General features: G+C 60.7%; 71 protein-coding genes (1 of these 71 cut by a window edge). 29 read left to right on the top strand and 42 right to left on the bottom strand.

Annotated elements, in window-relative coordinates; all coding sequences use genetic code 11:
* The coding region (locus M0412_RS17275) for an ABC transporter ATP-binding protein (protein ID WP_371338317.1) at nucleotides 1-905 on the top strand (905 nt) is incomplete at its 5' end.
* Nucleotides 906-1,122: 217 nt separating this feature from the next.
* On the opposite strand, the gene M0412_RS17270 is transcribed toward M0412_RS17275, so the two are convergent.
* The 9 genes from M0412_RS17270 to aztA all read right to left on the bottom strand — a co-directional run bounded on the left by M0412_RS17270 (nucleotide 1,123) and on the right by aztA (nucleotide 10,224).
* Complete coding sequence (locus M0412_RS17270; RefSeq protein WP_269699513.1) at nucleotides 1,123-2,199, bottom strand: ABC transporter ATP-binding protein; 1,077 nt, start codon at nucleotides 2,197-2,199, stop codon at nucleotides 1,123-1,125.
* 4 nt (nucleotides 2,200-2,203) lie between these two features.
* Nucleotides 2,204-3,034, bottom strand: coding sequence for a carbohydrate ABC transporter permease (locus tag M0412_RS17265; RefSeq protein ID WP_035228147.1), 831 nt, complete (start codon nucleotides 3,032-3,034; stop codon nucleotides 2,204-2,206).
* 3 nt (nucleotides 3,035-3,037) lie between these two features.
* The gene (locus M0412_RS17260) at nucleotides 3,038-3,982 is read right to left on the bottom strand and encodes a carbohydrate ABC transporter permease (protein WP_269699512.1); all 945 of its coding nucleotides are present in this window, start codon (nucleotides 3,980-3,982) and stop codon (nucleotides 3,038-3,040) included.
* 151 nt (nucleotides 3,983-4,133) lie between these two features.
* On the bottom strand, nucleotides 4,134-5,393 hold the full coding sequence (locus M0412_RS17255; protein ID WP_269699511.1) for a sugar ABC transporter substrate-binding protein: 1,260 nt from the start codon (nucleotides 5,391-5,393) through the stop codon (nucleotides 4,134-4,136).
* Between the two features lie 38 nt (nucleotides 5,394-5,431).
* Nucleotides 5,432-6,604: a PLP-dependent transferase gene (locus M0412_RS17250; protein ID WP_022562682.1), complete on the bottom strand. Its 1,173-nt coding sequence runs from the start codon at nucleotides 6,602-6,604 to the stop codon at nucleotides 5,432-5,434.
* A complete protein-coding gene (locus M0412_RS17245; RefSeq protein ID WP_161991439.1) occupies nucleotides 6,601-7,293 on the bottom strand; it encodes a FadR/GntR family transcriptional regulator in 693 nt (230 codons plus the stop codon). The genes M0412_RS17250 and M0412_RS17245 overlap by 4 nt, the downstream gene beginning before the upstream one ends.
* A gap of 189 nt (nucleotides 7,294-7,482) precedes the next feature.
* Entirely contained in the window at nucleotides 7,483-8,478 is a 996-nt protein-coding gene (aztC, locus tag M0412_RS17240) for a zinc ABC transporter substrate-binding protein AztC (protein WP_269699510.1), read from the bottom strand.
* Nucleotides 8,479-8,507: 29 nt separating this feature from the next.
* Nucleotides 8,508-9,374: a zinc ABC transporter permease AztB gene (aztB, locus tag M0412_RS17235; RefSeq protein ID WP_077768092.1), complete on the bottom strand. Its 867-nt coding sequence runs from the start codon at nucleotides 9,372-9,374 to the stop codon at nucleotides 8,508-8,510.
* Entirely contained in the window at nucleotides 9,367-10,224 is an 858-nt protein-coding gene (gene aztA / locus M0412_RS17230) for a zinc ABC transporter ATP-binding protein AztA (protein WP_269699509.1), read from the bottom strand. The genes aztB and aztA overlap by 8 nt, the downstream gene beginning before the upstream one ends.
* Before the next feature lie 296 nt (nucleotides 10,225-10,520).
* On the opposite strand from aztA, the gene zigA reads away from it, so the two are divergent.
* Nucleotides 10,521-11,723: a zinc metallochaperone GTPase ZigA gene (zigA, locus tag M0412_RS17225; RefSeq protein WP_142842805.1), complete on the top strand. Its 1,203-nt coding sequence runs from the start codon at nucleotides 10,521-10,523 to the stop codon at nucleotides 11,721-11,723.
* A gap of 125 nt (nucleotides 11,724-11,848) precedes the next feature.
* Here zigA and M0412_RS17220 read toward each other — a convergent pair whose 3' ends face one another.
* Nucleotides 11,849-13,066, bottom strand: a complete 1,218-nt coding sequence (locus tag M0412_RS17220; RefSeq protein ID WP_065117703.1) for an MFS transporter — start codon at nucleotides 13,064-13,066, stop codon at nucleotides 11,849-11,851.
* A gap of 181 nt (nucleotides 13,067-13,247) precedes the next feature.
* On the opposite strand from M0412_RS17220, the gene M0412_RS17215 reads away from it, so the two are divergent.
* Nucleotides 13,248-14,186 (top strand): AraC family transcriptional regulator, encoded by a 939-nt coding sequence (locus M0412_RS17215; protein WP_110760332.1) that lies wholly within the window; start codon nucleotides 13,248-13,250, stop codon nucleotides 14,184-14,186.
* Nucleotides 14,187-14,269: 83 nt separating this feature from the next.
* Nucleotides 14,270-14,908, top strand: a complete 639-nt coding sequence (locus M0412_RS17210; RefSeq protein ID WP_269699508.1) for a bifunctional 2-polyprenyl-6-hydroxyphenol methylase/3-demethylubiquinol 3-O-methyltransferase UbiG — start codon at nucleotides 14,270-14,272, stop codon at nucleotides 14,906-14,908.
* Between the two features lie 14 nt (nucleotides 14,909-14,922).
* Here the strand turns inward: M0412_RS17210 and M0412_RS17205 are convergent, their stop codons facing one another.
* From M0412_RS17205 to M0412_RS17195, 3 genes are read right to left on the bottom strand one after another with little or no spacing between them, the layout of a single operon-like run.
* Nucleotides 14,923-18,201: an error-prone DNA polymerase gene (locus M0412_RS17205; RefSeq protein WP_269699507.1), complete on the bottom strand. Its 3,279-nt coding sequence runs from the start codon at nucleotides 18,199-18,201 to the stop codon at nucleotides 14,923-14,925.
* On the bottom strand, nucleotides 18,198-19,715 hold the full coding sequence (locus M0412_RS17200; RefSeq protein ID WP_269699506.1) for a DNA polymerase Y family protein: 1,518 nt from the start codon (nucleotides 19,713-19,715) through the stop codon (nucleotides 18,198-18,200). The genes M0412_RS17205 and M0412_RS17200 overlap by 4 nt, the downstream gene beginning before the upstream one ends.
* Complete coding sequence (locus tag M0412_RS17195) at nucleotides 19,630-20,394, bottom strand: ImuA family protein (RefSeq protein WP_269699505.1); 765 nt, start codon at nucleotides 20,392-20,394, stop codon at nucleotides 19,630-19,632. Before M0412_RS17195 ends, M0412_RS17200 begins: the two co-directional genes overlap by 86 nt.
* Before the next feature lie 230 nt (nucleotides 20,395-20,624).
* Between M0412_RS17195 and M0412_RS17190 the strand changes: the two genes are divergently transcribed.
* The 3 genes from M0412_RS17190 to M0412_RS17180 all read left to right on the top strand — a co-directional run bounded on the left by M0412_RS17190 (nucleotide 20,625) and on the right by M0412_RS17180 (nucleotide 22,637).
* Nucleotides 20,625-20,981, top strand: coding sequence for a DUF1304 domain-containing protein (locus M0412_RS17190; protein ID WP_080820661.1), 357 nt, complete (start codon nucleotides 20,625-20,627; stop codon nucleotides 20,979-20,981).
* 4 nt (nucleotides 20,982-20,985) lie between these two features.
* Nucleotides 20,986-22,272, top strand: coding sequence for a glycerate kinase (locus M0412_RS17185; RefSeq protein ID WP_142842801.1), 1,287 nt, complete (start codon nucleotides 20,986-20,988; stop codon nucleotides 22,270-22,272).
* A 116-nt stretch (nucleotides 22,273-22,388) separates the two neighbouring features.
* Nucleotides 22,389-22,637, top strand: coding sequence for a hypothetical protein (locus tag M0412_RS17180; protein WP_269699504.1), 249 nt, complete (start codon nucleotides 22,389-22,391; stop codon nucleotides 22,635-22,637).
* A gap of 6 nt (nucleotides 22,638-22,643) precedes the next feature.
* On the opposite strand, the gene M0412_RS17175 is transcribed toward M0412_RS17180, so the two are convergent.
* A complete protein-coding gene (locus M0412_RS17175) occupies nucleotides 22,644-24,887 on the bottom strand; it encodes a bifunctional diguanylate cyclase/phosphodiesterase (protein WP_269699503.1) in 2,244 nt (747 codons plus the stop codon).
* Between M0412_RS17175 and M0412_RS17170 the strand changes: the two genes are divergently transcribed.
* Complete coding sequence (locus tag M0412_RS17170; RefSeq protein ID WP_269699533.1) at nucleotides 24,784-25,014, top strand: hypothetical protein; 231 nt, start codon at nucleotides 24,784-24,786, stop codon at nucleotides 25,012-25,014. The genes M0412_RS17175 and M0412_RS17170 overlap by 104 nt on opposite strands.
* Before the next feature lie 71 nt (nucleotides 25,015-25,085).
* Here the strand turns inward: M0412_RS17170 and M0412_RS17165 are convergent, their stop codons facing one another.
* From M0412_RS17165 to odc2, 9 genes are all read right to left on the bottom strand, one after another.
* Complete coding sequence (locus tag M0412_RS17165; protein WP_110759951.1) at nucleotides 25,086-25,865, bottom strand: MetQ/NlpA family ABC transporter substrate-binding protein; 780 nt, start codon at nucleotides 25,863-25,865, stop codon at nucleotides 25,086-25,088.
* Between the two features lie 33 nt (nucleotides 25,866-25,898).
* Nucleotides 25,899-26,567, bottom strand: coding sequence for a methionine ABC transporter permease (locus tag M0412_RS17160; RefSeq protein WP_142842798.1), 669 nt, complete (start codon nucleotides 26,565-26,567; stop codon nucleotides 25,899-25,901).
* Nucleotides 26,557-27,597, bottom strand: a complete 1,041-nt coding sequence (locus tag M0412_RS17155) for a methionine ABC transporter ATP-binding protein (protein WP_371338324.1) — start codon at nucleotides 27,595-27,597, stop codon at nucleotides 26,557-26,559. Before M0412_RS17155 ends, M0412_RS17160 begins: the two co-directional genes overlap by 11 nt.
* 370 nt (nucleotides 27,598-27,967) lie before the next feature.
* Nucleotides 27,968-28,597 carry an NAD(P)H-dependent oxidoreductase gene (locus tag M0412_RS17150; RefSeq protein ID WP_142842797.1) on the bottom strand — a complete coding sequence of 210 codons (630 nt, stop codon included), beginning with the start codon at nucleotides 28,595-28,597 and terminating at the stop codon, nucleotides 27,968-27,970.
* A 301-nt stretch (nucleotides 28,598-28,898) separates the two neighbouring features.
* On the bottom strand, nucleotides 28,899-30,278 hold the full coding sequence (locus M0412_RS17145) for a GH1 family beta-glucosidase (RefSeq protein ID WP_269699501.1): 1,380 nt from the start codon (nucleotides 30,276-30,278) through the stop codon (nucleotides 28,899-28,901).
* 567 nt (nucleotides 30,279-30,845) lie between these two features.
* Nucleotides 30,846-32,141: an MFS transporter gene (locus M0412_RS17140; protein WP_110759946.1), complete on the bottom strand. Its 1,296-nt coding sequence runs from the start codon at nucleotides 32,139-32,141 to the stop codon at nucleotides 30,846-30,848.
* Between the two features lie 89 nt (nucleotides 32,142-32,230).
* On the bottom strand, nucleotides 32,231-32,632 hold the full coding sequence (locus M0412_RS17135; protein WP_269699500.1) for a MarR family winged helix-turn-helix transcriptional regulator: 402 nt from the start codon (nucleotides 32,630-32,632) through the stop codon (nucleotides 32,231-32,233).
* A 450-nt stretch (nucleotides 32,633-33,082) separates the two neighbouring features.
* Nucleotides 33,083-33,652 carry a GNAT family N-acetyltransferase gene (locus tag M0412_RS17130; protein WP_269699499.1) on the bottom strand — a complete coding sequence of 190 codons (570 nt, stop codon included), beginning with the start codon at nucleotides 33,650-33,652 and terminating at the stop codon, nucleotides 33,083-33,085.
* A 246-nt stretch (nucleotides 33,653-33,898) separates the two neighbouring features.
* Nucleotides 33,899-35,032 carry an ornithine/lysine decarboxylase gene (odc2, locus tag M0412_RS17125; protein ID WP_269699497.1) on the bottom strand — a complete coding sequence of 378 codons (1,134 nt, stop codon included), beginning with the start codon at nucleotides 35,030-35,032 and terminating at the stop codon, nucleotides 33,899-33,901.
* A 537-nt stretch (nucleotides 35,033-35,569) separates the two neighbouring features.
* On the opposite strand from odc2, the gene M0412_RS17120 reads away from it, so the two are divergent.
* Nucleotides 35,570-36,463 (top strand): LysR family transcriptional regulator, encoded by an 894-nt coding sequence (locus M0412_RS17120; RefSeq protein ID WP_065117027.1) that lies wholly within the window; start codon nucleotides 35,570-35,572, stop codon nucleotides 36,461-36,463.
* Nucleotides 36,464-36,686: 223 nt separating this feature from the next.
* Here M0412_RS17120 and M0412_RS17115 read toward each other — a convergent pair whose 3' ends face one another.
* From M0412_RS17115 to M0412_RS17075, 9 genes are all read right to left on the bottom strand, one after another.
* Nucleotides 36,687-37,640 carry a substrate-binding domain-containing protein gene (locus tag M0412_RS17115; protein ID WP_046800863.1) on the bottom strand — a complete coding sequence of 318 codons (954 nt, stop codon included), beginning with the start codon at nucleotides 37,638-37,640 and terminating at the stop codon, nucleotides 36,687-36,689.
* Between the two features lie 73 nt (nucleotides 37,641-37,713).
* A complete protein-coding gene (locus M0412_RS17110) occupies nucleotides 37,714-38,715 on the bottom strand; it encodes an ABC transporter permease (RefSeq protein WP_269699496.1) in 1,002 nt (333 codons plus the stop codon).
* 52 nt (nucleotides 38,716-38,767) lie between these two features.
* On the bottom strand, nucleotides 38,768-40,291 hold the full coding sequence (locus tag M0412_RS17105) for a sugar ABC transporter ATP-binding protein (protein ID WP_269699495.1): 1,524 nt from the start codon (nucleotides 40,289-40,291) through the stop codon (nucleotides 38,768-38,770).
* 192 nt (nucleotides 40,292-40,483) lie between these two features.
* The gene (locus tag M0412_RS17100) at nucleotides 40,484-41,107 is read right to left on the bottom strand and encodes a TetR family transcriptional regulator (RefSeq protein ID WP_269699494.1); all 624 of its coding nucleotides are present in this window, start codon (nucleotides 41,105-41,107) and stop codon (nucleotides 40,484-40,486) included.
* A gap of 104 nt (nucleotides 41,108-41,211) precedes the next feature.
* Nucleotides 41,212-44,346 (bottom strand): efflux RND transporter permease subunit, encoded by a 3,135-nt coding sequence (locus M0412_RS17095; RefSeq protein WP_142842789.1) that lies wholly within the window; start codon nucleotides 44,344-44,346, stop codon nucleotides 41,212-41,214.
* 12 nt (nucleotides 44,347-44,358) lie between these two features.
* Nucleotides 44,359-45,573 carry an efflux RND transporter periplasmic adaptor subunit gene (locus tag M0412_RS17090; RefSeq protein WP_371338312.1) on the bottom strand — a complete coding sequence of 405 codons (1,215 nt, stop codon included), beginning with the start codon at nucleotides 45,571-45,573 and terminating at the stop codon, nucleotides 44,359-44,361.
* A 368-nt stretch (nucleotides 45,574-45,941) separates the two neighbouring features.
* Nucleotides 45,942-47,447 carry a sensor domain-containing diguanylate cyclase gene (locus M0412_RS17085; RefSeq protein ID WP_269699492.1) on the bottom strand — a complete coding sequence of 502 codons (1,506 nt, stop codon included), beginning with the start codon at nucleotides 47,445-47,447 and terminating at the stop codon, nucleotides 45,942-45,944.
* Nucleotides 47,448-47,615: 168 nt separating this feature from the next.
* On the bottom strand, nucleotides 47,616-48,440 hold the full coding sequence (locus M0412_RS17080) for a bifunctional allantoicase/(S)-ureidoglycine aminohydrolase (RefSeq protein ID WP_269699491.1): 825 nt from the start codon (nucleotides 48,438-48,440) through the stop codon (nucleotides 47,616-47,618).
* Nucleotides 48,441-48,723: 283 nt separating this feature from the next.
* Entirely contained in the window at nucleotides 48,724-49,770 is a 1,047-nt protein-coding gene (locus M0412_RS17075) for a class I SAM-dependent methyltransferase (RefSeq protein WP_269699490.1), read from the bottom strand.
* Nucleotides 49,771-50,085: 315 nt separating this feature from the next.
* Here M0412_RS17075 and M0412_RS17070 point away from each other — a divergent pair, with 315 nt between their 5' ends.
* Nucleotides 50,086-52,080 carry a bifunctional diguanylate cyclase/phosphodiesterase gene (locus M0412_RS17070; RefSeq protein WP_269699489.1) on the top strand — a complete coding sequence of 665 codons (1,995 nt, stop codon included), beginning with the start codon at nucleotides 50,086-50,088 and terminating at the stop codon, nucleotides 52,078-52,080.
* An 18-nt stretch (nucleotides 52,081-52,098) separates the two neighbouring features.
* Here M0412_RS17070 and M0412_RS17065 read toward each other — a convergent pair whose 3' ends face one another.
* From M0412_RS17065 to M0412_RS17055, 3 genes are all read right to left on the bottom strand, one after another.
* Nucleotides 52,099-53,175, bottom strand: a complete 1,077-nt coding sequence (locus tag M0412_RS17065; protein ID WP_269699488.1) for an Ldh family oxidoreductase — start codon at nucleotides 53,173-53,175, stop codon at nucleotides 52,099-52,101.
* A 91-nt stretch (nucleotides 53,176-53,266) separates the two neighbouring features.
* Nucleotides 53,267-56,041, bottom strand: coding sequence for a DNA translocase FtsK (locus M0412_RS17060; protein ID WP_269699487.1), 2,775 nt, complete (start codon nucleotides 56,039-56,041; stop codon nucleotides 53,267-53,269).
* 153 nt (nucleotides 56,042-56,194) lie between these two features.
* Nucleotides 56,195-56,419 carry a hypothetical protein gene (locus M0412_RS17055; RefSeq protein ID WP_269699486.1) on the bottom strand — a complete coding sequence of 75 codons (225 nt, stop codon included), beginning with the start codon at nucleotides 56,417-56,419 and terminating at the stop codon, nucleotides 56,195-56,197.
* On the opposite strand from M0412_RS17055, the gene M0412_RS17050 reads away from it, so the two are divergent.
* The 10 genes from M0412_RS17050 to M0412_RS17005 all read left to right on the top strand — a co-directional run bounded on the left by M0412_RS17050 (nucleotide 56,418) and on the right by M0412_RS17005 (nucleotide 64,145).
* A complete protein-coding gene (locus M0412_RS17050) occupies nucleotides 56,418-58,025 on the top strand; it encodes an ABC transporter substrate-binding protein (RefSeq protein ID WP_269699485.1) in 1,608 nt (535 codons plus the stop codon). The two genes, M0412_RS17055 and M0412_RS17050, sit on opposite strands and share 2 nt — an antisense overlap.
* A 9-nt stretch (nucleotides 58,026-58,034) precedes the next feature.
* Nucleotides 58,035-59,024, top strand: coding sequence for an ABC transporter permease (locus M0412_RS17045; RefSeq protein ID WP_269699484.1), 990 nt, complete (start codon nucleotides 58,035-58,037; stop codon nucleotides 59,022-59,024).
* On the top strand, nucleotides 59,021-59,851 hold the full coding sequence (locus tag M0412_RS17040) for an ABC transporter permease (protein WP_269699483.1): 831 nt from the start codon (nucleotides 59,021-59,023) through the stop codon (nucleotides 59,849-59,851). The genes M0412_RS17045 and M0412_RS17040 overlap by 4 nt, the downstream gene beginning before the upstream one ends.
* Nucleotides 59,848-60,651: an ABC transporter ATP-binding protein gene (locus tag M0412_RS17035; protein WP_269699482.1), complete on the top strand. Its 804-nt coding sequence runs from the start codon at nucleotides 59,848-59,850 to the stop codon at nucleotides 60,649-60,651. Before M0412_RS17040 ends, M0412_RS17035 begins: the two co-directional genes overlap by 4 nt.
* Nucleotides 60,648-61,433: an ABC transporter ATP-binding protein gene (locus M0412_RS17030; protein ID WP_269699481.1), complete on the top strand. Its 786-nt coding sequence runs from the start codon at nucleotides 60,648-60,650 to the stop codon at nucleotides 61,431-61,433. Before M0412_RS17035 ends, M0412_RS17030 begins: the two co-directional genes overlap by 4 nt.
* A 3-nt stretch (nucleotides 61,434-61,436) precedes the next feature.
* Nucleotides 61,437-62,555 carry an alanine--glyoxylate aminotransferase family protein gene (locus M0412_RS17025; protein WP_269699480.1) on the top strand — a complete coding sequence of 373 codons (1,119 nt, stop codon included), beginning with the start codon at nucleotides 61,437-61,439 and terminating at the stop codon, nucleotides 62,553-62,555.
* Between the two features lie 164 nt (nucleotides 62,556-62,719).
* Complete coding sequence (locus M0412_RS17020) at nucleotides 62,720-62,908, top strand: hypothetical protein (protein ID WP_046800845.1); 189 nt, start codon at nucleotides 62,720-62,722, stop codon at nucleotides 62,906-62,908.
* Nucleotides 62,909-62,974: 66 nt separating this feature from the next.
* Nucleotides 62,975-63,460: a helix-turn-helix domain-containing protein gene (locus M0412_RS17015; protein ID WP_110759922.1), complete on the top strand. Its 486-nt coding sequence runs from the start codon at nucleotides 62,975-62,977 to the stop codon at nucleotides 63,458-63,460.
* 14 nt (nucleotides 63,461-63,474) lie between these two features.
* Nucleotides 63,475-63,879: a VOC family protein gene (locus M0412_RS17010; RefSeq protein ID WP_269699479.1), complete on the top strand. Its 405-nt coding sequence runs from the start codon at nucleotides 63,475-63,477 to the stop codon at nucleotides 63,877-63,879.
* 56 nt (nucleotides 63,880-63,935) lie between these two features.
* Nucleotides 63,936-64,145, top strand: coding sequence for a hypothetical protein (locus M0412_RS17005; protein ID WP_371338307.1), 210 nt, complete (start codon nucleotides 63,936-63,938; stop codon nucleotides 64,143-64,145).
* 154 nt (nucleotides 64,146-64,299) lie between these two features.
* Here the strand turns inward: M0412_RS17005 and M0412_RS17000 are convergent, their stop codons facing one another.
* Nucleotides 64,300-66,111: an IlvD/Edd family dehydratase gene (locus M0412_RS17000; protein WP_269699477.1), complete on the bottom strand. Its 1,812-nt coding sequence runs from the start codon at nucleotides 66,109-66,111 to the stop codon at nucleotides 64,300-64,302.
* Nucleotides 66,112-66,632: 521 nt separating this feature from the next.
* Here M0412_RS17000 and ytfQ point away from each other — a divergent pair.
* The 5 genes from ytfQ to M0412_RS16975 all read left to right on the top strand — a co-directional run bounded on the left by ytfQ (nucleotide 66,633) and on the right by M0412_RS16975 (nucleotide 72,187).
* Nucleotides 66,633-67,592, top strand: a complete 960-nt coding sequence (ytfQ, locus tag M0412_RS16995) for a galactofuranose ABC transporter, galactofuranose-binding protein YtfQ (RefSeq protein ID WP_174033335.1) — start codon at nucleotides 66,633-66,635, stop codon at nucleotides 67,590-67,592.
* A gap of 298 nt (nucleotides 67,593-67,890) precedes the next feature.
* On the top strand, nucleotides 67,891-69,414 hold the full coding sequence (locus M0412_RS16990; RefSeq protein ID WP_269699476.1) for a sugar ABC transporter ATP-binding protein: 1,524 nt from the start codon (nucleotides 67,891-67,893) through the stop codon (nucleotides 69,412-69,414).
* The gene (locus M0412_RS16985; protein WP_269699531.1) at nucleotides 69,414-70,457 is read left to right on the top strand and encodes an ABC transporter permease; all 1,044 of its coding nucleotides are present in this window, start codon (nucleotides 69,414-69,416) and stop codon (nucleotides 70,455-70,457) included. Before M0412_RS16990 ends, M0412_RS16985 begins: the two co-directional genes overlap by 1 nt.
* Nucleotides 70,454-71,434, top strand: coding sequence for a galactofuranose ABC transporter, permease protein YjfF (gene yjfF / locus M0412_RS16980; protein WP_269699475.1), 981 nt, complete (start codon nucleotides 70,454-70,456; stop codon nucleotides 71,432-71,434). The genes M0412_RS16985 and yjfF overlap by 4 nt, the downstream gene beginning before the upstream one ends.
* An 18-nt stretch (nucleotides 71,435-71,452) precedes the next feature.
* Entirely contained in the window at nucleotides 71,453-72,187 is a 735-nt protein-coding gene (locus tag M0412_RS16975; RefSeq protein ID WP_065117054.1) for a FadR/GntR family transcriptional regulator, read from the top strand.
* Nucleotides 72,188-72,246: 59 nt separating this feature from the next.
* On the opposite strand, the gene M0412_RS16970 is transcribed toward M0412_RS16975, so the two are convergent.
* From M0412_RS16970 to M0412_RS16960, 3 genes are all read right to left on the bottom strand, one after another.
* Nucleotides 72,247-72,684 (bottom strand): YqaA family protein, encoded by a 438-nt coding sequence (locus M0412_RS16970; protein WP_269699474.1) that lies wholly within the window; start codon nucleotides 72,682-72,684, stop codon nucleotides 72,247-72,249.
* A gap of 97 nt (nucleotides 72,685-72,781) precedes the next feature.
* On the bottom strand, nucleotides 72,782-73,051 hold the full coding sequence (locus M0412_RS16965; protein WP_142842770.1) for a hypothetical protein: 270 nt from the start codon (nucleotides 73,049-73,051) through the stop codon (nucleotides 72,782-72,784).
* Nucleotides 73,048-74,154: a GTP-binding protein gene (locus M0412_RS16960; protein WP_269699473.1), complete on the bottom strand. Its 1,107-nt coding sequence runs from the start codon at nucleotides 74,152-74,154 to the stop codon at nucleotides 73,048-73,050. Before M0412_RS16960 ends, M0412_RS16965 begins: the two co-directional genes overlap by 4 nt.
* A 361-nt stretch (nucleotides 74,155-74,515) precedes the next feature.
* On the opposite strand from M0412_RS16960, the gene ugpB reads away from it, so the two are divergent.
* The 4 genes from ugpB (at nucleotide 74,516) to M0412_RS16940 (ending at nucleotide 78,698) form a co-directional block, all read left to right on the top strand.
* Nucleotides 74,516-75,826, top strand: coding sequence for a sn-glycerol-3-phosphate ABC transporter substrate-binding protein UgpB (ugpB, locus tag M0412_RS16955; protein WP_193559543.1), 1,311 nt, complete (start codon nucleotides 74,516-74,518; stop codon nucleotides 75,824-75,826).
* A gap of 70 nt (nucleotides 75,827-75,896) precedes the next feature.
* The gene (gene ugpA / locus M0412_RS16950) at nucleotides 75,897-76,778 is read left to right on the top strand and encodes a sn-glycerol-3-phosphate ABC transporter permease UgpA (RefSeq protein ID WP_269699472.1); all 882 of its coding nucleotides are present in this window, start codon (nucleotides 75,897-75,899) and stop codon (nucleotides 76,776-76,778) included.
* 10 nt (nucleotides 76,779-76,788) lie between these two features.
* Nucleotides 76,789-77,637 (top strand): sn-glycerol-3-phosphate ABC transporter permease UgpE, encoded by an 849-nt coding sequence (gene ugpE / locus M0412_RS16945; protein ID WP_269699471.1) that lies wholly within the window; start codon nucleotides 76,789-76,791, stop codon nucleotides 77,635-77,637.
* Nucleotides 77,637-78,698 carry a sn-glycerol-3-phosphate import ATP-binding protein UgpC gene (locus M0412_RS16940; protein ID WP_269699470.1) on the top strand — a complete coding sequence of 354 codons (1,062 nt, stop codon included), beginning with the start codon at nucleotides 77,637-77,639 and terminating at the stop codon, nucleotides 78,696-78,698. The genes ugpE and M0412_RS16940 overlap by 1 nt, the downstream gene beginning before the upstream one ends.
* A 72-nt stretch (nucleotides 78,699-78,770) precedes the next feature.
* Here M0412_RS16940 and M0412_RS16935 read toward each other — a convergent pair whose 3' ends face one another.
* The 3 genes from M0412_RS16935 to xylA all read right to left on the bottom strand — a co-directional run.
* The gene (locus tag M0412_RS16935; RefSeq protein ID WP_269699469.1) at nucleotides 78,771-79,214 is read right to left on the bottom strand and encodes a glyoxalase superfamily protein; all 444 of its coding nucleotides are present in this window, start codon (nucleotides 79,212-79,214) and stop codon (nucleotides 78,771-78,773) included.
* A 211-nt stretch (nucleotides 79,215-79,425) separates the two neighbouring features.
* Entirely contained in the window at nucleotides 79,426-80,124 is a 699-nt protein-coding gene (locus M0412_RS16930; protein WP_269699468.1) for an OmpW family protein, read from the bottom strand.
* 372 nt (nucleotides 80,125-80,496) lie between these two features.
* On the bottom strand, nucleotides 80,497-81,095 hold the end of the coding sequence (xylA, locus tag M0412_RS16925) for a xylose isomerase (RefSeq protein ID WP_269699467.1). Its footprint extends 712 nt past the window's final position; only the last 599 of its 1,311 coding nucleotides appear in the window; its start codon lies off the right edge, out of view; its stop codon occupies nucleotides 80,497-80,499.

Below are 81,095 nucleotides of genomic sequence, written 5' to 3'. Positions count from 1 at the left end.
TCGTCTTCGTCGGCCCGTCGGGCTGCGGCAAGTCCACGCTTCTGCGCCTCATCGCCGGGCTGGAGGACGTCTCCGGCGGCAAGATCGTCATCGACGGCAATGACGCCACCGAAAAGGCCCCGGCCGAGCGCGGCCTTGCCATGGTGTTCCAGTCCTATGCGCTTTATCCGCATATGAGTGTCAGGAACAACATCGCCTTCCCGCTGAAGATGGCCAAGCTCGACAAGGCGGTGATCGATAAAAAGGTCGAAGACGCCGCCCGGGTGCTGAACCTCACCGATTATCTCGAACGCCGGCCCTCGCAGCTGTCGGGCGGCCAGCGCCAGCGCGTCGCCATCGGCCGCGCCATCGTGCGCGAACCGAAAGCCTTCCTGTTCGACGAGCCGCTTTCCAACCTCGATGCGGCGCTGCGCGGCACCATGCGGCTGGAAATCTCCGAGCTGCACAACACGCTGAAGACAACGATGATCTACGTCACCCACGACCAGGTGGAGGCCATGACCATGGCCGACAAGATCGTGGTGCTCAACCGCGGCAATATCGAGCAGGTCGGCTCGCCGATGGAGCTTTACCGCACCCCCGCCAACCTCTTCGTCGCCGGCTTCATCGGCTCGCCGCGCATGAACCTCATCACCGGTGACTTTGCCCGCAGCAAGAATGCCACCACCGCCGGTGTGCGGCCGGAGCATCTGCTGCTGTCGAAGGAAAGCGGGCTGTGGCAGGGCAAGGTCACGGTTGCCGAACATCTCGGATCGGATACCTTCCTGCATCTCGAGGTATCAGGCATCGGACCGATCACCGCCCGCACGGACGGCGAGTTCGAATGCAGGCATGGCGATACCGTGTTCATCACCCCCGACGAGACCAAGATACACAGGTTTGATGAAAAGGGTGTGGCGATCTAGGTGCTGGCTTTCACAAGGTTTTTCATTCACAGCGGACCCGCAGGCGCGTGGGGCTTACCCCCCTCTGCCCTGCCGGGCATCTCCCCCTCAAGGGGGGAGATCGGCAAGAGGCTCTTTCATCGCTTCACTCGCAAGCTTAGAGATGTGCGAGACTTTGCCGCAGATCGATCTCCCCCCTTGAGGGGGAGATGCCCGGCAAGGCAGAGGGGGGTAAGCCTCACGCCTCCCCGATCCTCACGCCATTCCGATCAAAGACATGCAGCCTTTCCTGCGGGAAATCGACCCGCAGGGACTTGCCCGGTTGCAACAATGCCCGGTCCGACGAAAACAGCTTGAAGGGCAATCCATGCACGGTGAGGTGCAGGATGACGCCGAGGCCGGTTGGCTCGACCAGATCGACGGTTGCCTCCACACCGCCTTCAGCCGGCGCTACGGTGACATGTTCCGGGCGGATGCCGAGCGTGACCGGCTCGCCATCAGCGAGGTCCACTTCCCGGCCAAGCGCCAGACGCGTGCCGTCACCCGGCACGACGAAACTGCCGCCATTCTCCTGCACGAGCCGTCCTTCGAGGAAATTCATGCCGGGCGAACCGATGAAACCGGCGACGAAAAGATTGGCGGGACGATCGTAAAGATCGAGCGGTGCGCCGATCTGCTGCACATGGCCGGCATTCATGGCGACGATACGTGAGGCAAGCGTCATCGCCTCGATCTGGTCATGGGTGACGTAAACCGAGGTTGCGCCAAGATCGGCATGCATGCGTTTGATCTCGGCCCGCATCTGCTCGCGCAGCCGGGCATCGAGGTTGGACAGCGGCTCATCGAACAGGAAGGCTTTTGGCTGGCGCACGATGGCGCGGCCCATGGCGACGCGCTGACGCTGGCCACCGGAGAGCGCCTTCGGGCGGCGGGCGAGATAGGGATCGAGGCCAAGTTTCGCGGAAGCACCGGCCACCGCCGCCGCGATGGTTTCCTTCGGGCTGCGGCGCAGGCGCAGGCTATAGCTCATATTGTCGGCAACGCTCATATGCGGATAGAGCGCATAGGACTGGAAGACCATGGCGATATCGCGATCCTTCGGCCGGCGATCATTGACACGTTCACCGTCGATGGACAGGTCGCCGGATGTTATCTCTTCAAGGCCGGCGATCATGCGCAGCAGCGTCGATTTTCCGCAGCCGGAGGGACCGACGAGGACGATGAACTCGCCATCCCTGATATCAAGATCGACGCCATGCAGCACGGCGAGGTCGCCATAGGTCTTGCCGACATTCTTCAGCTCGATGGAAGCCATGGGATTATCCTTTCACCGCGCCGGCCGTCAGGCCCTGCACGAGATAACGTTGAATGAGCAGGAAGAAGAGGCAGGCCGGAATGAGCGCCAGAACGCCCGCCGCCATCATCTGCCCGAAATCGACGGAGAATTTCGAAACGAAGGTCAGAAGGCCAACCGGGAAAGTGGCGCTCTGGTTGCCGGAAATCAGCATCAGCGCAAACAGAAGCTCGCTCCACGCGGCGGTGAAGACGAAACCAAGCGTCGCGGCAATGCCCGGCAGCGTCAACGGCAGGATGATCTGGCGGAAGGCCGTAAACCGGCTCGCCCCGTCGATCATCGCCGCCTCTTCCAGATCCTTCGGAATGCCATCGAAGAACGACTGCATGAGGAAGGTGGCAAAAGGCACGTTGAAGGCGGTGTAGACGATGACGAGGCCCGTCAGGCTGTTGGTGAGGCCGAGCGGCGATAGCATCTTGAAGATCGGCGCGACCAGCATGACCAGCGGAAACATCTGGGTGATCAGCATCAGCGCGACGATCCAGTATTTGCCCTTGAAACGGAAGCGTGACAGCGCGTAACCCGAGAGCGAAGAAAGTATCGTCACGGCAATTGCCGTGGAGCCCGCGACGATGACGCTGTTCTTAAAAAACGTCGGGAAGGCACTGTTTTCAATGACGAAACGATAATGATCCCAGGTCGCCCGCGATGGCCACATCCTCACACCTTCGCTATAGAGCAGATCATTCGGCGTGACGGACACCTTGAGCAGCCAGAACAGTGGGAACAGTGCAAAGGCGATATAGGCAAGGATCGCCAGACGATGGGCAAGGGTGAGAAATATCCTTGATGTCATCGGTCAGTCCTTCTCGATCAGGCGCTGGCGCAGCAGCACGATCAGCATGGAATAGGCAAGCAACAGCACCAGCAGCACCAGCGCGATGGCCGAGGCATAACCGAAATCCAGACGCCGGAAGGCCTGGGTGAAGATGTAGCTGGCGACGATCTGCGTGCGGTCCGCCGGCCCGCCATTGGTCATGACGATGATGAGATCGGCGAAATTAGCGATCCAGACGGTGCGCAGCAGAATGGTGATGGCGATGGTCGGCGCCAGAAACGGCAGGGTGATGGAGGTGAAACGCTGCAGCGGGTTTGCCCCGTCAATTTCCGCCGCCTCGTAAAGATCGCGCGGGATGGCCTGAAGTGCGGCAAGCAAAGTGATGGCGAAGAAGGGAATGCCCCACCAGACATTGGCGATGATTGGCCCCCACATGGCAAGCTGCGGATCGGCGAGGATATTGTTGGGTGCGGATAACAGCCCGAGCGAGACCATCCAGTGCGGCAGCGGCCCGATGACCGGGTTGAACAGCCATGCCCAGTTGAGACCGGCAAGGAAGGTCGGCACGGCCCATGGCAGGAACACCAGCGCCTGCGCCAGCCCCCTGCCCGCAAAGGGTTTATCGAGCAGCAGCGCCAGAATGAGGCCGAAGAAGAATTGCAGGAAAACCGAAGCGCCGGTCCACCACAGCGTGTTTTTCAGCGCCCGGTAAAAGGCCGCATCCTGCGACAGAGCCTCCAGATGTTTGAGGCCAACAAAACCGCCGGAGAACGGATTGAGCAGCTGCACATCGCGAAAGGCATAGGAGAGGCCAAGCACCAGCGGCACCAGCATGACGGCGACGATGAGCACCAGCACAGGCGCGCTGTAAAGCCACGGTTCGGCCCATTCGGCAAACCGCCGCATCGCAGGCTTGCCAGCCGGTTTGCGCGCAGCCACCGGCCCGGCGCCATGGGCATAGGACATTGTATCGCTCCCTGATCGGACGATGGAACGGACGGGTTTTCCAGCCTCACGGCTTACCGATCCGAAAAATTTCTATGAAAAGGCCTGTCGCAGCGAAGGCCGGCAAGACCCGCCGCACGGGCATGTGCGCCCGCGCAGCCGGTCAATGTCGTTACTTCGAGGCCAGGAACTTCTGCTGCGCCTTGGTCATGTAATCAGCCCATTGCTTGGCAAGGTCTTCCGGCGTGATGTCGCCGAGCAGCGCTTCCTGCGATGTCTTGATCACAAGCGAATCCTTGAAGAAGGCGAATTCCTCAAGATAGGTCGGCATCGTCGTCGGTACGGCGTTCTTGTCGGCCAGTTCGTCGAACCAGCCCTTGAACTGCTCGCTGGCATAGAAGGGGTCCTTCTCCGCCGACTTGTGCACCGGCAGCGCACCGGTCTTTTTGTTCCATTCGATATTGCCTTCCGGCCCTTCAAGCGTCTCGATCAGCTTCCAGGAAAGGTCCTTGTTTTCGGATTTCGACATCATCGACCAGCCGGCGAAACCGATCGTCGGGAAGGTCTTGCCGTCGGGGCCCTTGGGCATGGTCATGACGCCGAAATCTTCCGGCTTCATGCGCTGGGCGATGGCGATCAGCGCATCCGGGTCCTGATCGAGGAAGGCGCAGGTGCCGGAATAAAAGCCGGCGACGATCTCGTTGAAGCCCCAGTTGACGCTGTCCTTTGGCGCGTAACCGTTCTTGTAGAGATCGATCACATAGGTCAGGCCCTTCACCCAGCCGGGGCTGTCGAAGGTGGAGGTGCCGTCCTTGGTGAAGAACTCGTTCGAACCGGCCATGGATGCGCCGAACATGACCCAGCCGTTGAGGCCGCCCGGGCCGCCGCGCAGGCAGTAGCCAGATTTGCCGGGAAGGGCTGCAACCTTCTTGGAGGCATCGGCAAATTCCTCGAGTGTCTTCGGCGGCTCCGTCACGCCGGCTTCGGCCAGCAGTTTCTTGTTGTAGAACATGGCGCGCAGGTAGAAACCATAGGGCAGCATATAGGCCGTGTCCTTGACATCGCGGCCGAGTTCCAGCGTGCGCTCGCTCAGGCCCGCGGTGTGCTCCCACTTGGCAAGATAGGGCTCAAGGCTCTCCAGCATGCCGTTATTGGCATAAAGCGACAGCCATGTGTCGGGCATTTCCATCACGTCAGGCACATCGCCGGCCGAGACCATGGTGGCGAATTTCTGGAAGGCTTCGCTCCACGGCAGGGAGACGATTTCCACCTTGGTGCCGGGATTGGCAGCCTCGAATTTCGAGACGATGCCTTTCAGCGTTTCCGTCCGCTCGGGACTTGTGATGACCTCGACCAGTTTCAAGGTCGTGTCCGCCAGCGCCGTTCCGGTCATCAGGGCGGTGAAGATTGCTGCTGTTACCAGTTTTTTCATGTCGTTCTCCCCTTTTTTGTCGTCAGTTTAAAAACGCGTCAGGCGGCAGAGGCCGCCTTGATCGCGGGTTCGAGATCGTTCCAGAGGGCTTCCGTGCCCTCCAGCCCGACATGCAGGCGCACCGAACGCGCGCTGATGCCGAAGGTGTGGGCGGAGTTTGGCTGCGCCTTCTGTTCGAGCACCACTTCGCCGGGGACGATGAGGCTTTCATGCCCGCCCCAGGAAACACCCAGTTTGAAAAGCTTGAGGCGGTCGGCAAAAGCGCGCACATCCACCCCGTCCTTGAAGATGAAGGAAAACAGGCCCGACGTGCCGTGAAGGCCGGGCGGCAGGCGGTTCGCCAGCCCCGGATGGCAGACCTTCTCCACCACATCCAGCGCCTGCAGGCGGGTTGCGATCTCAAGCGCCGAGGCCTGATGCGCCTTCATGCGCAGCGGCAGGGTGCGAAGCCCGCGAATGAGCAGCCAGGCATCGAAGGGCGACATCTTGCCGCCGAGATAGGGATAGGTTTCCGCCCGGATACGGTCGATCATCGCCTTCGAACCCGCCACCACGCCGGAGACCACATCGCTATGGCCGCCCAGATATTTCGAGGCCGAATGCACGACGAGATCCACGCCGAGCGAGATCGGCTGCTGGAAGACCGGGCTTGCCCAGGAGTTGTCGATGACGGTGACGGCGCCATGCCGCTTGCCGATGGCGGCAAGCGCGCCGACATCGTGGGCTTCCATCACCCAGCTCGTCGGGCTTTCCATGTAAAACAGCTTTGCGCCCGGCATCGCCTTTTCAACCGCCGCCTCGTCGCGGCCGTCGACATAGGTCACCTCGATATTCATGCGCTGCATGAAGGTGCCGAACAGGCGAAACGCATCGGGATAAACGTGGCGGACGGCGACGATCCGGTCACCCGGCGAAACGAAGGACAGCACGGTGGAGGAAATGGCCGACATGCCGCTTGCAAAACCGAGCGCATCTTCGGCACCTTCCAGCTTCGCCAGCATCTCTTCAAACAGCCGCACGGTGGGGTTCAGCCCGCGCGTATAGACCGGCCGCACCTTTTCGCCGCGATAGGTGGAGACCATTTCGTCGTAGCTGGAAAAGGTGAAAAGCGAGGTCTGCACGATGGGCGGCACCACAGCTTCGAAGGCGTGGGCCTCGTCATGCGCAACGATAAATGAGGCGGGATCGAAGAGATCGTTGCCATGGTTCATTTCGACATGTCCTTGATATCCTCCTCGACGACGGCGAGGATTTTCAGTGTTTCTTCACGGGCGGTCTCGGCATCACCGGCGGCGATGGCATTGAACAGCGTGCGGTGAAAGGGAAAGGAGCGGCCGGCGAAATCCGGGCGGTCGAACGGCTTCGACCAGAAGCGTTCGAAACCTTCGCGCATCTGCTCCAGAAGCTGCTTGAACAGCGTATTATGGGTGGCATCGTAGATCGACAGATGGAAGGCAAGGTCTGCCTTGCCGGAGGTTCCCTCGGCCAGATGCACACGCTCCATCTCGTCTAGCCGCGCTTCCATCGTGGCGATATCGTCTGCCGTGCGGCGGCGCGCAGCGGCCATGGAGGCTTCCACCTCGATGCCGCGCCGCACTTCCAGCGTCATCAGCAGCGCATCGCGCAGGCTTTCGGCATCGATGGAAATCGGCATATGCACGGTGGCGGCGGAAATTGGCTTCAGCAGGTAATTGCCGCTGCCCTTGCGGCTGTCGATGACACCGAGCGCCTGAAACTTGCGGATGACTTCGCGAATGGTGGAGCGGCCAACACCCAGAGCCACCATCAGTTCGCGTTCAGCGGGAAGTCGGTCTCCGGCCTTCAGCCCTGCCCTCTCGACATAGTCAGAAAGCGCTGCCTCGACCTGGCGCACGCGGTCGCTCGGCGGAATGGGCTGCATGAGTTCCCGGCTGGACCTGTCCAAGACGTACCCTCTAAATTGGTCTGACATCTTACCATTTCAAAGGGCGGATCGATTGTCAACGGGCAAGCGCGGAACACACACAAGACAAGACTCGCGGCGACAGACAAAAAAATAGGGAGGGTGACACAGGCCACCCTCCCCAGGCTCATAGCGAAATGACGGAGCTTACTGGCTGAGCACAGCCGCCTTGATGGTCTGGATATTGTGGTTGATCATGTCGATATAGGTCGCGGCCGGGCCATCGGCGGTGGAAAGCGCGTCGGAATAGAGCGTGCCGCCAACCTTCAGGCCGGTTTCGCTGGCGATCTGGTCAATCAACCGCTTGTCGGTGATGTTTTCGACGAAGATCGCCGAAGCCTTGTCGTGTTTGACCTGATCCACGAGCTTGGCGACATCAGCGGCCGAAGCTTCGGATTCCGTCGAGATGCCCTCGGGCGCCAGGAAGTTCAGTCCATAAGCGTGCTCGAAATAACCGAAGGCGTCATGCGAGGTGATGATGACGCGCTTTTCCGGCGGGATGGCGGCAATCTCGGTCTTCACCTTCTCGTTCAGAGCGGCAAGCTTGGCGATATAGGCTTCCGAATTGGCGGTGTATGTGGCGCAACCGGCCTTGTCGACTTGGCAAAATGCGCCGGCAATGTTCTTCACATAGATTTCCGCGTTCTTGATCGACTGCCAGGCATGCGGGTCGAATTCACCGTGATGGTGATGACCTTCATGACCGTGGTCATGGCCGGCTTCTTCAGCCTTGTGGTCGTGGCCTTCCTCTTCTTCCGCTTCCGGATGGGCATGGCCGGCCGGTTCTTCGGATAGTTTCAGCGGCTCGACACCCTTGGTCAGTTCAACGACCGGCGCCTTGGTGCCGCTGGTGTCGATCAGCCGCTTCAGGAAGCCTTCAAATTCCAGGCCATTGACCAGCACGACGCCAGCCTTGCTGACGGCAACCGCATCGGCCGGACGCGGCTCATAGACATGCGCATCGCCATCCGGACCGACAAGCGTGGTGATCTCGACGCGGTCGCCGCCGACATTTTTGGCGAAATCGGCGATGATCGAGAAGCTGGCCACGACCTTGATTTCGGCAGCCGAAGCCTGCGCCATCAGGACCGGGGAAAGGGTAAGAAGGCTTGCGCAGGTGGCAAGACGGAGGGTTCTGAACATGAAGGTTCTCCTTTTTTCGAACGCTGTTTTCAGGCCGTTCTGTGGCGGCCGGAACCGAGAAGATCGCCGAGCAAGCCGCGCGTGCCGACGAGAATGGAGAGCGCGTAGATAACGCCCGCCGAAAGGATGATCGCCGGGCCCGAGGGCAACGACGCGTGATAGGACAGGATGAGGCCGGCAAAGCAGGAAACCATGCCGATGCCGATCGAGATGAAGCACATGGGTGCCACGCGGTTGGACCAGAACCGGCTGGCGGCGGCGGGCAACATCATCAGGCCGACAGAAAGCAGCGTTCCGAGCGCCTGAAAGCCACCAACCAGATTGAGCACGACGATGGCGAGGAAGAGAAAATGCACCGGGCTGCCCCAGTTGCTGACCGAGCGCAGGAACAGGGGATCGAGGCATTCCGCCAGAAGCGCCCGCCAGAAAGTGATCATCACCACCAGCGTCACGATGCAGATGCCGCTGATGAGGCTGAGCGCCTCGTTGTTCAGCGCCAGCACGGTGCCGAACAGCACATGCATGAGATCGACGCTGGAGCCGCGCCACGAGACGAGCAGAACACCGAGCGCCAGTGAAATCAGATAAAAGGCGGCAAGCGAGGCGTCCTCCTTCTGGACGGTGAAACGCGACACCGCACCGGCCCCCAGCGCCACCACGAGGCCGACCACCAGCCCGCCAATCGTCATCGGCAGGATTTCCAGCCCGTAAAACAGAAAGCCGACGGCCGCCCCCGGCAGGATGGCGTGCGACATGGCATCGCCCGTAAGGCTCATGCGCCGCAGCATCAGGAACACCCCGACCGGCCCGCAGCTGATGGCAAGGATCAAGGCGCCGGCAAGCGCCCGCTGCATGAACACATATTGAACAAAGGGTTCGATGAAGAAATCAGCCATGGGCATTCGAATTTGCGTGGGAGTGGATGTGGGAATGGGATGACGCCGCTCGCGGCCCGGCATCGAGCGCATCGGTCGCCGGTGCATTGGTCACTGGCGCATTGTTCCTTGGCGCATCACCCGGCGCGCACCACGGTGCATTTTCCTCCCATGCCTCGTGGAAATGCCGCGCCTGGCGCAGGTTTTCCGGCTTCAGGACATCGGCTGTCGGGCCAAGGCCGACGAGACGCCGCGCGAGAAACAGGGTCTGGGGGAAATGCTGCCGCACCAGCTGATGGTCATGCAGGACGGCGAGCACCGTGCGGCCTTCCGCAACCCATGCCTTGATCAGCACCAGAAGATCGGTGACGGTGCGCTCATCAACGGCATTGAAGGGTTCGTCCAGCAGGATCAACTGCGCGTCCTGCAACATGGCGCGGGCGAACAGGGCACGCTGCATCTGGCCACCGGAGAGCGAATCTATATTGCGCTTCTCAAAGCCGGACAGCCCGACCGCTTCCATCACCCGGCCCATCGCCGCTTTGTCCTCAGAACGGTGGCGGCCAAGCAGGCCGCGCCTGGGCCAGAGACCCAGCGCAACGAGATCGCGCACCTGAGCCGGGAACGACCTGTCGAGTTCCGATTGCTGCGGCAGATAGGCGACGGAAATGCCTGCGCTGATCCGGCACTCACCGCCGAGCGGTTTCAAGATGCCGGCGATACCCTTCATCAGCGTCGATTTGCCCGAGCCATTGGCGCCGACAACCGCGGTGAGCGATCCCTTGGTGATATCGCCATCCAGATGATGCACGGCCGCACGGCCGGCATATCCAAGCGTCAGATTTGTGAAGGTGAGGCACGGATCGCTCATCGATCCCTCCTGGGCGGGGTTTCATTCGGACCCTTGATATGTAATGTTATTACATTCGTCAAACGAATACGTAATGAAATAACATTAACTATTGGAAAGTCAGAGCGGCACGCTGGTGGGCAGAGACCTCACGCCTCCGCGGATGCTTTTTTTCCAAAGCCCGTTGACATGTCGCGTATGTGTAATGTTATTACGTTACATAACTGGAACCGGCACTTCAAAAACCCTCCGTTTCCAGATCGCCTGCCGTGGTCGTCATAACGCCCACGCGACTGTTGCCACAGAACGAGGTCCCCATGAAAAAACTCCCCGTCACCGTCCTCTCCGGCTTTTTAGGTGCTGGCAAAACCACCCTTCTCAACCACATCCTCGCCAATCGTGATGGCCTGCGCGTGGCGTTGATCGTCAACGATATGAGTGAAATCAATATCGATGCGGCGCTGGTGCGGGATGGCGGCGCCAATCTCTCGCGCACCGAGGAACAGCTGGTGGAAATGACCAATGGCTGCATCTGTTGCACGCTGCGCGACGACCTCTTGACCGAGGTCCGAGCGCTCGCCGAACAGGGCCGCTTCGATTATCTGCTGATTGAATCCACCGGCATCGCCGAGCCGCTTCCCGTGGCCGCCACCTTCGATTTCCGTGACGAGAACGGCCGCAGCCTGTCTGATGTCGCGCAGCTGGATACGATGGTAACGGTGGTGGATGCCGCCAATCTTCTCAATGATTACGGTTCATCCGATTTTCTGGCCGACCGGGGCGAAACGGCGGGTGATGGCGACAACCGTACCATCGTCGACCTTCTGGTCGAGCAGATCGAATTTGCCGATGTGGTCGTCCTCAACAAGATCGGCACCGCCACGCCCGAGGAGCGGGATGCGGCCCGCAAGATCATCGTCGGGCTGAACCCGGATGCGAAACTCATCGAGGCGGATTTCGGCAGGGTGGAACTGAAGGAGGTGCTCGGCACCGGTCGCTTCGATTTCGCCAGGGCCGAAGAACATCCCCTGTGGTTCAAGGAACTGCACGGCTTCAAGGATCACATTCCCGAAACCGAGGAATATGGCATCCGCTCCTTCGTTTACCGCGCCAAAAAACCGTTCGACCCCGTACTGTTCCAGCGCTTTATCGATCGTGCCTGGCCGGGGGTGGTGCGCGCCAAGGGCTTTTTCTGGCTGGCGACACGGCCACGTTATGTCGGCGAGATCAGCCAGGCGGGCGCATTGGTGCGCACCGGCAAGATGGGTTTGTGGTGGTCCGCCGTGCCCAAGGAGCAATGGCCGCGTGAAAAACAGTTTATCGACATGATGAAGCCCTATCTCGATCCGGTCTTCGGCGACCGGCGGCAGGAAATCGTCTTCATCGGTTCCGACCCGATGAGCGAGGCCCGCATCCGCGCCCAGCTCGACGCCTGCCTGATCGACACCGAAGCCTTCACGCCCGACGCATGGCGACACCTGCCGGACCCCTTCGCCAACTGGGACAGACAGGCCGCCTGACAGGACCGGGGCGGTGTGCTGGACATCCAGCGTTCCCTGCCCCTCACCCACAAAAAAAGAGCCGCGTTACGCGGCTCCTATCCGGAGGCCCGCTCAAAAGCGGGCCTTTTATTTTAGCCGGGTTCTTATCCCTGCGATGCCTCTACCTGCGGCACCACACCCCGGCGCGACGCCATGAGCGATGCGCCGAGAAGGGCAGAAATTGCCACGAAGACGAAGACCATCGTTGCCCCCTGCAGATCGATCAGCAGGCCGCCGAGAACCGCGCCGCTGGAAATGGCGATCTGGAAGGTGGTGAGCAGCAGCGCGCCGGCGCTTTCCGCCTCATCCGAAGCCACGCGGGTGATGAAGCTCTGCACACTGACCGGAAGCGCGCCGAAGGCAAAACCCCAGGAAGCGATGGCGACGCCCGCAACGACGGGAGATGCGCCGGCAATCACCAGAATGGAGGCTGACGCGGCAATCAGCGTCGCAGCGAAGGTCACGGCCCACGCCGTGTTCTTCTCGGCAAGGAAACCGCCGAAGAGATTGCCGAAGAAACCACCGATGCCATAAACCAGAAGAACGAGGGAAATCGCTTCAACGCCGAGCTGCGGCACGTCTTCCAGGAACGGGCGAACATAGGTGAAGCCGGCGAAGTGACCCGCAACGATGAACAGCGTTGTCAGAAGGCCGATCCGGACCTGCGGCCGCTGCAGCAGCCGGAACATGGTGGAAAGACCGGGTGCGCCGGCCGGCGGCAGAGACGGAATGGTCAGCAGCTGCACGGCAAGTGCGATGACACCGAGCACACCCGCAACCACGAAGGCCGCACGCCAGCCGAGCGTCGCGCCGATCCATGCGCCCACCGGTGCGGCACAGACGGTGGCGACCGAAACCCCTGTCAGGATGATGGCCATGGCACGCGGCATCTTGTCGAGCGGCACGAGCCGCAGCGCCAGCGCCGCCGACATCGCCCAGAAACCACCAAGGCCGATGCCGAGCAGGACGCGCGATGCAAACAGCATGAAAAGCCCGTTGGCAAAGGCGGCAAGCGTGCTGGAAATGATCAGCAGCGTGGTGAGCCCGAGAAGTGTCCAGCGGCGGTCGATGCCGCGTGTGCCGATGACGACGCCGGGGCCGGCAACCGCCGCAACCAGCGCGGTGACGGTGATGGATTGTCCGGCAATGCCGGAGCTGATGGCAAGATCTTCCGATAGCGGCGTAAGAAGGCTGACCGGCAGAAACTCCGCCGTCACCAGCCCGAAGACACCGAGCGAAAGCGAAACCACGGCGGCCCACTTCGCATCCGGCTCTTTTCTGCGCGGCACATATTCGAGTTCGTTTATGGTCCGGTTATTCATGAAAATCTCCTGATGCGCATTGCCAGAATGCGCCCTGAAATGGAAGGGCAAGACGATGAAACCGCTGGGAGGCCGGTTCAGCACCCGCAAATCGATGGTCATAAGCTATGCGTGACACCCCGGCGTTTCCATGCTAGAAAATCCGTATTCCTTAACCAATCGTCCGAATTTGTGAGATGCCATGAATGATGCCCTGACGGAAATGCTGCGAGGTCTGAGGCTTGACGGCGTGGAATATGGCCGCTGCCGCATGGCCACCCCCTGGGCCACCGCCTTTCCCGAACAGGAAGCGGCGCGGTTTCATTTTATCGGCGTCGGCCAGGCGAAACTGCGAAAGCCTTCCGGCGAATGGCTGATGCTTAAATGCGGCGATGCCGTGCTTCTGCCGCGCGGGCACGCCCATGTGCTTGCCAGCGGCGAGAATGTGACGCCATCGCCCTTTGACCGTTTCGGCAAGAAGGAAGTCTGCCAGGGCATTTTCGACATGCAATGCGCCAGCGCCGGCGGCGATACCGTGGCCTTTACCGCTTCCATGCGTTTCAACATGGATAATCTGCACCCGCTTCTGCAGCTGATGCCGGATGTGATGCTGACCAGCGACCTGGCCAAAAGCGACCCGGCCATTCCCCACCTGCTGGAAGCCATGGCGCGCGAAGTGGAGCTGAACCGCGTCGGCGCCGGTGGCATTCTGGCAAGGCTTGCCGATGTGCTGACCGCGACCCTGATCCGCACCTGGGTGGAACATGGCTGCGGCGATTCCAGCGGCTGGCTGGCCGCCGTGCGCAATCCCGAACTCGGGCGGGTGCTGGCCGCCATCCACCTCACCCCGGAAAAGGACTGGAGCGTGGAGGAGCTTGCCTCCTTGATGGGCGCATCCCGCTCCAGTTTCGCGGAACGTTTCACCCGCGTGGTGGGTGAAAGCCCGGCACGGTATGTGGTGCGCGTGCGCATGCATCAGGCACGTCTATGGCTGCGCGAAGGCATGCGTGTGACGCTCGCTGCGGAAAAGCTCGGTTACGATTCCGAAGCCTCCTTCAGCCGCGCCTTCAAACGGGTGCTCGGCGCGCCACCCAGCCAGTTCCGCCGCAAGGACGCGGCCGGGCTGGAGGATGCGGCTTAAAAGCTTCAGACAAACCGGGTAAGGATAGTGTGTGAAAACAAATCCGCCTGAAGCGGAAGGGCATCGTCCGGGGAGCATCCACCATGAGCATGGCCGACGACGCCCGTTTCTGGAACCGGTCAGCACGGAAATATGCGAAAGGCAGGATTTCAGACGAGGCCGGATATGCGCGCACGCTGCAGCGGACCCGCGCCCTTCTGAAACCCGACGACAACATACTGGAACTGGGCTGCGGCACCGGGACGACGGCGATCCGGCTGGCGGGTAGTGTCAAAGACTATTATGCGACGGATATTTCCGCCGACATGATCGCAATCGCCAAAGAGAGAAAACAAGCCGCCGGCTCTCTCCACAACCTCACCTTCAGCGCAACGACTGCGGAAGCGCTTGTGCCGGGCGACATGCAGTTCAACGCGGTACTGGGTTTCAACTATCTTCATCTGGTCCGCGACCTGCCCGGCACGCTGCGGCACATTCACGCCCTGCTTGCCCCGCACGGCCTGCTCATTACCAAGACCCCCTGTGTCGGCGATATGAACCCGCTTATCCGCCTTGTCCTGCCGGCGATGCGGGCAATCGGCAAGGCGCCCTATGCCGGCGTGTTCAACGCGGCCGAGCTTGGCCGGCATATAAACGCCGGTGGTTTCGACATTCTGGCGACGGAAATTCATGCAACGAAGGGCAATGACAACCGCCCTTACATCGTGGCGCGCAAGAGGTGAGCTGAGCCGCCTTCTCAGTGAAAATTGCGGGAAATGACCTTTATCCGCTCGACCGCATCGTCATCATGGTCGGCGGGCGGCGGGCGTTTCCTGATGACGCGGTGATCATCCGGCGGCATGCCGTGATGAAACTCGTCACCACGCCCATGCGGCAGAGGAAAGGCATGGTTGCGCTCGCCCACGCTTGCCAGGGCCTGCGACAGATCGGTCAGCCGGTGGGCGACCAGATGCACCACCTCACCTTCCCGCTGGATCTTGCCGTAAATGCCGACCATGCCGGCGGACAACACCACGCGGCGGTATTTTTCGAAGGTTTTGACCCACAGCACCGCATTGGCAATGCCCGTCTCGTCCTCCAGCGTCATGAAGATCACGCCCTTTGCCGAACCGGGGCGCTGGCGCACCAGCACCAGACCGGCCGTTTCCAGCCATGTGCCATCCCGAACGCGTACCGCCTCCGCACAGGTGACGATGCGGCGGCGGGAAAGATCATGCCGCAGGAAGGTCATGGGGTGTTCGCGCAGCGTCAGCCCCACATGGCCATAATCCTGGACCACCTCGCCACCATCAGTCATGGGCCTGAGCGCAACGGAGGGTTCCTGAAGCTCTTCGATAACGGCATTTTCCCTGATGGCAGCGGCGGCGAAAAGCGGCAGCGGCTCATCCCGCAGGGCCTTGATGGCCCAGAGCGCCCCGCGCCTGGCAAGCGAAAGCGCCGGCAAAAAGGCATCGGCCTCCGCCAGACAGACAAGGGCGGCGGCCGGAACACCCGCCCTTCGCCACAGATCGTCAACGGAGGCAAAAGGCCGATCCTGCCGGGCGGCGACGATTTTTGCAGCATGGTCATTGGAAATCCCCTTCACCATGCGCAGGCCAAGCCGCACGGCAAAGCGGTCCTCACCCTTGCCATTCTTCTTGCCCGTAGGCTCCAGCGTACAATCAAAGCGGCTGTTATTAACGCAGACCGGACGCACCTCCACATCATGATCACGCGCATCGCGCACGATCTGCGCCGGGGCGTAAAAACCCATGGGCTGCGAATTGAGAAGCGCCGTACAGAAAATATCGGGATGATGGCATTTCAGCCATGAGGAGGCGTAAGCAATCAGCGCGAAGGAAGCCGCGTGGCTTTCGGGGAAACCATAGCTGCCGAAACCTTCCAGCTGTTTGAAGATGCGTTCGGCGAATTCCTGCTCATAACCGCGCTCTACCATGCCCGTGACCAGTTTCTCCCTGAATTTGGAAATGGTGCCTACATTCTTGAAAGTCGCCATGGCCCGGCGCAGCTGGTCCGCTTCATCCGCGGTGAAACCGGCGCAATCCATGGCGATCCGCATCGCCTGCTCCTGAAACAGCGGAACACCCATCGTCTTTCCCAGGACGCTTTCAAGTTCTTTTTTCGGAAAAAGGACCGCTTCCTTTCCCTGCCGGCGGCGTAAATAAGGATGCACCATATCCCCCTGAATGGGGCCGGGGCGAACGATGGCAACCTGAATGACGAGGTCGTAAAACTCCTTCGGCCTCAGGCGCGGCAGCATCGACATCTGCGCCCGGCTTTCAATCTGGAACGTGCCGAGCGTATCGGCCTTCTGGATCATGGCATAGGTAGGCCCGTCATCCGGCGGCATGGCGGCGAGATCGTATTTTTCTCCCGTGCGTGCCTCCAGCATGTCGAAGCCGCGCTTCATGCAGGAGAGCATGCCAAGCGCCAGGCAATCCATCTTCATGAACTTCACGACATCGATATCGTCCTTGTCCCATTCGATGATCTGGCGATCATCCATGGCGGCGGGTTCGATCGGCACCAGCTCGTCCAGCCGGTCATGGGTCAGAACAAAGCCACCCGGATGCTGGCTGTGATGGCGCGGTGTGCCCACAAGCTGGTTGGCCAGTTCGAAGGCAAGCTTCAGGCGGCGATCCTCCATATTGAGGTTCAGTTCCTTTACCTGCTTTTCACCCACCCCTTCGCTCCAGCGCCAGACCTGCGAAGACAGAAGCTTGGTCAGGTCTTCCGGCAGGCCCAGAACCTTGCCGACATCGCGCAGCGCCCCACGCCCGCGATAACGGGTAACGACGGAGCAGAGTGCGGCCTTGTCACGGCCGTAGGTGTCATAGACCCACTGAATGACCTCTTCACGCCGCTGGTGTTCAAAATCTACGTCGATATCCGGCGGCTCTCCCCGGTTCTCGGAAACAAAACGTTCAAAGACGAGATTGCTGAAAAGGGCAGGATCGATGGCGGTGATGCCAAGCACAAAACAGATAACCGAATTGGCCGCCGAACCACGCCCCTGACATAGAATATCTTTTGAGCGCGCATAACGGACAATGGCATTCACCGTCAGGAAATAGGAGGCATATTGCAGCCTGCCGACAACCGCCAGTTCATGATGCAACGCCTTTTCCACCTTCTCGGGTAAACCGTTCGGATAACGCCCCGGCACCGCTTCCCATACCATCTTCTCCAGCGCCTGCTGCGCCGTCAGCCCCGGCAGGCTGCGCTCCTCGGGATATTGATAGACCAGTTCCTTCAGCGAAAATTTGCAGCGTTTCGCAATTTCAAGGCTACGGGAAAGCGCTTCAGGGTAACGGGCAAACAGCCGGTGCATCTCTTCCGGCGGCTTCATATAGCGGTCGGCGTGGCGTTCGCGGCGGAAACCGGCCTCATCGATGGTGCAATTATGACGGATGCAGGTGACGACATCCTGCAGCATGCGCCGTTCCGGCACATGAAAGAGCACGTCATTAGTCACCACGGTCGGCACACCTGCGACCTGCGCCATCTCCGATAGCTCGAAAAGCCGCATCTGGTCGTTGGGGCGTCTTCTGAGGCTGAGTGCCATATAGGCCCGGTCGGCAAAGGCGGCTTTGAGACGTCGCAGCCGCAGTGCGCAGAGATCATCCGCGAGGTCAGCGAGCAGCACGACGATCAGGCCTTCGCCATAGGCAACGAGATCGTCCCAAGCGAGCCGGGATTTGCCCTTGCCGCCTCTTTTCTTGCCGACGGAAAGCAGCCGGCAAAGCCGCCCGTAAGCCGCGCGATCCATGGGATAGGCGAGCACGGAAAGATCATCGTCCAGATCGAGCCGGCAACCGATGATGAGGCGGATGCCATGATTATGGGCGGCTTCATAAGCGCGGGGAATGCCCGCAAGACTGTTGCGGTCCACGATACCAAGCGCCTCGATGCCGAGATTTTTGGCCTGTTCGAAAAGCTCTTCGCAGGAGCTTGCCCCGCGCAGGAAGGAAAAATGCGTGGTCACCTGCAGCTCGGCATAACGGGGCGCATTCATGCGAAGACCCCATGGATGAACCAGCCCTGCGAACCCGTTTCGGCATGTTCGCCATCACCGGAGCGGAAAATCCAGAAGCGCTCGCCACCTTCGTTTTCCACCATGAAATAATCGCGTACGGCGGCCTTTTCCCGGTCGCGTTTCCACCATTCGCCGAACACCCGTTCCGGCCCGTCGGCGCGCCTGACATTATGGCGCACGCCTTTCCAGAGGAAATAACGCGGCGGATGGTCGGGCAGCAGCGCCAGCGTCTCGATGGGTTCAGGCCTTGCAAAAAGCCTGACCGGACGCGGCCAGTGGCCGGGCCAACCGAGCGTATCCTCCGCCGCCAGCGCCGCAACTGAAGTAAGGGAACGTTCCGGCACATCGCTTGCCACCGCCGCATAACGATAGACCCGGTGGCCGCGATTGAGGATGACATCGACCGTATCGGCGATTTCCGCACGGCCTTCCTCCAGAAGCGAAGAACGGGCCTGCGCGGCGATAAGCGGCTCGGCATGGGTGGCGGTCAGCACCATCATCTCGATGCCGAAGCCGGGATCGATAGTGTCGATGCGGTCAGTCAAAAGCCGGACAAGCTGTTTGACATCGCGCACCGGTCTGGACGTGCCGGCCCGTATGGCCTGCAGGCCGCTATCCACCCGGTGCAGCACCAGATCGACCCGGCGCGCGCCGAGGCCGCGTTTTTCCAGCGCGACGCAAAGTTCGGCAACCAGCTTTTGGCTATAACGGGCAATCGTTTCCGCCGCTGCGATGGGTTCGGGAAAGGCGCGCCGCACCTCCACCAGTTCGGCCACCCGCACCGGTTCGATGGGTTCGCCGATCTCGCCGAGCGCCTGGGAAAGACGGCGAACGATCTCGGGGCCGAAACGCAGGGTCAGCGGCGCGCGCGGGGCTTCGGCAAGCTCGCCGATGCTGCGGAAACCGAGCACCTTCAGCCCGGAAACGATACGCTCCTCCAGCCTCAACGCAGCAAGCGGCAAGCTGCTGATCGCCCTCCGCTGCCCGCCCGGCGGCACGATGCTGATTACCTCAGGGCTAAAACGCGCCAGCGCATGGGCCGCACCCCAGCTATCGGCAATGGCGGCGCGGGCGGCAAAGCCTGCGGCATGCAGGCGGTTGACCATGCCGCTCAGCATCAGCGTCTCATTGCCATGCAGATGATCCGCACCCGCCGTGTCCAGCACCAGCCCGTCGGGTGGGTCGGCGGCGACGATCGGGGCATAGATGCGCAGGAAATGAAAGGCCAGCTGCTGCAGGGCGCGGGCATCAGCAGCCGCATCCAGATCTTCAACGAGAAGACCCGGCACCAGCGCCTGCGCCTTGCTGACCGGCGTGCCGGGGCGGATGCCCGCCGCCTTTGCCGCCTTGTCGAGCGCCAGCACCAGCCGGCGGCTGCCCTGACGGCCAATCATGACCAGCGGCTTTTCAACCGGCGGCGCGTCCTTGCCCGAAAGACGCCGGAAACGATCCGTCGGCCATGTCGGCAGGTAGAGCGAGACGACCCTTTGCATCACAGGCTTCCACTTCAAATTCGGCACTTTCGCCACCGCGACATCGCAAGAGCTCCAGCAACCAGCGCGGCCTGCCCACCCCCGGCACCGGCAAGGGCGAAGAGGGCCGCACGGAGATGCGCCAGCGGGTCACCGCCGCCGTCGGCTCCCCGAACAGCGCCGCATCGGCTTGACGCCGGAAGCGGCGGATGGCGATGCCGGTAACCCCAGAGGTTTCCGCCGCCAGCTGCAGCCGCCGCGAGGCGGTCATCGGCAGTTTCGCCACTTCACCCATCACCGCGCCGAAACCATTGCAGCGCAAGCCCTCCTCGAAACAGTCAAGCACGCCTTTCTCATCGCGGCATTCAACGATGATGAGCCGGTTCTGCGACAGGCCGGCCTGTGTCAGACCTGGCATGAACAGATCCCGCCGGGTGACACACCATAAAACCTTGCCGGAAAGCCGTGCCGCCACACCGGCAGCAAACAGCGCTGCCGCTGCCCCATCGGCAACGCCATTGCCGCCACCGCTCAGCTCATGCAGGCAACCAAGCTTTAGCCCGCCTCCCGGCAGGTGATGGTCGATGGTATCCACGCCGAAAGGCAGGGTCTCGTGCAGCCGCTCAGGGCCGTTACCGATCCTTTCCAGCCTTTCACGCAGCTCTTCGACAACGAGCAACTGGTCCGCGCGCTTTTGCATGGCATGACGGTTTTCAATTCCGGATTTTCAATCTTGCTGTTCTTGTTTTGTTCCTATTTCAGCAAAGAGTCAAGCAACAGGCTGTCTCTCATCAACAGTTTGCACGGGAAGAGAGGATTAAGCCCTTGCAGCGCTTCGTCCCGCCGTTAAAACGGAATTGTCCGCTTGGTGCCGTTCTTCTCACGAGAACCGATGCGCCACGGACATCAGGGTTTTGGAGGAAACCGCCGATGATCGCCAGCATTTTGATTGCCGTGGTTGCGGCCATCCACATTTACATCGTCATTCTGGAAATGCTGCTGTGGGAAAAGCCGGCCGGCCGCAAGGCCTTTGGCCTCTCGGCGGATTTCGCCCGGCAGACGAAGGTGCTGGCCGCCAATCAGGGGCTTTATAACGGGTTTCTGGCAGCCGGGCTGATCTATGGGCTCATGCAGGGCGATACCGGGCTGAGCTTCAAGGTCTTTTTCCTCACCTGCGTTCTGGTGGCCGGTATTTTCGGTGCCGTTACCGCCAATACCATGAAGATCCTGTTCATTCAGGCGCTGCCCGCCCTTTTGGCGCTTGGCGCGCTCTGGATTGGAGTATGAACCGATGACCGCATGGAATGACAGCCGCGCCAAAGACGCCCTCAACCGGATTTTCATGGCGGCAGTCGCAAGCGCCGATCCGGCGAAGGTGCTGCAACACCACCTTCCCTCCCCGCCCAAAGGCCGCTGCGTGGTGGTGGGGGCGGGCAAGGCCTCGGCCGCCATGGCCGCAGCACTCGACAAGGCCTGGGCGGATGTCGATCTCTCCGGTGTGGTGGTGACCCGTTATGGCCATGCCGTCCCAACCTCCCGTATCGAGATTATCGAGGCTTCCCATCCCGTACCTGATGACAAAAGTGCTGAGGCGGCCAAACGCATTCTCGCCGCCGTTGAAGGCCTGACCGCCGAGGACATGGTGATCGCGCTGATTTCCGGCGGCGGTTCGGCGCTGATGGTCGCCCCCGCCGAAGGCATGACGCTTGCCGACAAGATGGCCGTCAATCGTGCCCTCTTGGCCAGCGGCGCGACGATTTCGGAAATGAACGCCGTGCGCAAGCACCTCTCCCGCATCAAGGGCGGACGGCTGGCGCTGGCCGCCAAGCCGGCCAAGGTTGTTTCACTGCTGATTTCCGACGTGCCCGGAGACGACCCCTCCGAAATCGCCTCCGGCCCGACGGTTGCCGATCCAAGCGATATTGAAACCGTGCGGGAAATCGTCTCGCGTTATGAGCTCGATCTTCCCGAAACCGTGCGCAGGGTGCTGGAAAAGGGCGAAGAAACACCGAAGGCCGGCGATATCGACGAGGATGTCAGGATGATCGCGGCCCCCTCGCTTGCCCTGCAGGCGGCGGCGGATGAGGCGGTGAAGCTTGGCCTTACGCCGCTTATCCTCGGCGATTCCCTCGAAGGTGAATCCAGGGATGTCGGCGCGGTCATGGCCGGCATTGCTCTCTCCGCCAGCCGCAAGGGCCTGCCGGTCAAAGGCCCGGCCGTTTTGCTTTCGGGCGGCGAAACCACGGTCACGCTGAACAGGGGAGTTGGCGGCAAGGGACCGGCCGGCAAAGGCGGCCGCAACACGGAGTTTCTGCTGAGCCTTGCACTGACGCTGAAGGGTGCTGACGGCATCTGGGCGATTGCCGGCGACAGCGACGGCATAGACGGCGTGGAGGATGCGGCAGGGGCGGTGGTGACACCGGATACGCTTGCCCGCATGCGCGCTGCCGGTGTCGATCCGCGCCAGTCGCTCGTAAACCACGACAGCTATACCGCTTTCAAAGGGGTCGGTGATCTCGTGGTGACGGGGCCGACGCTGACCAATGTGAATGATATCAGGGCGATCTTGATCGGCTGAAATCGGGAGGGGTGGAGCGGGCCACGGCCATCAGCTGCGCCCACCCGCAGGCACGGCCATTTTGACTATATTCTCGGAGAGGTATAATCTGGGGCATGTCCTTTGGAGCCTCAGCCATGCGTTCTGGAGTGCTCATAGCCGGGCTGATCATGGCCCTCATACCCACCTTGGCGGATGCTCACAATTGCAAATGCCGAAATCGCGGCACCATGTTCGAACTCGGCCAGACATCCTGCCTGAAGGTCGATGGCGGCTCCTATCTGGCGCGTTGCGAGATGAAGCTCAACGTCTCGTCCTGGACCAAGGTTCAGGACGGTTGCCCCGTGACACAACGGCTGCCGCAACAGTCGATACGCATCAATTGATGTCGTTTACGCCCCTGCCCGAAGAGCAAAGAGCGGCGCGTTCTGCGCTTCCACCATGATGGTGATGTCTTCGGCGGCCACCGGTTTCGAAAACAGGTAACCCTGCAACTCGTCGCAGCCGCATAGATGCAGGATGGCGGCCTGTTCTTCGGTCTCGATACCCTCTGCCGTCACCGGAATATCGAGCGATTTCGCCAGCGCCACGGTGGCCTGCAGCATTTCCAGAGAGCGCCCGCCATGTTCCAGCGCCACGACCAGTGACCGGTCGATCTTCATCCGGTCGAAACCGAAGCGGCGCAGATATCCGACGCTTGCAAATCCGGCACCGAAATCATCAAGCGCAATATGCAGGCCAAGCTGTTTCAGCTTGTCGATCGCAGCACCAGCCCGCTCCGGATGCTGGATGAAATAGCCTTCCGTCATTTCCAGCCGCAACCGTTCGGATGGCGTCTGCGTCGCCGCGAGAATATCCGCCACATGACCGGAAAAGGCGGGATTTCGGAACTGCACGGGTGAAATGTTGACGGATAGCTTGATGGACGGCCATTGCCGCGCCGTCTCGCAGGCCTTGTGCAGAACCATAAGGCCAAGCCGGTCGATGAGGCCACTGGTTTCGGCAGCCGCGATGAAGATATCCGGTGGCACGAAGCCATGCCCCGGCCTTTGCCAGCGCGCCAGCGCTTCCACCCCGGTAATGCAGCGCGTCGCAGCGTTGACGACCGGCTGATAGACCACGGTAATCTCGTCGTTGAGGATGGCGCAGCGAAGATCGGCCTCGAGCTGCAGCTTTTCCTCACGCAGCGCATCCATCTTCAGCTCATAGGAAACGTAACGCCCGCGCCCGTTCTCCTTGGCCTGATACATGGCCATATCGGCGCGGCGCAGCAGTTCCTCGCCATTGATATCGCCGGCGCGGGAAACCGAGGTGCCTATGCTGCAGCCGATGCTCGCCACCCTCTCGCCGATGCTGAAGGGTTCGGTGAAAAGTTCGAGCAGCGCCAGACACAGCTTGCGGCCTTCCGACCAGACATCGTTGCCCTGAATGGCGATTGCGAATTCATCGCCGCCGAGCCGCGCCAGCACCGCGCCTTCCGGCACCAGCACGCGAAGCGCTGCCGCCACGCCCTTGATCAGCCGGTCACCGGCGGCATGGCCGTAGGAATCGTTGATTTCCTTGAAACCGTCGAGATCGAGGTAGAGCAGCTTGATATCGGTTCTGTCGTGACGGGCCTTGCCCACCATGCGGTTCAGCCTGGCAAACAGACCGGCGCGGTTGCTGAGCCCGCTCAGGCGGTCGCGCAGCGCCTCTTCCCTTGCCGCCGCCTCATCCGCCTTCAGCCGATCAAGCGTGGCCGAACCGATGATGAGCAGTACCAGAAAGAACGTGCCGGCAATACCGAGCGCGGTGAAGACCACCGGCCGCGCCTCATGGAAACTGACATCGCCCGGCAAATGCGAGCGCCAGACGAGCCGCGCCAGCACATCGCCGAGCGGATTGACGATATCCACATGGTTGGCCGTAGGCGCATCGCCATATTGCAGTTCCAAACCATCGATGACGTAGTTGCGGGCAAGCTTGTCCACCATCGCCTGTTTGAGATGGCGGGCGAAAATCAGATAACGCCGCTCCGCACCAACGGGCGGCAGAGCGCCGGACTTCAGCCGCACCAGCGCAACGCCCGTGGCAGCAACACCATCGTCGGTTTTGACAAAACCGGTGACCTGGGAAGTGATGCCCGGACGCATGGCCCGCACGCGTTCGATCATCTCCTCCAGGCCTGCAGCGAAATAGGCGTCAGGCGCCCATGTGACGGGCTTGCCGTTCTGGTAGGCCATGCGAACCCCACCAGCCTCGTCGAGAACGACAGCGGTATCGAAGAGATCGTTGTTGACCGTCATGTCGCCGTAATTGCTGGCTATCCAGTCGAACCTGTCTGGCGCATAGACATATTCGGCGGCATCGTCCCAGGCGGCGTAGTCGTTGAGCGTGGCGCCAAGCTGCTCGCGGAAGGTGACCAGAGCACCCGCCGTGGTCTCGCGGGAGCGGGCATTGTCAAGCAGGTTCGCCTTTTCCCTGACCTGGCTGAGGGCGGACAGCACCAGCGCGGTGACGATGAGAAGCACCAGCGCAAAAGTGGACAATACGATGCCGACGGCGGTTCTGCGCCCGACCGGCAAATATTCCCCAATGTTTCGCGGCGCAATCCGCATAAATTCCCCTTCGAAAGCATCATCTTGCGAAGGAAACATTCAAAAGCCGTTAAACGGCATTGTGACGACGCCCCAAAAAGATACGGGTATAAAACGACAGTCTGGCTGCAAACCTGAAAAATCCTTCCATGAAATGCCGGGGGTTTTTCATAAAAAATGGTTTTAATCGCGCGCCACAAAGAAAAAACCTCCCCCGCGAACGGGAGAGGCCGAAACGTCCGCCAGGGCGAACAGGGATTACCAGGACGGGATGACCGTGCCGTTATACTTTTCCAGAATGAAGGCCTTCACTTCCGGGCTGTGGTAGGATTCCACCAGCGTCTTCACCCAGGGCTTGTCCTTGTCCTGCGCACGAACGGCGATGATGTTGGCGTAAGGGGACTTTTCGCTTTCGATGGCGATGGCGTCCTTCTTCGGGTTCAGGCCCGCTGCCGTGGCATAGTTGGTGTTGATGACCGAAGCGTCGGTGTCGTCAAGCGAACGCGGCAGCTGGGCGGCGTCAAGTTCGACGATCTGGATGTTCTTCGGGTTTTCGGTGATGTCGGCAGGCGTTACCTTCAGGCCGGCTTCTTCCTTGACCTTGAGAACGCCCTTGGAAGCGAGAACCAGCAGCGCGCGGCCGCCATTGGTCGGGTCGTTCGGAATGCCGATGGTCGCGCCGTCCTTCAGCTCGTCAAGGTTCTTCACCTTCTTGGAATAAACGCCCATCGGGGTGGTGATGGTGGTGCCGACGCTGACGAGATCGAACTTGCGGTCAGCGATCTGGTTGTCCAGGTAAGGCTGGTGCTGGAAGGAATTGGCCTGCAGCTCGCCATCGTTCAGCGCCTGGTTCGGCACGACATAATCGGAGAATTCGATGATATCGATATCGAGGCCCTTGGCGGCCGCAATCTTCTTCACCTGTTCCATGATCTGCGCGTGCTCGGCGGGGGTGACGCCGATCTTGATGGTCTCGGCCAGCGCCTGACCGGCGGTGAAGAGAGCGGCGAGCGAAGCCGCGAGGATGAGTTTTTTCATGGGTGTCTCCTTGGGTTGTTATTATAAACGCAGTTAATTCTTGCGGGTCCGCTTGTCGAAGCTGCGCGCCAGCCGGTCGCCGGCGCTCTGCACCAGTTGCACCAGCACGATGAGCACCAGAACCACGGCCAGCATCACGTCAGGCATGAAGCGCTGGTAGCCATAGCGGATACCGAGATCGCCCAGCCCGCCGCCGCCGACAGCACCAACCATGGCCGAATAACCGATGAGGCTGACAAGGGTGAGCGTGAGCGCCAGCGTGATGCCGGGCTTGGCTTCGGCAAGCAGCACCTTGGTGACGATCTGCAGCGGTGTCGCACCCATGGCGCGGGCAGCCTCGATCAGACCCTTGTCCACCTCGCGGATTGCCGCCTCCACCAGCCTTGCAATGAAAGGCACGGTCGCGACCGTCAGCGGCACGATGGCCGCGCTGGTGCCGATCGACGTGCCGGCCACCAGCCGGGTGAAGGGAATGATGGCCACGACAAGAATGATGAAGGGTGTGGAGCGCGCCGCGTTGACGATGAGGCCGAGAATACGGTTGGTCATAGGTGCTGGAAACAGTTCGCCCTTGCCGCTGGTGGCGAGGAAAACGCCCATCGGCACGCCGATGATGGAGCCGACGATGCCGGCGACCGCGACCATATGCAGGGTTTGCAGCAGGCCCTTCAAGAGAAGGTTGAAGATCATATCAGGCGACATAACCGAGCACCTCCGTGTGAAGACCGGTTTCCGCATAAAAGCGGCCGGCGCGGGCCGTGACTTCAGGCGAGGCCGGATAGGAGACAACCAGCGAGCCGAAGGGTTCGCCGGAAATTTCCTCGATGGTGCCGGCGAGAATGTTTACGTCAGGTCCGATTTCAGCGACCAGACGGGCCGTCAGCGGCTGAAACGCCGTTTCACCGAAGAAGACCAGACGCACCAGAACGCGGTCGCCTTCCGCCGCCTGCGGCTTCAGACCCGAAGTGACCCAGTGCGGCAGCTTCACGCCGACCGAGGACGACAGCAGGCTGCGGGTCGTCTCGTGTTTCGGAGCGGTGAAAATGTCGAAGGTCGTACCTTCCTCGACGATCAGGCCCCTGTCGATGACAGCCACCTGCGAGGCGATGGTCTTCACCACCTCCATCTCGTGGGTGATGAGCAGCACGGTGAGACCAAGCTCGGCATTGATGCGCTTCAGAAGCTCAAGAATGGATTGCGTCGTTTCCGGATCGAGCGCCGAGGTCGCTTCGTCGGAGAGGAGCAGCTTCGGCTGGGTTGCGAGCGCACGGGCAATGCCGACACGCTGCTTCTGGCCACCGGAGAGTTCCGCCGGATAACGCTTCGCCTTGTCGGAGAGCCCGACGAGATCAAGCAGCGGTCCAACACGGGTCTCGATTTCCCTTTTGCCCATGCCCGATATTTCGAGCGGCAAAGCCACATTGTCGAAAGCGGTGCGCGAGGAGAGAAGATTGAAGTGCTGGAAGATCATGCCGACGGAACGGCGTAGCGTGCGCAGGTTCTTTTCATCTAGCGCCGCGACATCGACACCATCGACGACCACACGGCCGGACGAGGGTTTTTCAAGGCCGTTGGCGAGGCGGATAAGCGTCGACTTGCCGGCGCCGGAGCGGCCGATGATGCCGGTGATGGAGCCTTTCGGCACGACATAATCGATACCGGCCAGAGCGGCAAAGCCGGGCTTGCCGCTCGTACCGCCGAATGTCTTGGTCACGCCTTCAAACGTGACCATCGGGTCGTTGACCGCCCGCTCCGGGGCCGCCTGTGGCCGGGTCGCGGGCGGTGCCGCGGATGATGGAAAATTCATTGTAAACTCTGGGAAAACGCGTGACGGATCGGGTCTCAAAAAATCCTGCTGCGGCACGAAACCGCTCTCTTCATGCAGCCTAGGGGCACATTCGATGACAGCTGATTTTCCGGGTCATTTCGTCAGGCTTTCACTCAGAAATGCCGGGGATCGGCAATTCGATGGCGCATACTTGCCCGCAGGCGCCACCTTTTAACAGGGATGTTTTTTCAATTATCTGAAAAGAGAGAAAAAATCTACCGCAAAGCCGCCTTGGCGACCCTGCGGCAGTCAAGATTTCGCGACGATATGAAAATCACACGCGGCTGGTGAATTCCTCGAGCGGGCGGCGCACCTTTTTCAGGTTCACCAGCCAGTCGCCATCGGGCTGGCGATAACCCAGCGGCAGGATGGTAACGGAGCGCAGACCCTTTTCACGCAGGCCCAAAATTTCATCGAGCTTGGCCGGATCAAAACCTTCCATCGGGGTGGAATCAACGCCCTCGAAAGCCGCCTGCGCCACCGCCATGCCGAAGCCGATATAGGCCTGACGGGCGGCATGTTCGAAATTCACCTGCTGGTCGCGCTGCGGATAGGAGGTGAGCAGCATCTGACGATAGGCTTCCCAGCCTTCATTCTTGATGCCGCGTTCTTCATTGACCAGATCGAACATATGGTTGATCCGCTCTTCGGTGTAGTTGTCCCACGCCGCAAACACCAGCAGATGCGAGCCATCGGTGACCTGCGCCTGGTTCCAGGCGATCTCGCGGATCTTGGCGCGCACGTCAGGATCGGTGACAACGATCACCTCGAAGGGCTGAAGACCGCTGGAAGTGGGCGCCAGCCGCGCCGCCTCGACGATGCGCTCGACCTTGTCTTCGGACACCGGTTTGGAAGGGTCCATTTTCTTGGTGGCATAACGCCAGTTGAGTTTTTCGATAAGCATGTTCGTTTTCCCTTGGGAGGACCAGCCCGCCCTGCCCCTTGGGCGACAGAACGGGCGCTACGCTTCGTAGCCTGTCTGACATAGGCGACGGGCTGGCGGGCACAAGCAGGCACCGCGAGGTAACCGATAAAAAAGTTTGGGAAACTGATAATAAGGGGACGGAACTTTCGAAGTTGCTCTCCGTCATCCTCGGGCTTGACCCGGGGATCCATCAGTACGACCCGATCGTGGATCCTCGGATCAAGTCCGAGGATGACGAACGAGAGGTCGGTGCTCTGACGCAATCACGCCATGGGTAAGTTTACCCCTTCACCACACCATAGTTGCCCTTCGGAAACCCCGAAGCCAGCGCGCTGTACCACTTCCCACTGTTCTTCAGCGTACGCACCTGCGTGTCATAATCCACATGCACGAGGCCGAAGCGCATGCGATAGCCTTCGGCCCATTCGAAATTATCCATCAGGCTCCAGGCGAAATAACCGCGCATCGGGTAACCGTCGCGGATGAGATCGGCGACGATGCCGAGGTGTTCGGCATAATAATCGAGCCGCGGCTGGTCATTCACCTCACCGTTTTCGATGCCCATATTATAGCAGGCGCCGTTTTCGGTGATGTAGCATTCCGGCAGGTCGTAACGCTTGTAGAGCGTCTCGACCAGCGACTGCAGCGCCGGCGCATAAACCTCCCAGCCGATATCGGTCTTCACATCGCTGACGGCGGGAGCCAGTGTGGTGGCGGGGAACTCCGCACCCGGCGTCGCATCGTCGGCAACGCGCATCGGCGTGTAATAATTCAGGCCCCACCAGTCGAGCTTCTGGCTGATGATGGCGAGGTCTTCCGCCTCCACGACGGGCATGCCGCTGCCCAGCGCTTCCATCATCTGCGCCGGATATTCACCCTTGAAGACCGGATCGAAAAACGCGCCATTGTGGAACTGGAAGGCCCGTTCGGCCGCTTTCAGATCAGCTTCGCTGTCGGAAGCGGGAATGACGGAATGGGCGTTCAGCACCAGTCCCACCGGTACCTTCGGCGCGACATGGCGCGATGCCTCGACGCCGAAACCATGGGCGAGATTGATGTGGTGCATGGCGGCAAGGGCTGCCTCCATGTTGCGCTCGCCCGGCGCGTGAATGCCGTAGAGATGGCTGAGCCACACCGCGCACCACGGCTCGTTGAAGGTCGCCACCGCATCCAGCCGGTCGCCGAGGCGGGCCATGACGGTCTTGGCGTAACGCTGAAAGGCATGGGCGGTGGAGCGCGAGGCCCAGCCGCCGTCGCCCATCAGCGTCAGCGGCAGGTCCCAATGGTAAAGCGTCGCATAGGTCTTGATGCCGCGCGCCTTGCAGCCATCAACGAGGCGGTCGTAAAAATCGAGCCCCTTCTCATTGATCGGGCCGAAACCGTCAGGAATGATGCGCGGCCAGGCGATGGAGAAACGATAGGCCTCGACGCCCATCTCCTTGATGAGATCGAGGTCTTCTTCCCAGCGATTATAGTGATCGCAGGCGATATCGCCATTGTGCCGCCCGAAGACATGGCCCGGCATGTTGCAGAAGGCATCCCAGATGGAGGGTTTGCGGCCATCCGCCTTGGTGGCACCTTCGATCTGGAAGGAGGCGGTTGCGACACCGAACAGGAAATCGCCGGGAAAACGGGCTGCAAGCGCTTTGGCATCGGTCATCGGAGAGGCCTTCTCATATCCATCGAGCGTGAAAAGATGAACAGCGGTTTAGACCATGTCGGCCAGCAGGTACAGCCGGAGCCGTTGAAATCTACAACGTTTCAGAATGGGAGGTTAACAAGTCCAAAGCGCTTTGCGCACGGAAATTCACCGCGGCGGCAAAGCAGCGGGGCGGGCCATCGGTCCGGCAAATGCGGATGGAATGGAAGTGTGGTGGTGAAAGTCGTGCATTTGCCGGACCGCGTTTCTTGGGCCGTGATACCGGCCCGCTTTGGTCGGGGTATTGTCACGACACCTATCGGATCGGTCCCTCCCCGCTTCTGGCATTGCGGGGCGCCTTTCCGAAACATGGCCTGCCAGAACCATGCTTGTCGATGCCGGCCTCCGATTCGCGAAGGGCGCCGCGCGTATCGCCCTTCCTTACCGGTTGCGGGAACAATGATGCGGCCGAAAGGAGCAACGGGGAAAAGCGGGGAGCAATTTTGCGGCAAGTGATTGGGCGAAAAGAGGCGGCGGCGGAAAATCATCCGCCGCCCTTTCACTATGAACCCTGCCGATGCGTGAAGATTACGCCGCCTGCGGCGCAAGGTTGGCGGAGCCCGGCTTTCTGAGCAGCAGCACCGAGACGGCGGCAATCATGCACATCAGGCCGGCAATCTGCAGCGCGGGCATATAGGTGTCGAAATCGCTCTTGAAGAAACCGGCGCCGAAGGCGGCGGTGGCGGCACCCAGCTGATGGCCGGCAAAGACCCAGCCGAACACCAGCCCCGCCTTTTCGCGGCCGAAATTCTCGGCGGCGAGCTTCACGGTCGGCGGCACGGTCGCCACCCAGTCCAGCCCGTAAAAGACGGCAAAGACCGAAAGCTCCACGAAGCTGAACCCGGAAAAGGAGAGATAAAGCAGCGACAGGCCACGCAGACCATAAAACCAGAACAGCAGGAAACGATTGTCGAAACGGTCGGAAAGCCAGCCGGCGAAGATCGTGCCGAAGAAATCGAAAATACCGATAACCGCCAGCGTACCCGCCGCCGTGACGGCGGCCATGCCGAAATCGCCGCAGATCGAAATCCAGTGGGTCTGGATGAGGCCGTTGGTGGAAAGGCCGCAGACGAAGAAAGTACCGAACAGCACCCAGAAGACCGGGTTGCCGGAGACGCTTTTCAGCGTCAGTATCGGCGAGACCAGCGTTGCGAGGAACCTGTGATCCTGCCTGGGCGGGTGCGCCACGACAGTCTCGCCATAGGCCGGCAGGCCGAGATCGGCGGGGTGGTCGCGCATCAGAAGCAGCACGAGGATCATGGCAACGGCAATCACCGCGACGGAAAGTGTCAGGGCTGTCCGCCAGCCATAGGCTTCCGTCAGCGCCGCCAGAAGCGGCAGAAAAACCAGCTGGCCGGTGGCGTTGCTGGCCGTCATCAGGCCGATCACCAGCCCGCGGCGTTTGGAAAACCAGCGCGTGGCAACCGTGGCGCCCAGCACCAGCGCCGTCATGCCGGTGCCGACACCAATCACCACGCCCCACAGCAGCAGCAATTGCCAGACCTCTGTCATGAAAAACGAGGCGACGATGCCGCCCATGATCAGCGCAAGTGCCGTCGACACCACCTGGCGGATGCCGAAATGGTTCATGAAGGCGGCGGCAAAAGGCCCGAGCAGGCCGAAAAGCACCAGCCGGACAGCCATGGCGGAGGAAATATCGGCGATATCCCAGCCGAATTCCTGATGCAGCGGCTGGATCATCACCCCCGCAGAGCCCATGGCGCCGGCGGTGGCCAGCATGGTCAGAAAGGTGGTGGCGGCGACAAGCCAGCCATAATGCAGGTTTCTGCCGGCCATCCAGCTGGCAAGGCGTGTGGAGAGCATGTTCAAGGTCCCTTTCCAGCGGCCTTCGGCCGATTCTTGCGGGTATATACCCGATTTTACGGGCAGATACCCGCTTCATGATCAAAAAATTACAGGGCGGCGAGCAGTTCCTGCAATTGCGCGGTCTTTTCCGGCCCCAGCCGGGCCTCGATCTCGTCCTGAACGCCGTCCCAGAGCGGTGCGCCCATCTTCAGGATCGCGTGCCCCTCCTCCGTCACGGTCAGCATCGCCTCCCGCTGGTCCTCGCCGTGGCCGATCGCCACCAGCCCCATGCGTGCCAGCACCCTGGCATTGCGGCCAACGGTGGAGCGATCCAGCTCCACCCGCGCGGCAAGATCGGTGAGCGACACCGGCGCGGTGCGATTGATGTTCCGCAACAGGCTGAACTGGCCGATATTGACGCCAAGCGGCGCCAGCGCCTCGTCATAATAGGACGAAACCTTGCGGGATGCTTTGCGCAACAGAATGCAGTGGCAGCTATCGTTTGGCATTTGTCTCGGGTATATACCCGCAAAATCGCAAGGGCAAGAGGCGTTCGGGAAAATTATCGGCGGGGAAGGTTTTGCCGCATGGACCATGGGGTCGAAACAACAAGCGCCAGCTTCTTGACGGAGCGACCGCTGGCGAAGCCGTGGCATCTCTCCTGCGATGCCGAACTTGTCCCATTGCTGTCCGGTTCAAATTTCTGGACGCTTTCTATGGCATGGAAGTTAGTGGCAAACGTTGGGCATTTTTCTTGGCGTCATCCTTGGGCTTGTCCCAAGAATCTAAACACATCAACAAAATCAAACCGTTGCAGATCCTCGGGACAGGCCCGAGGATGACGTCGGAGTGTTTGGCGAAGCTTGCCATCAATCGGATGACACGGCGCGAATGGCCAGATGTGTCAGAAGGCTAACCCCGGCCTTTCGCCGGGGTCTTAATATCAGCAGACTACTCGCTCAGGCCGAAAGCCGGCGGCCATTTGCCACCAGAAGACCGGCGGCACCTTCCAGCCAGCCGGCTTTCAGTTCCAGCGCAAGGAAGCGGCTGCGCTCGAACGGGCCGGGCATGATCAGGTGCTGCGCCTTGTTGGCGAAAAAGCCGAAGCGCTCGTAATATGGCGCATCGCCAACCAGAAGGATGGCGCCGTGGCCGCGTCTCGTAGCCTCGGCGATCGATGCGCGCATCAGTGCAGAGCCGATGCCCTTGCCCTCATGGGCGGCATCGACGGCCAGCGGGCCAAGCAGCAGCGCTTCAACCGCGCGGCCTTCGCGCGAAATGCCGGCTTCGACATTCCACAGGCGCACCGTGGCGATGACATGGCCGTCCTCATCACGGGCGACCAGCGCCAGGCCTTCGGCCGGAACGCGGCCGGCACGCAGCTTCTCGGAAGACTTGCGGCGGCGGCCGGCGCCCATGGCGCGGTCCAGCAGGTTCTCACGGGCAACGACATCGCCCGGATTTTCCTGATCGACATGAAATGTCTGCGGTGTGAAAAATGCCCGTACCGAATTCAAAAGAGCGGCCATCCTTGGCCTCCCGTCACACAACCGCCCACACGCGGCCCTTGATGAAAAATGGTGGAGCCGTTCCGGCCCGCCGACACGCTTTCCTCGGCTGGAAGAGGAGCAGCAAGCAGGGATTTGCGCAACAGCACAATCGGCAAGGCCGGAACGGAAGCTTGGTCGAGACGCCGCCCTTTTCAGCGGACGGCGTTCGGACTTTCAATCAGCATCGGATTTCCCGAAAGCGCGTACGCTTTTCGGTCGGATGCCTTAGATGACGTAGGCCTTCAGCGGCTCGAAGCCATTAAAGGCAACTGCCGAATAGGTCGTCGTATAAGCGCCGGTACCTTCGATCAGAACTTCGTCGCCGATGGTCAGCGAGACCGGCAGCGGGTACATGTTCTTTTCATACAGCACGTCGGCGCTGTCGCAGGTCGGGCCGGCCAGAATGCAGGGCTGCATCTCGTCCTGATCACGCTCGGTGCGGATCGGGTAACGGATAGCCTCATCCATCGTCTCGGCGAGACCGCCGAACTTGCCGATGTCGAGGAACACCCAGCGGTGGTTGTCATTGTCGGACTTCTTCGAGACGAGAACAACTTCCGCCTTGATGACGCCCGCATTGCCAACCATGCCGCGGCCCGGCTCGATGATCGTCTTCGGGATCTGGTTGCCGAAGTGCTTGCGCAGTGCCGTGTCGATTGCCTGGCCGTATTCTTCGGCGGCAGGAACGTCGCGCAGGTACTTGGTCGGGAAACCACCGCCCATATTGACCATCTGCAGGTGGATGCCCTGCTTGGCCAGCGAACCGAAAACCCGCTTTGCATCGGCAAGTGCAGCATCCCATGCGTCGAGATTCATCATCTGCGAACCGACATGGAAAGACACGCCGTAGGATTCCAGACCCATCTGATGCGCATAGACCAGAACATCGACGGCCATCTGCGGCACGCAGCCGAACTTGCGCGACAGCGGCCATTCAGCGCCTTCGCCATCCGTCAGCACGCGGCAGAATACGCGCGCGCCGGGGGCGGCACGGGCAACCTTTTCGACTTCCTCATGGCTATCAACGGCGAAGAGATCGATGCCGAGCGCGTAAGCGCGGGCGACATCGCGCTCCTTCTTGATGGTGTTGCCGAAGGAGATACGGTCGGCCGTCGCACCGGCATCGAGCGCCATCTGGATTTCAGCCACGGAGGCGCAATCGAAGCTGGAGCCGAGCGAAGCGAGCAGCTTCAGGATTTCCGGAGCCGGGTTTGCCTTGACGGCATAATAGATCGCGCTGTTCGGCAGGGAATGCCGGAACGCGTTGAAATTGTCGCGCACGACGTCGAGATCAACCACAAGGCAAGGGCCTTCGGGACGTCGGGTCTTGATGAAGTCGAGAATGCGTGCAGTCGTCATCGATATATTCCCTATAAAACCGACTCCGGAAAAATCCGGAGGACAAAGGACGCTCGAGATATGCACTCGAATCAGCCGGTGGAGGCGCAGAATCGATAGCATACGCTCAAGGCGTGAATATGAACGATGCCCTGCCAGAGCATCATTCGGCTTTGTCTGCCATCGATTGGAGGGATTGACCCGACCGCACTTCAGGCAATGATGGTGTGCCTCTTCAGTACCCCGGCTGATGGAAAGCCGGCAGAGAACCAGAAAGGCCCGCACCGTCGTTGCTTCATATGTCCTCGCATTTCCCGGTTGGCCGGAATAGCGACTGGAGGGGTTAGTTCCAGGTACCTTACCGAAATCCTCACCACATCGAGGAATCGGCGGACACACATGGGCACGTGCGACTTTGGGCAGCACGGGAGATAAGAATATTCGCAGTCATAATCAAGAGGTTTTTTTCACCATTTAGCGGATTTTTTCAGCAATGAATTTAGGGTTGAACAGTCGCCCTTCAGCGTTCAATTATATGGAACGAACCGGAGGATTTCCATGGACACGCTGACCCGCATCCGCGCCTTTATCGATGTCGTCGAGGCGGAGGGTTTTTCCGCCGCCGCGCGCAAGACCGGACGCTCCAAGGCGCTCCTGTCCAAGTACGTCCGGGAACTGGAAGATGATCTCGGCGCGCTGCTCCTTAACCGCACGACAAGGCAGTTTTCGCTGACCGAGGCCGGGCACACCTATTATCGCACCGCCTCCGACATACTGAAGGAGATCGACAACCTCGCCGATCTGGTGCGCGAGAAGAATGCTGACCTCAAAGGCAAGCTCCGGATTTCGGTGCCGCGCACCTTCATCGATGCCGATGTCGGCCAGAGCCTGATCGATTTCGCCAAGGAAAATCCGGAACTGTCGCTGGAAATCGTCGCCGAGGACCGGTTTGTCGATCTGATCGAGGAAGGTTTCGACCTTGCGGTCCGGATCACCCGGTTGGAAGATTCGGGCCTCATCGCCCGCAAGCTTTCCGATTTCCGCGTCTATGCGGTGGCGACGGCGGATTTCGTGGCGCAGCACGGGCCGCTCGACGGGCCGCAGGATTTCTCCCGTGTTCCCTTCATCATTGACACCAATACGCGTTTTCACAATACGGTGCGGTATCTGGAGCCGGATGGCGGCTCGAATTCGGTGACCATCAGCGGGCCGATCGAGGTCAACAGCCCCCAGGCGACCCTGCGCGCCGCCCGCGCCGGCCTCGGCATCGCCATGGTGCCTGACTTCATCGCCCGGCCCTATATCCAGTCCGGCGAGCTGGTGACGCTGTTTGACGATTATATTTCCAAGGACCGCGGCATTTATGCGGTCTATCCGCATCGCCGCTACCTGCCGGCCAAGGTGCGCAGCTTCGTGGATTATCTTTCGGCGTGGTTCAGGAAGAACGGGTGATGCGACGGACGGTTAAGTTGTCACACCGCCCTCACCTCCGTCATCCTCGGGCTTGACCCGAGGATCCATGTTTCAGCGGTTGATGGATCCTCGGGTCAAGCCCGAGGATGACGCCGCGTGTGACGAAATGTTTGCCGCGCCCTCTTCCCGCGCTGCGACAGACATTTATCCCTAATGCTGACGCCCGCCTTGCGGCGGGCGTCAGCATTAGCTGGAAATCAGATCAGAACGGCGAATCCGGGAAGTAGAACTGCTCGGCATTCTCCTTGGTGATCAATGTCGCGTCGAGAATATAATTCCCGGCAACCGGCACCTGATCATAGAAATGCCCGGCCGTCAGCTGCATGGCGGTCGCCACCATTGCCGGCGGATAGAGCACGTCGACCGGCACCAGCTTGTCGCCGTCCATGACCTTCTTGATCATGTCCTTGGAGCCGGCACCCGCAACGATATACTGGATATCGGTGCGTTTCGCCTGCTGGATCGCTTCCAGCACGCCGATCGCCATGTCGTCATCCTGGCACCAGACCACGTCGATTTTCTTGTATTTGGTCAGATAGTCCTGCATCACGCGGAAGGCGTCGTCGCGGTTCCAGTTGCCGTACTGACGGTCGAGAACCTTGACGTTCGAGCCAGCGATTCCCTTGTCGAACCCATCCTGACGCTGCTGGTCGATCGGGATCGGCAGGCCGCGAATGACCACCACTTCCGCATCCGGCGTGGTTTTCTTGATGTATTCGCCCGCCACCTGGCCAAGCGCCGGGTTGTTGCCGGCGACATAGAGATCGCGGATGGAATTGTCGTTGACGCTCGGCGCACGGTCCACCAGCGCAACGAAGGTGCCCTTGTCCTTGATCTCCTTGATGGCGTTGACCAGCGGATCGGGATCCGACGGCAGCACGACCAGCGCGTCCAGCCCCTGCACGGCAAGATCCTGCAGCGCGTTGGCCTGATTGGCGGCATCCGGCGATGTCTTGACGATCACATTAAGCCCCGGATGCTCCTGCATGAGCAGCTTCGCCACGCGCTCGGCATGATAAACGACGCCCGCCGTCCAGCCGTGATCGGCCGCCGGAATGGACACGCCGATGGTGACCTTCTTGTCCTGCGCATGCGCTGAGCCCGCCAGCACCGCAGCCAGCGCGGCAAAAGCCACACCGATGAATTTTCTACGCATAGTCTCTTTCCTCCCAAGACCGGGGCGTTCCTCCTTCAACCGCACCTGCCCCAGATGGCGCGGCGTGATTACGTCACCTGCGGCTGAGCGAGCGCTGCACCAGCATGGCGATGATGATGATGGCCCCCTGAATGGCGCCGATCAGATATTCGCTGACGAAGTTCGACAGGATCATGATGTTGCCGACGATCTCCAGAATGAAGGCGCCGCAGATCGTGCCCCAGATGCGCCCTACCCCGCCGCGCAGCGCCGTGCCGCCGACAACGACGGCGGTGATGGCCTGCAGTTCCCACAACATGCCCGTCGTGGCCGAGGTGGAAGCGAGACGCGGCACGTAAAGCAGCACCGCCACCGCAACACACAGCCCCTGCACCACATAGGCGATGGTGCGCACCCGGGTGACCGAAATGCCGGAATAACGCGCCACATCCTCGCTGGAGCCGACCGCTGTCAGATGCCGGCCATAACGGGTGCGGTAAAGCACGAAGGCGGCGATGGCGGCGGTCACGAAAATCACGATGACCGGCACCGGCACGCCCAGCACATTGCCGAAATAGACCGGGCGATAAAGCGTCTGGATTTCCGGGTTGCGCAGCGTGATGGCGCCGCCCTGCGACAGCCATGTGGTCAGCCCGCGATAGATGCCCATGGTGCCGAGCGTGGCGATGAAGGGCTCGATGCGGCCGATGGTGGTGATGAGGCCATTGGCCAGCCCGCAGGCCGCGCCGATGGCGAGCGCCAGCGCCATGGCGGCCAGCAGCATCAGAAGCGGACTGGCGATGACGCCGCTGTTCATGAACAGGATCATCAGGCTGGCGACGAAAGCCACCATCGCGCCAACGGAAAGATCGAGCCCGCCCGAGGTGATGACATAGGTCGCGCCAAGCGCGATGATGGCGATGAAGGCGCTGCGGGTGACGACGTTAAGAAGATTGTCGATGCCGATGAAATTGGGATTGGCGATGGTGCCGAGAACCAGCAGCAGGGCCAGCGCCACGAACGGCGCCACGGCGCGCAGATCCCAGTCCTTCGAGGTCTTCGGCGTCTTGCCGGTGTCAGTTGCGGCCTCGGTCATGTTTCCCCTCAATTGTCTTTTCTTCAGGCCATATCTTTCGAAACCCGCAGCCTCAGGCGGGTTCCTGCGTGTGAACACCGGTCGCCAGCGCCACGATGTCGTTTTCTGTCATGCGATCCCCCGTCACTTCACCGACGATACGGCCGGAACGCATCACCAGAATGCGGTCGCAGATGCCGATCAGCTCGGGCATTTCCGAGGAAACGACGATGATCGAGCGCCCCTCCTCCGCAAGCCCGGCGATGAAGCGGTAAATCTGCTCCTTGGTGCCGATGTCGATGCCGCGCGTCGGCTCGTCGATGATAACGATGGAGGGATCGAGCAGCATCATTTTGGCGAGCAGCAGCTTCTGCTGGTTGCCGCCGGAGAGCTGGCCCGCCAGCAGATCCTTGCGGCCGGTGCGGATGTCGAAATCGCGCACCGCATCATCAAGCGCCGCCGTCTCGCGGCGGGTATCGATCTGGAACAGCCGGCTGAACTTCTTCAGCGAAGCAAGCGTCAGATTGATGCGCAGATCCTTGGTAAGCAGCAGTCCCTTGCCCTTGCGATCCTCGCTCAAGTAAACGATGCCCGCCTTCAGGCTGTCTTCGGGCTTGGCGAAAGTGACCGCGCGCCCAAGATGGCGAACCGTTCCCCGCCCGGCCCGCAGGCCCAGCACGCCCTCCATCAGCTCCGTCCGCCCCGCTCCGACGAGACCGGCGAAACCGAGGATTTCGCCCTTGCGCAGGCGGAAACCGGCATCCTGCGCATAACCGGGAACGTTAAAATGCTCCACCTCAAGAACCGGCTCACGCTCACCGCCGGCATTGCGGTCGGGATAAAGCTTGGCGACATCCCGCCCCACCATCAGCCGCGCCATATCGGCCGGCTCCAGCTCTGAGGCCGGATGTGAGGCGACCAGCCTGCCGTCGCGCAGCACCGTCACCCGGTCGGCAATCTCCTTCACTTCCGGCAGGCGGTGCGAAATATAAAGCACGGCCACGCCTTTTGCCCTGATATCGCGGATGACATTCAGCAGCGCATCGGTCTCTATCGGCGTCAGGCTCGCGGTCGGCTCGTCGAAAATCACCACGCGATGCGGCACCAGCAGAACGCGGGCAATCTGCACCAGCTGCCGCTGGGCAATCGACAGGCTGCCGACGATGGCGTCGGGATCGATCGTGCCGCCGAGATCGCCGACGGCCCTGCGCGCACCATCGCGCATGGCGCGGTCGTCCATAACAGGACCTTTATGCAATTCACGGCCGAGATAGATATTCTGCGCCACCGTCAGATCGGGTGCCAGCAATATTTCCTGGTGTACGAGAACGATGCCGCGATGTTCGGCATCCACCGGCCCGCCAAGCGTAACGGCTGTACCATCAATGAGGATTTCACCGCCCGACGGCTTTTCATTGCCGGCCAGCAGCTTCATCAGCGTCGATTTACCGGCGCCGTTCTCGCCGATGATGGCGTGCACCTCGCCGGCACGCACCGCGATCTCGATATCTTTCAGAACCTGAACCGGCCCGAAGGATTTCGACAGCCCAACCGTCCGGACAAGGGCCGGGGCTGAAGTTTCGTCAGCAGAAGCCATGCGCCGTCACCGACAGCCGGTGAGAACGAACGGTTTTTGCCTCTCGATTTTTGCTGATTTGACCATAGGCGAACTCCTCCCAAAGCTCAGGGAAGAAGCTAACGTCCGTTTTGAGGTACGTAAAGCAAATTTCGCTCGTCTTTTAGAATACACTGAAATTTGACCGGCCGGGCAGGACGATACGGCGCTTGATCATGGCGCCGGGGGACGCTGGAAGCCCTTCATGAGACGATGCATGGCTTCTGCGCCTTCCTTCACCAGATCGAAACGTTTGCCGAACAGCAGCCAGTCGTAAACTATGCCTTTGATCAGCCAGTAGAGCGCACCGAGTGCTGATTCCGCCGTCCAGTTGTCGTTGAAGACGCCCTCGGCCTGCGCACGCTGAAAAGCCGCCTCCAGCCGCTCCTTGTGGTAACGGTCCAGCTCTTCCTGCGCATGCAGCACCGGGGCGAACTCGTCTGAATAGCTGGTGCGCAGGCTGATGGTCATGATGCGCTGGCGTTGTTCGTCCTGCGCCAGAAGCGCCAGCCACTTGCAGGCCGCTTCCTCGATCTTGGAAAGCAGGGTCAACCCCTTGAGATCAGGATCACCGAAATCAAGCAGATCGGATTCCGGCAGCGCCACCGATTTATAGAGGCCGATGAAAAGGTCGGTCTTGCTGGAAAAATGCCAGTATATCGCCCCGCGCGTGACCCCGGCTGCGGCCGCCACCTCGTCCAGCGAGGCGTTGGCCACGCCCTTCTTGAAGAACACACGCTCGGCAGCGGCAAGGATCGCCTGACGCGTCTCTTCTGCCTCGGCCTTGGTACGGCGCATGCTGATGTCTCCTTCCAGTCGTGACACGGCGCTTTCGCACCGTGCCTTTTCTTGTCGTGCCAGGCTGTCATTCACATGAATGTGGCCTGGCCTTCACATCCGTTTTATTCCGCCGGCGACACGGCGTCAGCAGCAATCTTGTCGTCCTTCTTCCGATCCCCGAAAAACTTCATGACAAACACGAAGAAGACGGGAACGAAGAAGATCGCAAGGATCGTCGCCGAGATCATGCCGCCCAGAACGCCGGTGCCGATGGCGTTCTGGCTCGCCGCACTGGCACCCGACGCAATTGCCATCGGCAGCACGCCGAGCGAGAAGGCAAGCGAGGTCATCAGGATCGGCCGGAAGCGCAGATGGGCCGCCTCCACCGTCGCATCATAGGTGGATTTGCCCTCCGCCCGCAGATCCTTGGCAAATTCGATGATCAGGATCGCATTCTTGGCCGAAAGCCCGATGATGGCGACAAGGCCAACCAGGAAGTAGACGTCGTTCGGCATGCCGCGCAGCATCACCGCCGCCACCGAACCGATGACGCCAAGCGGCACCACCAGCATGACGGAGAGCGGAATCGACCAGCTTTCATAAAGCGCCGCCAGAAGCAGGAAGACGAACAGCACGCTGAGGCCGATAAGCGCCGGCGCCTGCGAACCCGACTGGATTTCCTGCAGCGACTGCCCGGTCCATTCGAAACCGAAGCCACTTGGCAATTCGCCCGCCAGACGCTCCATTTCGGCAATCGCATCACCCGAGGAGTAGCCGGGTGCCGACTGGCCACCGATACGGATCGCGGGATAGCCGTTGTAACCCACCACCTGCGACGGGCCGCGCACCCATTCAACCGTGGCGAAAGAGCTTACCGGCACCATGCCGCCATTGGCATTGCGGACATTGAGGTTCAAAAGATCCTCGGTCTTCATGCGCTGGCCCTGCTCCGCCTGCACCGTCACGCGCTGCATGCGGCCGGCATTGGGGAAGTCGTTGACGTAGGAGGAACCCATATTGGCCGAGATGGTGGCGTTGATGTCGCTGAAGGTCACGCCGAAGGTGTTGGCCTTTTCACGGTCGATGATGAGGTTGACCTGCGGAGAGTCCGGCATGCCTTCCACGCGCAGGCCGGCCAAAATCGGGCTTTTCTGCGCTGCCGCCATCAGCTGTGCACCGGCGGCGCTCAGCGCCGTCTGTCCGGCACCCCCGCGATCCTGCAGGCGGAAGGTGAAGCCGCTGGAATTGCCGAGACCCTGAATGGGCGGCGGCGACAGCGTGAAGGACATCGAACCCGGCAGACCCCAAAGCTTGCCGTTGATGCGTTGAGCGATGGCGGATGCGGAATCCTCGGGCCCACGCTCGCTCCAGTCCTTCAGCGTCGCGAAGGCGAGACCGGCATTCTGGCCGGAACCGGAGAAGGAGAAGCCCGAAACCGCAATCACGCGATCGACCGCCGGCTCCGCCAGGAAGATCTTTTCGATCTCCTGGATGGATTGCAGGGTGCGTTCGCTGCTGGCTTCCGCCGGCGCCTGAATGTCGACGATCAGGTAACCCTGGTCCTCGTTGGGCAGGAAGGAGCTGGGCAATTGCATATAGGCCCAGCCGAGACCGACGAGCAGCGCCGCATAGATGACCATGAAGCGGCCGGAACGCTTGATGATGCTGCCGACCGACGAGGAGTATTTGTGCGAGGCCTTGTCGAAGCCACGGTTGAACCAGCCGAAGAAGCCCTTCTTTTCATGGTGCCCGGCCTTGATCGGCTTCAGAAACGACGCGCAAAGCGCCGGCGTCAGCGACAGCGCAAGGAAGCCGGAAAACAGGATGGAAACCACCATGGTCAGGCTGAACTGCTGGTAGATGATGCCGACGGCGCCGGGGAAGAAGGCCATGGGCACGAACACCGCCGTCAGAACCAGCGTGATGCCGATGATGGCGCCGGAAATCTGGCCCATCGCCTTGCGGGTCGCCTCCTTCGGCGACAGATGCTCTTCCGCCATGATGCGTTCGACATTTTCCACCACGACGATTGCGTCATCGACGAGAATGCCGATGGCGAGAACCATGGCGAACATGGTGAGAACGTTGATGGAGAAACCCGAGACATACATGATGGCGCAGGTGCCAAGCAGCGCCACGGGCACCACCAGTGTTGGAATGATGGTGTAGCGGATGTTCTGCAGGAAGACGAACATCACCACGAAGACGAGGATGATCGCCTCCACCAGTGTGTTGATCACCTTCTGGATCGAGATCTTCACGAAGGGGCTGGTGTCGTAGGGAATTTCATATTCGATACCCGCCGGGAAATAACGCGACAGCTCCTCCATCGTGGCGCGCACGCCATCGGAAGTCTGCAACGCATTTCCCGTCGGCGAAAGCTGTACACCGATGGCCGCACTGGGCTTGCCGTTCAGGCGGCTGGAGAAGGTGTAGCTTTCCCCGCCCACCTCGACGCGCGCGACATCGCGCAGCCGGACGGAGGAACCATCCGGATTGGCGCGCAGCACGATGGAGCCGAATTCTTCCGGCGAGGTCAGCTGGCCCTGCACGTTGACGGTGGCGGAAATCTGCTGGCCAACCGGGTTTGGCGACGCGCCGATGCGGCCAGCCGCGACCTGCGAGTTCTGCGCCTGGATTGCGTTGATGACATCACTCGAAGTCAGGCTGAGACCCAGCATCTTGTCCGGATCCATCCAGATGCGCATGGAGCGCTGGGTGGCGAAGAGCTGCGCGCTGCCGACGCCGGGAACGCGACGCAACTCACCGACCACGTTACGGCTGAGATAGTCGCCAAGGCCGATGGCGTCCGTATTGCCGTCCACGGAGGTCAGCGCCACCATCATCAGAAACGAGGTTCCGGCCTGTTCAACGCGCAGGCCCTGCTGCGTCACCGCCCGCGGCAGTCGGGGCTCAACACGGGCGATACGGTTCTGAACCTCGACCTGCGCCTCGCCGATATTGGTGCCGGGTTCAAAGGTGACGTTGATCGAGATACGGCCGGAGGATTCCGACGTCGATTCGAAATAGATCAGACCCGGGACGCCATTCAGCTCTTCCTCGATGGGCCGCGTGACGCTCTGATAGATATCTTCCGGCGATGCGCCCGGATAGGTCGTGCCGACGGAAATCTGTGGCGGCGCCACATTCGGATATTGCGCAATCGGCAGCATGGGAATGGCGAGCAGGCCCGCCAGCATGATGAAGATGGCGACGACCCAGGCAAAAATGGGCCGATCGATGAAAAAACGTGCCATGGAAATCGGTCCTTATTGCTTCGCGGCCGGGGGCTCAGACGCGGTCTCGGACGAAGCCGCGTTCTCGCTGCCGGCAGAGGCAGTGGCGGCGGGCTCCGCAGACCATGGTTCAGGCTTCACCTTGGCGCCCGGCGCGGTTTTCTGGAAACCTTCGGCAACGACGCGGTCGCCATCGTCAAGGCCCTCCGAAATCACCCAGCGGTCACCAATGGAGCGGCCGACGCTGACGCGCCGCTGCTCGACCGTGTCTTCGGCATTAACGACAAGCACGCTTGCCTGGCCGCCCGCATCGCGCTGCACCGCCTGCTGCGGCACGGCAAAGGCCGCCTTCTGGATGCCCTGCTGGATCTGGACGCGGACATACATGCCCGGCAGAAGGTCGCCGTTCGGGTTGGGGAATTCGCCGCGCAGCGTCACCTGGCCGGTGGTTTCATCCACCGCCGCTTCGGAAAACAGCAGGCGGCCCGAAATCGGATAACGGGTGCCGTCATCAAACAGCAGATTGACTTCCGCCTCATTCGTGCCGGTCATCAGCTGGCCATCCTGCAGGGCCTTGCGCAGGCGAATGAGGTCGGCGGCGGGCTGGGTAAAGTCGGCATAGATCGGATCGAGCTGCTGGATCGTTGCCAGGTTCTCGGAACCCGTGGCGCTGACGAGTGCGCCTTCGGTGATGCGCGCCCGGCCGATCATGCCGCTGATGGGGGCGGTGACATTGGCATATTGCAGATTGAGCCTGGCTTCCGCGACGCCGGCCTCGGCAACGGCCACTTCGGCATCCGCCTGCGCCAGCTGGGCGATGGCATTGTCGAATTCCTGCTGCGAGCCAACATTCGAACGGCGCAACTGCTGCTGCCGGTCAGCCGTCTGCCGTGCCTGCAACTGCGCGGCCTGCGCCCGGCGCAACGTGCCTTCGGCGCTGTCGACGCGCACCTGGAACGGCGCGGGGTCGATCCGGTAGAGCACATCGCCTTCCTTCACCAGGGAGCCCTGCTCGAACACCCGCTCGACGATAATGCCGGAGACGCGCGGGCGTACTTCGGCAAGCCGCGTCGGTGCGATGCGTCCCGGCAATTCATTGGTGATGGGCAGCTCTTCCGGGCTCACGGTCACGACCTTGACCGCACCGGGCGGCGGCGCGCCGGGCGCAGATGCCTGCTCATCGCTACATCCGACCAGAACGATGCCCGTCAACAACACCGCTACGATCTGCCCCAATTTCTTCGCCATACTGCGCTCCGAATCCACAAAAAAGGTCATATTTACATACATACTAAGACGTATGTAAAATTCGGGCAACGGAATTGTTGCAGCGCAACAGCTGTCTCACGCGCTTGTGAAGGTGTGTGCGGCCCTGACAGAACACCAAGGACGAGTGGAACCGTGAAAATGGGAGGGAGAGTCGGGCCAATTGCGCCGACGTCATCCTCGGGCCTGTCCCGAGGATGACGTTGAGGGAATGTTCACCCTTCATCACTGACTTCAAGGGGAATGCGACCTGTCCGGAAGTTTAGACCGGATGGCAGTGGGACAAGCCCACGGATGACGTCGGGATGATGCAAATCCTCGCGGAAGACAAGAAGGCTCCGCGCCTTTTCTCAGAACAGGCGCTTCAGCGGGGTAGCTTCCGGCTGCGGGCTGCTCTTCGGCGTCTCGCTATTATCGGCAGATCTGCTGCGCAGGGCCGCATAATAGGCGTTCTTATGTTCGTACATATTCATATCGGCGCGGCGCACCAGCGATTCCATCGTCTCGCCGGCTTCGCTGGTCGCCACCCCCAGCGACAGGCTGAGCGGCGCGCTTGAATAAAACTGGTTGTTGATCTTCAGCAGCTCATAGACTGTTTCGACCATGGCGGCGGCAATCTGCCTGTCGGCGCCGGGAAGAAGGATGGCGAATTCGTCACCGCCGATGCGCGCTGCATGGTTGGGCGCAGTCACCACGCCATTCAGCACCTCACCCACCCGCCGCAGCAGGGCGTCGCCGGCATCATGGCCGAGCTTGTCATTGGCCTCCTTCAGGCCGTTGAGATCGATGACGATGGCGGAAACCGGCCTGAGCGCGTTGCGCTCCAGCCGGTTCAATTCGTCCGAATAAAAGGCGCGGTTGTGCAGCTTGGTCAGCACATCGTGCTTGCCGAGATATTCGAGATAGGCTTCCGCCTTCTTGCGCGCGGTAATGTCCGTCAGCGCCACCTGCACCAGCGACCAGTCATGCTCATGGCCGGGGAAAACGGAAAAATGCAGCAGAACATGCCGCTCCGAACCATCAAGCGCATAATTCACCACCTCGCGATGGTGGTTGAGATTGCCGTTCCAAAGCTCCATCAGCTGCTCGCGGAACGGCTTTTCCATCTCACCACGGAAAATATCGCCGAGCCGCTGCAGCAGAACCTGCCGGTCCGGTGCGCAAAACAGGTCGAGCGTGGCTCGATTGACGTCGATGACACGGATTTCGCTCATGCATTGCCGCACGAATTCCGGATGCACATCCGTGAACACCCGGAAATCGACGATGCCGCGATCCCTGACCTCTTCGATCAGCCGACGCACGCGGCTGAAATCTTCCACCCAGAGCGAAACCGGCGAATGTTTGAACATGCCCTCGGCATAACGGCGATTGATAAGCTCCTTGCGGCGGGCTTCTTCCCGTTCCGTCACATCCTCGGTGGTCAAAAGCAGCCGGCTGAGCGTGTTCTCGTGGCCGGGTATGACCGCGCCGCGCAGCTGAATATCAAGCCGCCTGCCGCCGATCGAATAATTCACCGCATTGCTGGTAAATTCCGTCCGCCCCGCCCAGAGTTCGGAAAGCTCGTTCACATGGCTTTCCAGCATGTCGTCGCGAAAAATCCGATGCAGATTGTCGACGAGATGCGCCTGATCACGCGCTTCAAACAGTTCCAGCGTCTTGGCATTGACCTGGATGACGCGGATTTTCTGCGAACAGGCCGCAACACGCGATAAATCTTCCAGAAGAAACGCCCTGATATCCTCAACGCCCTCAGCCCGCCAGATATCGAACTGGCTCTTCACGGCGCTGAAATCCTCGATCCACATCGCGACCGGCGCGAGATTGAAGATATTGGTATCGATCGTTTCACTCATACGGGCAGTCTTCTCAAGGGGAGATGCAGGCGGATGCCAAATGGTGCGGCACGGCGACGACCGTCCGCATATGTGGATTTATTAGGGATATTCGATTTAACGCAAGCATTTATCGCGCAACCCGCCGGATTGCGCGATAATTCACGGATTTCGCCGCCGGGATGCCCTTTACCAGAGCTTCACGTGACGGTTCACATCCTTGTAGAGCAGGTAACGGAACCGGCCCGGGCCGCCCGCATAACAGGCCTGTGGGCAATAGGCGCGCAGCCACATGAAGTCACCCGCCTCAACTTCCACCCAGTCTTCGTTCAGCCGATAGACCGCCTTGCCCTCCAGCACGTAAAGACCATGTTCCATCACATGGGTTTCCATGAAGGGAATGGTCGCACCCGGCTGGAAGGTGACGATGTTGAGGTGCATGTCGTAACGTACGTCTTCGGGATCGATGAAGCGCGTCGTCGCCCATTTGCCCTCGGTATCGGGCATGGCCGACATGGCGATCTCGTCTTCATGCGAAAAGATCGCCGGCGGGGCCTCCAGCCCGTCAACCGCCTGAAACACCTTGCGGACCCAATGGAACTTGACGGGCGCCTTGCCCGAGTTTGTGATCTGCCAGCGCGCACCGGCCGGCAGGTAGGCGAACGAGCCCTCCCGCAACGCATGCTGCGCGCCCTCGAAGGTCACGGTCATTTCGCCATCGACGACGAAGATCGCCGCCTGCGCCCGCTCGTCCGGCTCCGGCCGCTCACTGCCGCCACCGGGCTGCACTTCGACGATATATTGCGCGAAAGTCTCGGAAAAACCCGTCATCGGCCGGGCGATGATCCAGGCCCGCGTGCCGGTCCAGTGCGGCAGCACGCTTGTCACGATATCGGACATCACGGTCTTGGGGATGACCGCATAGGCGGTCTTGAAAACAGCCTTGCTCGACAGCAGTTCCGTCTGCCCCGGCAGACCGCCCATATCCGAATAATATCTCTTCATTTCAGCCATTCCATTCTGCAACGCATCAGGCGCGGATTCTTAAGGCCGCGATATGGTTTAATCAAATGGTTATTGGTGAGGGGCGAGTGACGGAATGGGGCACGACGTCGCCGCGCATTTCTTCTCCCCGCCGGGGAGAAGGTGGCCCGAAGGGTCGGATGAGGGGGCAACGTCAGCGATAGATCGCACCCTCGCCCCCTCATCCCGCTGCCGCGGACTTCTCCCCGGTGGGGAGAAGAAACAGGCGGCACGCGCTCGCTTCCCATGAGGGAATAACGAGCGGCTTTCTATCTCACGCCTTCTTACGCATCGTCGCATAGACGATATTGTGGTTCTCGCCGAAGAACACCTCCGCCTCGATACTTGCAGGATCGGCGCTGGCATTGATGATCCGCCACATATCCGCCTTCGAGCGCAGCAGCAGCGCCCAGTTCATGAAGGTCTCCATATAGCCGTCGACGACGATATCTTCGGAGAAGTTGGCGAAGAGGAACATGCCGCCGGGCTTCAGCATCTCCATGCAGCGCCGTGTCAGCTTGATCGCCACGCGGTCGTTCAGATAATCATAAAGGCCGGCCGCATAGATCAGATCGAAGCTGCCGAGCTCCTGCGTGCGCAGCACGATATCGCGCACCGAACCGTCAATTGCCTCCACACCGCGGCCGCCGAAATCACGGGCGACGGAGCCGACGCTCAAGGGATCCTGATCCAGCGCCACCCAGCGCTTGATCCTGCCCTCTTTCAGCGCCACCGAAGCATCGGCCTCACGCAGGTGGCCGGAGGCAATGGTGAGGATTTCCGTCTCCTCGCCATGGCGGGCGGCGGCCTCATCCACGAACCGCGTCAGCAGGTCCCGCCGCTCGCGCACGGCAACCGAGGAGCTGGCATCTTTCGTATAATCGTAAAGGGCGGCCCCCAGCGGGGAGGCGTTTTTCACCTGTTCGGCAACGCTGTCGTGACCGTAGATGAAATCGAGCAGCTGGGCGTCGCCCGAATAGCCCCTCGGCTTTTCAAACGACCACCGGGTGAAGGGATCTTCGAGAAAATGCTCCGACACGGCGTGATTCTGTACCAGCGGGATCAGTTCTGCCCACACGCTGGAGTGGAGTTTATCGCGCAATCCATGCAGCGCGCCTGCCGTCCGATGTATTATCTCACGTGCTAAAACACCATTGTCGAATTGCTGCTGTGCCAATTCGAGAATGATGGCAATCTCTGCTTTCGCAACTGCGAACTGCTCATCGAATGTTTCGGTTTTGCGTGCAAAAATCTCTTTTGCGACAGTATCAGGGGTGATCAGACTTGCCCCGTCCAGATTTTTCTTCTTTACCCGCACCACTTCAGCCTCCAGTATTAACACATTGTTAACTATACGTTTCTGGAAGACGGAACGCCACTCGCTTTCAAATTTTGAGCGGTGTAGGGATAGATTTCTACATTAGCGTATTTTTTTGGTCACACTCGTGGGCGGAGGAGAAAACGGATACGCAATTTAGTGAAACTTAATGTTGCGGCCGTATGATGCGTTCTTCCTTTCCCGGTTCTGCACACATATCGAAAGAGATGGAAAGGAACCCGCACCGTGTGCATGAGCACACGGAAAAGTGGAATAAGCAGTTACTTAAAAAGTATACGCAACACTATGGGAAAGTGCATGAGGCACAGGTTGGGAGAGGTGAGTGGACAGCAAGACTATCGGCGGCCGGACTCCCGGTTTTCTGATGAACTTCTTGCCCTTTACCAGCAGGAAGGTGAGCGCAGCCGCCGTGGTTCGATCAGACAGGGCCTGTGGACGGCCGTTTTCATCTATCTGCTATTTGCCGTCACCGACATTATTCTAATCCCCGACGTCGCGTTTTACGCCATCATCGCCCGCCTGCTGGTGGTCATCTCATCACTGCTGACGCTGGAGATCCAGCTGCGCCGGGGCGCCAGCACCGCAGCGCTCGACCTCACCTGCGCCACTGCGCTCGTCATGGGCTATATTGGCTGGCTGCTGCCTTCGCTTTTGACCGACAACCTTGAAAACATGTCCTATTACATGGTTTTCGGGGCGATCTTCATGATGGGCGCCAACCTGTTCTTCACCTTCCGCTTCCATCTGTCACTTGTGTCGTCAGGCATCATCCTCGTCACCTATTTTCTGGCGGTGACGCAGTTTCCCGAAGATGTGTTCTACAAGGTGGCTTTCGGCACCTTCTACATTTCCTGCTTCGTCTTCACCTCCTATGTGAACTGGAACCTGAACCGGGAGCGCTATCACGTCTTTCTCAACGCGCTGGAGGCCAAGGCCCAGCAGAAGGCGGCGGATGAACGCGGACAGGCGCTGCTGCGGCTTTCAAACACGGATTCGCTCACGGGCCTTCAGAACCGTCGCGCCATCGACCATCAGCTGCGCCTGCTGTGGGACAATTGGAGCAGGAAGGAGGAGGGTTTTGCCGTTCTCCTCATCGATGTCGACTTCTTCAAGAAATACAATGACCGCTATGGCCACCAGGAAGGCGACAAGTGCCTGGTGACGGTCGGCAATGCGCTGCAGGATGCGATTGCCGGACATGGCGCTTCCATCGGCCGTTATGGCGGTGAGGAGTTCATCGTTCTCGTGCCGTTCAAATCCAAGCAGCAGGTGGGCGAACTGGCCGAAACGATCCGCCACACCGTCGAGGACCTGGCGCTTGCCCACGACCAGCGCCGGGACGGCACCTTCGTCGTCACCGTCAGCATCGGCGCGTCCTTCACCCGCCCCAATCCGGATGGCAAGCTGGAGAAAATCATCAACGAGGCGGACCGGGCGCTCTACATCGCCAAGGGCAATGGCCGCAACTGCATGAAGCTGTTCGATCCGGACGATCCGCAAACCAGCGACGAGACGGAAAACATCGCCGCTCTCCTGAAGATCGCCATTGCGGAAAACCTCATTTCCCTCGTCTACCAGCCGATCCTCAACGTCTCGACCAATGAAACGCCGGGCGTCGAAGCGCTGATGCGGCTGCGCCTGCTCGATGGCAGTGCCGTTTCACCGGGCATCTTCATTCCGATTGCCGAGCGCACCGGTACGATCATGGAACTCGGCCTCTGGACGATCAAGACCGCCTGCAAGCAGATTCTTGCTGAAGACCCGGTGGCCGTGGTCAGCGTCAACGTATCCCCCATGCAGCTGAAAAACCCGGGCTTTGCCACTTCGGTTGCGGCAATCCTCGTCGAGGCCGGCATCGCCGGCAACAGGCTCGCCTTCGAGATCACCGAAGGTGTGGATATGGAGATGCATTCGGATGTGCTGCGCTGCCTGAACGATCTCAAAACGCTCGGCATCAACATCTGGCTCGATGATTTCGGAACCGGGTTTGCCGGCCTTTCCTGGCTGCGCATGACCGATTTCGACACCGTCAAGATCGACCGCTCCTTCCTGCATGACAGCAACACGCCGCGCGGCCGGGCAATGCTGCAGGACATGATCCGCCTCATCCGCAACCGCGGCCACAAGATCCTCATCGAAGGCGTGGAGACTGAAGAGCAGCTGCGGCTGGTGCGCCAGCTGGAGATCGATTATGCGCAGGGCTATTATCTCGGACGCCCGGTCGTCGCCGAAAGGCTGGGGGCGGCAAAAGCCCCCTACCCGCGTCCCAACATGCTGCTGCGCCCCGCCTGACGGGCTGCGGGCCCTGCCTTAGTGATAGGCGGGCGGCACGATCGAGAATTTCGACGCCAGTTCGGAAAAAGCCGCGCGGGTAACGGGATCGACAGGCGCGCCTTCCCGTTCCCGTCTTGCCGCCACCGCCCATTCCCGGTCGCCCGGCGCCATGACCTTGCAGTCCTCGCGCACCGGCGAGCCGCGCAGCACTTCGAGATAACGTTTCATGCCCTCGTCGAACACCTCGCGTTCAAGGAAGGCTTCCGGCTTCAGCGCCAGAACAAAGGCTCCAAGGCCACGCGGCGTGGAAAAATCGGGCCCGCCCATGGGATCTATATCGAAACTGAGCTTCATGCCGCTGAGAACGGCGCTGAAAATGTCCACCATGCCCGCCAGCGCCGCCCCCTTGAAGCCGAATGCGCCGCCGAGCGGTGCCAGCATTTCAACGGCATGGGGGTTCTGCGTGTCGATGCCATCACCATCAGATGCGACACCATCAGGCAATTGCTGTTCGAGGCTGCGGTAAAGCAGAACGCGATTATAGGGCACGGCACTGGTGGCCATGTCCAGCAGCCAGGGCATGTCATCCGCCGCCGGCACACCGACGGCAATCGGATTGGTGCCGTGGAAGCGCATCGCGCCATCATGCAGGCGCACGAAACTGTCGGAATTGCAGAAGGCAAGGCCGATGTAACCCTGCCGCGCCGCTTCCAGCGCATAGGCGCCGGCGGGGCCGAAATGCGAGGAATTGCGGATTGCCACCGCGCCGATGCCGAATTTTTCGGCCAGCGCCATGGCATTGTCCATCCCCGCATAGGTGGCCCGGGCGCCGTGGGCATGGTCGGCATCAATGGTCTCCACCGCGCCGAAGCCGGAGACGCGGCGGATCTGCGGCCGCCGATTGAGACGTCCGCCTTCAAGGGCGGTGATGTAATGGGCAAGCAGGCGCACGCCGTGGCTGTCGACGCCGAGCCTTGTGCCATGCATCATGGCGCGGGTTGCGGCATCGGCCGTCTCGTCATCCGTGCCGGCTGCGAGGAAGGTGCTGCGGCAGAACCGCTCCAGCTCATCCAGCCTTGCGAGAACGGCGACGTTTTCATTGCTGTGCGACATGCGGGGAACCCTCCCGATTCCAGAATCCATGCCGCACAGGCTATTCACGGAGCGCGTTTTTGCAATCGAATATCGCGTCCCGAATAATCAATCAGTCGTCCGCGCCCATCGCATCGTATGGATCGCGCTCACCGGCGATAATCGCGCGCTTGCCGACATGGTTTGCAGGCCCGACAATGCCTTCCTGCTCCATGCGCTCCACCAGCGAGGCGGCGCGGTTATAACCCACAGACAGGCGGCGCTGGATATAGGAAGTCGAGCACTTCTTGTCGCGCATCACCACCTTGACGGCCTTTTCATAGAGATCGTCGCTGTCGTCGTCGCCCATCGACGTCTTGTCGAAGACTGCCACGTCCTCTTCCGCCTCTTCATCGGCCTCCTCGGCGTCTTCGGTGACGGTGCCGAGATATTCCGGACGGCCCTGGGTCTTCAGATGCGCCACGACCTTCTCCACTTCCTCATCCGAAACGAACGGGCCGTGGACACGGGCGATGCGGCCGCCGCCCATCATGTGCAGCATGTCGCCCTGGCCGAGCAGATGCTCTGCGCCCTGTTCGCCAAGGATGGTGCGGCTGTCGATTTTCGACGTTACCTGGAAGGAGATGCGGGTCGGGAAGTTCGCCTTGATCGTGCCGGTGATGACATCGACCGACGGGCGCTGCGTGGCCATGATGAGGTGGATGCCGGCGGCACGCGCCATCTGCGCCAGGCGCTGGATCGCCCCTTCGATCTCCTTGCCCGCAACCATCATCAGGTCGGCCATCTCGTCAACGATGACGACGATGTAAGGCATGGCCGTAAGGTCCATTTCCTCCTGCTCGTAAACAGCCTCACCGGTGGCGCGGTCAAAGCCGGTCTGCACGTTGCAGAACACCGTTTCGCCCTTGGCGCGGGCAGCCGCTGCCCTTGCATTGTAACCGTCGATATTGCGCACGCCGAGACGCGACATCTTGCGATAACGGTCTTCCATTTCGCGCACGGCCCATTTCAGCGCCATGACCGCCTTTTTCGGATCGGTAACAACCGGCGTCAACAGATGCGGAATGCCGTCATAAACCGACAGTTCAAGCATTTTCGGATCGACCATGATCAGGCGGCATTCTTCCGGCTTCAGACGGTAGAGCAGCGACAGGATCATGGTATTGATGGCGACGGACTTGCCGGAACCGGTGGTGCCGGCGACCAGCAGATGCGGCATCTTCGCCAGTTCGGCAATGACTGGTTCGCCACCGATGGTCTTGCCAAGGCAGAGCGCGAGCTTCTGGCGGGTTTCGGCATAGTCGTTCGCTTCGATCAATTCACGCAGATAGACCGTTTCGCGGACCGGGTTCGGCAGTTCGATGCCGATGACATTGCGGCCGGGTACAACGGCGACACGGGCCGACAGCGCCGACATGGAGCGTGCGATATCATCGGACAGGCCGATGACGCGCGAGGATTTGACGCCGGGGGCGGGTTCAAACTCGTAAAGCGTCACGACCGGGCCGGGGCGGACATCGATGATCTCGCCCTTGATGCCGAAATCCTCAAGCACGCTTTCCAGAAGCCCGGCGCTCTGTTCCAGCGCTTCGGGCGTCATGGTCGTGGTCTGCTGGACGCGGGCTTCCTGCAGGAGATCGATGGAGGGATATTGATATTCTCCCTCGGCAAAGACCGGCGCTTCGCGGAACATCGGCTGCGAAGCCTGAATGGGTGCGCGTGGCGTGAAGCGCGGCTCTGCCGCTACTCTTGCTACCGGCTGGCTTTCAATCGGCTGGGCCTGCTCGATCGGCCGCTGCGGCTCGATGAAGACGGGTTCCTCCGCCACTGGCTGCAGTGCGATTTCCTGTTCTGCGGCCGGCGTGGCAACCGGAACGACGGCCTGACGCACCCCGATTTCCCGGTAAAGCCGGATCGCGGAGCCGCCCGGCACGGTAACGACCGGCGGCTCGGCTGAAAGCATGACGGCAGCGGCCGACGACACGGCAGCGGCAGGGATGGACGCCATCGGCGCCGGGCTCGTCAAAGCAGGATTTGCCAGCGTCGGATTTGCAAGAGCCGGATTTGCAAAATTGGCGCGCAGATAGGCAGGAACGGTTTCGACCGCTGCACCCGGCAGATCAAGCGTCATGACTTCCCAAAACAGCTCATCCGGCAGGTGGGCGGCAAAGGCCGGAACGGACGCAGCCGGCATGGCGGCCTGCGCCACAGCAACTGGCTGGACGGCAGGCAGCGGCTGAACGGCGGCAAATACCCTCTGTACCGGCGTTTCCACCATCGGCACAGATTGCACGGCCTCCGTTGGCGCCTGTGCGGCTGCCGCGGCTTCTTCCGCCTGCTTGCGCGCAAGCTCGAGACGCAATTTGTAGGTCAGCGCCCTGGCACCGCGCGCATCGGGCGGCTGCGGCAGGAACGGCATGCGCTGCGGCGGCACGCGCTGCTCCGCCGGCTTTACGACATGATGGGACAGGGCAGCAGCATCCTCATATGCGACAGCCTGCTGCACCGTCACTTCCGGCTCCACCGTGTCCGGCGCAGCGACAGCCACGGTTTCCTCTTCGAGACTATGGAGTTCTTCCGGAATATTCGGGGTTTCGACCGGCATGCGCCGGCTAAAGGCGCTTTCCGGCGTGCGGGTAAAGCGCACATTGGGGCCAAGCACAAAAGCATTCTGCCAGCCGGGCATTTCGGCACGGCCTTCAATGGCGTCGGCTGCGCTGACATCGGCATTGGGCCGGGGCGCGGCACTTGCCTTCATCGCCGTCTGCTGCCCGGCAACCGCCTTGCCGCCGGCATGACGGGCGTTTTCGCTCCCCTCCCCTGCGTTATTGGACGAATTCTGGAATCTGGATCGGGAGAAGCTCATGGCAGCGTGCACACTCATCATAAACGTACATATTTCGGTCTCCCTGAAATAGAAAATAAAGGTTAATTACCCCTTTCCAAACGGCGCCCCGGCGGCAGATTTCACCTCACCCTCAAGCCCGCCCTGGTAAGCGCTGACAGCAAAAACAACGATCAACACTCTGTTTTTATTTTATTAAATCGGTTTTTCCGCAAACTGGGGATATTCCGCAGCAACGGGGGAAAACCAGATTGGCGCGGGTGAGGCATATTGTTTCTTCAAACTCATCAGCAACGTAAAATCATTGCTGTAAAGGCCGCGAATTAACGTGGACACTGGCGAGGTTGCAGTCTTAAGATCGGCGTGCCGCGGGCCAAGCGGAAAAGCCCGTCTCGCCCTCATTTCCGGAGTGAAATTCATGTCGCCTGTCCAGCTTTCCCGCCGCTCGCTTCTCAAGACCTCACTTGCTCTTGCCGCAACCACGGGACTGGCGGGAATTGCCGCAGCGCAGGAAAAATCCGGCGGGCGGCTGATCGTCGCGGCCGATTCGGAGCCGAAAAACCTCAACCCGGCCATCGTCGCCTCCAATGGCGTGTTTTATATCGCCAGCAAGATCGTCGAGCCGCTGGCGGAAGCCTCCTTTAATGGCAAGGACGGGCTGGAGCCGCGGCTTGCGACCGAATGGCAGGGATCGGATGATGGCTTGAGCGCCACCTTCAAGCTGCGCGAAGGCGTGACCTGGCATGACGGCAAGCCGTTCACCTCGGCGGATGTGGCCTTTTCGGCGCTTTCGGTGTGGAAACCATTGCAGAACCTCGGCCGGCTGGTCTTCGCCAATCTGGACAAGGTGGAAACGCCTGACGACCACACCGCCGTCTTCCGTTTTTCCAAGCCCACGCCGTTCCAGCTCATCCGTAATGCTTTGCCTGTCGTCACCAGCGTCGTGCCGAAACATCTCTATGAAGGCACCGATATCGCCACCAATCCGGCCAATACCAAACCGGTCGGCACCGGTCCTTTCGTTTTTGCCGAATACAAACCCGGCGAATATTACCGCCTGACCCGCAACCCGAATTACTGGGGCAAAGACCAGCCGCAGCTCGAGGAAATCATCTATCGCGTCCTACCCGACCGTGCAGGGGCAGCCTCGGCGCTGGAAGCCGAAGAAATCCAGTTGGCCGCCTTCTCCGCCGTGCCGCTCGCCGATCTTGCCCGCATCGCCAAAGAGCCGGGTATCAAGGTAATCGCTGACGGCTACGAGGCGCTGACCTATCAGCTGGTGGTGGAAATCAACCACCGCCGCAAGGAATTGGCCGACCTCAAGGTCAGAAAGGCCATTGCCCACGCCATCGACAAGAAATTCGTCATCGACAAGGTGTTCCTCGGTTATGCCACGGCATCGACAGGCCCCGTGCCGAAAAACGCGCCTGAATTTTATACCGGCGATGTGGAGACCTATGATTTCGACGTCGCCAAGGCCAATGCCCTCTTGGATGAGGCCGGTTATGCGCGCGGACCCGATGGAAAGCGTTTTTCGCTAGAACTTCTGCCTGCGCCCTATTTCAATGAAACCAGACAATTCGGCTCCTATCTTCGACAGGCGCTTCAGGAAATCGGCATTGATGCCGAGCTGGTCAATAATGATGCCGCAGCACACCAGAAGGCGGTCTATACCGACCACGCCTTCGATCTGGCCGTTGCTCCCCCGGTGTTCCGTGGCGATCCGGCAATCTCCACCACGATTCTCGTGCGCTCCGGCATTCCCGCCGGCGTCGGCTTCTCCAATCAGGGCGGGTATGAGAACAAGACGCTCGACACACTGATCGACAAGGCGGCGGAAACCGTGGATACGGCCGCGCGCACCGCGCTCTACAAGGATTTCCAGCAACAGGTTACAGCCGATCTGCCGCTCATCAACGTCGCCGAATGGGGTTTCATCACGGTGGCGCGCGATACGGTCAAACATGTCGCCAGCAATCCGCGCTGGGCGGTTTCCAACTGGGCGGACACCGCGGTCGATAGTTGAGGCCGCGTCGTGAAACGTGCGACGTCTTTGCTGCGGCGAAGGGCGATCAGCGCCATTCCTGTGCTGCTGATCGTTCTCATCTTCACCTTCGCCCTGCTTGAAAATGCCTCCGGTGATGCGGTGGATGCCTATCTCGTTTCCATCGGCGGCGGCGATGCCGGGCTGCGGGATGCCCTGCGCGAGCAATATGGCCTCAACGGCTCGATGCTGGCCCGTTTCTGGTTTTATGCCAGTTCGGTGCTGCGGCTCGATCTCGGCTGGTCGCTTGCCTTTGACCGGCCGGTGCTGGGGTTGATCCTCGAGCGGCTGCCGAACACGCTTTTGTTGATGGGTAGCGCTACCGCTCTTGCCTTCATCACCGGCACCGCGCTCGGTATCATCGCCGGCGCGCGCCCCGGTGGCGTAACCGACCGGGTGCTCTCCGCCTTGTCGCTCACGCTTTACGCCACGCCCGGTTTCTGGCTCGGCCTCGTGCTTGCCATCGTCTTTGCCGTGCAGCTTCGCTGGCTGCCGACCTCGGGCATAGAAACCATCGCCTCGGGCAAACAGGGCTTTGCAAGGGCGCTGGATATTGCCCGCCATCTCGTGCTGCCGGTCGCCAGCCTTGGCCTCATCTATCTGGCGCTGTTCCTGCGCGTCATGCGCACCGCCATGGCAGCGGTCTGGCCGCTGGATTTCGTGCTTTTTGCGCAGTCCAAGGGGCTTTCCAGACGGCGTATCGTGCTGCGTCATGTTGCCCGCAACGCGGCGCTGCCGCTCATCACTGTGCTTGGCCTGCAGGCCGCAACCATGCTGGGCGGCAGCGTGGTGATTGAAAGTGTCTTTGCCATTCCGGGTTTCGGGCGGCTGGCGCAGGAAGCCGTCAGCGGCCGCGATACGCTGCTTCTGATGGGCATCATCCTCACCAGCGCCGTCTTCGTCATCCTCGTCAATCTCGCCGTCGACATTCTCTATTCCATTCTCGATCCGCGCATCGGCAGCGGGGAGAGTGCGGCATGAGTTTCGCTCTCCGGCTCCTGCGCAATTTCGAAGGTGTGACGGGCACCGTCATCCTGACGCTGCTGGCGGTAATTGCGCTCTCCGCACCCCTCCTGTTCCCCGGCGATCCGCTGGCGATCGTCGGCGAGCCGCTGATTGCGCCCTTTACAGATGCGGCCCTGCCGCTTGGCACCGACCGGCTGGGCCGCAATGTGCTGGCCGAACTTGCCCATGGCGCGCAGGCCTCCCTGCTCGTCGGCATGGGTGCGGCCGCCGCAGCGCTTGTTTTCGGCACCGTCATCGGCACGATTGCCGGTTTTGCCGGCGGCCTTGTGGATGAGGCGCTGATGCGCGTCACCGATGCCTTCCAGATCGTGCCGAATTTCCTGCTGGCGCTTGCCTTCGTCAGCACCATCGGCCCCTCGATGCCAACAGTCATTCTGGCCATTGCGCTCGGCGCGTGGGCGGATCCGGCACGGTTGATGCGGGCGCAGGTGCTGAGCATCCGCGAGCGTGACTATGTGCAATCCGCCCGCGCCATCGGCATGCATCCACTGGAAATCGCCTTCCGGCAGATATTGCCCAATGCCCTGCCGCCGGTTCTGGCGCTCGCCGCCATCATCGTTGCCGCCGCCATCCTCACCGAGGCGGCGCTCTCCTTCCTCGGGCTTGGCGATCCCAATATCGTCACCTGGGGCTCGATGATCGCGGAAGGGCGCAACGTGCTCCGCTCGGCGGCGTTCCTGTCCGTTATCCCCGGCATCGGCCTGCTGGTGACCGTGCTCGGTGTCTATCTTTTCGGAGAAGGCATCAACCGGGCAATGGCGACGAGGAGGCAGGCGCCATGAGCGGCAACGCCCTTTGCCGGATAGACGATCTCAGCGTCCGCTACGCCGCGGCCGATGCACCGGCGCTGCGCAAGGTTTCCCTGACGATACGGCAGGGGCAGCGACTGGCGATCATCGGCGAAAGCGGCTCGGGCAAATCCACGCTCGGCAAGGCAATCGCCGGGCTTCTGCCGCAGACAGCGCGGGTCTCGGGCGATATATCCTGGAGCCGTGACAGCGGCCTTTTCACCGGCAGGCCGATGCCGGGGCGCGATATCGGCACGATCTTTCAGGATACCGGCGCGACGCTGAACCCGGTCCTGACCATTGGCGAACAGGTGGCGGAAGGCGCTGTGCGGCATCTCGGCCTCTCATGGAAAGCGGCGCGCGATCTTGCTCGCGATCTTCTGGAAAAAGTGCGGCTGCCGCATCCCTCCCATCTGCTCTCCGCCTATCCGCACCAGCTTTCCGGCGGGCAGAGGCAACGTGTGGCGATTGCCGCCGCCATTGCGGCGCGCCCTTCGATCCTGATTGCCGACGAGGCAACGAGCGCGCTCGACACGGTAACCCAGGCAGCCATCGCCACCCTTCTCGATGATCTGGTGCGCGAGGAAGAAAGAACGCTTGTCTTCATCACCCATGATATCGGCCTTGCCTCCAGCCTTGCCGACGACATCGCTGTTTTAAGCGCCGGCGAGCTGGTGGAACACGGCCCGGCGCGGCGGGTGCTTTCCGCGCCCGCGCATGCCTATACCCGGGCTCTGCTTGCCGATTACCTCGATCTTTCGACCCCGCCGCTCGTCAACGAGGCCGCGCCATGAATGAAACCCTTCTGAGCGTGGACGGCCTTTCCAAGACCTACCGCACCGGCGCAAGAACGGTGACGGCGCTCTCCGATATCTCGTTTTCGCTCAAGCGCGGCGAGACGCTGGGCCTTGCCGGCCCATCCGGCTGCGGGAAATCGACACTGGCGCGCATCCTCATGCGGCTGATCCCCGCCGACGAAGGCACGGTCCGTTTCGAAAACCGCAACTGGCTCTCGCTTGGCGGCAGCGCATTGCGCACCGCCCGGCAGCAGATGCAGATGGTGTTTCAGGATACGCATGGCGCCTTCAACCCACGCGCCACCGTCGAGGACGCCATAGGCGAGCCGCTGCGCATTCACCGCATCGTTCAGAGACGCGAGCGCCCGGCGGAGATACGCCGCCTTCTCGAGCGTGTCGGCCTGCCTGCCGCCTATGCCGGTCGCTCCGTCTTCGAACTTTCGGGCGGGCAGAGGCAGCGTGTGGCGATCGCCCGCGCCATTACCCTCAAGCCGTCGCTTCTCATCATGGACGAAGCGGTCTCGGCGCTCGATGTTTCGGTTCGCCGGCAGATTCTCGAACTTTTGGTGGAAATCCAGCGGGAAACAGCGATTTCCTGTATTTTCGTTTCCCACGATCTCGCCGTCATCCGCGCCGTCTGCCACCGTGTCGCGATCATGGAGACGGGTCGGATTGTTGAAATTGGCGGGACCGGAGCGATCATTTCCGCGCCGCAATCCTCAATCGCCAGAAGCCTGATTGACGCCGCGCCGCGGCTCATCACCACCATGCAAGGATAAGACATGCCCGCCCCGGATTATGCATTGCTCCTCGACCCGCCCGCTTTCCCCGCCGAGCGTTACGCCGTGCTGGCCGACCGGCTGGCGGCCCTGATGGGCACAAAAAACGACGTGCTGCTGATACAGGCGGAAGCCGTGCTGGCGTTGGAGGCCGCGGCGACAAGCCTCGCGCGGCCGGGGCTGAGGGCGCTCAACATCGTCACCAGCCCCTATGGCGCATGGTTCGGCGGCTGGCTGGAACGGGGCGGCGCGACAGTGCGCAACCTGACGGCCAGCCCGGCAAAGCCGGTGACGCTCGCCGAGGTGGAACGGGCTCTGGATGACGGGCCGGGCTTCGATCTTCTCGCCATCGTGCATGCGGAATCGGCAAGCGGCATTCTCAACCCCCTGCCCGCCATTGCCGCGCTGGCGCAAGAAAGAGGCGTTATCACCCTGGTAGATGCCGTCGCCTCGATTGGCGGCCATGCCTTCGAGGTCGACAGACTGGGCGTCGATATCGCCGTCATCGGGCCGCAGAAGGCGCTGGCCGGCCCGACCGGCATATCGGCCATTTCGGTCAGCCCAAAAGCATGGCAGCTGCTTTCGCACGACAGGGCACCCACCAATTCCATGCTCTCGCTTCTCGACCAGAAGCAGCTCTGGCTGGATGCCGGCCGTGGCGCGCTGCCCGGAACGCCGGCCCCGCTGGAGTTTTACGCGCTGGAGGCCGCACTCGACAGGATCGAGGCGGAGGGTCTGCCAGCCGCCAATGAGCGCCACGAGCGGGCGGCGGCGGCCACCCGTCATGGCATCAGGGCACTCGGCATCGCCAACTGGGTGGAAGACCCGCATTCCTCAGCCCTCGTTTCCACGGCGATCCTGCCGGATACTATCGAAACCGGAGCGTTTCTCGCCGCTATATCCAGAGAGCATGGCGCGGATATTTCCGCCGGCGTCGGCCCCGGCGCGGAACGGCTGATAAGGCTCAACCACACCGGCCGGCGCGCGCATCCGCAGGCGGTGAAAGCCAATATCGCGGCCGTCTCAAGCGCCCTGAAAAACCTCGGCCATGCCACCGATACCGATTCCGCGCTGGAAGCAGCCGAAAAGAGCTATTCCGAGGCGGTTTCGAAAGAGGTTTGAGGGCACCCACAAACATTCATTGCGTGAAATCCGGCACCGGTGAAACGCCAATCACGACATTGTTGTTAAAAATGGTAGACAAATTCCGTGGCCAATCTTGACGAAATCATGGCAACGCGCGAAACTTAACACACCGTTAACTCGCGTGAAGAAGGGAACTGGCCATGGTAGCAGGGTTCAACATGCTCTCCTTTGACCTCTTTGGCATCGGCCGAAGAATGCCCGTCGTCAATGAGCGGGTGGAGACCGAGTTTCAGGACAAGACACCGCGCAGACCGGACGACGAACAGCATGATGACGACCGCGACCAGGAATATGAACTGTTCTTCTGGTCGCTTTATCCGGTGATCTAGATCATCCGCAACGGCTCGCCGGCATGAACCTTGCCAAGGACGGCAGGTTCATTCAATGATTGCCACATGCCGTCTGGAAATGAAAAGAACTCTGCAAACAGAGACTTGTTGCTCCTGCGCCGCCTGTTGCGCGCCAGGGATCATATGGACGCGGCACCGCATGAGGCATGGCCCGTTTCACGCCTTGCAAAAGTCAGCGGCGCCTCGCAGGCGCATTTTGCAAGATCGTTTCGCGATGCCTTCGGCATACCCCCTCACCGCTATCTGCTGACCCGCCGGGTGGAGCGCGCCGTGGCGCTTCTGCGCGACACCGACCTTCCAGTCATCGACATCGCCTTGCAGACCGGCTGGAACAGCATCGGCACATTTGGCCGCGTCTTCCGCGATGTAACCGGGGAGAACCCGAGCGAAGTGCGGCGACAGATGCGGCTTTCCCCTGCCGATCTCGAGCAGGTTCCCCATTGCTTCGTCAGCGCCGCCCATCGCCCCCATCTCACAATCGCAGTTTCGGAGAAGCGCCGACAGGCGAAAGGCGGTAGGCACGGTGAGTGAAAGGGAGATAGCTCATGAAAAATGGTGTTCAAGTCGTCGGGCTTTACGTTCATGACCAGGACGAGGCGCTGCAATTTTATGTCGAAAAACTTGGGTTTCGTGTGCATACGGACGCACGCAACGGCGATTATCGCTGGCTGACCGTGCAGCATCCGGACCAGCCGGATTTCCAGCTCGGCCTGTTTCGCCCGCAGGCCCCGACCGTTGACGAGGCGACGGCGCAGGATCTGAACGAAGCCGTGGCCAAGGGCGCCATGCCGCCTTTGGTTCTGGTGGTCGAGGATTGCCAGAAGGCCTTTGACGCCATGTACAAACGCGGTGTCGAATTCACCCAGGAACCGATCACGCGTTACGGCTCGGTGGATGCGAGTTTCCGCGACCCTTCCGGCAATGGCTGGAAGCTCGTTCAGGCCCGTTGAGGCAAACGTGTGTCACATTCCATCATGGATGCTTTTTCTCGGGGGCGACTTTGATCTTGCAAAAATGGATAAGGCAGGGCCATCGGTGGCTGGGCATTCTGCTGACCGTCACCATTCTGGCGAACTTCGCTTCGATGGCTTTCGGCCCGACACCACCGGTGATCGTTTATGCCCCGCTTCTTCCGCTGACCTTGCTTGTCTTCAGCGGGCTCTACATGTTCTTCCTGCCTTATCTGGGAAAGCCGCTCTCCCCCTCAAAGGAGTAGGCAGACGGGCGACGAGGCGCTGTATGCCTCACACATCAGGAGCATCGCGGCGGTTTTGAAGAGCGACGCTTCATCGATGCCTGAAAATATTTGAGCCCCGGGACGACGCCCCGGGGCTGATTTTTAAAAGCGGCCAGCCGAAACGGCCTTGTCTTTAGTGGTTGTCGCGCGGCAGGCCCTTGGTCTGGGCGATACGCTGATACTTGACCGCCGGCTCCAGAACCGCGCCGGTTTCCATCTGGCTGACGATACCGCGCTGGATTTCCTGCCATGGCGTCTGGTGGTCCGGGAACTTGTAACCGCCCTCAGCCGACAGCGCCTCGTAACGCTTGGCCAGCTCTTCACCTGAAATCAGGATATCCGCCTTGCCGCGACCCACATCGATGCGGACGCGGTCGCCGGTCTGCAGGATGGCGAGACCGCCGCCGGCCGCCGCTTCCGGGGAAGCGTTGAGGATGGACGGGCTGCCCGAGGTACCGGACTGACGGCCATCGCCGATGCAGGGCAGCGAACTGACGCCTTGCTTCAGAAGATAATCCGGTGCGCGCATGTTCACCACTTCCGCTGCACCCGGATAACCGATCGGGCCAGCACCGCGCATGAAGAGCACGGTGCTGGCGTCGATGCCGAGCGACGGATCGTCGATGCGGTGATGGTAATCTTCCGGACCATCGAACACCACGGCGCGGCCTTCGAAGGCCTCCGGATCATCAGGGTTGGACAGATAACGATTGCGGAATTCTTCCGAGATCACACTCGTCTTCATGATGGCGGAGGAGAAGAGATTGCCGCGCAGAACGCGGAAGCCGGCGCGCTCCTTGAGCGGCTGCTCATAGGGGCGGATGACTTTCTCGTCTTCAATGATCGCGCCACGGCAATTGTCGCCGATGGTCTTGCCGTTGACGGTCATGGCGTCTTCCATGATCAGTCCCTGGGTCATCAGCTGGTTGACGACTGCTGGCACGCCGCCGGCATGATAATAATCCTCGCCGAGATATTCACCGGCCGGCTGCAGGTTGACGAGCAGCGGCACGTCTTCACCATAGGTCTGCCAGTCATCCACCGTCAGCTCGACGCCGACATGGCGGGCAAGGCCGTTGAGGTGGATCGGCGCGTTGGTGGAGCCGCCGATGGCGGAATTGACGCGGATGGCGTTGATGAAGGCATCCTTGGTCATGATGTCTGATGGCTTCAGGTCTTCCTTGACCATTTCAACGATGCGCAGGCCGGTGAGGTAGGAAACTTCCTGACGGTCACGGTAAGGGGCCGGGATGGCGGCGGAGCCGGGAAGCTGCATGCCGAGCGCTTCGGCAAGCGAGTTCATGGTCGTTGCCGTGCCCATGGTGTTGCAATAGCCGGTGGACGGCGCCGACGAGGCGACGAGCTTGACGAAGCCCTGATAGTCGATCTCACCCTTGGCCAGCAATTCGCGTGCCTTCCAGACGATCGTGCCGGAGCCGGTGCGTTCACCACGGAACCAGCCGTTCAGCATGGGGCCGACGGAAAGGGCGATGGCCGGAATGTTGACGGTGGCCGCCGCCATAAGACAGGCAGGCGTGGTCTTGTCACAGCCAATGGTCAGCACGACGCCATCGAGCGGATAGCCATAAAGCACTTCCACGAGGCCGAGGTAAGCCAGGTTGCGGTCGAGGCCGGCCGTCGGGCGCTTACCGGTTTCCTGGATCGGATGCACCGGGAATTCAATCGCGATGCCGCCGGCTTCGCGGATGCCTTCACGCAGGCGGTTTGCCAGTTCCAGATGGTGACGGTTGCAGGGCGAAAGGTCCGAACCGGTCTGGGCAATGCCGATGATCGGGCGATCGGACTGAAGCTCGGCCTGGCTCAGACCGAAGTTCATGTAACGCTCGAGATAAAGTGCCGTCATATCCGCATTGGCGGGGTTGTCGAACCACGCGCGCGAACGAAGCTTGCCTAGGGTTGCAGGCAGATTGTCGGATTTGGTCATGATGCAGGTCTCCAGCCGGAAGTGGCCAACGGTAAAATATTACGAAATGCGACAAGCTTATGTTGTGCGCAAGGAAAATGGAATCAGCTTTCGGAGTTCACGCATAACCGACAGAGCCGGTCCAGACGAGTGGATCGGCACCGTTCTTCGGCTTTAGCCGAACATTTTTCGGTGCTTACGATGATACCGGCTATCTGCAACGGTCTCTCCCTCCCTGCCCTGTCGGATGGCGGCTAGTCTCTCGCGCCGCACTCCGCATCAAGCCAATCTACTTATTTGTATTACTATTAGATGTCGTCTTAGCCTGTCAAGCCGCATCTAGGCCAGTTTCCGGTAGGTTTTCACAGAGAAAAAAGACACGAGAAATACGTACAAGTCATTGATTTATTGGATTTTAAGGTAAAATTCCAATCGAACTGACATCACGCAATTTGCAGAAGGTCTAAAAAACCGCTTTTCAAGAGTATTACTATATGCTCATAGTGTCCCCGTCACGCTGTCATCATCTCTGGGAGGATAAGATGAGAAAAGCTCTTGCGGCATTCACTGTCGCCGTTTCCGCATGCCTTGCATCCAGTGTTTCCGCACAATCGCTTACCGTCGGCTTCTCGCAGATCGGCTCGGAATCCGGCTGGCGCGCGGCTGAAACCACCGTCACCAAACAGCAGGCCGAAAAGCGCGGCGTCACGCTGAAATTCGCCGACGCACAGCAGAAGCAGGAAAACCAGATCAAGGCCGTCCGTGGCTTCATCGCGCAGGGTGTCGACGCGATCCTGATCGCGCCTGTGGTCGCCACCGGCTGGGACGCGGTGCTGAAGGAAGCCAAGGAAGAAAAAATCCCCGTCATCCTGCTCGACCGCCAGATCGAGGCGCCGGATGATCTTTACCTGACCGCCGTAACCTCCGATCAGGTGCACGAAGGCAAGGTGGCCGGCGACTGGCTGGTCAAGGATGTCGGCTCCAAGGACTGCAAGGTGGTGGAACTGCAGGGCACGACCGGCTCCTCACCCGCCATCAACCGCAAGAAGGGTTTCGAGCAGGCCATCGAATCCCACAAGAACATCAAGATCGTGCGCTCGCAGACGGGTGACTTCACCCGCACCAAGGGCAAGGAAGTGATGGAAAGCTTCATCAAGGCCGAAGGCGGCGGCAAGGATATCTGTGCCGTCTACGCCCACAATGACGACATGGCCGTCGGCGCGATCCAGGCGATCAAGGAAGCCGGCCTGAAGCCCGGAACCGACATCAAGATCGTCTCCATCGACGCCGTGCCCGACATCTTCAAGGCCATGGCGGATGGCGAGGCCAATGCGACGGTGGAACTGACACCCGACATGGCAGGCCCCGCTTTTGACGCGCTCGAAGCCTATCTGAAGGACAAGAAGGAACCGCCGAAGTGGATCCAGACGGAATCCAAGCTTTATACGGCATCCGATGATCCGATGAAGGTCTACGAGGCGAAGAAGGGCCTGGGGTACTGAGCCCTGTCTTGTGAGGGACGGCAGCAGGAGCTGCGCCGTTTCTTTCGGCCGTTAAAGCCCGATACTGAATGATTTTATGGAGCGAGCGGGTGCGGCCTGCTTCTTCTCCCCGCCGGGGAGAAGGTCGCGGCAGCGGGATGAGGGGGCAACGGTAGCGATAGACCGAGAGCTAGCCCCCTCATCCGACCCTTCGGGCCACCTTCTCCCCGGCGGGGAGAAGAAACAAGCGGCACCCGCTCGCTTCATGCGATCACTCTGCGCCCTTATGGCGAGACCCATTTCGATACGGAACTGCTCAATGTCCGAAACGGCACCACTTCTGGAAGCACACGCCATCGGCAAATCCTTTCTCGGGATCACGGCGCTTGATGGCGTCGATTTTTCGCTCGGGCATGGTGAAATCCATGCGCTGCTCGGCGAAAACGGCGCGGGCAAATCGACGCTGATCAAGATCTTGACCGGGGTTTATCACCGCGACAGCGGTTCGATCTTTCTGGAAGGTAGCGAAATCTCGCCCACCAATGTCGGCGAGGCGCAGGCGCTGGGCATCGGCACTGTCTATCAGGAAGTGAACCTTCTCGAAAACCTGACAGTTGCCGAAAACCTGTTTCTCGGCCGCCAGCCGCGCCGCTTCGGGCTGATCGACCGCAGCACGATGCAGAAGAATTCGCAGGTGCTGCTTGCCCAATACGGACTTTCCATCGACGTCAACGCACTGCTTTCCAGCTATTCCGTCGCCATCCGCCAGATCATCGCCATTGCCCGCGCAGTCGATCTTTCCGGCAAGGTGCTGGTGCTGGACGAACCCACCGCCAGCCTTGATGCCCATGAGGTCGAGATGCTGTTCGGCGTCTTGAGAAACCTGCGCGCACGCGGCATCGGCATCGTCATCATCACCCACTTCCTCAATCAGGTCTATGACATAGCCGACCGGGTGACGGTGCTGCGCAACGGCCGTCTTGTCGGCACCCGCGATATCGGCAGCCTGCCCCGTTCCGAACTGATCTCGATGATGCTCGGCCGCGAGCTTCAGCACATCACCCATGAACATCAGGCGACAGAAGATACGGTTGCCGAGGGCGAGCCGCCGATCCGGTTCGAAGGTTACGGCAAACGCGGCAGCATCGCCCCCTTCGATCTCGGCATCCGCCCCGGCGAAATCGTCGGTGTCGCCGGGCTGCTCGGTTCTGGCCGGACGGAAACAGCCTTCCTGCTGTTCGGCATCGACCGGCCGGATACCGGAAAGGCTGTCATCGACGGCCAGACGGTGGCGATTTCTTCGCCGGAAGCCGCCATCACCGCCGGTTTCGGCTTCTGTCCGGAAGAGCGCAAGACCGATGGCATCATCGGCGACTTTTCCGTCACCGACAATATCGCGCTGGCGCTTCAGGCACGGCAGGGCTGGGCCCGGCCACTGTCGCGCCGGCAGAAAGCGGAACTGGCCGAAAGCTTCATCAAGTCGCTGGATATCCGCCCGGCCGATCCCAACCGGCCGATCAAATTCCTGTCCGGCGGCAACCAGCAGAAGGCCATTCTGGCGCGCTGGCTCGCCACCCACCCCCGTCTGCTGATCCTCGACGAACCGACACGCGGCATCGATATCGGCGCGCATGCGGAAATCCTGAAAATGATCGAAAAACTCTGCAGCGAAGGCATGTCGCTCGTCGTCATCTCTTCGGAACTGGAAGAACTCACCGCCGTCGCACACCGTGTCGTCGTGCTTTCAGACCGCCGTCATGTCAGCGAGTTGAAGGGCGGTGACGTGACCGCCGACAACATCATGCGGGCGATTGCCGATGCGGCAAAAACGGAGGCGGCATGATGGCAGCAGTGACACGACGCCTGAAAAGAATTGCTCCGCAGCTTGCCGCGCTCTTCATCATTCTGGCAGCGATAACAATCCTTTCGCCGGGTTTCCTGCATGTCTCGTTCCAGAACGGCAGGCTCTATGGCAGTCTGGTGGATATTCTCGTGCGTGCCGCACCGGTCGCGCTTTTGACCATCGGCATGACGCTGGTCATCGCCACCAAGGGCATCGACCTTTCCATTGGCGCCGTCATCGCCATCTGCGGCGCGGTCGCGGCCACGCTCATCAGCAATGGCCATTCCATTCCCTCGGTCATCGTCATCTCGCTTGCCGTGGGCATTGCCTGCGGGTTGTGGAACGGCGTGCTGGTCGCCCTTCTCGACATACAGCCGATCATCGCCACGCTGATCCTGATGGTGGCGGGTCGCGGCATCGCCCAGCTCATCACCGAAGGCGTCATTCTCACCTTCAACAATGACAGCTTTTCCGCCATCGGTTCCGGCTCGTTCGCAGGCATTCCGCTGCCGGTCATCATCTGGGTTGCGGCGGCCCTGTTGATCGGCCTTCTGGTGCGCAAGAGCGCGCTCGGTTTCCTGATCGAGGCGACCGGCATCAATCGCCGCGCCGCAGCGCTGGCCGGGGTGCGGGCCCGCTTCCTGCTGTTCTTCGTTTATGCGGTTTCCGGCCTTTGCGCGGCCATCGCCGGCATGATCGTCACCGCCGATATTCGCGGCGCGGATGCCAACAACGCCGGGCTGTGGCTGGAGCTCGACGCGATCCTTGCGGTGGTCATCGGCGGCACCTCGCTGAATGGCGGGCGCTTTTCCATCACCGCCTCGCTGATCGGCGCGCTGATCATCCAGACCATCAATACCGGCATTCTCGTCTCGGGCTTCCCGCCGGAATTCAACCTCATCATCAAGGCTGGCATCATCATGGTGGTGCTGACGCTGCAATCGCCGGCGATCATGGCCGTCCTCGGTTTCGTGAAAGCGCCGAAGCCCCACGTCAAACCGGCGGCCACCAATGGCATGACCAAGGAAGGAACCGCGCGATGATCCACAGCCGCAACCTGCCCTTCCTCACCACGCTGACGATCTTCGTGATCGCCTATCTTCTCTGCGTGCTGCAATATCCGGCGATCCTGTCGACACGGGTGATCGGCAATCTCTTGACCGACAATGCCTTCCTCGGCATCGCGGCCGTCGGCATGACCTTCGTCATCCTGTCGGGCGGCATCGATCTTTCCATCGGTTCTGTCATCGCCTTTACCAGCGTCTTCGTCGCCGTCATGGTCGGCACCTATAACATCCATCCGCTGCTGGCCTTCACCATCGTGCTGGTGGTCTCGACGCTGTTCGGCTGCCTGATGGGGGCGATGATCCGTTTCCTGTCCATCCCGCCCTTCGTGGTGACGCTGGCCGGCATGTTTTTGGCGCGCGGCGCGGCTTACCTTATCTCCACCCAGTCAGTGCCGATCTCGCATCCGTTCATCGATGCGATACAGGGCTTTTATTACCGCTTCCCGGGCGGCGGCAGGCTGACGGCGCTCGCCATGCTGATGCTTCTCGTCTTTGCCGCCGGCATGCTGATCGCCAGCCGCACCCGCTTCGGCGCGAATATCTATGCGCTGGGCGGCAACCCGCAATCGGCGGAGCTGATGGGCGTGCCGATCGGCGCAACGACCATCGGCATTTATGCGCTGTCCGGCTTTCTCTCCGGCCTCGCCGGCATCGTCTATACGCTCTACACCTCGTCGGGCTATTCGCTGGCGACGGTGGGCGTTGAACTCGACGCTATCGCCGCGGTGGTGATCGGCGGAACCTTGCTAACTGGCGGCACGGGGCTGGTGGCAGGCACCTTCATCGGGCTCCTGATCCAGGGCTTGATCCAGACCTACATCGTTTTTGACGGGACGCTTTCCTCCTGGTGGACGAAAATCGTCATCGGTGTGCTGCTTTTCGTCTTCATCGTGTTGCAGCGCGCAATCATCTGGTATTCAAACAGGAGACTGGCCGGGCCACATCCGGCATAACCACCAAGGGAGGCTTGCTTGGGGCTGCTCGAAACGACGATAAGCGGGCGAAAACGCCGGAACAGCCACGCCCATGTGGTCTCCGAACTCGGCAGCGCCATCGTCTCGGGCAGAATTGCCGAAGGCTCCCTGCTGCCCAATGACGCCGAACTTTCTATGCGCTTCGGCGTCTCGCGCACCGTGCTGCGCGAAACCATGAAGACGCTGGCGGCGAAGCGGCTGGTGGAACCGAAAGCAAAGGTCGGCACCCGCGTTCTCGACCGCTCAAGCTGGAATTTCTTCGATCCCGACGTGCTCGGCTGGCGCTGCGAAGCAGGCATAGACGAGGAGTTCGTTACGCATCTGGCAGAAATCCGTCTGGCGCTGGAGCCGGCAGCGGCAGCAGCAGCGGCCCTGCAGGCCTCCAATGACGATATTGTTTCGCTTTACGTCATCGCTGCAAAGTTCGACAATCCAAAACATACGCCGGAAAGTATCGCCAAGGTCGATCTCGAATTCCACCTTGCCGTGGCGCATATGTCCGGCAACCCCTTCATGCGCTCGGCAAGCGGGCTGATTGAAGCGGCACTCGCCATTTCCTTCCAGCTTTCGTCACCTGCCGCCTCACCCGGCACCATCGCCGAAATTGCGTCGAACCATCTGCGCATCGTCCACGCCATTGCCGCACGTGATGCGGATGCCGCCGTCAAAGCCATGCGCCACGTGATCGAGGTGGGCAAGGACCGGACGCAGAAGGCGATCAAGGCGCCCTGAAGAGGCTGCCCTCCCCTGTCTTCTGAAACGAAGAACGGGCCGCAACATCCTGAAGACAATCAGAGAAAATTCAGCGTCACCAGCGCCAGCAAGAGGTAGCGCCCGACCTTGGCGATGGTGACCAGCAGCAAAAAGACCGGCAGTGGCTCTTTCATGATGCCGGCCGCAACCGTCAGCGGATCGCCGATCAGCGGCGCCCAGCTTAACAGCAGCGACCACCGGCCATAACGCCGATACCAGTTCTGGGAACGTTGCAGCGCGGCCTCGCCAACGGGAAACCAGCGCTTATGCCGGAAGCCTTCAATGCCACGGCCAAGCAGCCAGTTGACGAAGGAGCCGGCGACATTGCCGGCACTGGCGACGACCACCAGCAGCCAGACAGGCTGCGACTTCATGAGGATTAGACCGGCCAGCGCCGCCTCCGACTGCATGGGCAGAATGGTCGCCGCCACAAAGGCCGTCAGAAACAAACCCGCATATACCGCCAGATCGGCCATTTTCCGCCCTTCATCACCAGCGAATCCCGCCGTGGCCCCTGAAGTGCCGGATGATGGCGCGCACCGTCAAGCACGCCCTGATATCACCGATCCAATATCAGGCCGAATTCTCCGCAATTGCGCGCACAATATCGTCATGATCCACCTCCAGCAGCGCCTTGTGGATGGACAATTGCCTGATATCACCGGATGCCGACAGGATGACGATCACCGTTTCGCGTGGCGGGCAATCCGGCAGGGCGCAGGACAGTTCGCTGACGGTAACGATGTCATCGGCATGCAGATTTAACAGGTTGCGCGCCCATTGTTTCAGAATCCGGGCCTGCGAGACGATCGCGGAACCGCTGCGCGCAAGCGGATTGTTCATGAAGCACCCTTTCGCCTCGCCTGCGAGGCCAATGTATCGAAAAGATCGCGGATTGGCTGTTGCGGCATATCCATGCCGATCAGCACGAGCCGGGTTGCACGGTTGCCATCCGGCCAGCTTTCGAGCCTTGCCAGCGGGTAAAGCCGGTGCTGCACGGCGTGGGCAACCACTGGCCGATCCGGGTCGTCCGTCGCCTGGAAAATACCTTTCAGTCGCAGCAGGCCGGAATGCACGTTGCTGGTGACGAGTTCGAGAAAGGTAACGATCATCTGTGGCTCAAGAGCCCCGTCGAAAGTGAGGTCAAAGGCCTCGACGCCGGCACCATGGCGGTTGATATCATGGGCATGGTCGGCATGCAGGCTCAGCCTGTCGGCCGCCAGCCATCCCGGCACATCCTCCGGCTTGCCGCGCAGCGAGTAGTTCTTCGTTGCAAAAAGCGACATGAGATCGAAGCCGGCCGCATTGCGATCATGCAACAGGGCGGCGGGGTTGAGGTCTGCAAGGCCTTCACGGTCCATCGCTGTCGTATTGGCAAGGTCGGTTTTCGTCAGGACGATGTGGTCGGCAAAGGCAAGCTGTTTCCAGCCTTCGATGAAGCTGTCGAGCATCGCTCGGCCGGACGTGACATCAAAGACAGTCATCACGCCCGAAAGATGAAAGTGCCGGGCGACGATGTGGTCGCGCAACCCAAGCGCCGGTGTGCCGCCGGCAATCAGGCTGTTGATGATCGGCGCGGGATCGGCAAGTCCCGTCGTTTCGATAACGACACGCGATATTTCCGGCATCGCCCCTTCCAGAAAGGCCTGATGCAATTCATAAAGCGAGGTGCGGATATCGCTGGTGGCGTTGCAACAGATGCAACCCGTCGTGGTTCTGAAATACCGTTCCGAGCCGCTGCGCACCAGATCGTGATCGATGGGCACGGATCCGAATTCATTGACGATGACGGCAGCGTCATGCATGGCCGGTTCGTTTAGAAGCTCGTTCAGCAGGGTAGTCTTTCCCGCCCCCAGAAAGCCGGTAAGCAGGGTGACCGGCACCGTCCTGACGGGCTGGGAGACAGCCGTGTCATCTCCTCGCGCAACCGCTTTCTTCCGCGTCATTCCAAACACATCCGCACCTTTGAACCGCATAAAATCAGCGGTAGCTTAATATGTAATGTAATAACATATCAATATTATTCTGAAAGCGTCCGGCAACAGTTCATCATTGTTACCCGGCTACGAAAAATCATGCCGCCTGGGGCGCCGGCATAAAGACGCATGAAAAAACCATGCGCCGCGAAAATGGAATAATAAAATCGTTTCTTTCACTTTCGTTTTATTCGTTCCACGCTCTATTGCATTTTCGTTCAAGTTCGTTTTTAATTCCAAATGCAAATACAGAAAAGATCGCCCACAGCTGGATCGAGGAGGAAGGCTGTAATAAGGGACTGTATCTTTTACTGTTTTCACAATGGGAGGAATCGCCTTGAAAAAACTCAGCTACCGCCTTGCTGCGGCATCCGCGCTTTCGTTTTTTGTCACATCGAATGCTTTCGCTGCGACGGAGATCCAGTGGTGGCACGCCATGACCGGCGCCAATAACGAAGTCGTGGACGCGCTTGCGAAAGAGTTCAACGAAAGCCAGAAAGACTACAAGATCACGCCCGTGTTCAAGGGCACCTATCCGGAAACGCTGAATGCCGGCATTGCCGCATTCCGCGCCAAGCAGCCGCCGGCCATCATTCAGGTCTTCGACGCCGGTTCCGGCGTGATGATGGGTGCCGCCGGCGCCATCAAGCCAGTGGCGGATGTGCTGAAGGAAGGTGGCTACACCTTCAACAAGGATGAATATCTGGCCGGCATCGTCGCCTATTATTCCAAGCCGGACGGCACCATGCTGTCCTTCCCTTACAATTCATCCTCGCCGATCCTCTATTACAACAAGGACACCTTCCAGAAGGCAGGCCTTGACCCGGCCAACCCGCCGAAGACCTGGCCGGAAGTTTTCGAAGCCGCCAAGAAGATCAAGACCAGCGGTGCCGCGCAGTGCGGTTTCACCTCCACCTGGCTTACCTGGATCCAGACCGAAAATTTCGCCGCCTGGAATAACGTGTCCTATGGCAGCAATGAAAACGGGCTTGGTGGTACGGATGTGAAGCTTGCGGTCAATGCGCCGCTGTTCGTCGAGCATTTCCAGGCGATTGCCGATCTCGCCAAGGACGGCACCTTCCGTTATGGCGGACGCACCTCCGAAGCCAAGCAGCTGTTCATGTCCGGCGAATGCGGCATCCTGACCGAATCCTCCGGCGGCCTTGGCGATATCGTCAAGACCGGCATGAATTACGGCATCGGCCAGCTGCCCTATTATGAAGGCCATGGTCCGCAGAACACCATTCCCGGCGGCGCCAGCCTCTGGGTATTCGGCGGCAAGAGCGACGCCGAATATAAGGGCGTTGCCGAATTCTTCCATTTCCTCTCGCAGACCAAGATCCAGTCTCGCCTGCATCAGGTCTCCGGCTACATGCCGGTAACGATCGCGGCCTATGAGGAAACCAAGAAATCCGGCTTCTACGACAAGAACCCTGCCCGCGAAACGCCGCTGCTGCAGATGATGGGCAAGCCGCCGACAGAAAACTCCAAGGGCGTACGCCTCGTGAACCTGCCGCAGGTGCGCGACATCATGAACGAAGAGTTCGAGGCGATGCTGGCCGGCAAGCAGGACGCGAAAGCCGCCCTCGACAAGATCGTCGAGCGTGGTGACGCAGCCATCAAGCAGGCCGCCGGCAACTAAACGATCCCTGCCACCGCCCGCATTCTCAAAAAGGGTGCGGGCGGCGTTTCCATCTCATCAGGAGATCGCCGTGCAAAGCGTCGTATTCCCCAACAAGATCCTGCCTTATCTGCTGGTCGCACCGCAGATCATCCTGACGGTGGTCTTTTTCTTCTGGCCCGCAAGCCAGGCGCTCTACCAGTCGACCATGCGCGAGGACGCCTTCGGGCTGAACAGCAATTTCGTCGGGCTGGCCAATTTTTCCACCGTGCTGTCAGATGAGAGCTATCTCAACTCCCTGCACGTCACCATCATCTTCAGCGTGCTGACCGCACTCGTCTCCATGGGACTTGCGCTGCTTCTGGCAACGGCGGCTGACCGGGTGGTGCGCGGCAAGGGCTTTTACCGTACCATGATGATCATGCCCTATGCCGTGGCGCCTGCCGTCGCCGGCATGTTGTGGCTGTTCATGTTCAACCCCGCCATGGGCACCTTCTCTTATATCCTGCGCCGCAACGGCATCATGTGGGACCCGCTGCTTGACGGTAATCAGGCCATGCTGCTGGTAGTCGCCGCCGCTGCGTGGAAGCAGATCAGTTATAATTTCCTGTTCTTTGTCGCGGGCTTGCAGGCAATTCCGAAATCATTGCTGGAAGCGGCCTCCATTGACGGCGCGCGCGGTTCGCGGCGCTTCTGGACCATCGTTTTCCCGCTGCTGGCGCCGACAACCTTCTTCCTTCTGGTCGTCAACACGGTTTACGCCTTCTTCGATACCTTCGGCATCATCCATGCCGTCACCGGCGGCGGCCCCGCCAAGGCGACGGAAACGCTGGTCTACAAGGTCTATAATGATGGCTTCGTGAACCTGAACCTCGGCTCTTCCGCCGCGCAGTCCGTGATCCTGATGGTGATCGTCATTGCGCTCACCGCCTTCCAGTTCCGCTTCGTCGAGAAGCGCGTGCATTACGGCTGAGGATTTCACAATGATTGAAAATCGCCCGGTCGCCCGCATGGTCGCCCATCTGATGCTCATTCTCGGCATCATCGTTGTGGCCTTCCCGATCTATTACACCTTCGTCGCTTCTTCCATGACGTCGACGGATATCATCCGCCCGCCCATGTCGCTTTTGCCCGGCGATCATCTGGGCGCCAACTACACCGACGCCATGGTCGGTGGCGTCGAAAGAGTGGTCGGCGTCAGCCTCGAGCGGTTGCTGTTCAACAGCTTCGTCGTGGCGCTCGCCATCGCCATCGGCAAGATCGTCATCTCGTTCCTGTCGGCCTTCGCCATCGTCTTCTTCCGCTTTCCCTTCCGCATGGGCTTTTTCTGGATGATCTTCATCACGCTCATGCTGCCGGTGGAAGTGCGTATCCTGCCCACCTACAAGGTCATCGTCGATCTTGGGTTGATCGACACCTATGCGGGACTGACGCTGCCGCTGATGGCATCTGCGACGGCGACGTTCCTGTTCCGGCAGTTCTTCCTGACCATTCCCGGTGAGCTGGTCGAGGCGGCGCGTATCGACAATGCCGGTCCATTCCGCTTCATGCGCGATATTCTGTTGCCGCTGTCGAGAACCAATATCGCCGCCCTATTCGTGATCCTGTTCATCTATGGCTGGACCCAGTATCTCTGGCCGCTGCTCGTGACCAACGACGCCAAGATGAACACGATCATCATCGGCCTCAAGCGCATGGTGGATTTCACCGATGCTTCGACGCCCTGGAATTATGTGATGGTGACGGCGATCCTCGCCATCATCCCCCCGATTATGGTTGTGGTGCTGATGCAGCGCTGGTTCGTCAAAGGTTTGGTGGAGACCGAAAAATAATGGCAAAAATTGCGCTGAAAGACGTCCGCAAGGTTTATGGCGGCAATGTCGATGCGATCAAGGGCGTATCGATGGACATCGCCGATGGCGAAATGATCGTACTGGTCGGCCCCTCCGGCTGCGGAAAATCCACGCTGCTGCGCATGATCGCCGGGCTGGAAAGCATATCGGGCGGCGAGATCGTCATCGGCGACCGCGTCGTCAATGATCTCGAACCCTCCGACCGCGACATCGCCATGGTGTTCCAGAACTATGCGCTTTATCCGCATATGACGGTGCGCCAGAACCTTGCCTATGGACTGAAGAACCGCAACACGCCGAAGGAGGAGATCGAGCGGCGCATCACCGAGGCGGCCAAGGCGCTGGAGATCGAGCAGTTCCTGGAGCGCAAGCCGCGCCAGCTTTCCGGCGGCCAGCGCCAGCGCGTGGCCATGGGCCGCGCCATCGTGCGCAAGCCGGCCGCCTTCCTGTTCGACGAGCCGCTCTCCAACCTCGACGCCAAGCTGCGCGTGCAGATGCGGGTGGAAATCCGCCGTTTGCAACGCTCGCTCGCCACGACAAGCGTTTATGTCACCCATGACCAGATGGAGGCCATGACGCTCGCCGATCGGCTGGTGGTGCTGAATGCCGGCCGCATCGAGCAGATGGGCACGCCGATCGAGCTTTATGAGAAGCCGGCGACCACCTTCGTCGCCACCTTCATCGGTTCGCCCTCCATGAACCTTCTGGCGCACGGCACGGCTTCGTCCAATGGCTCTACCGGCTGGTCGGTGAACGGTGTTACAGCACTACCGCAGACCGTCGCCACACTCGGCATTCGCCCGGAAGACATCACGCTTGCCACCGAAGCCCCGGCCGACGCCGCCTTCACCGGCACCGTGCAGGTGGATGCCGTGGAACTGGTGGGGGCGGAAAGCTATGTACACGGCTCCTTCGCCGATGGCACCACCATCGTCTTCCGAGTTCCCGGTCGCTCCCAGCTGGGCATTGGCGAGACACTGAAGATCGCCGCACAGGCAAAGAATTTCCATCTGTTCGATACGACGGGCAAGCGGATCTAAACTTATCGACGAAAATCGAACACCCGCCCTTCGGCGGGTGTTCTTGTATCGCTAGATACCTCCGGCAGCTCCCTACCACACCAGCTCCACCTGCGGCCGGCCGTTGGAGGTTTTCTCCACGGTGCGGCCGGATGTGTCGATATTGCAGTGGACGCGTTGCCGGAAGGCGGAGAAGCTTTCGAAGGTCACGACGTCGACGGGATCATCCAGATGCAGGGTGAGCCGATAGCGTTCCGGGTCACCGCCGAGCGCCTGGACACCCAGCACGGAGGCGACGAAAGGCTGGCCTAGATAAAGGCCTTCCACTCTCGAACCCAGAAGATATGGATTGAAGGCGGGGCGGTTGCCGGCTGCTGCGTGCAGAGTGTTCCAGTCGCGGAAGCCATATTGCGCGGCGATGAGTTCCAGCGCCTTTGAGTGGGTAATTGCCTGTCCCTGTTCCTCAAGCGCTGTGCGCAGGCGTTTTGCCTGCTCTTTCAGCCCCTCAAGGGCGGGAAGCGGTTTGGACACGTTCATAACGGTTCTCCAACATTGACATGCCGAATTTTCCGAAGGGGGTCCGCGTTGCCATCGACGACATGCAAAACATGGGGATGACCGTTATCAGGGATGAGAGCTTCACCAGGGGCATAAATGCCTGCGGACGGCCGGGGCTCTCTGCCCGTGGCCGTCCGTATAACTCAGAACGGGCCGCCCGTCAAAGGCGGCGCTGAAGGGCGTCCCGGGATCAGAAGCGATAGGTGATACCGGCACCGATCAGCCAGGGATCGAGCCTGGCCTTGCCGCTGATCGGCGTGCCGCCCAGTTCGGCGGTCCAGTCGGTCTTCAGGAAGATTTTTTTCACGTCGAAGTTCACGCCCCAATGTTCGTCGAGCATATAGTCGAAACCGACCTGCACGGCAGCACCGAGCTTGTTCTTGACATCAAGATTGCTGAAACCGGGCTGTTCGGACTGGTTGTAGAACAGCGAATAGTTCACGCCCGCACCAATATAGGGCTTGAAGGCGCCGAAATCGGTGAAGTGATATTGCAGCGTCAGCGTCGGTGGTAGCAGCCATGTCTTGCCAACCGGCGTGCCGGCCAGCACACCCTCGCCGTTGATCTTGGCATAGGTGGTGCCGAGAATGAGTTCGGCGGCAAAATTCGGCGTGAAGAAATAGGTGATGTCGAGTTCCGGGATCACCGTATCCGAATAGGAAAGGCCAGCACCCGGCACACCGTCGACGCTGCCGCTGTCATTGGTGATGACGCCGAGACCGCGCACGCGCAGCATCCACGGGCTTGCCGCCGCAATCGCCTCTTCGGCGGTGGGCGCCGGGGCTGGCGGGGCCAGATCGGCGGCCATGGCATTGGCCGATACCAGCATCGCCGCAGCGCTAACCGCGACGCTGGCAAGCAAAGCGGTTCTTTTGTTCCTGTTCGTCATTCCATCTCTCCTTTAGCGCAGCCTGCATCCGTTCGGACATTCCCCAGGGCGCGTCTCACCTTCTCGAACCGGCGCATCGGAACTTGCCGATGCCGCAGCCGTCACCGGGCAACCCAGAAACCGACTGATGACGGCTGGCTGCGAATCCTCGGTGCCACGACCGTCACGGCCACTATGGCGAAGGGCGGGAGACACCAATTGAGATGGATCAAACCGTTGCGGCATTGACCAATGCAGAGGACGTACGGCTGGAGATTGTGACAATTGTGCAACAACAGGAAGCGGGAGACCGGTGCAAGATCGCCATGGACAGCGCATAAAAAGGGCGGGAGATGATCCCCCGCCCCGCTTTTTCAACAATGGACTTGCGCGTCAGACGTAACGATTGACGACGTTTTCCAGATATTCCTGACGACCGGATTTCGGCTCGGGATTGATATCCTCCCGCTCCACCAGCGCGGTAATCTCGTCGAGCTTCAGTTCGCCGCGCAGCATCTTCTGGGCCTCCGGCGAATCCCACTTGGCATAACGCTCCGCAAGTGGCTTCGACAGCGCGCCGTCCTCGACCATCTTCGCCGCCGCCTTCAGGCCACGGGCGCAGCAATCCATACCGCCGATATGACCGATCAGCAGGTCCTGCGGATCGAGCGACTGGCGACGCAGCTTGGAATCGAAATTGGTGCCGCCATTCTTGAAGCCGCCACCGGCAAGCACGTGGTAATAGGCGAGCGCCATTTCCGGCACGTTGTTGGGGAACTGGTCGGTATCCCAGCCGGACTGGTAATCGTTGCGGTTCATGTCGATGGAGCCGAAAATGCCGAAGGCATTGGCCATGGCCAGCTCATGTTCGAAGGAATGGCCGGCGAGGATGGCGTGGCCCTGCTCGATATTGACCTTCACTTCCTTTTCCAGGCCGTTTTTCTGCAGGAAGGCATAAACGGTGGCGACGTCATAGTCGTACTGGTGCTTGG

Origin of the sequence: Agrobacterium sp. O3.4, assembly GCF_041414895.1 — a bacterium.
Classification (GTDB): Bacteria; Pseudomonadota; Alphaproteobacteria; order Rhizobiales; family Rhizobiaceae; genus Agrobacterium; species Agrobacterium cucumeris.
This window is presented reverse-complemented; position numbering and strand designations above follow the sequence as displayed.

What these genes read in the sequence shown, in the direction of transcription:
- M0412_RS17210 (WP_269699508.1), top strand. Translation starts at nt 14,270, where the DNA reads ATGAGCATGGCCGACGACGCCCGTTTCTGGAACCGGTCAGCACGGAAA.
- M0412_RS17260 (WP_269699512.1), bottom strand. Translation starts at nt 3,982, where the DNA reads ATGTCCTATGCCCATGGCGCCGGGCCGGTGGCTGCGCGCAAACCGGCT.
- M0412_RS17205 (WP_269699507.1), bottom strand. Translation starts at nt 18,201, where the DNA reads ATGAATGCGCCCCGTTATGCCGAGCTGCAGGTGACCACGCATTTTTCC.
- M0412_RS17055 (WP_269699486.1), bottom strand. Translation starts at nt 56,419, where the DNA reads ATGAATTTCACTCCGGAAATGAGGGCGAGACGGGCTTTTCCGCTTGGC.
- M0412_RS17100 (WP_269699494.1), bottom strand. Translation starts at nt 41,107, where the DNA reads ATGCGCCGTACCAAGGCCGAGGCAGAAGAGACGCGTCAGGCGATCCTT.
- M0412_RS17120 (WP_065117027.1), top strand. Translation starts at nt 35,570, where the DNA reads ATGGACACGCTGACCCGCATCCGCGCCTTTATCGATGTCGTCGAGGCG.
- M0412_RS17170 (WP_269699533.1), top strand. Translation starts at nt 24,784, where the DNA reads ATGCCGACGGCGGTTCTGCGCCCGACCGGCAAATATTCCCCAATGTTT.
- M0412_RS17030 (WP_269699481.1), top strand. Translation starts at nt 60,648, where the DNA reads ATGAATGAAACCCTTCTGAGCGTGGACGGCCTTTCCAAGACCTACCGC.
- aztB (WP_077768092.1), bottom strand. Translation starts at nt 9,374, where the DNA reads ATGGCTGATTTCTTCATCGAACCCTTTGTTCAATATGTGTTCATGCAG.
- M0412_RS16940 (WP_269699470.1), top strand. Translation starts at nt 77,637, where the DNA reads ATGGCAAAAATTGCGCTGAAAGACGTCCGCAAGGTTTATGGCGGCAAT.
- M0412_RS17145 (WP_269699501.1), bottom strand. Translation starts at nt 30,278, where the DNA reads ATGACCGATGCCAAAGCGCTTGCAGCCCGTTTTCCCGGCGATTTCCTG.
- ugpE (WP_269699471.1), top strand. Translation starts at nt 76,789, where the DNA reads ATGATTGAAAATCGCCCGGTCGCCCGCATGGTCGCCCATCTGATGCTC.
- M0412_RS16990 (WP_269699476.1), top strand. Translation starts at nt 67,891, where the DNA reads ATGTCCGAAACGGCACCACTTCTGGAAGCACACGCCATCGGCAAATCC.
- M0412_RS17255 (WP_269699511.1), bottom strand. Translation starts at nt 5,393, where the DNA reads ATGAAAAAACTGGTAACAGCAGCAATCTTCACCGCCCTGATGACCGGA.
- M0412_RS17085 (WP_269699492.1), bottom strand. Translation starts at nt 47,447, where the DNA reads ATGAGTGAAACGATCGATACCAATATCTTCAATCTCGCGCCGGTCGCG.
- M0412_RS17160 (WP_142842798.1), bottom strand. Translation starts at nt 26,567, where the DNA reads ATGTCGCCTGATATGATCTTCAACCTTCTCTTGAAGGGCCTGCTGCAA.
- M0412_RS17250 (WP_022562682.1), bottom strand. Translation starts at nt 6,604, where the DNA reads ATGAACCATGGCAACGATCTCTTCGATCCCGCCTCATTTATCGTTGCG.
- M0412_RS17050 (WP_269699485.1), top strand. Translation starts at nt 56,418, where the DNA reads ATGTCGCCTGTCCAGCTTTCCCGCCGCTCGCTTCTCAAGACCTCACTT.
- M0412_RS16960 (WP_269699473.1), bottom strand. Translation starts at nt 74,154, where the DNA reads ATGACGCGGAAGAAAGCGGTTGCGCGAGGAGATGACACGGCTGTCTCC.
- M0412_RS17140 (WP_110759946.1), bottom strand. Translation starts at nt 32,141, where the DNA reads ATGCTCTCCACACGCCTTGCCAGCTGGATGGCCGGCAGAAACCTGCAT.
- M0412_RS17065 (WP_269699488.1), bottom strand. Translation starts at nt 53,175, where the DNA reads ATGTCGCACAGCAATGAAAACGTCGCCGTTCTCGCAAGGCTGGATGAG.
- M0412_RS17040 (WP_269699483.1), top strand. Translation starts at nt 59,021, where the DNA reads ATGAGTTTCGCTCTCCGGCTCCTGCGCAATTTCGAAGGTGTGACGGGC.
- M0412_RS17195 (WP_269699505.1), bottom strand. Translation starts at nt 20,394, where the DNA reads ATGCAAAAGCGCGCGGACCAGTTGCTCGTTGTCGAAGAGCTGCGTGAA.
- M0412_RS16970 (WP_269699474.1), bottom strand. Translation starts at nt 72,684, where the DNA reads ATGGCCGATCTGGCGGTATATGCGGGTTTGTTTCTGACGGCCTTTGTG.
- M0412_RS17135 (WP_269699500.1), bottom strand. Translation starts at nt 32,632, where the DNA reads ATGCCAAACGATAGCTGCCACTGCATTCTGTTGCGCAAAGCATCCCGC.
- ytfQ (WP_174033335.1), top strand. Translation starts at nt 66,633, where the DNA reads ATGAGAAAAGCTCTTGCGGCATTCACTGTCGCCGTTTCCGCATGCCTT.
- aztA (WP_269699509.1), bottom strand. Translation starts at nt 10,224, where the DNA reads ATGAGCGATCCGTGCCTCACCTTCACAAATCTGACGCTTGGATATGCC.
- M0412_RS17080 (WP_269699491.1), bottom strand. Translation starts at nt 48,440, where the DNA reads ATGGCTGAAATGAAGAGATATTATTCGGATATGGGCGGTCTGCCGGGG.
- M0412_RS17165 (WP_110759951.1), bottom strand. Translation starts at nt 25,865, where the DNA reads ATGAAAAAACTCATCCTCGCGGCTTCGCTCGCCGCTCTCTTCACCGCC.
- M0412_RS17215 (WP_110760332.1), top strand. Translation starts at nt 13,248, where the DNA reads ATGAATGATGCCCTGACGGAAATGCTGCGAGGTCTGAGGCTTGACGGC.
- M0412_RS17020 (WP_046800845.1), top strand. Translation starts at nt 62,720, where the DNA reads ATGGTAGCAGGGTTCAACATGCTCTCCTTTGACCTCTTTGGCATCGGC.
- M0412_RS16985 (WP_269699531.1), top strand. Translation starts at nt 69,414, where the DNA reads ATGGCAGCAGTGACACGACGCCTGAAAAGAATTGCTCCGCAGCTTGCC.
- M0412_RS17180 (WP_269699504.1), top strand. Translation starts at nt 22,389, where the DNA reads ATGCGTTCTGGAGTGCTCATAGCCGGGCTGATCATGGCCCTCATACCC.
- M0412_RS17090 (WP_371338312.1), bottom strand. Translation starts at nt 45,573, where the DNA reads ATGGCGAAGAAATTGGGGCAGATCGTAGCGGTGTTGTTGACGGGCATC.
- M0412_RS17015 (WP_110759922.1), top strand. Translation starts at nt 62,975, where the DNA reads ATGCCGTCTGGAAATGAAAAGAACTCTGCAAACAGAGACTTGTTGCTC.
- M0412_RS17000 (WP_269699477.1), bottom strand. Translation starts at nt 66,111, where the DNA reads ATGACCAAATCCGACAATCTGCCTGCAACCCTAGGCAAGCTTCGTTCG.
- M0412_RS17095 (WP_142842789.1), bottom strand. Translation starts at nt 44,346, where the DNA reads ATGGCACGTTTTTTCATCGATCGGCCCATTTTTGCCTGGGTCGTCGCC.
- M0412_RS17110 (WP_269699496.1), bottom strand. Translation starts at nt 38,715, where the DNA reads ATGACCGAGGCCGCAACTGACACCGGCAAGACGCCGAAGACCTCGAAG.
- M0412_RS17150 (WP_142842797.1), bottom strand. Translation starts at nt 28,597, where the DNA reads ATGCTTATCGAAAAACTCAACTGGCGTTATGCCACCAAGAAAATGGAC.
- M0412_RS17190 (WP_080820661.1), top strand. Translation starts at nt 20,625, where the DNA reads ATGATCGCCAGCATTTTGATTGCCGTGGTTGCGGCCATCCACATTTAC.
- M0412_RS17200 (WP_269699506.1), bottom strand. Translation starts at nt 19,715, where the DNA reads ATGCAAAGGGTCGTCTCGCTCTACCTGCCGACATGGCCGACGGATCGT.
- aztC (WP_269699510.1), bottom strand. Translation starts at nt 8,478, where the DNA reads ATGTTCAGAACCCTCCGTCTTGCCACCTGCGCAAGCCTTCTTACCCTT.
- M0412_RS16935 (WP_269699469.1), bottom strand. Translation starts at nt 79,214, where the DNA reads ATGAACGTGTCCAAACCGCTTCCCGCCCTTGAGGGGCTGAAAGAGCAG.
- M0412_RS17115 (WP_046800863.1), bottom strand. Translation starts at nt 37,640, where the DNA reads ATGCGTAGAAAATTCATCGGTGTGGCTTTTGCCGCGCTGGCTGCGGTG.
- M0412_RS17245 (WP_161991439.1), bottom strand. Translation starts at nt 7,293, where the DNA reads ATGCAGCCCATTCCGCCGAGCGACCGCGTGCGCCAGGTCGAGGCAGCG.
- zigA (WP_142842805.1), top strand. Translation starts at nt 10,521, where the DNA reads ATGAAAAAACTCCCCGTCACCGTCCTCTCCGGCTTTTTAGGTGCTGGC.
- yjfF (WP_269699475.1), top strand. Translation starts at nt 70,454, where the DNA reads ATGATCCACAGCCGCAACCTGCCCTTCCTCACCACGCTGACGATCTTC.
- odc2 (WP_269699497.1), bottom strand. Translation starts at nt 35,032, where the DNA reads ATGACGACTGCACGCATTCTCGACTTCATCAAGACCCGACGTCCCGAA.
- M0412_RS17105 (WP_269699495.1), bottom strand. Translation starts at nt 40,291, where the DNA reads ATGGCTTCTGCTGACGAAACTTCAGCCCCGGCCCTTGTCCGGACGGTT.
- M0412_RS17220 (WP_065117703.1), bottom strand. Translation starts at nt 13,066, where the DNA reads ATGAATAACCGGACCATAAACGAACTCGAATATGTGCCGCGCAGAAAA.
- M0412_RS16930 (WP_269699468.1), bottom strand. Translation starts at nt 80,124, where the DNA reads ATGACGAACAGGAACAAAAGAACCGCTTTGCTTGCCAGCGTCGCGGTT.
- M0412_RS17070 (WP_269699489.1), top strand. Translation starts at nt 50,086, where the DNA reads ATGAGGCACAGGTTGGGAGAGGTGAGTGGACAGCAAGACTATCGGCGG.
- M0412_RS16965 (WP_142842770.1), bottom strand. Translation starts at nt 73,051, where the DNA reads ATGAACAATCCGCTTGCGCGCAGCGGTTCCGCGATCGTCTCGCAGGCC.
- M0412_RS17270 (WP_269699513.1), bottom strand. Translation starts at nt 2,199, where the DNA reads ATGGCTTCCATCGAGCTGAAGAATGTCGGCAAGACCTATGGCGACCTC.
- M0412_RS17265 (WP_035228147.1), bottom strand. Translation starts at nt 3,034, where the DNA reads ATGACATCAAGGATATTTCTCACCCTTGCCCATCGTCTGGCGATCCTT.
- M0412_RS17035 (WP_269699482.1), top strand. Translation starts at nt 59,848, where the DNA reads ATGAGCGGCAACGCCCTTTGCCGGATAGACGATCTCAGCGTCCGCTAC.
- M0412_RS17010 (WP_269699479.1), top strand. Translation starts at nt 63,475, where the DNA reads ATGAAAAATGGTGTTCAAGTCGTCGGGCTTTACGTTCATGACCAGGAC.
- M0412_RS17155 (WP_371338324.1), bottom strand. Translation starts at nt 27,597, where the DNA reads ATGGTCACGTTTGAAGGCGTGACCAAGACATTCGGCGGTACGAGCGGC.
- M0412_RS17185 (WP_142842801.1), top strand. Translation starts at nt 20,986, where the DNA reads ATGACCGCATGGAATGACAGCCGCGCCAAAGACGCCCTCAACCGGATT.
- M0412_RS17060 (WP_269699487.1), bottom strand. Translation starts at nt 56,041, where the DNA reads ATGATGAGTGTGCACGCTGCCATGAGCTTCTCCCGATCCAGATTCCAG.
- M0412_RS17130 (WP_269699499.1), bottom strand. Translation starts at nt 33,652, where the DNA reads ATGGCCGCTCTTTTGAATTCGGTACGGGCATTTTTCACACCGCAGACA.
- M0412_RS17025 (WP_269699480.1), top strand. Translation starts at nt 61,437, where the DNA reads ATGCCCGCCCCGGATTATGCATTGCTCCTCGACCCGCCCGCTTTCCCC.
- M0412_RS17175 (WP_269699503.1), bottom strand. Translation starts at nt 24,887, where the DNA reads ATGTTTCCTTCGCAAGATGATGCTTTCGAAGGGGAATTTATGCGGATT.